At 65.5% G+C, this 115,343-nt stretch carries 95 protein-coding genes, 3 tRNA genes and 1 other RNA gene (2 of these 99 running past the window's edge); 41 read left to right on the forward strand and 58 right to left on the reverse strand.

Translation table 11 applies throughout. The annotated features are described in order from the left end of the window. From pncA to U5A65_RS31505, 3 genes are all read right to left on the reverse strand, one after another. Positions 1-531 carry the 5' portion of a bifunctional nicotinamidase/pyrazinamidase gene (pncA, locus tag U5A65_RS31495; protein ID WP_321948824.1) on the reverse strand. It extends 105 nt beyond the left edge of the window, so 531 of the gene's 636 nt are visible here — the first part of the coding sequence; its start codon is at positions 529-531; its stop codon lies off the left edge, out of view. Positions 532-564: 33 nt separating this feature from the next. Beyond that, on the reverse strand, positions 565-2,646 hold the full coding sequence (locus tag U5A65_RS31500; RefSeq protein WP_321948825.1) for a 3-hydroxyacyl-CoA dehydrogenase NAD-binding domain-containing protein: 2,082 nt from the start codon (positions 2,644-2,646) through the stop codon (positions 565-567). A gap of 237 nt (positions 2,647-2,883) precedes the next feature. Continuing rightward, complete coding sequence (locus U5A65_RS31505; protein ID WP_321948826.1) at positions 2,884-4,572, reverse strand: 3-(methylthio)propionyl-CoA ligase; 1,689 nt, start codon at positions 4,570-4,572, stop codon at positions 2,884-2,886. A 167-nt stretch (positions 4,573-4,739) separates the two neighbouring features. Here U5A65_RS31505 and U5A65_RS31510 point away from each other — a divergent pair, with 167 nt between their 5' ends. The 5 genes from U5A65_RS31510 (at position 4,740) to U5A65_RS31530 (ending at position 8,612) form a co-directional block, all read left to right on the forward strand. Continuing rightward, entirely contained in the window at positions 4,740-6,338 is a 1,599-nt protein-coding gene (locus U5A65_RS31510; protein WP_321948827.1) for a protein adenylyltransferase SelO, read from the forward strand. 50 nt (positions 6,339-6,388) lie between these two features. Next, positions 6,389-6,808 (forward strand): peptide-methionine (R)-S-oxide reductase MsrB, encoded by a 420-nt coding sequence (gene msrB, locus U5A65_RS31515; RefSeq protein ID WP_321914873.1) that lies wholly within the window; start codon positions 6,389-6,391, stop codon positions 6,806-6,808. A gap of 114 nt (positions 6,809-6,922) precedes the next feature. Continuing rightward, positions 6,923-7,456, forward strand: a complete 534-nt coding sequence (locus tag U5A65_RS31520) for a septation protein A (RefSeq protein WP_321948828.1) — start codon at positions 6,923-6,925, stop codon at positions 7,454-7,456. Then, positions 7,453-7,761: a BolA family protein gene (locus tag U5A65_RS31525; RefSeq protein WP_321914872.1), complete on the forward strand. Its 309-nt coding sequence runs from the start codon at positions 7,453-7,455 to the stop codon at positions 7,759-7,761. Before U5A65_RS31520 ends, U5A65_RS31525 begins: the two co-directional genes overlap by 4 nt. Before the next feature lie 71 nt (positions 7,762-7,832). After that, complete coding sequence (locus U5A65_RS31530; protein WP_069268088.1) at positions 7,833-8,612, forward strand: peptidylprolyl isomerase; 780 nt, start codon at positions 7,833-7,835, stop codon at positions 8,610-8,612. A gap of 82 nt (positions 8,613-8,694) precedes the next feature. Here U5A65_RS31530 and U5A65_RS31535 read toward each other — a convergent pair whose 3' ends face one another. Both U5A65_RS31535 and purL read right to left on the reverse strand, forming a co-directional pair. Further along, positions 8,695-9,810 carry a Fic family protein gene (locus U5A65_RS31535; RefSeq protein WP_321914871.1) on the reverse strand — a complete coding sequence of 372 codons (1,116 nt, stop codon included), beginning with the start codon at positions 9,808-9,810 and terminating at the stop codon, positions 8,695-8,697. A 218-nt stretch (positions 9,811-10,028) separates the two neighbouring features. Next, positions 10,029-14,105, reverse strand: coding sequence for a phosphoribosylformylglycinamidine synthase (gene purL, locus U5A65_RS31540; RefSeq protein ID WP_321948829.1), 4,077 nt, complete (start codon positions 14,103-14,105; stop codon positions 10,029-10,031). A 502-nt stretch (positions 14,106-14,607) separates the two neighbouring features. Between purL and U5A65_RS31545 the strand changes: the two genes are divergently transcribed. From U5A65_RS31545 to pgi, 3 genes are all read left to right on the forward strand, one after another. Further along, on the forward strand, positions 14,608-15,903 hold the full coding sequence (locus tag U5A65_RS31545) for an FAD-dependent oxidoreductase (protein WP_321914869.1): 1,296 nt from the start codon (positions 14,608-14,610) through the stop codon (positions 15,901-15,903). A 120-nt stretch (positions 15,904-16,023) separates the two neighbouring features. After that, complete coding sequence (locus tag U5A65_RS31550; RefSeq protein WP_321948830.1) at positions 16,024-17,616, forward strand: NAD(P)H-hydrate dehydratase; 1,593 nt, start codon at positions 16,024-16,026, stop codon at positions 17,614-17,616. Between the two features lie 289 nt (positions 17,617-17,905). After that, positions 17,906-19,525, forward strand: coding sequence for a glucose-6-phosphate isomerase (pgi, locus tag U5A65_RS31555; protein ID WP_321914867.1), 1,620 nt, complete (start codon positions 17,906-17,908; stop codon positions 19,523-19,525). A gap of 66 nt (positions 19,526-19,591) precedes the next feature. Here the strand turns inward: pgi and U5A65_RS31560 are convergent, their stop codons facing one another. Together U5A65_RS31560 and U5A65_RS31565 are read right to left on the reverse strand one after the other, a co-directional pair. Next, positions 19,592-20,332 carry an ABC transporter ATP-binding protein gene (locus U5A65_RS31560; protein WP_415765957.1) on the reverse strand — a complete coding sequence of 247 codons (741 nt, stop codon included), beginning with the start codon at positions 20,330-20,332 and terminating at the stop codon, positions 19,592-19,594. Next, positions 20,329-20,568: a hypothetical protein gene (locus tag U5A65_RS31565; protein ID WP_321948869.1), complete on the reverse strand. Its 240-nt coding sequence runs from the start codon at positions 20,566-20,568 to the stop codon at positions 20,329-20,331. Before U5A65_RS31565 ends, U5A65_RS31560 begins: the two co-directional genes overlap by 4 nt. On the opposite strand from U5A65_RS31565, the gene U5A65_RS31570 reads away from it, so the two are divergent. Both U5A65_RS31570 and U5A65_RS31575 read left to right on the forward strand, forming a co-directional pair. Further along, positions 20,489-21,121 carry an arylesterase gene (locus tag U5A65_RS31570; RefSeq protein WP_321937617.1) on the forward strand — a complete coding sequence of 211 codons (633 nt, stop codon included), beginning with the start codon at positions 20,489-20,491 and terminating at the stop codon, positions 21,119-21,121. The two genes, U5A65_RS31565 and U5A65_RS31570, sit on opposite strands and share 80 nt — an antisense overlap. A gap of 204 nt (positions 21,122-21,325) precedes the next feature. Beyond that, a complete protein-coding gene (locus U5A65_RS31575; protein ID WP_321914864.1) occupies positions 21,326-21,673 on the forward strand; it encodes a hypothetical protein in 348 nt (115 codons plus the stop codon). A gap of 95 nt (positions 21,674-21,768) precedes the next feature. Here U5A65_RS31575 and U5A65_RS31580 read toward each other — a convergent pair whose 3' ends face one another. The 8 genes from U5A65_RS31580 to tig all read right to left on the reverse strand — a co-directional run bounded on the left by U5A65_RS31580 (position 21,769) and on the right by tig (position 30,983). Next, positions 21,769-23,715, reverse strand: a complete 1,947-nt coding sequence (locus U5A65_RS31580; RefSeq protein WP_321914863.1) for a SurA N-terminal domain-containing protein — start codon at positions 23,713-23,715, stop codon at positions 21,769-21,771. Between the two features lie 103 nt (positions 23,716-23,818). Continuing rightward, positions 23,819-23,895: transfer RNA gene (locus tag U5A65_RS31585), tRNA-Asp, on the reverse strand. Positions 23,896-23,954: 59 nt separating this feature from the next. Next, positions 23,955-24,030, reverse strand: a tRNA-Val gene (locus tag U5A65_RS31590). A 73-nt stretch (positions 24,031-24,103) separates the two neighbouring features. Next, positions 24,104-24,376, reverse strand: coding sequence for an HU family DNA-binding protein (locus U5A65_RS31595; protein WP_027796408.1), 273 nt, complete (start codon positions 24,374-24,376; stop codon positions 24,104-24,106). A 310-nt stretch (positions 24,377-24,686) separates the two neighbouring features. Next, a complete protein-coding gene (lon, locus tag U5A65_RS31600) occupies positions 24,687-27,113 on the reverse strand; it encodes an endopeptidase La (protein WP_321914862.1) in 2,427 nt (808 codons plus the stop codon). A gap of 190 nt (positions 27,114-27,303) precedes the next feature. Continuing rightward, on the reverse strand, positions 27,304-28,575 hold the full coding sequence (gene clpX / locus U5A65_RS31605; RefSeq protein WP_028216418.1) for an ATP-dependent Clp protease ATP-binding subunit ClpX: 1,272 nt from the start codon (positions 28,573-28,575) through the stop codon (positions 27,304-27,306). 247 nt (positions 28,576-28,822) lie between these two features. Next, positions 28,823-29,476 carry an ATP-dependent Clp endopeptidase proteolytic subunit ClpP gene (clpP, locus tag U5A65_RS31610; protein WP_028206978.1) on the reverse strand — a complete coding sequence of 218 codons (654 nt, stop codon included), beginning with the start codon at positions 29,474-29,476 and terminating at the stop codon, positions 28,823-28,825. A gap of 160 nt (positions 29,477-29,636) precedes the next feature. Beyond that, complete coding sequence (gene tig / locus U5A65_RS31615) at positions 29,637-30,983, reverse strand: trigger factor (RefSeq protein WP_321914861.1); 1,347 nt, start codon at positions 30,981-30,983, stop codon at positions 29,637-29,639. A 428-nt stretch (positions 30,984-31,411) separates the two neighbouring features. On the opposite strand from tig, the gene U5A65_RS31620 reads away from it, so the two are divergent. Continuing rightward, on the forward strand, positions 31,412-32,569 hold the full coding sequence (locus U5A65_RS31620) for a glycerate kinase (RefSeq protein WP_321948831.1): 1,158 nt from the start codon (positions 31,412-31,414) through the stop codon (positions 32,567-32,569). A gap of 233 nt (positions 32,570-32,802) precedes the next feature. Beyond that, entirely contained in the window at positions 32,803-33,249 is a 447-nt protein-coding gene (locus tag U5A65_RS31625) for a MarR family winged helix-turn-helix transcriptional regulator (protein ID WP_028206975.1), read from the forward strand. Positions 33,250-33,392: 143 nt separating this feature from the next. Here the strand turns inward: U5A65_RS31625 and U5A65_RS31630 are convergent. Beyond that, a tRNA-Leu gene (locus U5A65_RS31630) sits at positions 33,393-33,479 on the reverse strand. Positions 33,480-33,911: 432 nt separating this feature from the next. On the opposite strand from U5A65_RS31630, the gene U5A65_RS31635 reads away from it, so the two are divergent. After that, the gene (locus U5A65_RS31635) at positions 33,912-34,754 is read left to right on the forward strand and encodes a squalene/phytoene synthase family protein (RefSeq protein WP_321914931.1); all 843 of its coding nucleotides are present in this window, start codon (positions 33,912-33,914) and stop codon (positions 34,752-34,754) included. 14 nt (positions 34,755-34,768) lie between these two features. Here U5A65_RS31635 and U5A65_RS31640 read toward each other — a convergent pair whose 3' ends face one another. The 3 genes from U5A65_RS31640 to U5A65_RS31650 all read right to left on the reverse strand — a co-directional run bounded on the left by U5A65_RS31640 (position 34,769) and on the right by U5A65_RS31650 (position 38,162). Further along, entirely contained in the window at positions 34,769-36,004 is a 1,236-nt protein-coding gene (locus U5A65_RS31640; RefSeq protein ID WP_321948832.1) for a DUF1501 domain-containing protein, read from the reverse strand. Between the two features lie 68 nt (positions 36,005-36,072). Continuing rightward, positions 36,073-37,581 carry a DUF1800 domain-containing protein gene (locus U5A65_RS31645; RefSeq protein WP_321948833.1) on the reverse strand — a complete coding sequence of 503 codons (1,509 nt, stop codon included), beginning with the start codon at positions 37,579-37,581 and terminating at the stop codon, positions 36,073-36,075. Positions 37,582-37,826: 245 nt separating this feature from the next. Beyond that, entirely contained in the window at positions 37,827-38,162 is a 336-nt protein-coding gene (locus U5A65_RS31650; protein ID WP_321914857.1) for a hypothetical protein, read from the reverse strand. A gap of 230 nt (positions 38,163-38,392) precedes the next feature. Between U5A65_RS31650 and ompR the strand changes: the two genes are divergently transcribed. From ompR to U5A65_RS31665, 3 genes are all read left to right on the forward strand, one after another. Next, complete coding sequence (ompR, locus tag U5A65_RS31655; protein WP_027814652.1) at positions 38,393-39,127, forward strand: two-component system response regulator OmpR; 735 nt, start codon at positions 38,393-38,395, stop codon at positions 39,125-39,127. Positions 39,128-39,180: 53 nt separating this feature from the next. After that, positions 39,181-40,530: an ATP-binding protein gene (locus U5A65_RS31660; RefSeq protein WP_321914856.1), complete on the forward strand. Its 1,350-nt coding sequence runs from the start codon at positions 39,181-39,183 to the stop codon at positions 40,528-40,530. A gap of 164 nt (positions 40,531-40,694) precedes the next feature. Further along, positions 40,695-41,243, forward strand: a complete 549-nt coding sequence (locus U5A65_RS31665; protein ID WP_321948834.1) for a peroxiredoxin — start codon at positions 40,695-40,697, stop codon at positions 41,241-41,243. Between the two features lie 16 nt (positions 41,244-41,259). On the opposite strand, the gene U5A65_RS31670 is transcribed toward U5A65_RS31665, so the two are convergent. The 3 genes from U5A65_RS31670 to ispD all read right to left on the reverse strand — a co-directional run bounded on the left by U5A65_RS31670 (position 41,260) and on the right by ispD (position 43,837). Further along, positions 41,260-42,411 (reverse strand): acyltransferase, encoded by a 1,152-nt coding sequence (locus U5A65_RS31670; RefSeq protein WP_321948835.1) that lies wholly within the window; start codon positions 42,409-42,411, stop codon positions 41,260-41,262. A gap of 183 nt (positions 42,412-42,594) precedes the next feature. Beyond that, positions 42,595-43,074 (reverse strand): 2-C-methyl-D-erythritol 2,4-cyclodiphosphate synthase, encoded by a 480-nt coding sequence (gene ispF / locus U5A65_RS31675; RefSeq protein ID WP_158757841.1) that lies wholly within the window; start codon positions 43,072-43,074, stop codon positions 42,595-42,597. A gap of 43 nt (positions 43,075-43,117) precedes the next feature. Beyond that, a complete protein-coding gene (gene ispD / locus U5A65_RS31680) occupies positions 43,118-43,837 on the reverse strand; it encodes a 2-C-methyl-D-erythritol 4-phosphate cytidylyltransferase (protein WP_321948836.1) in 720 nt (239 codons plus the stop codon). 213 nt (positions 43,838-44,050) lie between these two features. On the opposite strand from ispD, the gene mfd reads away from it, so the two are divergent. The 4 genes from mfd to mscL all read left to right on the forward strand — a co-directional run bounded on the left by mfd (position 44,051) and on the right by mscL (position 50,618). Further along, entirely contained in the window at positions 44,051-47,530 is a 3,480-nt protein-coding gene (gene mfd / locus U5A65_RS31685; protein WP_321948837.1) for a transcription-repair coupling factor, read from the forward strand. A gap of 185 nt (positions 47,531-47,715) precedes the next feature. After that, complete coding sequence (gene argE, locus U5A65_RS31690; protein WP_321948838.1) at positions 47,716-48,939, forward strand: acetylornithine deacetylase; 1,224 nt, start codon at positions 47,716-47,718, stop codon at positions 48,937-48,939. Between the two features lie 21 nt (positions 48,940-48,960). Continuing rightward, entirely contained in the window at positions 48,961-49,971 is a 1,011-nt protein-coding gene (locus U5A65_RS31695) for a threonine/serine dehydratase (RefSeq protein WP_321948839.1), read from the forward strand. A 200-nt stretch (positions 49,972-50,171) separates the two neighbouring features. Then, positions 50,172-50,618, forward strand: a complete 447-nt coding sequence (gene mscL, locus U5A65_RS31700; RefSeq protein WP_321914848.1) for a large conductance mechanosensitive channel protein MscL — start codon at positions 50,172-50,174, stop codon at positions 50,616-50,618. Positions 50,619-50,706: 88 nt separating this feature from the next. On the opposite strand, the gene U5A65_RS31705 is transcribed toward mscL, so the two are convergent. The 3 genes from U5A65_RS31705 to U5A65_RS31715 form a co-directional block, all read right to left on the reverse strand. Next, the gene (locus tag U5A65_RS31705; protein WP_321948840.1) at positions 50,707-52,704 is read right to left on the reverse strand and encodes a response regulator; all 1,998 of its coding nucleotides are present in this window, start codon (positions 52,702-52,704) and stop codon (positions 50,707-50,709) included. Positions 52,705-52,802: 98 nt separating this feature from the next. Next, on the reverse strand, positions 52,803-53,303 hold the full coding sequence (locus U5A65_RS31710) for a response regulator (protein WP_321937630.1): 501 nt from the start codon (positions 53,301-53,303) through the stop codon (positions 52,803-52,805). Positions 53,304-53,378: 75 nt separating this feature from the next. Next, the gene (locus tag U5A65_RS31715) at positions 53,379-55,031 is read right to left on the reverse strand and encodes a sensor histidine kinase (protein ID WP_321948841.1); all 1,653 of its coding nucleotides are present in this window, start codon (positions 55,029-55,031) and stop codon (positions 53,379-53,381) included. A gap of 502 nt (positions 55,032-55,533) precedes the next feature. On the opposite strand from U5A65_RS31715, the gene U5A65_RS31720 reads away from it, so the two are divergent. Beyond that, on the forward strand, positions 55,534-56,034 hold the full coding sequence (locus tag U5A65_RS31720; RefSeq protein ID WP_321914844.1) for a hypothetical protein: 501 nt from the start codon (positions 55,534-55,536) through the stop codon (positions 56,032-56,034). Between the two features lie 97 nt (positions 56,035-56,131). On the opposite strand, the gene U5A65_RS31725 is transcribed toward U5A65_RS31720, so the two are convergent. Then, positions 56,132-58,642, reverse strand: coding sequence for an AsmA family protein (locus U5A65_RS31725; RefSeq protein WP_321948842.1), 2,511 nt, complete (start codon positions 58,640-58,642; stop codon positions 56,132-56,134). A 123-nt stretch (positions 58,643-58,765) separates the two neighbouring features. On the opposite strand from U5A65_RS31725, the gene U5A65_RS31730 reads away from it, so the two are divergent. After that, positions 58,766-59,512, forward strand: a complete 747-nt coding sequence (locus tag U5A65_RS31730) for an ATP-binding cassette domain-containing protein (RefSeq protein ID WP_321914842.1) — start codon at positions 58,766-58,768, stop codon at positions 59,510-59,512. Next, positions 59,509-60,321 (forward strand): ABC transporter permease, encoded by an 813-nt coding sequence (locus U5A65_RS31735; protein ID WP_321948843.1) that lies wholly within the window; start codon positions 59,509-59,511, stop codon positions 60,319-60,321. Before U5A65_RS31730 ends, U5A65_RS31735 begins: the two co-directional genes overlap by 4 nt. Positions 60,322-60,387: 66 nt before the next feature. On the opposite strand, the gene U5A65_RS31740 is transcribed toward U5A65_RS31735, so the two are convergent. Then, positions 60,388-60,957, reverse strand: coding sequence for a DUF6013 family protein (locus U5A65_RS31740; RefSeq protein WP_321914840.1), 570 nt, complete (start codon positions 60,955-60,957; stop codon positions 60,388-60,390). Positions 60,958-61,264: 307 nt separating this feature from the next. Continuing rightward, complete coding sequence (gene ligD / locus U5A65_RS31745; protein WP_321948844.1) at positions 61,265-62,317, reverse strand: non-homologous end-joining DNA ligase; 1,053 nt, start codon at positions 62,315-62,317, stop codon at positions 61,265-61,267. 372 nt (positions 62,318-62,689) lie between these two features. Between ligD and serB the strand changes: the two genes are divergently transcribed. Then, positions 62,690-63,529 carry a phosphoserine phosphatase SerB gene (serB, locus tag U5A65_RS31750; RefSeq protein WP_321937637.1) on the forward strand — a complete coding sequence of 280 codons (840 nt, stop codon included), beginning with the start codon at positions 62,690-62,692 and terminating at the stop codon, positions 63,527-63,529. Between the two features lie 81 nt (positions 63,530-63,610). Here the strand turns inward: serB and U5A65_RS31755 are convergent, their stop codons facing one another. From U5A65_RS31755 to rimO, 5 genes are all read right to left on the reverse strand, one after another. Beyond that, positions 63,611-64,816: a cystathionine beta-lyase gene (locus U5A65_RS31755; RefSeq protein WP_321914837.1), complete on the reverse strand. Its 1,206-nt coding sequence runs from the start codon at positions 64,814-64,816 to the stop codon at positions 63,611-63,613. Positions 64,817-64,917: 101 nt separating this feature from the next. Further along, positions 64,918-65,514 carry a hypothetical protein gene (locus U5A65_RS31760; RefSeq protein ID WP_321948867.1) on the reverse strand — a complete coding sequence of 199 codons (597 nt, stop codon included), beginning with the start codon at positions 65,512-65,514 and terminating at the stop codon, positions 64,918-64,920. A 54-nt stretch (positions 65,515-65,568) separates the two neighbouring features. Continuing rightward, positions 65,569-66,753, reverse strand: coding sequence for a beta-ketothiolase BktB (gene bktB / locus U5A65_RS31765; RefSeq protein ID WP_321914836.1), 1,185 nt, complete (start codon positions 66,751-66,753; stop codon positions 65,569-65,571). Between the two features lie 47 nt (positions 66,754-66,800). Then, a complete protein-coding gene (locus U5A65_RS31770; RefSeq protein WP_321948845.1) occupies positions 66,801-67,751 on the reverse strand; it encodes a sugar kinase in 951 nt (316 codons plus the stop codon). Positions 67,752-67,756: 5 nt separating this feature from the next. Then, positions 67,757-69,094, reverse strand: a complete 1,338-nt coding sequence (rimO, locus tag U5A65_RS31775; protein ID WP_321937642.1) for a 30S ribosomal protein S12 methylthiotransferase RimO — start codon at positions 69,092-69,094, stop codon at positions 67,757-67,759. A 318-nt stretch (positions 69,095-69,412) separates the two neighbouring features. On the opposite strand from rimO, the gene U5A65_RS31780 reads away from it, so the two are divergent. After that, entirely contained in the window at positions 69,413-69,694 is a 282-nt protein-coding gene (locus U5A65_RS31780) for a helix-turn-helix domain-containing protein (RefSeq protein WP_321948846.1), read from the forward strand. A gap of 99 nt (positions 69,695-69,793) precedes the next feature. Here the strand turns inward: U5A65_RS31780 and phaR are convergent, their stop codons facing one another. The 6 genes from phaR to U5A65_RS31810 form a co-directional block, all read right to left on the reverse strand. Then, complete coding sequence (phaR, locus tag U5A65_RS31785; protein WP_321914781.1) at positions 69,794-70,399, reverse strand: polyhydroxyalkanoate synthesis repressor PhaR; 606 nt, start codon at positions 70,397-70,399, stop codon at positions 69,794-69,796. Between the two features lie 149 nt (positions 70,400-70,548). Continuing rightward, positions 70,549-71,289, reverse strand: a complete 741-nt coding sequence (locus U5A65_RS31790; protein WP_321914780.1) for a 3-ketoacyl-ACP reductase — start codon at positions 71,287-71,289, stop codon at positions 70,549-70,551. 156 nt (positions 71,290-71,445) lie between these two features. Next, on the reverse strand, positions 71,446-72,627 hold the full coding sequence (locus U5A65_RS31795; protein ID WP_321948847.1) for an acetyl-CoA C-acetyltransferase: 1,182 nt from the start codon (positions 72,625-72,627) through the stop codon (positions 71,446-71,448). A 108-nt stretch (positions 72,628-72,735) separates the two neighbouring features. Then, a complete protein-coding gene (phaC, locus tag U5A65_RS31800; RefSeq protein WP_415765970.1) occupies positions 72,736-74,715 on the reverse strand; it encodes a class I poly(R)-hydroxyalkanoic acid synthase in 1,980 nt (659 codons plus the stop codon). Between the two features lie 408 nt (positions 74,716-75,123). Continuing rightward, positions 75,124-76,002: a peptidoglycan editing factor PgeF gene (gene pgeF, locus U5A65_RS31805; protein WP_321948849.1), complete on the reverse strand. Its 879-nt coding sequence runs from the start codon at positions 76,000-76,002 to the stop codon at positions 75,124-75,126. After that, positions 75,999-77,246: an RluA family pseudouridine synthase gene (locus U5A65_RS31810; RefSeq protein ID WP_321948850.1), complete on the reverse strand. Its 1,248-nt coding sequence runs from the start codon at positions 77,244-77,246 to the stop codon at positions 75,999-76,001. The genes pgeF and U5A65_RS31810 overlap by 4 nt, the downstream gene beginning before the upstream one ends. A 98-nt stretch (positions 77,247-77,344) precedes the next feature. On the opposite strand from U5A65_RS31810, the gene U5A65_RS31815 reads away from it, so the two are divergent. After that, entirely contained in the window at positions 77,345-78,184 is an 840-nt protein-coding gene (locus U5A65_RS31815) for an outer membrane protein assembly factor BamD (protein ID WP_415765986.1), read from the forward strand. 113 nt (positions 78,185-78,297) lie between these two features. Here U5A65_RS31815 and rlmD read toward each other — a convergent pair whose 3' ends face one another. Continuing rightward, positions 78,298-79,716 (reverse strand): 23S rRNA (uracil(1939)-C(5))-methyltransferase RlmD, encoded by a 1,419-nt coding sequence (gene rlmD / locus U5A65_RS31820; protein ID WP_321948868.1) that lies wholly within the window; start codon positions 79,714-79,716, stop codon positions 78,298-78,300. Between the two features lie 229 nt (positions 79,717-79,945). On the opposite strand from rlmD, the gene U5A65_RS31825 reads away from it, so the two are divergent. The 3 genes from U5A65_RS31825 (at position 79,946) to U5A65_RS31835 (ending at position 81,584) form a co-directional block, all read left to right on the forward strand. After that, a complete protein-coding gene (locus tag U5A65_RS31825; RefSeq protein WP_321917175.1) occupies positions 79,946-80,137 on the forward strand; it encodes a hypothetical protein in 192 nt (63 codons plus the stop codon). Positions 80,138-80,228: 91 nt separating this feature from the next. Then, on the forward strand, positions 80,229-80,534 hold the full coding sequence (locus U5A65_RS31830) for a hypothetical protein (protein WP_321917177.1): 306 nt from the start codon (positions 80,229-80,231) through the stop codon (positions 80,532-80,534). A gap of 168 nt (positions 80,535-80,702) precedes the next feature. Then, positions 80,703-81,584 carry an endonuclease/exonuclease/phosphatase family protein gene (locus U5A65_RS31835; RefSeq protein ID WP_321948851.1) on the forward strand — a complete coding sequence of 294 codons (882 nt, stop codon included), beginning with the start codon at positions 80,703-80,705 and terminating at the stop codon, positions 81,582-81,584. A 23-nt stretch (positions 81,585-81,607) separates the two neighbouring features. Here U5A65_RS31835 and U5A65_RS31840 read toward each other — a convergent pair whose 3' ends face one another. From U5A65_RS31840 to surE, 5 genes are read right to left on the reverse strand one after another with little or no spacing between them, the layout of a single operon-like run. Then, entirely contained in the window at positions 81,608-82,387 is a 780-nt protein-coding gene (locus tag U5A65_RS31840) for a 3'-5' exonuclease (protein ID WP_321948852.1), read from the reverse strand. Between the two features lie 19 nt (positions 82,388-82,406). Further along, the gene (gene rpoS / locus U5A65_RS31845) at positions 82,407-83,522 is read right to left on the reverse strand and encodes an RNA polymerase sigma factor RpoS (RefSeq protein WP_321917182.1); all 1,116 of its coding nucleotides are present in this window, start codon (positions 83,520-83,522) and stop codon (positions 82,407-82,409) included. A 13-nt stretch (positions 83,523-83,535) separates the two neighbouring features. Further along, complete coding sequence (locus U5A65_RS31850; RefSeq protein WP_321917185.1) at positions 83,536-84,459, reverse strand: peptidoglycan DD-metalloendopeptidase family protein; 924 nt, start codon at positions 84,457-84,459, stop codon at positions 83,536-83,538. A 5-nt stretch (positions 84,460-84,464) separates the two neighbouring features. Beyond that, the gene (locus tag U5A65_RS31855) at positions 84,465-85,526 is read right to left on the reverse strand and encodes a protein-L-isoaspartate(D-aspartate) O-methyltransferase (RefSeq protein ID WP_321948853.1); all 1,062 of its coding nucleotides are present in this window, start codon (positions 85,524-85,526) and stop codon (positions 84,465-84,467) included. Then, the gene (surE, locus tag U5A65_RS31860) at positions 85,523-86,284 is read right to left on the reverse strand and encodes a 5'/3'-nucleotidase SurE (protein ID WP_321917188.1); all 762 of its coding nucleotides are present in this window, start codon (positions 86,282-86,284) and stop codon (positions 85,523-85,525) included. The genes U5A65_RS31855 and surE overlap by 4 nt, the downstream gene beginning before the upstream one ends. Before the next feature lie 269 nt (positions 86,285-86,553). On the opposite strand from surE, the gene U5A65_RS31865 reads away from it, so the two are divergent. Further along, positions 86,554-87,525 (forward strand): NADPH:quinone oxidoreductase family protein, encoded by a 972-nt coding sequence (locus tag U5A65_RS31865; RefSeq protein WP_233881626.1) that lies wholly within the window; start codon positions 86,554-86,556, stop codon positions 87,523-87,525. 75 nt (positions 87,526-87,600) lie between these two features. Here U5A65_RS31865 and U5A65_RS31870 read toward each other — a convergent pair whose 3' ends face one another. The 5 genes from U5A65_RS31870 to ffs all read right to left on the reverse strand — a co-directional run bounded on the left by U5A65_RS31870 (position 87,601) and on the right by ffs (position 92,855). Next, positions 87,601-88,881 (reverse strand): CaiB/BaiF CoA-transferase family protein, encoded by a 1,281-nt coding sequence (locus U5A65_RS31870; RefSeq protein ID WP_321948854.1) that lies wholly within the window; start codon positions 88,879-88,881, stop codon positions 87,601-87,603. Between the two features lie 51 nt (positions 88,882-88,932). Next, positions 88,933-89,529 (reverse strand): recombination mediator RecR, encoded by a 597-nt coding sequence (gene recR / locus U5A65_RS31875; protein ID WP_133184310.1) that lies wholly within the window; start codon positions 89,527-89,529, stop codon positions 88,933-88,935. Between the two features lie 185 nt (positions 89,530-89,714). Next, on the reverse strand, positions 89,715-90,041 hold the full coding sequence (locus U5A65_RS31880; protein WP_028204938.1) for a YbaB/EbfC family nucleoid-associated protein: 327 nt from the start codon (positions 90,039-90,041) through the stop codon (positions 89,715-89,717). Between the two features lie 82 nt (positions 90,042-90,123). After that, a complete protein-coding gene (locus U5A65_RS31885) occupies positions 90,124-92,535 on the reverse strand; it encodes a DNA polymerase III subunit gamma/tau (protein ID WP_321948855.1) in 2,412 nt (803 codons plus the stop codon). Between the two features lie 221 nt (positions 92,536-92,756). Beyond that, an RNA gene (gene ffs, locus U5A65_RS31890) (signal recognition particle sRNA small type) lies at positions 92,757-92,855 on the reverse strand. A 454-nt stretch (positions 92,856-93,309) separates the two neighbouring features. Between ffs and trxA the strand changes: the two genes are divergently transcribed. From trxA to U5A65_RS31930, 8 genes are all read left to right on the forward strand, one after another. Then, on the forward strand, positions 93,310-93,636 hold the full coding sequence (trxA, locus tag U5A65_RS31895) for a thioredoxin TrxA (protein WP_027818380.1): 327 nt from the start codon (positions 93,310-93,312) through the stop codon (positions 93,634-93,636). Positions 93,637-93,942: 306 nt separating this feature from the next. Then, complete coding sequence (gene rho, locus U5A65_RS31900) at positions 93,943-95,205, forward strand: transcription termination factor Rho (protein WP_027818379.1); 1,263 nt, start codon at positions 93,943-93,945, stop codon at positions 95,203-95,205. A 162-nt stretch (positions 95,206-95,367) separates the two neighbouring features. Next, a complete protein-coding gene (locus tag U5A65_RS31905; protein WP_321948856.1) occupies positions 95,368-95,910 on the forward strand; it encodes a MerR family transcriptional regulator in 543 nt (180 codons plus the stop codon). Then, positions 95,907-97,463 carry an MFS transporter gene (locus U5A65_RS31910; protein ID WP_321948857.1) on the forward strand — a complete coding sequence of 519 codons (1,557 nt, stop codon included), beginning with the start codon at positions 95,907-95,909 and terminating at the stop codon, positions 97,461-97,463. Before U5A65_RS31905 ends, U5A65_RS31910 begins: the two co-directional genes overlap by 4 nt. Before the next feature lie 35 nt (positions 97,464-97,498). After that, a complete protein-coding gene (locus tag U5A65_RS31915) occupies positions 97,499-98,335 on the forward strand; it encodes a M90 family metallopeptidase (protein ID WP_321948858.1) in 837 nt (278 codons plus the stop codon). A 157-nt stretch (positions 98,336-98,492) separates the two neighbouring features. Further along, the gene (locus U5A65_RS31920) at positions 98,493-98,756 is read left to right on the forward strand and encodes a type B 50S ribosomal protein L31 (protein ID WP_069267507.1); all 264 of its coding nucleotides are present in this window, start codon (positions 98,493-98,495) and stop codon (positions 98,754-98,756) included. A gap of 321 nt (positions 98,757-99,077) precedes the next feature. Then, entirely contained in the window at positions 99,078-100,832 is a 1,755-nt protein-coding gene (locus U5A65_RS31925) for a glycosyltransferase family 39 protein (RefSeq protein ID WP_321917203.1), read from the forward strand. A gap of 7 nt (positions 100,833-100,839) precedes the next feature. Then, positions 100,840-102,207, forward strand: coding sequence for an MATE family efflux transporter (locus tag U5A65_RS31930; protein ID WP_321917204.1), 1,368 nt, complete (start codon positions 100,840-100,842; stop codon positions 102,205-102,207). Positions 102,208-102,251: 44 nt separating this feature from the next. On the opposite strand, the gene lipA is transcribed toward U5A65_RS31930, so the two are convergent. From lipA to U5A65_RS31960, 6 genes are all read right to left on the reverse strand, one after another. Continuing rightward, positions 102,252-103,259 (reverse strand): lipoyl synthase, encoded by a 1,008-nt coding sequence (lipA, locus tag U5A65_RS31935; RefSeq protein WP_321917206.1) that lies wholly within the window; start codon positions 103,257-103,259, stop codon positions 102,252-102,254. A 2-nt stretch (positions 103,260-103,261) separates the two neighbouring features. After that, on the reverse strand, positions 103,262-104,383 hold the full coding sequence (locus tag U5A65_RS31940; protein WP_321917208.1) for an acetoin dehydrogenase dihydrolipoyllysine-residue acetyltransferase subunit: 1,122 nt from the start codon (positions 104,381-104,383) through the stop codon (positions 103,262-103,264). 4 nt (positions 104,384-104,387) lie between these two features. Then, entirely contained in the window at positions 104,388-105,392 is a 1,005-nt protein-coding gene (locus tag U5A65_RS31945; RefSeq protein WP_321917209.1) for an alpha-ketoacid dehydrogenase subunit beta, read from the reverse strand. A 46-nt stretch (positions 105,393-105,438) separates the two neighbouring features. Next, positions 105,439-106,416 (reverse strand): thiamine pyrophosphate-dependent dehydrogenase E1 component subunit alpha, encoded by a 978-nt coding sequence (locus U5A65_RS31950; protein ID WP_321917211.1) that lies wholly within the window; start codon positions 106,414-106,416, stop codon positions 105,439-105,441. A 67-nt stretch (positions 106,417-106,483) separates the two neighbouring features. Next, complete coding sequence (locus tag U5A65_RS31955) at positions 106,484-107,260, reverse strand: SDR family NAD(P)-dependent oxidoreductase (RefSeq protein WP_321939450.1); 777 nt, start codon at positions 107,258-107,260, stop codon at positions 106,484-106,486. 49 nt (positions 107,261-107,309) lie between these two features. Beyond that, positions 107,310-108,377 carry an ATP-NAD kinase family protein gene (locus tag U5A65_RS31960; protein WP_321948859.1) on the reverse strand — a complete coding sequence of 356 codons (1,068 nt, stop codon included), beginning with the start codon at positions 108,375-108,377 and terminating at the stop codon, positions 107,310-107,312. Between the two features lie 488 nt (positions 108,378-108,865). On the opposite strand from U5A65_RS31960, the gene U5A65_RS31965 reads away from it, so the two are divergent. From U5A65_RS31965 to U5A65_RS31975, 3 genes are all read left to right on the forward strand, one after another. Beyond that, the gene (locus U5A65_RS31965) at positions 108,866-110,878 is read left to right on the forward strand and encodes a sigma-54-dependent Fis family transcriptional regulator (RefSeq protein WP_321948860.1); all 2,013 of its coding nucleotides are present in this window, start codon (positions 108,866-108,868) and stop codon (positions 110,876-110,878) included. Between the two features lie 217 nt (positions 110,879-111,095). Then, complete coding sequence (locus U5A65_RS31970; RefSeq protein WP_321948861.1) at positions 111,096-111,683, forward strand: helix-hairpin-helix domain-containing protein; 588 nt, start codon at positions 111,096-111,098, stop codon at positions 111,681-111,683. A gap of 16 nt (positions 111,684-111,699) precedes the next feature. Next, positions 111,700-112,248 carry a YidB family protein gene (locus tag U5A65_RS31975; RefSeq protein ID WP_415765979.1) on the forward strand — a complete coding sequence of 183 codons (549 nt, stop codon included), beginning with the start codon at positions 111,700-111,702 and terminating at the stop codon, positions 112,246-112,248. A gap of 123 nt (positions 112,249-112,371) precedes the next feature. Here the strand turns inward: U5A65_RS31975 and clpB are convergent, their stop codons facing one another. Together clpB and U5A65_RS31985 are read right to left on the reverse strand one after the other, a co-directional pair. Then, a complete protein-coding gene (gene clpB, locus U5A65_RS31980; protein WP_321939446.1) occupies positions 112,372-114,969 on the reverse strand; it encodes an ATP-dependent chaperone ClpB in 2,598 nt (865 codons plus the stop codon). A 241-nt stretch (positions 114,970-115,210) separates the two neighbouring features. Continuing rightward, positions 115,211-115,343, reverse strand: partial view of an Rrf2 family transcriptional regulator gene (locus U5A65_RS31985; protein WP_321917239.1) — the final stretch only. 368 nt of this gene lie beyond the right edge of the window; only the last 133 of its 501 coding nucleotides appear in the window; its start codon lies beyond the right edge, outside the window; it ends in the stop codon at positions 115,211-115,213.

A 115,343-nucleotide genomic window follows, 5' to 3' on the forward strand; every position in this document is an offset into this window, starting at 1 on the left:
CGAAGCGTCTTCGATCAGCGCGGTTTCGAAGCCCGCGGCGCGCGCGTCGAGCGCGGACCACGCCACGCAATAGTCGGTCGCGAGGCCGCAGCAGTACACGCGCTTCACACCCACGTCGCGCAAGTAACCCGCGAGGCCCGTGGGCGTCTTGCGGTCGGCTTCGAGAAACGCGGAGTAGCTGTCCACGTCGGCGTGATGGCCCTTGCGGATCACCGCGCGCGCGTGCGGCACATTCAGGTCGCGATGCAACGCCGCGCCTTCAGTGCCCTGCACGCAATGCACGGGCCACAGCACCTGCTCGCCATAGGGCAGCGTCGTTGTCTCGAACGGCGCGCGCCCCGCGTGGTTGGCCGCAAACGAAACGTGCTGCGCCGGGTGCCAGTCCTGCGTGAGCACCACATGGCTGAAGCCCTGCGCGAGCCGGTTGGCGACCGGCACGACTTCATCGCCATGCGCGACGGCAAGCGCCCCGCCCGGCATGAAGTCGTATTGCAGGTCGATCAGCAGGAGCACGTCGTCTGCGCTTCTCATGATGTTCGTCCGCCTGTTCGCTCTCGATGAAACTTAGTTGAACGTACCGCCCTTGGCAGCCAGCTCGACGATCGAAGGCGCGACTTCCCACGCCTCGCCGTTGCGCTGCTGCGCATAGCGGCGAATGGCGCGCTCGACGTTATAGAGGCCGACCGTGTCGGCGTACAGCATCGGGCCGCCGCGCCACAGCGGGAAGCCGTAGCCCGTGAGATAGACCATGTCGACGTCGGACGCCTTCGAGGCGATGCCCTCTTCGAGAATCTTCGCGCCTTCGTTGACGAGCGAGAACACGAGACGCTCGACGATTTCCTCGTCGCTGATCTTGCGGCGCTCGACACCGGCTTCCTTCGAGTACGCCACGATCATGTCGTCCACGAGCTTCGAAGGCAGCGCGTTGCGCTCGCCCGCCTTGTAGTCGTACCAGCCCGCGCCGGTCTTCTGCCCGAAGCGGCCGGTTTCGCACAGGCGGTCGGCGATCTTCGAGTACTTCATGTCCGGGTGTTCCTGATAACGGCGCTTGCGAATCGCCCAGCCGATATCGTTGCCGGCCAGGTCGCTCATGCGGAACGGGCCCATGGCGAAGCCGAACTTTTCGATCGCGCGATCCACCTGCGCGGGCAGCGCGCCTTCTTCGAGCATATAGAGCGCCTGGCGCACGTACTGCTCGATCATGCGGTTGCCGATGAAGCCGTCACACACGCCCGACACCACGGCCGTCTTGCGGATCTTCTTCGCGACCTGCATGACGGTGGCGAGCACGTCCTTGGCCGTTTCCTTGCCGCGCACGACTTCGAGCAGCTTCATTACGTTGGCAGGGCTAAAGAAGTGCAGACCCACCACGTCCTGCGGACGCTTCGTGAAGGCCGCGATCTTGTCGACGTCGAGCGTCGAGGTGTTCGAGGCGAGAATCGCGCCGGCCTTGGCGACTTCGTCGAGGCGCTTGAACACCTGCTCCTTCACGCCGAGTTCTTCGAACACCGCTTCGATGATGAGATCGGCTTGCTTGAGATCGTCGTAGGAAAGCGTCGGGCTGATGAGCGCCATGCGCGCTTCCACCTTCTCCTGCGTGAGCTTGCCCTTCTTGACCTGGGCTTCGTAGTTCTTGCGGATCGTGGCGACGCCGCGGTCGAGCGCTTCCTGCTTCGTTTCGAGCAGCGTGACGGGCAGGCCCGCGTTGAGGAAGTTCATCGTGATGCCGCCGCCCATCGTGCCCGCGCCGATCACGGCCACCTGCTGGATGTCGCGCGTGGGCGTGCTCGACGGCACGTCGGGAATCTTGCTCGCGGCACGCTCGCCGAAGAACGCGTGGCGCAGCGCGCGGCTTTCCGGCGTCTGCACGAGTTCGAGGAAGCATTCGCGCTCGAACACGAGACCCTTGTCGAAGCCCTGCTTCACGCCCGCTGCGATGGCATCCACGCACTTCACCGGCGCGGGATAGTTCTTCGCCATCGCGCCAACGGTGTTGCGCGAGAACTGCAGGAAGCCCTCGGGGTTCGGATGCTCGATCTTGCGGTTGCGCACGAGCGGATGCGGCCCTTGCTTGTCAGCCGCCTTGCGCGCGAAAGCGATGGCCTCTTCGAGCAGATCGCCTTGCGCCATCGCGTCGAACAGCCCCGAATTCGCGAGCTTTTCGCTCATCACCGGAGCGCCCGTCACGATCATGTTGAGGGCGGCTTCGAGGCCGATCGCACGCGGCAGGCGCTGCGTGCCGCCCGCGCCCGGCAGAATGCCGAGCTTCACTTCCGGCAGCGCGATCTGCGCGCCCGGCGCGGCAATACGGTAGTGCGCGCCGAGCGCCAGTTCGAGACCGCCGCCCATCGCCACGCTGTGGATCGCGGCGACGACCGGCTTCGCGCTCTTCTCGACTTCCTTGATGACGGTGTGGAGCGTGGGCTCCTGCATCGCCTTGGGCGTATTGAATTCGGTGATGTCCGCGCCGCCCGAGAACGCCTTGCCGGCGCCCGTGATCACGATGGCCGAAACGGCCGGATCGCTCGCGGCGCGCGCGAGGCCCTCGACAATGCCCGCGCGGGTCGAATGCCCGAGGCCGTTGACGGGCGGATTATTGAGCGTGATGACGGCAACGCCGTCGCGAGTCGTGTAGTCCACTGCCATTTGCCTGCCTCCATGCTTGCGGGCCGCGATGTGCGTCGTCGGCTTCATTGTCCGACATTCCCGGTCAGCAGGCAGAATACCCAAAAAAGAACGTTCGTTCAATTTTTTGCTGCGCTGCGCATGCCAGGGTTTGTACTGAATGGGCGGATCTGGCGGGCCGGCGGGCAAAAGTCGGAAGAAAAAAAAACGCAGCCAGAGGCTGCGCCGGAGAACCTTTGCGCGGTTGCGCGCTGTGGTTTAGTCGTGTTTCGCGACGTCTTGCGCCGGATCGAACGGGCAACCTTCCACCGCAAGCGCAGTCGGCAGCACGTACGAGCGAAACTGCTCGCGCAGCTTGAGCTTTTGCAGCTTGCCCGTTGCCGTGTGCGGCAATTCCTCGACGAACACGGCGTCGTCGGGCAGCCACCATTTCGCGACCTTGCCTTCAAAGAAGGCCAGCAGTTCCTCGCGTGCGACCGTGGCGCCGGGCTTCTTCACGGCAACGATGAGCGGCCGCTCGGTCCAGCGCGGATGCGCGCACGCAATGCACGCTGCCTCCGCAATGGCCGGATGCGCCACCGCGATGTTTTCGAGGTCGATCGAACTGATCCACTCGCCGCCCGACTTGATCACGTCCTTGCTGCGGTCGGTGATGTGCAGAAAGCCGTCGGGGTCGATCGTGGCGACGTCGCCCGTGGGGAACCAGCCTTCCACGAGCGGCGAGCCTCCGTCCTGCCGGAAGTAGCGGTCGATCACCCACGGCCCGCGCACATGCAGGTCGCCGAACGTCACGCCGTCCCACGGCAGCTCCCGCCCGTTCTCGCCGACGATCTTCATGTCCACGCCGAAAATCACGCGCCCTTGCTTCTCGAGCAGCGCTTGCTGCGCTTCGCGCGGGCGCTTCGACTGCTCCCAGTTGAGCTTCGCAAGCGTGCCGAGCGGCGACATCTCCGTCATGCCCCACGCGTGGATCACCTGCACACCGTAGTCGTCCTCGAAGGTGCGCAGCATGGCGGGCGGGCACGCCGAACCGCCGATCACCGTGCGCTTGAGCGTGGAAAAGCGCACGCCCGCGCCGCGCATGTACGCGAGCAGGCCGAGCCAGACAGTCGGCACGCCGGCCGAGGCGGTCACGCCTTCGGCCTCCATGAGTTCGTAGAGCGACTTGCCGTCGAGATCCTTGCCGGGCAGCACGAGCTTCGTGCCCGTGAGCGGCGCGGCATGCGGGATGCCCCACGCATTCACATGGAACATCGGCACGACGGGCAGAATGGCGTCGAGCGCGGATAATCCCAGCGCGTCGGGCAGCGAGCCGGCGTAGGCGTGCAGCACCGAAGACCGGTGCGTGTAGAGCGCGCCCTTCGGATTGCCCGTGGTGCCGGACGTGTAGCAAAGGTTCGACGCGCTACGCTCGTCGAGTTCGGGCCACGTGTAGTTGCCGTCTTGCGCCGCGAGCAGTGTTTCGTAGCAGAGCACTTCCGTGCGCATGGGCGGCCGGTGCGACTCGTCGCACAGCGCGATCCAGCCGCGTACGTTCGGGCATTGCGGCGCGATCGTATCGACGAGCGCAGCGAACGTGATGTCGAACAGCACGTAGCGGTCGTCGGCGTGATTGACGATCCATGCGATCTGCTCGGGAAAAAGACGCGGATTGATGGTGTGGCACACGGCGCCGAAACCGGTCACGCCGAAATACGCTTCGAGATGCCGATAGCCATTCCAGGCCAGGGTGCCCACGCGCTCGCCCGGCGCCACGCCAAGCGCGATGAGCGCCTGTGCAAGCTGCTTCGAGCGCACCTCGCATTCGCGGTAGGTGTAGCGATGAATATCGCCCTCGATACGGCGCGAGACGATCTGCGCGCTGCCATGATGGCGCGCCGCATGCGCGATCAACGACGAGAGCGTGAGCGGCACATCCATCATCTGTCCCAGCAGCGGCGCACTCATCGTTGGCGGTCTCCTCGCGTTGATCGGCGTTGTGTGTCGTAATCTTTCGCGTCGCGCTTTCGCGTTTTACTTTCGCGCATCGGGCGGCACGCCGGCAGGCTTCGAACGTGCTCCAGCACGCCGGCGGGTGCGGAATTACAATATCGAGTATTCAACAGGCCCTCAATATGTCGTTTTCACCAGGCACACCCGAATCCCAAGGCGGCTCGTCCGCTACGCACACGCCCGCCACCGGTCCGCTCGCCGACTTCGAACGCGCCTTGATCGCGCCGCGCGACGACGCCTTTGCCGCGCTCGGCGCCCGCTTCTATACGCGGCTGCCGGGCGCGCCGCTGCCAGCACCCTACGTCGTCGGCTTTTCGAAGGGCATGGCCGCGCAACTCGGGCTCGATGCATCCGCTGCTGCCGATCCCGCGTTCGCCGCGTTCTTTTGCGGGAATTTCACGCGCGAGCGCTCGCCATCGACCATGTCGTACGCAACGGTCTACTCGGGCCACCAGTTCGGCGTATGGGCAGGCCAGCTCGGCGACGGCCGCGCACTCACGCTCGGTGAAGTCGGGCACGAGGGCAAACGCAACGAGATCCAGCTCAAGGGCGCGGGCCGCACGCCCTACTCGCGCATGGGCGACGGCCGCGCGGTGCTGCGCTCGTCGATCCGCGAATTCCTGTGCTCGGAGGCCATGCATCATCTCGGCATTCCGACCACGCGCGCGCTCACGGTCACCGGCTCCGACCAGCCCGTGCGCCGCGAAGAGATGGAAACGGCCGCGGTCGTCACGCGCGTGTCGCCGAGCTTCGTGCGCTTCGGCCACTTCGAGCACTTCTACTCGCACGACGACGTGGACGCGCTGCGTGCGCTCGCCGACCACGTGATCGCGCGCTTCTACCCGCAACTGCGCGAAGCCGACGACCCGTACCTCGCCCTGCTCGACGAAGCGGTGCGCAGCACGGCGGCGCTGATGGTCGAGTGGCAGGCCGTGGGCTTTTGCCACGGCGTGATGAATACCGACAACATGTCGATTCTCGGCCTCACGATCGACTACGGTCCGTTCGGCTTCATGGACGGCTTCGACGCGAACCACATCTGCAATCATTCGGATTCGCAGGGCCGCTACGCGTACCGCATGCAGCCGCAGATCGGCTACTGGAATCTCTTTTGCCTCGCGCAGGCCCTGGTGCCGCTGTTCGGCGCGCACTACGACATCGCCGACGAAAAGAAGCGCGGCGAGCGCGTGGTGGCCGACGCGCAAGGCGTGCTCGAGCGCTTCAAGGGGCACTTCGCGCCGGCACTCGAAGCGCGCATGCGCGCGAAGCTCGGCCTCGCGCATGCGCGCGAAGGCGACGACGCGCTCGCGAACAAGCTCTTCGAAATCATGCATGCCAACCGGGCCGATTTCACGCTCACGTATCGCAATCTCGCGCGCGTGTCGAAGCATGACGCGAGCGGCGACACGTCCGTGCGCGACCTCTTTCTCGATCGCGCCGCCTTCGACGCCTGGGCGGCCGACTACCGCGCGCGCCTTGCGCACGAAACACGCGACGACGCCGCGCGCGCCGAGGCGATGAACCGCACGAATCCGAAATACGTGCTGCGCAATCACCTCGCGCAAACCGCGATCGAGCGCGCCGCGCAAAAGGACTTCAGCGAGGTCGAACGGCTCGCGAAGGTGCTGGAGCGGCCATTCGACGAGCAGCCCGAGCACGCGTCGTACGCGGGGCTGCCGCCCGACTGGGCGAGTTCGCTCGAAGTCAGTTGCTCTTCGTGAGCGCGCCCCCATCTACGTGATCCGTGTTTCCCACCCGACAGGAACCCAACATGAGCCAGGACGACCATAACTCCACCGCCTACCCGGGCTACAAAGCCGACGAGCAATGGCGGGAGCAGCTCGACGAAACGCAGTACCAGGTCACGCGCCACGCCGCGACCGAGCGCGCGTTCACGGGCAAGTACTGGGACCACTTCGACCGGGGTGTGTACGACTGCGTGTGCTGCGGCACGCCGCTCTTCGAGTCCGACACGAAATTCGACGCGGGTTGCGGCTGGCCGAGCTACTTCCGCCCGATCAACGGCGAGGTGATCGAGGAGAAAACCGACCGTACGCACGGCATGCTGCGCATCGAGGTGCGCTGCAAGAACTGCGGCGCACACCTCGGCCACGTGTTCGAAGATGGTCCGGCCCCGACGGGCCTTCGGTATTGCATCAATTCGGCTGCGCTACAATTCGAGCCCAAGTGAACGCTGGCAAGGCAGCCCCGCGCCCCGCGCGGGGCCCCATCGGGTGAAACAGGGCCTTGAAAGCGACGTGCCCTCTTTTGCACGGGGCTCATTTTGTAACCTCTCAGGCCGATAATGAAATTCCTGTTTGATCTGTTCCCGATCATCCTCTTTTTCGTCGCATTCAAGCTGTGGGGCATCTTCACGGCGACGGCCGTGGCGATCGGTGCGACGCTCGTGCAGATCGCCTGGGTGGCGTTCCGCCACCGCAAGGTCGACCCGATGCTGTGGCTTTCGCTTGGCATCGTCGTCGTGTTCGGCGGCGCCACGCTGATGCTGCACGACGAAACCTTCATCAAGTGGAAACCCACGGTGCTCTACTGGGCGTTCTCGGTCGTGCTGCTCGTTTCGCAAGTGGCCTTCGGCAAGAACCTCATCGAAGCGATGATGGGCAAGCAGATCACGCTGCCGCCGCGCATCTGGACGCAACTGAACGTCGTGTGGTCGATCTTCTTCGCGCTGCTCGGCATTCTCAATCTGTTCGTGGCGTTCCACTTCTCCACCGACGCGTGGGTCGACTTCAAGCTCTTCGGCGCGACCGGCATCCTGGTGGTGTTCATCGTCGGCCAGAGCCTGTGGCTTTCGCGTTACATGAAGGAAGAAGAATGAGCGACGTCTTTCTCAACGCGAGCCCGGCCGAGCGCATGGCGCTCATCGAAACGCGCCTGACCGCGGCGCTCGCGCCCGTTTCCATCGAGGTGCGCGACGACAGCGCGCAGCACGCCGGACACGCCGGCGCCGCTGCCGGCGGTCACTATCATGTCACGATCGTTGCGCCCGCATTCGCGGGGAAAGCCCGCGTGGCAAGGCATCGCATGGTGTATGATGCGCTGGCCGAAGCCATGCAGCGCGGCATTCACGCACTCGCGATCACGGCGCTCACGCCCGAAGAAGCCGCGGCGCTGCCCCGGTAAGCCCCACGTTAGATTTCGATCTGCTTGATTCTTTTGTTCGCCATTTTGGTTCGCCCCGTTAGGACTTTCCGATGACCTTGAAGAAGACCCATCTCTGGGTGTTGCTGGCTGCGTGCGCGGCGGCCCCCGCCTTTGCGCAGAACATCGCCGTCGTGAACGGCACGCCGATTCCCAAAGCGCGCGCCGATGCGCTGGTCCAGCAACTCGTCCAACAAGGCCAGCAGGATTCGCCGCAACTGCAAATGGCGGTGCGCGAAGAGCTCGTGAACCGCGAAATCCTCATGCAGGAAGCCATTCGCGAGGGCATTCCGAACAACCCCGACGTGAAGGCGCAAATCGCCGTGGCCCAGCAGACCGTCGTGCTGCGCGCGCTGATTCAGAACTTCGTGAAGAACAACCAGCCGACCGACGCCGAAGTCAAGGCGCGCTACGACCAGCTCACGAAGGACGCGGGCGGCAGCGAATACCACCTGCACCACATCCTCGTGGACAACGAGCAGCAGGCCAAGGACCTGATCGCGAAGATCAAGGCCGGCGCCAGCTTCGAAGACCTCGCGAAACAATACTCGAAGGACCCGGGCTCGGCCAAGAACGGCGGCGACCTCGACTGGTCGGACCCGAAGGCGTATGTGCCGGAATTCGCGGCCGCGGCCACGCATCTGCAGAAAGGCCAGATGACCGATACGCCGGTGCACACGCAGTTCGGCTGGCACATCATCCGCGTGGACGATATCCGCCCGGTCACGCCGCCGCCGCTCGAGCAGGTGCGCCCGCAGATCGTTCAGCAGATCCAGCAGGAAAAGCTGCAGGCGTTCGAAGAGAATCTGCGCAAGCAAGCGAAGATTCAGTAAGGCCGAATCGCGGCACATGCGTCACTTGCGCCGCTCGTAAGAACCCCGCGACCTTTCGAAGGCGCGGGGTTTTTGTTTGTGGCTACGCGTTGAGCTCGTAGCTCGTGCTGCGCCCGCCGCCCTGCGCTTTGCGCAGCACGCCGCGCGCCACGAGATCGTTGATGTCGCGTAACGCGGTATCGGACGAACATTTGGCGATGGCGGCCCACTTCCCGCTCGTGAGCTTGCCGTCGAAACCGTCGAGCAGACGGTTGAGCAGCTTGACTTGCCGCTCGTTGAACGGCGTCGTGGCCCAGTCGCGCCAGAAACGCGCCTTGGCGAGCACCGCGTCCAGCGTGATCTGCGCCTGATCGACCGCACGATGCAGCGTGTCGAAGAACCAGGCGAGCCACAGCGTGACGTCCATCGAGCCGCGCTGCGTGCGCTCCAGAATGTCGTAATAGCCCTTGCGCTCCCGCTGGATCTGCGCGGAGAGGCTGTAAAAGCGCTGCGCACTGCCGTCCGCGCGCGCGAGCAGCAAGTCGCCGATGGCTCTCGCCACCCGGCCGTTGCCGTCGTCGAACGGGTGCAGCGTGACGAACCATAGATGGCCGAGGGCGGCCTTGATGAGCGGCGGCTCCTGTGCCGGGCCGTTGAGCCAGTCGAGAAAGCGCCGCGTCTCGGCCTCCAGCCGGGTCGCGGGCGGTGCCTCGAAATGCACGCGCTGACGGCCAATCGGCCCCGAGATCACCTGCATGGGCCCGCTCGCATCGTCGCGCCATGCGCCGACGTTGATTCGCGAGAGACCCGCGTAGCCCGTAGGAAACAGCGCGGCGTGCCAGCCGAACAGGCGCTCGCGCGTGACCGGCGCGCGGCTGTTGGTGGTCGCGTCAAGCACCATTTCCACAACGCCTTCAACGTGGCGATCCACCGGCGCGAGCGCCCCGATGTCCACGCCCATTCGACGCGCAATGGACGAGCGCACGGAGGCGACATTGAGCTGTTCGCCTTCGATCTCGCTCGTCTTGAGCACGTCCTCCGTGAGCGCCGCGAGGCTCGCCTGATCGCGCAGCGCCATGCCGACATCGGCCAGCCGGCCCACCAGCAAGCCTTGGGCGCGACTGACCTCGGCCATGGGCTCGGCGAGCGCCGTCAGATCGAAGCGCCACTGAGGCCAGTCGCCGGCTTGCCAGATGTAGGTGTATTCGCCGCTATTCATGCGGCGATTATGAGACGTATTCGCCGCACGCACAAGCTAATCGCCGCGAAAAATGCGGCGATTAGCGCCGGTATTCGCCGCAAGACTCACCGGTCGGCGTCCGAAAGGCAAAAACCCCGGCCCGCACTCGCAATCGAGGCATGGCCGGGGTTTTCAGTCGAGGCGAACGCGTTGGCGTGCCCCGGCGTCAAACGTCCGCGCGCGGTCCGGTCAGCGTGTTAGCCCACCCATTTGCGCGCGTTCTGGAACGCACGCATCCACGGGCTCGCCTCGCCCCAGGCTTCGGGATGCCAGCTCATCGTCACCGTGCGCTGCACGCGCTCGGTGTGCGGCATGAGCACCGTAAAGCGGCCGTCGGGCGTCGTGACCGATGTGATGCCTTGCGGCGAGCCGTTCGGGTTGAACGGGTAGGCTTCCGTGGCCTGGGCACGATGGTCGACGTAGCGCATCGCCACGGCCACCTTCGAAACGTCGCCCTGCTGCGAGAAGTCCGCGAAACCTTCGCCGTGCGCAACCGCCACCGGAATGCGCGAGCCTTCCATGCCGTTGAAGAAGATCGACGGCGAACTCTCCACTTCCACGAGCGAGAAGCGCGCTTCGAACTGCTCCGACTTGTTGCGCGTGAACTTTGGCCAGGCTTCGGCTCCCGGGATCATCGAGGCGAGGCTCGACAGCATCTGGCAGCCGTTGCAGATGCCGAGCGCAAACGTGTCCTGACGCGCGAAGAACGCCGCGAACATGTCCGCGAGCTTCGCGTTGAAGCGAATCGTCTTGGCCCAGCCTTCGCCAGCGCCCAGCACGTCGCCGTACGAGAAGCCGCCGCAGGCCACCGCGCCCGCGAAGTCGGCGAGCGTGGCGCGGCCTTCGAGCAGGTCGCTCATGTGGACGTCGTGCGCGTCGAAGCCGGCGCGGTCGAATGCGTACGCGGTTTCGAGATGCGAGTTCACGCCCTGCTCGCGCAGGATCGCCACGCGCGGACGCGCGCCCTTGCCGATGAACGGCGCGGCGATGTCCTCGGCCGGATCGAACGTGAGATGCGGCTGCATGCCAGGGTCGGCGGCGTCGAGCAGCGCGTCGTATTCGGAATCGGCGCAGGCGGGGTTGTCGCGCAGGCGCGCAATGCGCCAGCTCACTTCGCTCCACACACGCTGCAGTTCGGCGCGCGGCGCGTCGTAGATGCGCTTGGCGTCACGGTAGATTTCGATCGAGTCGCGCGGGTTCAGCGTGCCGATCACGTGCGAGCAGACCGACAAGCCGTGCGTGCGCAGCACCGCCATCACGGCATCGCGCTGCTGTGCCGGCACCTGGATCACGGCGCCGAGTTCTTCGGAGAAGAGCGCGCGCAGCGTGCGGTCTTCGCGGCGGCCGCTCGTTTGCTTCGCCCAGTCCTTGGCGTCGCCGTAGTCGGACTCGTGCTCGCTGTCGAGCGTGAGCATGTCCACATTCAGCGACACGCCCGTGTGGCCCGCGAAGGCCATTTCGCAAACCGTCGCCCACAGGCCGCCGTCCGATCGGTCGTGGTACGCGAGCAGCTGCTCGTTCGCGTTCAGTTGCTGGATGGCCGTGAAGAACTGCTTGAGGTCTTCGGCGCTGTCCACGTCGGGCACCGCGTCGCCCACTTGCTGCGTGACCTGCGCGAAGATGCTGCCGCCCATGCGGTTCTTGCCGCGGCCCAGATCGATGGCGATCAGGACCGACTCGCCCACTTCGTCAACGCGGCGCAGTTGCGGCGTGAGATGGCGGCGCACATCTTCGACCGGCGCGAACGCCGAGATGATGAGCGAAACCGGCGCGACCACTTCCTTCGCCACGCCCTCCTCGTTCCACTTCGTGCGCATGGAGAGCGAATCCTTGCCCACCGGAATGCCGATGCCAAGCGCCGGGCACAGCTCCATGCCGATCGCCTTCACGGTGTCGTACAGCGCGGCGTCTTCGCCCGGTGCGCCGCACGCGGCCATCCAGTTCGCGGAAAGCTTGAGCTTGTCGAGCGACAGGATCGGTGCGCTCGCGATATTGGTGATCGCCTCGCCCACGGCCATGCGGCCCGATGCCGGCGCGTCGATCACGGCGAGCGGCGTACGCTCGGCCATCGTCATCGCTTCGCCTTTGTAACCGGCGTAGTCGAGCGCGGTGATCGCGCAGTCGGCCACCGGCACCTGCCACGGGCCGACCATCTGGTCGCGCACCGTCGTGCCGCCCACCGAGCGGTCGCCGATGGTGATGAGGAACGACTTGCTGCCCACGGTCGGGTGACGCAGCACGCTCTTCGCGACTTCGTCGAACGAGATGCCCGTGACTTCGACCGGCGAAAGCGGCACGCTCGCGTGTTCGACGTTGCGATGCATGCGCGGCGGCTTGCCGAGCAGGATGTCCATCGGCATGTCGACGGGCTGGTGGCCGCCGTTGGCTGCGAGTGCGTGCTCGTCGGTGTCGATGAGCTTCAGGTCGCGCGCGTCGGTTGCGACACCCACGACGGCGAACGGACAGCGCTCACGCTCGCAGATCGCCTTGAACTCGGCCAGATCGGCGGGCGCGATCGCGAGAACGTAGCGTTCCTGCGATTCGTTCGACCAGATTTCGCGCGGCGAAAGCCCCGACTCTTCGAGCTGGACCTCGCGCAGCTCGAAGCGCGCGCCCTTGTCCGCGCCGTCGACGAGTTCCGGGAACGCGTTCGACAAACCGCCCGCGCCCACGTCGTGAATGCTCAGGATCGGATTGCGCTCGCCCAGCTGCCAGCACGAGTTGATGACTTCCTGCGCACGGCGCTCGATCTCGGGATTGCCGCGCTGCACCGAGTCGAAGTCGAGTTCGGCGGTGTTGGTGCCGGTCGCCATCGAGCTGGCCGCGCCGCCGCCCATGCCGATGCGCATGCCCGGGCCGCCGATCTGGATCAGCAGCGTGCCGGCCGGCAGGTCGTGCTTGTGCGTGTGCTGGGCGCTGATGTTGCCGAGGCCGCCCGCGATCATGATCGGCTTGTGATAGCCGCGCACGGTGCCCGCAACGTTCTGCTCGTAGGTGCGGAAGTAGCCGCCGAGGTTCGGGCGGCCGAATTCGTTGTTGAACGCGGCGCCGCCGAGCGGGCCGTCGATCATGATCTGCAGCGGCGAAGCGATGCGGTCCGGGCGGCCATAGGCGCCCTGCGTGTCGGCGGGATTGCGCAGCGTGAGCGGCACGGCCGCGTCGCGGGCGTCTTCCCATGCTTCGCGCGCGTCGGGCAGATCGAGGTTCGAGACCGTGAAGCCCGTAAGACCCGCCTTCGGGCGCGCGCCGCGGCCCGTCGCGCCTTCGTCGCGGATTTCGCCGCCCGAGCCCGTGGCCGCGCCGGCGAACGGCGAGATCGCCGTGGGGTGGTTGTGCGTCTCCACCTTCATCAGCGTGTGCGTGAGTTCGGTGTGGCGGCCGTACTGTTCGCCAGGCGTCCCGTCGGCGTTGGTCTTGCGCGGGAACCAGCGCTCCGCGACCGCGCCTTCCATGATCGACGAGTTGTCCGAGTACGCGACGATCGTGCCTTGCGGGCTGATCTTCTCGGTGTTGCGGATCATCGCGAACAGCGACATATCCTGGTCCTGGCCGTCGATCGTCCAGCTCGCGTTGAAGATCTTGTGGCGGCAGTGCTCGCTGTTGGCCTGCGCGAACATCATCAACTCGACGTCGGTCGGGTTGCGCTCAAGCTTCTTGAAGTTCTCGACAAGGTAGTCGATTTCATCGTCGGCGAGCGCGAGGCCCAATTCGCCGTTGGCCGTTTCGAGAGCCGCACGACCGTGGCCCAGCACGTCGACCGTCTGCATCGGGCGGGCCGGCAGTTCGTCGAACAGGTGCAGCGCCGCGTCGCGCGAAGGTGCCACGCTCTCCGTCATGCGGTCGTGCAGCGCCGCCGCGACGGCCGCGTGCGCCTCTTCCGAAAGCGTCTTCTTGCCGCCGAGCAGACCCGACTTGAGCACCACGGTGTACTCGACGCCGCGCTCGATGCGGCGCAGGTGCTCGAGGCCGCAATGGTGTGCGATGTCCGTGGCCTTGCTCGCCCACGGCGACACGGTGCCAAAACGCGGCACGACGAGGAACGTGAGCGCGCTGCCGCGCTCCTGCGGGGCCGCAAAGGGCGCGCCGTAGTGCATCAGCGCTTCGATCTTCGCGCTGTCGTCAGCGGAGAGCGGCGTGGCCGAGTTGACGAAATGCAGATACTGGCCGTGCACGCCGACGATGTTGGCGTCGATACGCTGAAGCGTCTCGAGCAGGCGGGTCTGACGGAAGTCGGAAAGGGCCGAAGCGCCGGGGAAACACGAGAAGTGGGCCATGGACTGGGGCGTTGCGTCGAGGTTGCGTCAGAGTTGCGTCGCGGCTTCGCCTCGCGCGAAACACGTCGCAAGGTGGCGATGCGTCGCGCGGGGATGGCGACGGTCAGGCGAAGGGAGACCGCGATTATAACCCGGAAGGACTGTCCTGGCCGCCCCTGCGGCCGCGCCGCGGACGGCTTTGCAGGCGCGTCGCACCGTATTTCGAGACAGTCATGACGGACGGCAACGCAAACCGCACGCGAAAAGCACTGAATTTGCGATATGCCGGGCGCATCGATGCATGCGCCTCGACGTACCCGAGGCTTGGCCCGCAAGGCGCCGGCGGCCTCGCAAGACGCATGTGGCACCCCGGCCTCGCGCATGGCGACGCGGGCGCTTTCGCTGCTATGATTGCGCGTTTCGTCTGATCGGCGCACCCGGGCATGGTTTCGGCGCGCCGCACGCCCCACCTTCGCAGGACGCCCTCACCTTGGCGCGTCACCTGCCTGCAGATCGTATCGTCATGGATGTCATCGTCATCGGCGGCGGAATCGCCGGCATCGCCACCGCCTGGCAGCTGCGCGCGGCCGGGCACCGCGTCTGCGTGATCGAACGCCACGCCACCGTTGCGCAAGGCGCGACCTACGGCCATAGCGGCATTGCGCTGCCCACGCCGCTCGACGTCTGGTTCGGCCCCACCTTCCTGCGCAATGGCCGGCAATCGTCCGGCGGTGTGATCAGCAAGACCGGCTGGCGCGGCCAGGCGCATGGATTCGTCAAGCGCCTCGCCACGTTGCACGGCTCCGAGGCGTTCGCCGAGCGCTATGCGCTCCTGCGCCCGCTTATCGAGTCCGCGCAAGCGGCACTCGCCGACATCGACGCCCGCTTCCAGCTCGACTACGAGCAGCGCGACGGCCTGCTCTATCTCGTGCGCGGCAGCGATGAATGGTCGCTCACCCAGCCGGCTCTTGAACAGCTGCGCCGCTTCGAGACGCCCCACCACGCGCTTTCGCCCGCGGAATGCGTGGCGTTCGACCATACCATCCCCGCCGATCCGCCGTTTGCGGGCGGCGTGCACTTCGAGACTGGCCGGGTCGCCAACTGCCCGCTCTTCGTGAAGCTGCTCAAGCAGGTGCTCGACACCCAGGGCGGCGTGCAGTTCGAAACGAGCCGCGAAGTCAGCGCGATTCGCCTGGAAGACCGGCGCGCGGCAGTAGAACTTGCGCCGCCTGCGCACGAAGCGGGCCGCTCGCACGACGTCGAGGTGATCTCGGGCGACGCGATCGTGGTCGCCGCGGGTGCGCAAACGCCAGGGCTGCTCGCGCCGCTCGGCCTCAAGATGCCGTTCTATCCGCTGCGCATGCACACGCTCAATTCGCCGGTGGCGCGTGAGGAATGCGTGCCGCAGACCACGATCGTCGATGCAGGCAAGCGCATCGCCATCGCGCGTATGAATCACCGGCTGCGCATATCGGGCGCCGCCGTGCTGCTGCGTGCGAAGGAAGTCGACGACGCACTGCCGGAGGGGCTCACCGAGGACGCCCTCGCGCTGCTCGGCGAAGCGTCGCGCGACTGGGCGCCGGGCGCCGCGCGCATTTCGGCCGCGCTTGCGTGGGAAGGCATGAAGCTGCTTTCCGCCGACGGCCTGCCGGCGGTCGGCAACGTGGGCCACCCGCGCCTGTTCGTCAACGCAGGCCACGGGCCGGCGGGCTGGGCGCTTTCGCTCGGCTCGGCGCGCCTCGTCGCCCAGCAGATCTCCAACACGGCGCCGGACCTGCCGGCCGATACCATCAAGGCGCTCTGGCCAGGCCGCGATTAAGCGAGGCGTGCGTGCGCGGCGCTGCCTTGCCGCCGCGCCGGTCCGCCGCGCATCTGAGGCGTGCCGTCTGAAGGCATGCTCGGGTATCGTTGCGATGTCGCTTCCCGGAACCGCATCGCCATGACGCACGCTCCCCACTTCTCTGGCGCCGGGCAACCGGTGCTCGTCAATCCGCACGATCGTGCGGTGCCGCTTCTCACCGTCGAAGCGTTGCGCAAGACCGAAGTCGCCACGCAGTCGGCCTTGCCTGCTCACACCCTGATGGCGCGCGCAGGCGCAGCCGCCGCGCACTTCCTGAGCGAGCAGCTCGCGCACGCGCCCTCGTGGGCGAGCGACAAACCCGTGTGGCTCGTCGCGGGGCCCGGCAACAACGGTGGCGACGCGCTCGTCGTCGCCACCGAACTGCATCGCGCGGGCGTCACCGTGGAAGTCTGTATGCCAGCCGAGGTCAAGCCCGACGACGCGCGCTGGGCGCTCGCCGAGGCGCGCGCGGCGGGCGTGCCCCTCGCTTCGTCCGTGCCCGCGTCGTTCGACGCTTACGGCTGGCTCGTCGACGGGATGTTCGGCATCGGTCTCGCGCGCGGGCTCGAAGGCGTGTTCGCCGAACTCGCCGAAAGACTGTCGGCACGCGCGCGCAGCCATGGCCACGTGCTCTCGCTCGACGTGCCGAGCGGCCTCGACAGCGATACGGGCAACGTGGTCGGCAGCGGCCCCGCCGTGCGCGCGACACATACCGTCACGTTCATCGCCGCCAAGCCCGGCCTGTACACGGGTTTCGGGCGCGACTACGCGGGCGCCGTCGCGCTCGCCCCGATCGGCATCGACACCGAAAACACCGCGGGCGCCGTGCGCCTGAACGCACCGTCGCTCTTCGCCGCCGCAATGCCCGCGCGCGCCTTCGCCACTCACAAGGGCACGTTCGGCACACTGGCCGTCGTGGGCGGCGACACAGGCATGTGCGGCGCGCCGATTCTCGCGGCGCGCGCGGCGCTCCTCACCGGCGCGGGCAAGGTTCACGTGGGCTTTCTCGGCAACGACGCGCCGCCGTACGACGCCCCGCACCCCGAACTCATGCTGCACGCGGCGGCCCGGCTCGCGCTCGATGCGATGGACGCCGTGGCGGCAGGATGCGGGATGGGCGGCAGCGCGTCCGCACGGCAGCTGGTGGACACCATCCTGCGCCTCCACGCCCCCGTGCTGCTCGATGCCGACGCGCTCAATCTCGTCGCGCGCGACGAAGCGCTTGCGTCGCACGTCGTACAGTCGGCCGCCACGCGCGGGGCGCCTTGCGTGCTCACGCCGCACCCGCTTGAAGCGGCACGGCTGTTGAGCTGCGATACCGCCGCCGTGCAGCGCGACCGAGTGGCCGCAGCGCGGACACTCGCGGCCCGCTATGCGGCGGTTGCAGTGCTCAAGGGCAGCGGCACCGTGATCGCGGCACCCGACGGCCGCGTGGCCGTCAATCCCACCGGCAATGCCGGCCTCGCCACGGGCGGCACCGGCGACGTGCTCGGCGGCATGATCGGCGCGCTGCTGGCCCAGCGCCTGCCGCCCTACGAGGCGGCGCTCGCGGGCGTCTATCTGCACGGCCTTGCCGCCGACACGCTGTGCGCACAAGGCGACGGCCCCGCGGGCCTCACCGCCGGCGAACTCGCGCCGGTTGTGCGCAAGCTCATGAACCGGCTCTTTTATGCGCCGGGCTTCACTGCCTGAACGCAGCATGAAAGGAGCCTGAGCGCAGCCCGAAGCCGCACGCCGCACGTTCGCCCGCGCGGCACGCAGTTTGCTTCGCCAGGACCTTCGCCCCGCCTCTCGCGCACATTGCCCCCGCAAGCGCCAGAACGCTGCGCAGTGTCGCGCGGGGCCGCTATACTGATCCTCCGCACGCCGCCTCTCACCGGAGGCGGCCCGTGCTTTCTCCGCGGCGCGCGAAGCGCGCGTTCGGCCTGACCGGCGAACCGCACCTGCCGCCCTCTTATTCGTGATCCCTCGCTAGACGAACATGACGAATCCGCTCCCCGCCTGGTCCGCGCTACAGACGCATTACGAACAGATCCGCGACGAAAAGCTGCGCGACTGGTTCGCTCCCGCCAACGACCCTGCGCCGACGCGCGCCGAACGCTTCACGTTCGCAGGCGCCGGCCTCGGCGCCGACTTGTCGAAGAACCGCATCACCGACGCCACGCTCAAGCTGCTCGTGCAGCTCGCTCGCGAGGCCGGCGTGGAAGCGCGCCGCGATGCGATGTTCAAAGGCGAAGTCGTCAACCCGACTGAAGGCCGCGCGGCCCTGCACACCGCCTTGCGCGCCACCGAGCCCGACGCCCCGTTCCACGCGCAGATCCTCGCCGAGCGCGCAAAGATGGCGAAGTTCGCCGACGCCGTGCGCAGCGGCGCATGGACCGGCTACACCGGCAAGCGCATTCGCCACGTTGTGAACATCGGCATCGGCGGCTCGGACCTCGGGCCGAAGATGGTCGTGCACGCGCTCAAGCATCTCGAACTGCCCGAGATCACCTCGCACTTCGTCTCGAACGTCGACGGCGCGGACCTGTGGCGCACGATCGAAAACATCGACCCGGAAGAAACACTGGCAATCATCGTTTCGAAGACGTTCACGACGCTCGAAACCATGACCAACGCGCTGTCCATGCGCGACTGGTTCGTCAAGCACGGCTGCCCGGAAAGCGAACTCGCGAAGCACTTCGTGGGCGTCTCGGCCAATCCGGCCGAAGTCGTGAAATTCGGCATCGCCCAAGAAAACGTGTTCGAGATGTGGGACTGGGTCGGTGGCCGCTATTCGCTGTGGTCGGCTGTGGGCCTCTCGATCATGATCGCCATCGGGCCGCAGCAGTTCGACGAACTGCTCGCCGGCGCGCACGACATGGACAAGCACTTCCGCGAAGCGCCGCTCGAGAAGAACCTGCCCGTGCTGCTCGGCATGATCGGCGTCTGGTATCGCAACTTCTTCGGCTCGCAGAGCTATCTCGTCGCGCCCTATTCCGAAGCGTTGCACTTCCTGCCCTCGTATCTCCAGCAGCTCGAAATGGAGAGCAACGGCAAGCAGGCGCGCCTCGACGGCAAGTTCGTCGACTATGCGACCTCGGCGATCACCTGGGGCGAGCCGGGCACGAATGGCCAGCACGCGTTCTTCCAGATGCTGCACCAGGGCACGACGATCGTGCCGATCGACTTCATCGCCGTGCTCACGCCCGAGCATCCGCTGGCCGACCATCATCCGAAGCTGCTCGCGAACTGCTTCGCGCAGAGCGAGGCGCTGATGCTTGGCCGCACCGAGGAAGAAGCGCGCAAGATCGCGGGCCCGGACAAGCCCGAACTCGTGCCGCACATCATGTTCCCCGGCAACCGGCCGACCACCACGCTGCTCGTCGACGCGCTTACCGCACGCTCGCTCGGCGCGATCATCGCGCTGTATGAGCATAAGGTGCTCGTGCAGGCTTGCGTGTGGGACATCAACCCGTTCGACCAGTGGGGCGTGGAGCTTGGCAAGATCCTCGGCAAGGTGGTCGAAGCCGACCTGAACGCGGCGAGCGGGAACGTGAAGCCGCACGATTCGTCCACGGCCGCGCTGATCGCGCGCGCCCGTGCGGCGCTCAAGCGTTAATTCGCGTCGATCCGGCGTGCGCATGGGCTGCGCACGCCGTTTATTGGTTTGCTGGTTGCTCGCGCACTAGCGCCCGGCTTCGACGTTGCTTGCGCTGCGCGAAGCGGCCGCGCCATGCGGCGTGTTGGCCACGCGGCGGCCCGCTTCGATCGTGATGATCGCATCGCAACGCTGCGCAAGATCGACATCGTGAGTGACGAGCACGAGCGTCGCTCCGTTGGCGCGATTGAGCTCGAACATCAGGTCGATGACGGCGTGGCCCGTGGCGGCGTCGAGGCTGCCGGTGGGCTCGTCGGCAAACAGCACGGCCGGGCGCGTCACGAATGCGCGGGCGAGCGCCACGCGCTGCTGCTCGCCGCCCGAGAGCAGCTTCGGATAGTGGCCCGTGCGCTCGGCAAGACCCACGCGCTCGAGCAACGTACGCGCGCGGGCGAAAGCATCACGCGTCGACATCCCGCCCTGCAGTTCGAGCGGCAGCGCGACATTTTCCAAAGCGGTGAGATGCGGCATCAGCTGGAACGACTGGAACACGAAACCCACCGAGCCGTTGCGCAGCGCCGCGCGCTGATCTTCGGCCATGCCGGTAAGCTCATGACCGAGCAGGCGCACGGAACCCGCGCTCGCGCTGTCGAGGCCGGCCAGCAGGCCGAGCAGCGTCGACTTGCCGGAACCGGACGCACCGACGATCGCAACGCTCCCGCCCGCCTGCACGGTGAGGTCGATGCCGTCGAGGATCGTCAGTTCGCCGGTGGCGTCGGTCACCCGCTTGCACAAACCCCGTACTTCGATGACTGGATCGCTATTCATTCGCACATGATGACGCACAGGTTAGCCGTGAACCAGAAACGCGCCGCGCGGCGCGCCACCCTCTCCCGCACCGGGTCCCGCTTCAGCGCGTTTGTTTCTGCATTTGCCTCGATCACCAGCTTAACCGCCGCTGCAGTGCTTGGCACATCGTTTGGCATGACCGGCGCCGCGCTCGCGGCTACGCCCGCGCCCACTGCCAACGCGGCGACGAGCCCCGCCATGGCAAAACCCAACATCGTCGTGCTCGGCGACAGCCTTTCCGCCGAATACGGCCTGCCTCGCGATACAGGCTGGGTGGCCCTGCTGCGCCAGCACCTGGCCAGTGAGCGCATTGATTATAACGTTGCGAATGCGAGCATCAGCGGGGACACGACAAGCGGCGGACTCACCCGCCTGCCGCTCGTCATGCAGCGCATCAAGCCCTCGATCGTGGTCGTCGAACTGGGCGCCAACGACGCGCTGCGCGGCGTGCCGCTCACGACAACCGAGAGCAATCTGCGCGCCATCGTCGCGCAGATCCGCAAGGGCGGCGCGAAGCCCGTGCTGATCGGCATGTACGTGCCGCCCAACTATGGGCCCGACTACACGCGCGATTTCCACGCGATCTACGAACGGCTTGCGAAGGAACTGAACGTGCCGCTCGTGCCCTTTCTCCTCGCCGGCCTCGCCGACAAGCCCGAACTCTTCCAGGCCGATCAGATCCATCCCACCCAGCAGGCACAGCCATTGCTGCTCGACAACGTGTGGCCAACGCTCAAGCCGTTGCTAGGCGACAGCGCACGGCGCTGAGGCGGCAACAGGACAAATCTGCGGGCGTCCTCACCGGGCGCCCGGCCGCAAGGCCCCGCCCCTGGCGCGTTCAGGCCGATCTCGCCTTGGGCGGCGTGGCGGCGGGTAAACGCGTCTCGCCATTGGCCACCGTTTGCGTCAGACACGCGAGCCCGAGAAGCTGCGTCGTCTGAATCCGACCGACCCTGACTGGAGGGAAGAAGCGTGAAATATTTACCTCTCATTGTCGTTACAGCAGCGCTTGCTGCCTGCGCCAATCAGCCGATGCCGAGCGGAGCGCAGTCCGTCGGCACCAGCCAGCAACCGCCCACGGCGGTTGCGCAATGCATCGCGCAAAAATGGGCCGACAAGTCGCAACAGCAAGTCGTCTCGCAGTCCGTGCTCGCCAACAACCAGGCTGTCGACGTCTACGTCCCTGGCCAGCAGCCGCCCAACGGCGCAGCCGCAACGGTGCGCCCGGCGTGGAGTGCCAGCGCGAAGACGTGGGTTGGCTTCCGCTCCGGCGGCAGTGGGGGCGCAGACGCCACCGGCGACATCAACGCCTGCCTCTGATTTCGCGCTCGCCACAACGCAAAAGCCCCGCGATGCATCGCGGGGCTTTTTTTGCTGCGGCGTTCTCCGCTAACGGGCGGATACGCGGGTCGCGCTTACTGACCGCTGTCGCCGTCGCCTGACTGGCTGGCCGAGCCGAGCGAGCCGTAGAGCTTGACCTTCGAGCGGTCGCGCAGTGCGTCGAGATACGACTGCACCTGCGACTGCCCACCCACCTGGGCAAGCTGTTGCTGCGCGGCGGCCAGACGCTGGCCGTCAGCGGCCGGACCGTTCGTCACGCTGTTCACGCGGTAGATCGCATAGCCGTCTTTGCCGAGGTCCACGCCCACGTAGGCGGGCAGCTTCTGCGAATCGACCTTGAAGACCGCGGAGAGCGCGCCAGGCGGCAGGCCCTGAGCGTCGTTACGCGACACCTTGAGCGCCGACGAGAAGCCATCGGTCGACTTCGACTTCTGGAATTCTGCGAGCTTGGCCTCGCCGTCCTTGCGAGCCATGTCGGCGGCCAGTTGTGCGACAACCTTCTGGCGCACGGCATCCTTGACCGCGGCGAAGGCAGGCACGGCGGCCGGCTGGTAGTTCGTCACGTGCGCCGAAATCAGCGTGTTGTTGCCGACGTCGATTGCCTGGGTGTTGTTGTGCTGATTTACCGAGTCGCTCGCGAATACGGCGTCGAGGAACTTCTGGTTGTTCAGCGGGCTATCCGGCGGCAGCGTTGCATTGGGCTTCGGCGTGACCGTGGCCGTCTGGATCGTCAGCTTGTACTTGTCCGCGGCCGGCTGCAGGCTCTTGGCCTGCTCGTAGACCACCGACGTGAAGCCGTCGCTCGCTTCGGCGAGCAGCTTCGCGGCCTGCTGGGCCTTCACGTCGTTCGCGATCTGCGCCTTCACGTCGTCGAACGGCTTCGTGACAGCCGGCTTCAGGTCGGTGACCTTGACGATGTGATAGCCGAAATCCGACTGGATCACGCCGCTGATCTCGTCTTTCTTGAGCTTGAAGACCGCGTCGTCGAACGCCTGACCGCCCGCGATCATGCCGGGGCCGAAGTAACCGAGGTCGCCGCCCTTCGAGGCCGAACCCGGGTCCTGCGATTCCTTCTGCGCGATCTGCGCGAACTGATCCGGATGCGCCTTGACTTCGGCGAGGATCGATTCGGCCTTTTGCTTCGCGGCGTTGCGCACGTCGGCGCTCGCGTTCTTCGGCACCGTGATCAGGATATGGCTCGCGCGCACTTCTTCCTGCGTACGGTAGTGCGCAATGTTGTCGTCGTAGTACTTCTTGAGGTCGGCGTCGCTCGGCTGCACGCCGGCGGCCACCGTAGCCGCCGAGAGCACGAGATACTGGATCTGCGCCGTGGCCGGCGTGGCAAATGCGTTCTTGTTCGCGTCGTAATACGCCTGCAGTTGTGCATCGGTCGGCTGGACCTTGGGCGCGTAGTCGCTCGCGTGGAACGCCAGGCCCTGCACTTCGCGCTGCTGCTCCGAGAGGCCGGTGAGCTGCTGCGCGAGCGCCTTCGGCGTGAACGCGCTGCTGATGATCGACGCCGGCAATTGCTGCATGGCAAGGCTATAGCGCACGCGCTCGTCGTACTGCTCGGGCGTCATGCCTTGCATGGCGAGCAGTTGCTTGTACTGGTCGAGATTGATCGAGCCGTCGGGATTCTTGAGCGACGAGATCACCGGGTCGGCGAGCAGCGCGCGGCGCACGGCGTCGTCCGAGGCGGTGAGATGCAGGCGCTGCGTTTCGTCCACGAGCACGCGCTGCTGGATCAGCCCGTCGAGAATGTCCTTGTGATGCTGGGGCGTGTCGAACAGGCTGGCATCGAATTGCGCGCCGAGGACCTGGCGGGCCTGGTCGAGTTGCTGGCGCGCAGCGTTGTCGTATTCGACACGCGTGATCTTGTGGCCGTTGACGCTTGCGACGTTCGCGCTTTCATCGAAGAAGCCGCGGAAACCTTGAATACCGACGAAGCCCAGCCCTGGCAGAATGACCAGGAGCAGCATGAACATCATCAGGCGTTTGTGATTGCGGAAAAAGTCGAGCATGCGTGACCAGACGTTGAGGGCGCCAAAAAATGGAACGCCCGATATTACAACAGCGGCCAACAAAAAAGGCGAACCGGAGTTCGCCTTCTTGTCGAGATATCCTTGGCGGAGCGGACGGGACTCGAACCCGCGACCCCCGGCGTGACAGGCCGGTATTCTAACCAACTGAACTACCGCTCCATGCGGTTTGCGCGCTTTTGTGTTTCCACTCGCGGCGCAAGGTACCGGAACTGAAGCTGTGGTGGGTGCTGAGAGGCTCGAACTCCCGACCTACGCCTTGTAAGGGCGCCGCTCTACCAACTGAGCTAAGCACCCAGCTTCATGCTTTCCTGCGCTGCTTCCGGCACTGCGACTTCTGCTGCGCCACCCTTATCAGGTAGCGAGCCCGCTAGTTTAGCGCATCCTTCAGCGCTTTGCCAGGCCTAAATTTGGGCACCTTCGCCGCCTTGATCTTGATCGCGTCGCCAGTGCGCGGATTGCGGCCCGTGCGCGCCGTGCGTTTGCCGACGGCAAACGTGCCGAAGCCGACGAGCGTGACCGAGCCGCCCTTCTTGAGCGTGCCTTTGACGCCGCCGATCACGGCGTCGAGTGCGCGTCCCGCAGCCGCTTTCGAAATGTCGGCTTGTTGCGCGATATGGTCGATCAGTTCCGTTTTATTCATTCCAGCCCCCGAGAATGTGTTTGGGCAATCGTAAGAAAGAAGGTCAACTTATTGGATAGACGTCCCCGGCGTAGCGCGGGGACCGCTCATTTAACGGGGCCGAAAGGGCCGTGTCAAGCGGGGTTCAGCCTGATTTGGCGGGCGATTCGAGGGAATATTCGAGGGATTATTCGAACAAGTGGGAAATCGCGGAAAAGACCGCTGGTTGTCACCGCAACGTCATGGATTGTGACGCGCAAAAAAAAGCCCGCGGACCATGCCGCGGGCTTTTCGGGGTGGAGTGCGCTGTGCTTGAGCGCTTACAGAAGGCTTAGTGCTTGACGACTTCCGTCGTGCCGGCGTCCTTCGATTCGGCCACGGGCGCCTTGGCGTCCTCGGCCTTCACTTCTTCTTCCGGCAGCGGCTGCGGCACACGTTCGAGTGCGAGTTCGAGTACCTTGTCGATCCAGCGAACCGGCACGATCTCGATCGAGTTCTTCACGTTGTCCGGAATCTCGGTGAGATCCTTGACGTTCTCTTCCGGAATCAGCACGAGCTTGATGCCGCCGCGATGCGCTGCAAGCAGCTTTTCCTTCAGCCCGCCGATCGGCAGCACTTCGCCGCGCAGCGTGATTTCACCCGTCATCGCGACGTCGGCGCGCACCGGAATGCCCGTGAGCACGGACACCAGCGCCGTCGTCATCGCTCCGCCTGCGGACGGACCGTCCTTCGGCGTCGCGCCTTCCGGCACGTGGATGTGGATGTCCTGCTTCTCGAACGCCTCGTCCTTGATGCCAAGGCGACGCGAACGCGAACGCACCACCGAGCGTGCCGCTTCGACCGATTCCTTCATGACGTCGCCGAGCGAACCCGTGCGGATCACATTGCCCTTGCCGGGCATGACCGCCGCTTCGATCGTCAGCAGATCGCCGCCAACTTCCGTCCACGCGAGGCCCGTGACCTGACCGATCTGGTTTTCCTTCGCGGCCAGACCGAAGTCGTACTTGCGCACGCCGAGGAAGGTGTCGAGGTTGGCGCTGTCCACCGTGACGGCCTTGTCGGCCTTCTTCAGCAGCAGCATCTTCACGACCTTGCGGCAGATCTTCGACACTTCGCGCTCGAGCGAACGCACGCCCGCTTCACGCGTGTAGTAACGAATGATGTCGCGGATCGCGTCTTCGGTCACTTCGATTTCGCCCGGCTTCAGCCCGTTGTTCTTCTTCTGCTTGGGCAGGAGATAACGCTGGGCGATGCTGACCTTCTCGTCTTCCGTGTAACCCGAGAGGCGGATGACTTCCATCCGGTCGAGCAGCGGCGGCGGGATGTTCAGCGAGTTCGACGTGGCGACGAACATCACATCGGAGAGATCGAAATCGACTTCGATGTAGTGGTCGGCGAACGTGTGGTTCTGTTCCGGATCGAGCACTTCGAGCAGCGCCGACGACGGATCGCCGCGGAAATCCATGCCCATCTTGTCGACTTCGTCGAGCAGGAAGAGCGGATTGCGCACGCCGACCTTGGTCAGGCTCTGCAGGATCTTGCCCGGCATCGAACCGATGTACGTACGACGGTGGCCGCGGATCTCGGCTTCGTCACGCACGCCGCCCAGCGCCATGCGCACGAACTTGCGATTCGTTGCGCGCGCAATCGACTGGCCGAGCGACGTCTTGCCGACGCCCGGAGGGCCGACGAGGCACAGGATCGGCGCCTTGACCTTGTCCACGCGCTGTTGCACCGCGAGATACTCGAGAATGCGTTCCTTCACTTTCTCGAGACCGAAGTGGTCTTCATCGAGCACGGCTTCGGCGTTCGAGAGGTCGTTGTTGACCTTGCTCTTCTTGCGCCACGGCAGGCCGATCAGCGTGTCGATGTAGTTGCGCACGACGGTGGCTTCCGCCGACATCGGCGACATCAGCTTGAGCTTCTTGAGCTCGGCGTCGGCCTTCTTCTTGGCTTCCTTCGGCATGCGCGCGGCCGTGATGCGCTTCTCGAGTTCTTCGAGATCCGCACCCTCTTCGCCTTCGCCCAGTTCCTTCTGGATCGCCTTGACCTGCTCGTTCAGGTAGTACTCGCGCTGGCTCTTTTCCATCTGGCGCTTCACGCGGCCGCGAATACGCTTCTCCACCTGGAGAATGTCGATTTCGGCTTCGAGTTGCGCGAGCAGATGCTCCAGACGCTCCACGACCGGGAACATCTCGAGGATGTGCTGCTTCTGGTCGAGCTTGAGCGGCAGGTGCGCGGCAATGGTGTCAGCAAGACGACCGGCTTCGTCGATGCCCGACAGCGAGGTCAGGATCTCCGGCGGGATCTTCTTGTTGAGCTTCACGTACTGGTCGAACTGCGAGACGATTGCGCGGCGCAGCGCTTCGGTTTCTGCGCTGTCGGCGTGGTCCGGCTCGAGCGGCATCACTTCGCACGAGAACTGCGTTTCCTGCTCTTCGATGGAAAGCGTCTTCGCGCGCTGCAGGCCTTCCACGAGCACCTTCACGGTGCCGTCGGGCAGCTTGAGCATTTGCAGGATGTTGGCGACACACCCTACTTCATACATGTCTTTTTCGGTCGGCTCATCCTTCGCGGCAGTCTTCTGGGCGACGAGCATGATGTGCTTGCCGCCTTCCATTGCCGCTTCGAGGGCCTTGATCGATTTCGGTCGGCCCACGAAAAGGGGAATCACCATATGCGGGAAAACTACGACGTCTCGCAGCGGCAGCAGCGGGAGCGTGGTGCGTTCCGGCGGGAGGAGTTGGGTTCCTGACATTTCATTTCCCCATGAGTGGAATCAATTGTTCGGTAATTGAGGCCTGAGATACCGATTGCAAGCCTCGCGCGTGTGGGAAAAGTTCAGTGACTCCAAAATAGTGCGCCATCGACCACAAGATAAACGAAAAAGCCGTTCATCCCATTGTATGAACGGCCTTTTTCCGGAACTCTTTAGCCGATCACCACCATCAGTTCGACCCTGCGACCTTCGGAGCGTCTTCGTAGATCAAGAGCGGTTTGCCGTCGCCGTCGATCACGTTGTCGTCGATGATGACCTTGCTCACGCCCTTCATGGCCGGCAGCTCGTACATCACGTCGAGCAATGCCTGTTCCAGGATCGAGCGCAGGCCACGCGCACCGGTCTTGCGGCGGATCGCCTTGCGGGCGACAGCCTGCAGTGCGGCCGGACGAATTTCCAGCTCCACGCGCTCCATGTTGAAGAGCTTGTGATACTGCTTGACGAGCGCATTCTTCGGCTCGACCAGAATCTTCATGAGCGCGGCTTCGTCGAGCTTGCCGAGCGTCGCGACCACCGGCAGACGGCCGATCAGTTCGGGAATCAGGCCGAACTTGATCAGGTCTTCCGGTTCCGTTTCGCGCAGCACTTCGCCCGTGTCGCGCTCCTGCTTGCTCTTCACGCTCGCGCCAAAACCAATGCCGGTCTTTTCCGTGCGGTCGGTGATGACCTTTTCCAGACCGTCGAACGCGCCGCCGCAAATGAACAGGATATTGGTCGTGTCGACCTGGATGAAATCCTGGTTCGGATGCTTGCGGCCGCCCTGCGGCGGCACCGAAGCCATCGTGCCTTCGACGAGCTTGAGCAGCGCCTGCTGCACGCCTTCGCCCGACACGTCGCGCGTGATCGACGGGTTGTCCGACTTGCGGCTGATCTTGTCGATTTCGTCGATATAGACGATGCCGCGCTGGGCCTTGTCGACCTCGTAATTGCAGTTCTGCAGCAGCTTCTGAATGATGTTCTCGACGTCTTCGCCCACGTAACCGGCTTCGGTCAGCGTGGTGGCGTCCGCGATCACGAACGGCACGTTCAGAAGGCGCGCGAGCGTCTGCGCGAGCAGCGTCTTGCCCGAGCCCGTGGGCCCGATCAAGAGGATGTTGCTCTTCGAGAGTTCGACGTCGTCCTTCTTGTCGAGGTGCTTCAGACGCTTGTAGTGGTTGTACACCGCCACTGCGAGGATCTTCTTCGCTCGTTCCTGCCCGATCACGTACTGGTCGAGGATGTCGCGGATCTCCTGCGGGCTCGGCAGGTCCGAGCGCGACAGCGCCGCGTCGACGCCCGCACCGGCGGCTTCGTCGCGAATGATCTCGTTGCACAGGTCGATACATTCATCGCAGATGAAGACCGACGGACCAGCGATGAGCTTTTTCACCTCATGCTGGCTCTTGCCGCAAAACGAGCAATACAACAGCTTCTCGCTGTTAGAACCTTTCTTGTCCGCCATGGATAAATGAGCCTCCGGACACTCTGTTACATGATACGCCGTTTCCCCCGGCGAGGCCGGAGGGTGCGTGAACCGCTTGCTGTGACGGCGTTGGGGGCCGCAGGCCGCGAAGCGCGTTTGCCGATTATTCCACAAGGTCTGCGCGGCGTCGGCTATCCCCTTTTGTACGGGGGCCGAGCGGATCCTTCAGGACTGCGCTTGCGCGCCGCCCTTCGCAGGGTCGGACGCGCAAAACCGCTCACGCAGCTTAAGGACGCTTGTGCAGAACCTGGTCGACGAGACCGTATGCCTGAGCGTCGTCACCCGACATGAAATTGTCGCGATCCGTGTCGCGCGCAATGCGCTCGACCGGCTGACCCGTATGGTGCGCGAGCAACTGGTTCAGGCGCTCTTTCAGGTACAGGATTTCGCGAGCCTGGATTTCGATGTCCGAAGCCTGGCCGCGCGCGCCGCCGAGCGGCTGGTGAATCATCACGCGCGAATTCGGCAGCGCGAAACGCTTGCCCTTGGCGCCCGACGCCAGCAGGAACGCGCCCATGCTGGCCGCGAGGCCCATGCAAAGGGTCGAAACGTCCGGCTTGATGAATTGCATCGTGTCGTAAATCGCCATGCCGGCCGAGACCGAGCCGCCCGGGCTGTTGATGTACAGGCTGATGTCCTTGTCCGGGTTTTCGCTTTCGAGGAACAACAGCTGGGCGACCACGAGGTTCGCCGTCTGGTCGTTCACTTCGCCGACCAGGAACACCACGCGCTCCTTGAGCAGGCGCGAGTAGATGTCGTAGGAACGTTCGCCGCGACCGCTCGTTTCGACGACGATCGGCACGAGGCCGAGCGCCTGCGGGTCGAAGTCTCGCGACGAGTGGGAGGTCAACGTATCCAGCGATTGAGCGCGAATGGTCATGCGGTGCATCCTTGTCTGGAAAAGTTCTTCTGATATACCGGTATGGCGACGGACCCTGGTTAAATCAACCACACGGGCAGCATGGCTAAAACCTGCGGATACAAAAACGGCGTGCTGGCCGTCGGTCGCTCCGACAGCCGGCACGCCGTAGCGGGCAGATTTAAGCCTGCGCCGTCGCGCTTGCCAGTTCTTCGAAGCTAACTTGCTTGTCCGTCACCTTGGCCTTGCCGAGCACGAAGTCCACGACGTTCGATTCGACGACGTAGGCTTCCATTTCGGCCAGACGCTGCTGGTTGGAATAATACCAGCGCACGACCTCCTTCGGGTCCTCATAGCTTTTCGCGAATTCGTCGACTTCAGCACGGATTTGCTCCGGCTTCGCCTCGAGGCTGTTGGCCTTCACGAGTTCGGCGAGCACGAGACCGAGCTTCACGCGGCGCTCGGCTTGTTCCTTGAACATTTCGGCCGGGATCGGCGCGTCCTTGGCGTTCGGCACACCACGCTGCGCGAGGTCGGCGCGCGCCATTTCGACGAGGCGTTCCTGATCCTGCTCGACGAGTGCGTTCGGCACGTCGAGCTCAGCGATCTTCAGCAGCGCGTCCATCACCTGGTTCTTGACGATGGATTGCGTGCGGCGCTTCGCTTCGCGCTCGAGGTTGTCCTTGATTTCAGCGCGCATCTTCACGAGGTCGCCGTCGGCGATGCCGAGCGACTTGGCGAATTCGCCGTCGATTTCCGGCAGGTGCGGCCACTCGATCTGCTGCATCGTGATCGTGAACTTCGCCGTCTTGCCGGCGACGTCCTTGCCGTGATAGTCCTCGGGGAACGCGAGGTCGAATTCGCGCGACTCGCCCTTCTTCAGGCCGATCGCGGCCTTTTCGAATTCCGGCAGCATGCGGCCTTCGCCCAGCACGAAGGCGAAGCCTTCGGCGGTGCCGCCCGGGAACGCGACGTCGTCGATCTTGCCGACGAAGTCGACCGTCACGCGGTCGCCTTCCTTCGCTGCGGTGTCGGCGCCGCCGTCACCGTGCTCGCCGGCTTCGCCGCGAGCGTGGAAGTGCACGCGCTGCTTGCGCAGGATGTCGAGCGTGCGGTCGATTTCGGCTTCGGTGATGCTCGTGGTCGTGCGCTCGATTTCGGCCGTTGCGACGTCGCCGAGTTTCACTTCCGGGTAGACCTCGAAGGTCGCGTCGAATGCGTAGTCGCCTTCAGCGGCTTCCGACTTCGGTGCGAAGCTCGGCTGGCCGGCAACGCGCAGATTCTCGGCGCGGCTGATGTCGAAGAATTCCTTGCCGACCTTGTCGCTCAGGACTTCGGCTTCGACCTGGCCCGAATACTGCTGCGTGACCATCTTGAGCGGCACCTTGCCCGGGCGGAAGCCCGGCATGCGCACGTTCTTTGCGAGTTTACGGATGCGCGAATCGATTTCTTTCTGCACGGCGTCCTTCGGCAGGGAAATCGTCACGCGGCGTTCGAGCTTGCCGAGGTTTTCAACAACGTTAGCCATGGCTTCAATCGTCCTAAAATTGTTCGAGCGAATCAGTAATCTGTGGTCTTTGCGTGCCGCAGTCCGCTGGGGGCCCGCCGGGGTCAACCGGGGTCCAGCAACCCGCTTTGGAGCTGAACGCAGGCGCCTCGTGCGCCGCTCAACAGCGCCGAAACGGGCGGCTTGCGGTGCGGTTCCGTCAAAAGAGCCAAGTATTTTAGCAAACTATTTCCCGGTACCAGTGGAATTGCCGTTTGCGTGTGTTATGTGCCTGTTTTTGACCTGATTTCGGCCTGCTTTTGAACCGCTACGCGCCTGAAGCGCGCTCCGATGCGCGCTATCGCAACGCCGTTATCCAGCCCACGCGACGAGGCTGTTAAGCTTACGCTCGCGCCGGACGCCCCGCCGGCCGCAGCCGCTCCCAACACAATTCTTCCAGCAGAGACACCATGCCGAATTCGTCGACTGACGCTCCCGTTATCGTCATTGCTCCAGACTCTTTTAAAGGCTCGCTCAGCGCGGACGGGGTCGCCGCCGCGATCGCCGAGGGCATCCGCCGCGTGCGCGCCGACGCCGACATCCGTATCCGTCCCATGGCCGATGGCGGCGAAGGCACGCTCGACGCGATGCTGTCGATCGGCGGCGAGCGCCGGGTCATGACCGTGGAAGGCGCAGCGGGCCCGAAGCGCGACGCCGCGGTCGGGCTGCTGAGCGACGGCAGCGCGATCGTCGAAACCGCCGAGATCGTCGGCATCACGGACCCGGTCGGCATGGGCGTGCCGGTGGAGGCGCGCAGCACGCGCGGCATGGGCGAAGCGATCCGCGCGCTGCTCGACGAAGGCGTGCGGCGCTTTTACGTGGCGCTCGGCGGCAGCAGCACCAACGACGCAGGCGCCGGTTTGCTCGCGGGCCTCGGCCTGCAACTCTTCGACGCCGCTGGCAAGCCGCTGGCGCCCACGCCGCAAGCTCTCGCGCAAGTCGCACGGGTGGACGTTTCCGGGCTAGACGCGCGACTTCGCGAGGCGTCGTTCGTCGGCATGTCGGACGTGGACAATCCGCTCACGGGCGAGCACGGCGCGACTGCCGTGTTCGGTCCGCAAAAAGGCGTGACGCCGGAGCAGGTCGCGCCGATCGACGCGGCGCTCGGCCGTTTCGCTGACCTGCTCGAAGCGGCGCTGGGTCGCCGCGTGCGCGACGAAGCCGGCTCCGGTGCGGCCGGCGGCCTCGGTTTCGCGCTACGCATGCTCGGCGCGAGCTTCGAGCCCGGCGCCGAAGTCGTTGCGCGCACCATCGGTCTGGACGAAGCACTCGATCGCGCCGACTGGCTCATCACCGGCGAAGGCCGCTCGGACGTGCAGACACTGCACGGCAAGGCGCCGTTCATCGCCTGCCGCCACGCCGCAGCCGCGGGCGTGCCCGCCACGCTGCTCTCGGGCGCCGTGGACGCAGCCGCCCTGCCGCGTCTCGCGGAGCATTTCAGCGGCTGCTTCTCGCCTGCGCCGGGCCCCATCACGCTCGAAACCGCGATTCGCGACGCCGCACGCCTGCTCGCCAACGAAGCGGAGCAGCTCGCCCGCCTCAAATACGCTGCGCGTACATCCAACTAGGCAAATTCGCCGGGGCACGCCGCCCCGGCTTTGGCGATGCCCCCGGGATTTCGCAGTCCGATCTGTTGAATACGCGGGCCACACATTCCGCAGTAAGCGATTAATAGATTCGTGCACCGAACCGAACGAGCCGCACAAGGGTTCGGATGCGTTGACCCGCGCGCAAGATGGGGCAACAATCATGGAATCGCGACACGATCGCGCCCTTCCCAAGCGACCAGACCAGGACTCCCATGAAGGCAAGCAAAGCCGGACTCGAACAATTCCTCACCTATCGGCTGCATGTCCTGAACAAACTCTCCGAACGGGGCGCCAGCGAACGCTACCAGGCGAAGCTCGGCATCACACTTCCGGAGGCTCGGCTCATTGCAGCTGTGGGGGCGTTCGGCCCGTTTTCCGTGATGGAGCTTGCGCGTCACGCGAATCTCGACAAGAGCCAGGCAAGCCGTGCAGCCGAGGCGCTGATGCGCCGCGGCCTCATGCAGCGCGACACGAGCGAGGAAGACGGACGCCTCGTGCTCGTTTCGCTCACAACCGATGGACGCGCGCTGTATCGCAAGGTCATGCCCATCGCGCGCAAGTGGAATGTCGACCTCTTCGCGAGCCTCGACGACAAGGAGCGCGACGCACTCGCGCGTGCGCTCGACAAGGTGATCGAAGCCATGCAGACCGAACTGTAAGGCGGTCCGCGCGAGCAGAGGCAATAAGCTAAACAGATGGCGGGCAGGATCGGGCAACGTCCAGGTCGCCATCGCGAGTGCATCGCGCAAACGTCACACAAACAAAAAGGCCATGTACCTGACGGTACATGGCCTTTTTACTTTGGTGCGTGAGGCCGGACTCGAACCGGCACACCCTTGCGGGCGTCAGGACCTAAACCTGGTGCGTCTACCAATTTCGCCACTCACGCGAATTCTTTGCGCTTCTGTTCTTGCGCCCGGCAGGACCGCTGCGCTTCACTCCAGAAAACGCGTGCGATACAACCCTGTGCGACATGCCGACTGATCGAGTCCTCGTGAGACGCCGGGCGATGTTGTCCACCTCGCCCGCAATCCAGCCTGCTTTCTGACTACGCCTGCCGGCGGCGATGCTTCATTATGTGCCGGCCGCGTGCTTCCAGCTAAGCGTCAGAAAGCGCAAGCGCGAGATTCTAACCGATTGCCTGGCGCTTGTCTGCATCCTGAAAACAGTGCGCGAGGGGTCATGGCAGGCGCATCGTCGAGGGCGCAGGCGAGCCCCGCCCGGCCTGGCCGAAGCCGCGCCGATGCTAGAATCGCGGCTCTACCGTCGCGCCGCGCTCTGGTCGCCGCGCGAGCCGCTTCGCCCCACATCTCCAAACGCCGTGAACTTCGACGAATACTGCCTGCAAAAGGCGGCTCCCCCTGGTTCGAGCACTTACTACGCGCTGCGTCAGGCCCGCGCCGCACGCCAGCCGCTCTTGACCGCGCTCTTCGCGCTGCGCCGCGAACTCGAGGAAACCGCGAAAGAAACGAGCGACCCCACCGTCGGCCGCACGAAGCTCGCCTGGTGGCAAAAGGAACTGGCCGCGCTCGCCGCGGGCAATCCCGCGCATCCGGTCACGCAGGCGCTCGCCACGCATCTCGGCGATTCGAAGGCCGTCTATCCTGGCTTGCAGGCGCTGCTCGCTGGCTTCGAGATGGATTTCGAGCAGGCGCGCTATCTCGATCTGCCGAATCTGCGCCGCTATATGGACGGCGTGGGCGGCACGTTCGCCTCGCTCGTGGCGCAACTCAGCGCGCGCACGCAAGAGGACCGCCAGGACGCCGCGCGCTGGGCCGCGCCGCTTGGCAACGCGCTCATGCTCGCCCAGTTCGTGCCGGAGATCGGCAACGACGCGCGCCATGGCCGCATCTACGTGCCTATCGACGAATTGCAGCGCTATAACGTCACCGCCGCCGATCTCATCAACCGGCGCTACAGCGCGGAGTTCACTGAACTCATGCAGTTCCAGACCTCGCGTGCGCGCGAAGCGGTGCACGCCGCGCTCGACGCGATTCCCGCCTCGGCGCGCCGCGACCAGCGCACCTTGCGTGCGCTCGCCGCGCTCGAACTCGCGCTGCTCGACGAAGTCGAGCGCGAAGGCTACCAGGTGCTGCATCAGCAGATCGTGCTCACGCCCGTGCGCAAACTGTGGATCGCCTGGCGCGCCGCGCGCCGAAGCTGAGGCTCGCGCTTACGTTATGCGCGCAGCAACGGCAGCGGCTCGAAGCGCTGCTGCAGGACGGCCTGTGCGTCGAGCCCCCACCACGGGCCTAGCACGGTCGCGTAGATCTGCCTGAAGTCGACGCTTACGGGCAAATTGCCATTGCCATCGAGCTGCGCGAGTTGCGGCGCCTGCCCATAGAGCCCGCCCGCTACCCGCCCGCCTGCGACGAAGTGCGCCGAAGCCGTTCCGTGATCGGTGCCGCGACTTTGGTTCTCGCGCACGCGCCGCCCGAATTCCGCATACGTCACGATCAGTGTGCGATCCCAACGCCCGAGTTCCACGAGCGCCGAGCGCATCGCCTCCATGCCCGAGGCGAACTGGCGCAGCAAATCGGCATGACGCTGCGGCTGGTTCTGGTGCGTGTCGAAGCCGTTCAGCGTCAGACGAATCGCCGCGACGCCGCGCCCCGCCACCGGCGCGCCTTGCGCGGTGTCGCTCGATGCGAGCGCCTGCATGGCCGTCTTGATCGAGGCGCCGAATGCACCCGAAGGAAACGCCGTCTTCAGCGCGTAGTTGCCCGGGCGTGGCCGCAGGGCATCGGCGGCATGCACGATGTCGTTCTCGACATCGAGGATATGCGCGAGCGCCGGGTTGCGCTCCTTGAGCGTGACCGGCGTGACGAGGCGCGACGCGCGCGCGAACTGCGCCGGATTCACGAGCGCGATGGCGCGCGCGCCGTTCGAGAGCGGACCCATCTCGGCGCTGCCGAGCACGAGCGCATCGGCGGCAAATCCTGGCGGCACCGGCTCGCGTGCGAACGCGCGCGTGAGCCAGCCTTCGCGCAGATACTCATTGGAGCGCGAAGCCGTGTCCCAGATCTCGATCGAACGAAAGTGCGACAGATTCGGTTGCGCGTAGCTCACGCCCTGCACGATCGCAAGCTCGTGCGCCCGCCACATCGGCATGAGCGGCGCGAGCGCCAGATGCAGCGCCGTGCGCTCGTCCAGTTGTATCGCCTGCGCGCGTGGCACGCCGATGGTTTGCCGGTAGCGGTAATAAAGCGGATCGGCAAAAGGCACGACCGTGTTGAGGCCGTCGTTGCCGCCCTTGAGCTCGACGAGAATCAGCAGGTTCTCATAGCCGCTAGCAAGGCCCGGGGGCGCGGGCGTTGCCCCTTGTGCGCGCGCGGCGCCTGGCAGCCATAGCGCAGAGCCCGCCATCGCGGCGGCGGCCGTCGCACCGGCTGCAAGAAAGTCGCGTCGCTTCATGGCTTGCCTCGCTTGTCAGTGCAGCGGCATACGCTGCCGCCAGGGATTCGGCCGTTCATGCCCATGCGTCACTTCAATTGATACACCGGATCCATCAGCAGTGCCTGGAGACAGGAACCCGCACTGCTGCCAACCGCGATCGCATCGACAGGCGCGAGCGGCAAGATCGCGTGCTGCATTTGCAACTGCGCTGAAAGACCGGGCGTGGCATCAGCAGTGAGACCGTAACGCGAAAGCCAGCCATCCAGATCGAAGCGCATACCGCCTTGCAACACATCGCGGCGCATTGCGTTCGCCACGTTTTGCATGCTTTGCGGCATGCTTGCCGCGACCTTGGCGGGTGCGCCCGACGCAGGCGGCCGCCCCGCTTCCGTCGCACGAAACAACTGCTCGACGAACTGCTTGCGTGCGAGCAGCGTCGCGCTGTTGATCCACGACGCCCCGCCTGGCCACCCCTTCACGTTTGGCGGGTAAAACAGATTCTCGCCCAACGCCGCCGAGCGGCGCGCAAATGGCAACGTGTCGCCGTACACCACGTCGAACCGGCGCACCGTGCCGACGATGAACTCCACCGGCGAACTCACGAGCACGCCACGGTTGCGCTCATCCCAGAACGCTGGCGTCACGAGTAGCGCGCGAAGCGCATCGCCGACCTCATAGCCGCTCGCGCGAAAATGATCGGCGACGTTTGTGAGCTGCGCCTCGTCAGGCGTCGAGGAGATGAACTCGCGCCACAGCTTGCCCGATACATATCGGGCAGTTTGCGGCTGCGCGAGCAGGATGTCGAGCACCTGATCGCCGTCGAACGCCCCGCTGCGGCCAAGCACGGTCTTCTCACCACCGTCGTGCAGGTCGACGCGCCAGACGAACGCCTGAGTGTCGGGATCGAGACTCCAACCCGTATACGCGCGCGCCGCTTCGGCAACGTCGCGCTGCGAGTACTGGCCTTCGCCCAGCGTGAACAACTCCATCACTTCACGTGCGAAATTCTCGTTGGGCCTGCCCTTGCGATTGCTCGCGCCATCGAGGTAAAGCAGCATCGCGGGATCCTTCGCGACGGCATGCAGCAGGTTCGCGAAACTACCCAGCGCGTCGCGCCGCAAAAGCGCGTTTTGCGCGGCCATCAACTGCGGCTCACCAACCTTGTCCTGGCCCGAGGTGAAGTGGTTGTGCCAGAAAAGTGTCATGCGCTCGGTCAACGGCGACGACGTGACGAGCATCTCGCGCAGCCACCACGCGCGCAATTCGTCGTAGCGCGCGCCGCGCTGGCGCTGCGCTTCCTGACGCTCTTCCGGGGTCCGTGCATTGCGCTGCGCCCGGCTCGGCGGCACTTCGGCGGTCCATGCGGGAAGCGGCGTGAGCGCCTCGCTGCGCGCGCTGCCGACGAGTCGCGCGACAGCCTGCTCTCGCGTGAGCCCCACATAAGGCGCCACTTCGCTCTCGCGCGGCGCGAAGCCCGTACGTACGAGAAGATGGCGGGCGTCGTCGGCGTCGAGCCGCGCATCCGCGCCAGTGTCTGGCGCCGACGCGTGCACGTCGGACTGCGCGTTTGGCCTCGACCGTCTGGAGTCGCTCATGATGAACGGGCGCACGACGAAACCGCCGGCGCAGTCAATGGATGTACCGGTTTAACGGCTGTGGCAAAACGGATGTTGACTACGCAATTGCTACGGTTTTTTTCAGCGCGTTTGCACGGCGCGAATGCACGATGGCATGCCGATAAAATCGTGAAAGGCGCGAGAAAGGCGTGAACGCGTCGCGAATTGAATATTGCGTAAACGTTATCGCCGCGCAGCGGCGTTGACGCACGCCGAAAGCAGTATTAGCGCTTGTACAGCTCGCGCACAGCGTCTTCGATATGCTGACGCAAGAGACGTCGCTCGTCGGGCGTCATATGGCCGTCGCGGCGGCGCTGATCGAGGTCGGGGGGAACGGCAGGACGCTGGTTGATGTCAGACGCTGGACGCGGAACCGTATCGCTGCGTATGCGCCGCATTGATGGCTTGCCGCCCTGAGAGCGGGCAAAGGACTGCGGGTTCTCGTAGCGGTCTGCGGAGGGCTGGGCCCGGGCCGGCAACGACTCCAGTGCAGCCGCCACGCCACCGGCTAGCGCCAGTGCAAGCATGGTGTGGCGCATTGTCGGCCTGACCCCTCCCATCGTTTTGTTCCCTTCTTGACGCGGCAAACGGCTACCTCGAATACATGTGCGAACCCGGCTCGGCGCGGGCATGAATTTTAAAGTCGAATGAAGTATCTACCGAACAGCCGCTTTACGTAAAGAAGTCTATCTGTCAGTGCTTGCCGTCGTGGCACAGCACGGGTAAATTTTGTAACTGACTGTAACCTGATAATTGGTGCAAACTCGCATCAGTATCCAATCGCGCTAAGATGCCAGGCATGGAAACCAAAAACCCGTCCAAAATTCTCGTTGTCGATGACGATCCCCGACTCCGGGACCTGCTGCGCCGCTACCTCGGCGAGCAGGGCTTCAATGTCTACGTGGCCGAAAACGCCCCCGCCATGAACAAGCTGTGGGTGCGCGAGCGCTTCGACCTGCTGGTGCTCGACCTCATGCTGCCAGGCGAAGACGGCCTGTCGATCTGCCGCCGTCTGCGCGGCAGCAACGACCGCACGCCCATCATCATGCTCACCGCCAAGGGCGAGGACGTGGATCGCATCGTCGGGCTCGAAATGGGCGCCGACGACTATCTGCCCAAGCCCTTCAACCCGCGCGAACTTGTCGCACGCATTCATGCGGTGCTGCGCCGTCAGGCGCCGTCCGAACTGCCAGGCGCGCCTTCGGAAACCACCGAGGTGTTCGAGTTCGGCGAATTCGCATTGAATCTCGCCACGCGCACGCTCACCAAGGCCGGCCAGGAAATTCCGCTCACCACGGGCGAATTCTCGGTGCTCAAGGTGTTCGCGCGTCATCCGCGCCAGCCGCTCTCGCGTGAAAAGCTCATGGAGCTTGCGCGCGGCCGTGAATACGAAGTGTTCGACCGTAGCCTCGACGTGCAGATCTCGCGCCTGCGCAAGCTCATCGAACCCGATCCGGGCAGCCCGCGTTTCATTCAAACGGTTTGGGGCCTCGGCTACGTGTTCATCCCCGACGGCGCCGCCTGATCCTGGATGGAGTCTCGTTGTCTGCACTGCCTCTGTTGAAACGGGAAGGGTCCATGCGGATTGACCGGCGTTTGCTCACGCTCGCGTTCGGCGATCTGTTCTGGCGCACCTTCCTGCTGATCGCCCTTCTCATCGCGGTGAGTCTCGCCGCGTGGTTCCAGAGCTTTCGCGTGATCGAGCGGGAGCCGCGCGCGCAGCGCGTGGCGCTCCAGCTCGTCGCGATCGTGAAGCTCACGCGCACGGCGCTCCTCTACTCCGATCCCGATCTGCGCCGCGCGCTGCTGCAGGATCTCGAGAGCAACGAGGGCGTGCGTGTGTACCCGCGCGAAACCACGGACAAGTACAAGCTCCAGCCCGACGAGTCGCTCAATCGTCTGATCGAGCATGACATTCGCGGGCGTCTTGGCGACGACACGATCATCGCGCAGTCCGTGAACGACATTCCGGGCGTGTGGATCAGCTTCAAGATCGACGACGACGACTACTGGGTCGCGCTCGACCGCGACCAGCTCGACAACGTCACAGGCCTGCAGTGGGTCGGATGGGGCGTTTCCGCGCTCGCGCTATCGCTCTTCGGGGCGGCCTTCATCACGAGCCTCGTGAACCGGCCATTCGCGCGTCTGGCCATGTCGGCGCGCATGCTGGGCTCCGGGCAGCCTCCCGCGCCCTTGCCCGAGAGCGGCATGGGCGTCGCCGCCGAAACGAATCGCTCGTTCAACCAGATGGTGCGCGACCTCGAGCAGCTGGAGGCCGACCGCGCGCTGATGCTCGCGGGCATCTCGCACGATTTGCGCACGCCGCTCGCGCGCCTGCGGCTCGAAACGGAGATGAGTCCGTCCGATCAGGCGACCAAGGACGCGATGATCGACGACATCGAGCAGATGGACATGATCATCGGCCGCTTCCTCGATTACGCGCGCCCCGCCCAGCGCATGCCCGAGCGCGTCGATCTCTCGGTCATTGCCGGCGAGATGGCCGCGCGCATGGCGAGCGAAGACGGCGTGCGCCTCATCACGCGGCTCGCGCCTTCGGCCATGATCGAAGCCGACGACACCGACATGCGCCGCGTGGTGGGCAATCTGATCGAAAACGCACGCAAATACGGCGCGAGCGAAACCGACGGTATTCCGCACATCATGCTCGAAACGCGCGTCTCGCACTCGCGCGTCGAACTTTCGGTGGTCGACGAAGGCCCGGGCATTCCCGAGGATCAGCTCCCGCTCGTCACGCGGCCGTTCTACCGCGTCGACACGGCTCGCACGCAGGCGAACGGCACCGGCCTCGGCATGGCCATCGTGCAGCGCCTCGTGGGCCGCTATCGCGGCGCGCTGCGCCTGCGCAACCGGCTGCCGGGCCCCGGTCTCGAAGTGACGATCGAGTTCCCGCTCGCCAAGGGCACCTGAGCCGCTTTCCCCTAGCTTGACCGAAAGCCGGCGGCGGCGCACCCTCGCATCACGCGCCGCCCGCACCTGCGACAATCGTTTTCATCGGCATGCCGCGTTGCGCTCTCGCGCGCGCGGCGTCAAAGCGGGCCGCGCTGCCCGCCTCTCGTCTGAGGAACTGCCCCATGAAAACCGTCGGCGACAAACTCGAGGCCTTCACCGTCACCGCCGCGAAGCCCGGCTTCAACCATCCCGTGGAAAACGGCGAATCGGCGTTCATCGAGATCACCGAACAGACCTTCGCCAACAAGTGGAAGGTCATCTACTTCTACCCCAAGGATTTCACGCTCGTTTGCCCCACCGAGATCATCGCGTTCGCAAGACTCATCAAGGAATTCGATGACCGTGAAACGGTCGTGATGGGCGGCAGTTGCGACAACGAATATGTGAAGCTCGCGTGGCGGCGCGAGGACAAGACGCTCGATCGCCTCAATCACTATTCATTCGGCGACGTGAAGGGCGAGCTCATCGATCAGCTCGGCATACGCGACAAGGAAGCGGGCGTGGCGCTGCGCGCAACGTTCATCGTCGACCCCGACAACACGATCCAGCATGTCACGGTGAACAACCTGAACGTCGGACGCAGCGCCGAAGAAGTGCTGCGCGTGCTGGACGGGCTACAGACAGGCGAGCTGTGCCCCGACGGCCGCGCGGTGGGCGGCGAAACGCTCTAGGCCGCGCGCCGTTGCGTCACGTCCGGCTCGCCGCTGCACGCGTAGGCAAGCGGTTGCGTATTGCCGTTTCGAGCGGCCGCTTCCATTCGAGCAGGCGTTTTTCCAGAACCTGCCACGACAAGTGTGCGAGCAGCACAGCCAGCGCGAACTGCAGCACGAGCGCGAGAGCGGGCTGCGCCGCGTCGGGCACGTTTAGCTGAGCGTAGAGCTCCGGCGCCACGCCAAGGCGCGACGGCACGAAGTTGTGAAACAGATAAAAGCCGTAGCTGATCGTGCCGAGATACGCGAGCGGCCGCACTTCCAGCGCCGCGACGAGCATGCTGTCCTGGCGACGCACGAGCCACAGGAACAGCGCGCCGAGCGAGAGCGCGAGTCCAATGTCCAGCAAGCCTGGCAGCATCGCATCTGCCGCGTGCGTCGCGGTCCGCTCGAATTCGGCACATTCGGCACGCGCCAGCGCGAAGCCGGCTAGCGCCACACACGCCCCGGCGAACCACACCGCGCTCAGCGCCCCCGCGCGCAACGGCACGCGTGCGCCGCCAATCGCCAGTGCGCCGCCGAGCGCGAGCATGGCGAAATTCCACGGTGAAAACGCGTAGATCAGCGGCGCGATCGCCCCTTCCCCGTAAAGCGTGAGATGCGCGAACGCAGCCGCCGCGATCACCACCGCACAAAGCGAGAGATGGCGCGATGCGCGCACGAACAGCAGCGCGAACGGCGCGACGAGATAGAACTGCTGCTCGACCGCGAGGCTCCAGAAATGCGAGACGGTGCCGGGCCAGCCATCGTGAACCACGCCAATCCAGTAATTGGAGAGGAATACGAAATGCCAGGCGAGCCCGAGATCGACATCGCGCTGATAGAAGCTCGCATGCGCGATGGCAAGCGCAATCAGCAGCAGGTAATACACGGGAAAAATCCGCAGCGTTCGCTTCATGAAGAAGACGTACAGCAGCGCGGCCGTGCGAGCGCCGTGCTGTTCGATACGAACCCGATTGCGGTGCAGTTCTCCGACGATCAGATAGCCGCTGATCAGAAAGAACAGCCAGACGCCGATCTTGCCCACATCGACCACGTCGACGCGGGCCTTGTGCGAGAGGAATACGAGCACAACTGCAAGCGCCCGCAGGCCGTCGAGGCCTTTCACGCGTTTTTCGACACCCGCCATTGCCCTCCCCACTTCCGGATAGCGGTTCAGTATGGGACGAAAAAAACGGAAATTAATCGGCAAGAAAAGCAACGGCGATGATTGCAACTGCAATCATCGCCGTAGGGTGAGGAGCAGGCACGCGCCCTGCGCGCGCCGTTCAACCCGCCGTTCAACCCTTCGAACCAAGGATTGAATGACAGATCACGCGCGCAGCAGTAGTACCGCCGCCTGCGCTTCGATCCCTTCGCTGCGGCCGAGATAGCCGAGCTTTTCATTCGTCTTCGCCTTCACGTTCACGCGTTCGACCGGCAGGTTCAGGTCTTCGGCGATCGTCTTGCGCATCGACTCGATATGCGGCGCGAGCTTGGGCGCCTGCGCGATCACCGTGGTGTCGACGTTCATCAGCGAGAAGCCTGCCTCCTGGACGCGACGCAGACATTCGCGCAGCAGCACACGGCTGTTGGCGCCGTAGAACTGCTTGTCGGTGTCGGGGAAATGGCGGCCGATGTCGCCGAGCGCGGCGGCGCCGAAGAGCGCGTCGGTGATGGCGTGCAGCAGCACGTCGGCGTCCGAGTGGCCGAGCAGGCCGCGATCGTAGGGGATCGTCACGCCGCCGAGCACGAGCGGGCGGCCGGGCACCAGCGCATGCACGTCGTAGCCTTGTCCGATTCTGATGTCCATGTGTGGGGTTCCAGGGGTTTCAGGTGTGGGGAGTGCGGTGCGCTTATTCTGCGGGCCGACTGAGGATCGCTTCGGCGAGTGCGAAGTCTTCGGGGTACGTCACCTTGAAGTTGCGCAGGCTGCCCTGCACGAGACGCGGCGCGTGACCGAGCCATTCGATCGCGCTCGCTTCGTCGGTGAGATCGTGACCGTCCTGCTGCGCGCGCTCGATGGCCGTGCGCAGCATGCCGATGCGGAACATCTGCGGCGTCTGGGCCTGCCAGAGTCCGTCGCGCGATTCGGTGCGCGCGATATGTACGCCGGGCGCCGCGGGGTCCTTCGGCGCGACGCGCTTGAGCGTGTCGGCCACCGGCAGCGCCATGATGCCGCCCACGGGGTCGTCCTTGAGCTGCTCGACGAGCGTGCGGATCAGCGCGGGCGTGATGCCGGGGCGCGCGGCGTCGTGTACGAGCACCCAGTCGTTGTCGGTGGCGCCAAATTCGGCGAGCGCAGCCAGGCCGTTGTAGACCGAGGCCTGGCGCGAAGCGCCGCCGCAGCGCCGCACGGCAAAGCGCAGGCCGCCGAAGCGCCGGGCGTCGAAGTGGTTATCGTCGGGAGAAATCACCACGAGGGTTTGCGAGAATTCGTTGCAGGCGTCGAAAGCGGCGAGCGTATAGTGCAGGAGGTCGCGTCCGGCAACGATTCGATATTGTTTCGGCATGGCCGAGCCCGAACGGCTGCCGGTGCCGGCGCACGGAATCAGGGCAAAAAGGCGTGAAGTCACGGTGTCGCGAGCCGCATGAGTCAAAGTAAAGGACGGATTTTATAATAGGTCCCTTACGCACACGCTGGACGCCTGCAAAACGTCGGCGAAACGTCGTCGAAACGCGCCGGATTCACTTGAAGACCAGTAACCGGCCCCCATATTCTGGCGCTGCACTCCGCCCGAACTGAACTGGCCACCCTACCGACACACGCGTCGGCCACCCTGTTGCCTATGTCCGATATCGCCGCTTCCTCGCAATCTCCGTCCCCCGTCGCCGTCGTCAAGCCGGGGCAGCGCTACGCGTTCGACGGCACGCACGGCTCGTCCGACGCGCTCTTGATCGCGCGCTACCGCGAGGCCGCGCGCGCCAGCGCGCGCCAGGCGCCGCTGCTGGCCGTGATTTGCGCCAGCGCCGTGGATGCCCAGCGGCTCGCTCAGGAAATTCCGTTCTTCGCGCCCGAGGCGCGCGTGCGCCTCTTGCCCGACTGGGAAACGCTGCCGTACGACACGTTCTCGCCGCACCAGGACCTCGTTTCGGAGCGTCTGGCCACGCTGCACGATCTCGGCGAAGGCCGCTGCGACATCCTGATCGTGCCGGCCACCACGGCGCTCTACCGCATGCCGCCCGCGTCGTTTCTCGCGGCCTATACGTTCTCGTTTTCGCAAGGCGAGCGCCTCGACGAAGCGAAGCTCAAGTCGCAGCTCACGCTCGCGGGCTACGAGCACGTGAGCCAGGTGGTGCGCCCGGGCGAATACTGCGTGCGCGGCTCGCTCATCGACCTCTTTCCGATGGGCTCGCCGCTGCCCTACCGTATCGACCTCTTCGACGACCAGGTCGACTCGATCCGCGCGTTCGACCCGGACAGCCAGCGCAGCCTCTATCCCGTGAAAGACGTGCGGCTGCTGCCCGGCCGCGAGTTTCCGTTCGACGAGGCCTCGCGCACGGCGTTTCGTAGCCGCTGGCGCGAAGTGTTCGAAGGCGACCCGAGCCGCGCGACGATCTACAAGGACATGGGCAATGGCGTGCCCTCGGCGGGCATCGAATACTACCTGCCGCTCTTTTTCGAAGAGACGGCTACGCTCTTCCACTATTTGCCGGAAAACGCCCAGCTGGTGTTCTCGGGCGACCTCGAAGCGTCGATCCGCCGCTTCACGAACGACACGAAGCAGCGCCACAACTTCCTCTCGCACGACCGCGAGCGGCCGATCCTGGAGCCGCAGCGCCTCTTCCTGACCGACGAGGACTTCTTCGCGTTCGCAAAGCCCTTCGCGCGCCTCGTGCTGCCCGCCCCGAGCGCGGGCGGCTGGGCCACGGCGCTGCCGAATCTCGCGATCGACCGCCACGCCGACGACCCGCTCGCCTCGCTGCGCAGCTATCTCGACACGACGAAGAACCGCGTGCTGTTCGCGGTGGAGTCGGCGGGCCGGCGCGAAACCATTGCGCAACTGCTCGCCGACAACCATCTGCGGCCCACCGGCGCCGATAGCTTCGAGGACTGGCTCACCGGCGACGAGCGCTTCGCGCTGGGCGTCGCGCCGCTTTCCACGGGTTTCTCGCTGCCGGGCGAGGAGCTTGCGGTCATCACCGAGACGGAGCTATACGGGCCGCTCGCGCGCCGTGCGGGACGCCGCCGCCAGGAACAGGCGAGCAACGTCGATTCGATGGTGCGCGACCTCTCCGAGCTCAAAGTGGGTGATCCGGTGGTTCATGCGCAGCACGGGATCGGCCGCTATCACGGCCTCGTGACGATGGACCTCGGCGAAGGCGACACCGAATTCCTGCACCTCGAATACGCGAACGGCAGCAAGCTCTACGTGCCGGTCTCGCAATTGCACGTGATTTCACGCTACAGCGGCGCCGATCCGGATAGCGCACCGCTCCATGCGCTAGGCTCCGGCCAGTGGGAAAAGGCACGCCGCAAGGCCGCGCAGCAGATCCGCGACACCGCGGCCGAGCTGTTGAATCTCTATGCGCGCCGCGCCGCGCGCGAAGGCCACGCGTTCGCGCTCGAACCGCGCGACTACGTCAAGTTCGCGGAGAGCTTCGGTTTCGAGGAAACGCCCGACCAGGCGGCCGCGATCGCCGCCGTGATCGGCGACATGACGAGCGGCAAGCCGATGGACCGCCTCGTGTGCGGCGACGTGGGCTTCGGCAAGACGGAAGTCGCGTTGCGCGCGGCGTTCATCGCCGTGATGGGCGGCAAGCAGGTGGCGATTCTCTCGCCCACCACGCTGCTCGCCGAGCAGCACACGCAAACCTTCACGGACCGCTTCGCCGACTGGCCGGTGCGCATTGCCGAACTCTCGCGCTTCAAGTCCGCGAAGGAAGTGAGCGGCGCGATCCAGCAGATCAACGACGGCAGCGTCGATATCGTGATCGGCACGCACAAGCTGCTGTCGTCCGATGTGCAGTTCAAGCGCCTCGGGCTCGTGATCATCGACGAGGAGCACCGCTTCGGCGTGCGCCAGAAGGAGGCGCTCAAGGCGCTGCGCGCGGAAGTCGATGTGCTCACGCTCACCGCCACGCCAATTCCGCGTACGCTCGGCATGGCGCTTGAAGGCCTGCGCGACTTCTCCGTGATCGCAACCGCGCCGCAAAAGCGGCTCGCCATCAAGACCTTCGTGCGCCGCGAGGAAGACAGCGTGATTCGCGAGGCCATGCTGCGCGAACTCAAGCGCGGCGGCCAGGTGTACTTCCTGCACAACGAAGTCGAAACCATCGAGAACCGCCGCGCGATGCTCGAAGCGCTGGTGCCCGAAGCGCGCATTGCGGTGGCGCACGGCCAGATGCACGAGCGCGAGCTCGAATCCGTGATGCGCGATTTCGTGGCGCAGCGTGCGAACGTGCTGCTCTGTACCACCATCATCGAAACCGGCATCGACGTGCCGACCGCGAACACGATCCTGATCCACCGTTCCGACAAGTTCGGTCTGGCGCAGTTGCACCAGTTGCGCGGCCGTGTCGGGCGCTCGCACCACCAGGCGTACGCGTATTTGCTCGTACACGATCCGCAAGGGCTCACGAAGCAGGCGCAACGGCGGCTGGAAGCCATCCAGCAGATGGAGGAACTCGGCTCGGGCTTCTATCTGGCGATGCACGACCTCGAAATTCGCGGCACAGGCGAGGTGCTCGGCGACAAGCAGTCGGGCGAGATCCAGGAGATCGGCTTCCAGCTCTACACGGACATGCTCAACGACGCCGTGAAAGCGCTCAAGGACGGCCGCGAGCCCGATCTCAACGCGCCACTCGCGGCGACCACCGAGATCAACCTGCACGCACCCGCGATCCTGCCGGCCGACTATTGCGGCGACGTGCAGGAACGCCTGTCGCTCTACAAGCGCCTCGCGAACTGCGAGCACGACGATTCGATCGACGGCATCCAGGAAGAGCTGATCGACCGCTTCGGCAAGATGCCGGCGCAAGCGCACGCGCTGATCGAAACGCATCGTCTGCGACTGGCGGCGAAGCCGCTCGGCATCACGAAGATCGATGCGGGCGAAGCGGTCATTGGCCTGCAGTTCGTGCCGAATCCGCCCGTGGACGCCATGCGCATCATCGAGATGGTGCAGAAGCACAAGCACATCAAGCTCGCGGGTCAGGACAAGCTGCGCATCGAAACGCGCAGCCCCGATCTCGCCGTGCGCGTGGCGACCGTAAAGGAGACGTTGCGCGCGCTCGGTGCGCCCAATCGCGCTGGCGCGGCGCGCTAAACGCCTTTACCGCCCCTTCGTACGCCCGCGCGGATTTGCCTTCCGCGCGGGCGTTTTCGCGTCATGTTGCGGCGCGCCATGCAAGTCACAATTGCGCAGAACGTGTGACGACGCACTGCCCTTAGCTTTGGCTTGCCGCATTCTTTTTGGGTAAGATGAAGAATACAAGCAAGCTGGAGTCCACTATGTCCCTCGCCGCTGAAACAGCGCAGTCGTCCACGCCTTCCGCCTCCCTTCCCGCCTCGCTCCCCTGGGTCACCCGCCTCGTTTCGATGGATACGGTCAGCCGTCATCCGAATCTCGGCCTGATCGAGACCGTGCGCGACGATCTGCGCGCGCGCGGCATCGAATCCACGCTCACCTATGGCCGCGACGGCAAATGGGCCAACCTGTTCGCCACGATCCCCGCGCACGACGGTGAAACGAACGGCGGCATCGTGCTCTCCGGCCACACCGACGTGGTGCCCGTTGACGGCCAGAAATGGGACAGCGACCCGTTTAAGCCCGAGATTCGCGACGGCCTGCTCTACGGCCGCGGCACCTGCGACATGAAGGGCTTCATCGGCGCGGCGCTCACGCTCGTGCCCGAGATCCAGCAGATGAAACTCGCCAAGCCCCTGCACTTCGCGCTCTCGTTCGACGAGGAAGTGGGCTGCGTGGGCGCGCCGCTCATGATCGAAGAGCTCGTGAAGCGCGGCGTGAAGCCCGAAGGCTGCATCGTGGGCGAGCCCACGAGCATGCGCCCGATCGTGGCGCACAAGGGCATCAACGCGTACCAGTGCTGCGTGCGCGGCCAGGCCGCACATTCGTCGCTCACGCCGCGCGGGCTGAACGCCATCGAATACGCCGCGCGTCTCATCTGCTACATCCGCGACATGGCCGACGAATTCCGCGCGAACGGCCCGTTCGACGAGCTTTACGACGTGCCTTTCACGACCGCGCAAACCAGCACGATCGAAGGCGGCAATGCCATCAACACGGTGCCGGCCGAATGCCGTTTCGCGTTCGAGTTCCGCAATCTGCCGACGCTTAACCCCGACACGATCTTCGCGCGCATCGAACAGTACGCGCGCGAAACGCTCGTGCCGAAGATGCAACGCGAGCACGCGGCAGGCGCGATCGAGTTCACGAAGATCGCGGCGGCGCCAGGCCTCGATGCCACCGAGCAGGCCGCGATCACGCAACTCGTGCGCGCGCTCACCGCCGATGACGCACGCCGCAAGGTGGCCTACGGCACCGAGGCGGGCCTCTTTTCTCGTGCGGGCATTCCGAGCGTGGTGTGCGGGCCCGGCGACATCCAGCAGGCGCACAAGCCGAACGAATACGTTTCGCTCGAACAGCTCGCGGCGTGCGAAGGTTTCCTGCGCAAGCTCGTGTACGGCATGTCCGTCGAAGCCCTGACGCAGTGACCACGCTGGACGCGCACCATCATGTCCACCGCCTCGCCGCTCCCGACCAGCCACACGATAGACGGTGAGGCGATCCCCACCCTCGACGAGATCGCCTCGCAGCATTTCACGCTCGCGCCGTGGGTGTTGCGCACGCCGGTGTTCGACCGCCACGATCTGTCCACGCTCGAAGCGACGCTCGTGAACTTCAAGTTCGAGCTGCTGCAGTCGAGCGGCAGCTTCAAGGTGCGCAGTGCGTTCACGCATCTGCTCGCGCTCGATGCCGCGCAACGCAGCGCCGGCGTCACGTGCGTGTCGGGCGGTAATCACGCCATGGCGGTTGGGTATGCGGCGATGCGGTTGGGCATCAGCGCGAAGGTCGTGCTCTTACGCACCACGAGCGCGGCGCGTGTCGCGCAATGCAGGCGCTTTGGCGCGGAAATCGTCGTGGCAAGCAACAGCAGCGAGGCGTTCGAGATCGTGCGCCGTATCGAGACCGACGAGGGACGCTATTTCGTGCATCCGTTCAACGGCTATCGCACAGTGCTCGGCACGGCCACACTTGGCTATGAATGGGCCACCCAGGCGCCCGATCTCGACGCGGTCGTTGTGCCCGTCGGCGGCGGCGGGCTCGCTGCGGGCGTTGCCACAGCGTTGCGGCTCGCGAACCCGCGCGTGCGCGTGTATGGCGTCGAGCCCGAGGGTTCGGACGTGATGAGCCGCAGCTTCGCCGCAAACCACACGGTGCGCCTGACGCATATGCACTCGATCGCCGACTCGCTCATGGCGTCGCATGCAGAGCAATACAGCTATACGCTGTGCCGCCGTCATCTCGAGCGCATCGTCACGGTCTCCGACGACGCGCTGCGCAGCGCGATGCGCGTGCTCTTCGAGCAACTCAAGCTCGCCGTGGAGCCCGCTTGCGCCGCAGCCACGGCGGGGCTGCTCGGGCCGCTGCGCGACACGCTGCAAGGCAAGCGCGTAGGCGTGCTGCTGGGTGGCAGCAACACCGATCCAGCAACCTTTCACGAGCAGATCTCGCTCGCGCACTGAAGTCGAAAGCAGGCCAAAGACGGGCTTCAATCAGCGCGGTGGGCACGCCGCGTGCGTCCGGTAGAACTTCGTCGCCAGTCCCCGGAGAAAGGTCAGGGAATGTCAAATTGCTACCGCGATACGGATGCGTTCGCTATGATTGCGCCAATACGCCGTATTGACCCCAGCCCCGTGCCGCGCCATTCAGGGAGAGCCCGCTCATGAGCATCGTCCAGGAGTTCAAGGAATTCGCCGTCAAAGGCAACGTGATGGATCTCGCCGTCGGTGTGATCATCGGCGGTGCGTTCTCGAGCATCGTCAACTCAATCGTGAAAGATCTCATCATGCCGGTCATCGGCGTGATCACGGGCGGCCTCGACTTCTCGAACATGTTCGTGCGGCTCGGACACATTCCGGCCAGCTATAAAGGCAACCCCGAGTCGTACAAGGATCTGCAGACTGCGGGCGTGGCCGTGTTCGGCTATGGCTCGTTCATCACCGCGGTGATCAACTTCGTCATCCTCGCGTTCATCATCTTTTTGATGGTGAAGTTCATCAACAAGCTGCGCCAGCCGCAGCCCGCTGCACCCGCCGAGCCGGCGCCCACGCCTGAAGACGTGCTGCTGCTGCGCGAGATCCGCGATTCGCTGCAGAACAATCCGCGCTGATCCGCGCGAGCGTCCAGACATAAGCCCGCGCCGCCGCAAGGCCGCGCGGGCTTTTTTATGCCCGGTTCAAGCGAGGCTCAAGGAAGACTCAGGGAGCCGGCGCGGCGGAATCGGGCGCGGCCGACGCACTGCGCGCGGCCGCGGCCTCTTCGATCAGCCGTTCGAGTTGCTCGAAGTTGACGGGCTTCGTGAGATGCGCGGTGAAGCCCGCTTCGACGCTGCGGCGCACGTCGTCGTCGGTGCCGAAGCCGGTGAGCGCGACGGCAGGCGCCGTTGATTGCGCACGGAACGCGCGGATGAAGTCGATGCCCGAGCCATCCGGCAAACCGATGTCGCTTACCACGAGGTCGAAGGCCATGCTGGCCGTGAGCGCGAGCGCACCGGCCACGCTGCCTGCCACCGCCACCTCGTGGCCGCCCGAGCGCATCAGTTGCGACATGACCTCAGCGGTATCCTCGTGATCCTCGATCAGCAGGATGTTCAGCGCGCCCACCCGATGCGGCCCGCGACGCTCGGCCACCGCGGCGGCGCCCTCGCCTCGCGCGGCGCTCGGCAGCACGATGGTGAAGGTCGCGCCGCAATGCGCACCGGGGCTTCTCGCACTCACGCTCCCGCCGTGTGCCTCGGTCAGCGCCCGCGTCACGGCGAGGCCTAACCCGAGCCCGCCGAACTGACGCGTGAGATTGTGGCTGCCCTGTTCGAAGGCATGAAAGAGCTTGCCGATCTGCTCGGGCGCGATGCCGATGCCTGTGTCCTCGACCTCGATCTCCACGTGCGTGCGCTCGTCGCGCGTGCGTACGTAAATGTGGCCGCCGTCGGGCGTGAACTTCGCGGCGTTGCGCACGAGATTCCAGAGCATCTGCTGCAGGCGCGCGCGATCGCCGCGCACATAGTGCTGCTCGGCGCGCAGGTCGACATGGACATCCTGCTGCTTGATCTGGATTTCGCTATGGAAAAGCTCGAGCACGGCCTCGATCACCTCGTGCACGTCGACCGTGTCGAGCGCGAGGCTCAGCTTGCCATTGGCCACGCGCGTGAGATCGAGCAGGTCGTCGATCAGACGTGCCTCGAGTTCGATATTGCGGCGGATCATCAGTACGCCCGAGCGCGCTGCGTCGGGCAGGGCCGGGATCTGCTCCAGCAGCCGCGTGCCCGCGAGCACCGGCGTGAGCGGTGTGCGCAACTCGTGCGAGAGCATGGCGAGGAAGCGGTCTTTCGCGCGGTTGGCTTCTTCGGCGGTCTGACGCGCTGCCTGCTCCGAGGCAAGGAGGCGCTCGCGCTCCTCGGTCGCTTCGCGTTGCGCGTCGATGTCGGTGCAACTGCCGAACCATTTGTTCACGCCGCCTCGCGGGTCGCGCATCGCAACGATTCGGACATCGAACCATCGATACACGCCATCGCGGCGGCGAATACGCAACTCATGGCGATAGTCGGTGGCGCCGCTGCCCACAGCTTCGAGCCAGGTGTGGCGAATCTCTTCGCGATCGTCGGCGTGCACGGCGTCGAGCCAGGCGAGACCGTGCGACTGGCCGGCGTCGAGCCCCGTATAGTCGAGCCACTGCTTCGAGACAAAGTCGCAATTGCCGTCCGCGCCGCAGGTGAGCACGAGGTGCGGCAACGCTTCGGAGAGCGTACGGTAGTGCTCTTCGCGATCGCGCAGCAGTAGCGCTTCGTCGGAGGCGCGCTGTAGCGCCACCTGCGAGAGCACGCGCGCGACGGCTTCCGGCAGATAGTCGAGATAATCACCCGACTTCGGCACCACGTCCGAGACGCCCGCGCGCAGCGCGGCGATCACGCGGGACTCGTCGGTGAAGCCCGTCACGAGGATCGCCGGCACGCGCACGTCGTCGGCACGCAGACGGCGGAAGAAGTCGAGGCCCGTTTCCGCGCCGTCGAGCTGATAGTCGAGTACGAGCACGTCGGGCGTCTGCACGGCGAGCAACGCGCGCGCCTCCCCCACGCCCGTGCAGGTGTCCACGCGCGCACCCGCGCGCAGTAGCGATTTGCGGGCGAGGCGCAGGATGCCTTCGTCGTCGTCGACGACGAGCACGCGCGCGCCGTCCAGCATCGTGGGTTCCTCCGTCATGCGCGAAGCGTCCCTTCAGGCATGGGTCGAGCGTGTCGCCTTGCTTTCATTCGGTTGCCAATGCGTGATGTTTCCATGCGCGATGCCCGCGCGATCCGTTACTGGGCGCCGGCCGGTCGCGCCTGGACGAAGCGATGGCCCGGCGGCAGCTTGACGACCTGGAGAAAGAAGCCGAGTCGGCGCACGGCCTCGATGAACGCGTCATATTCGACCGGTTTCGTGATGTACACGTTGCAGCCGAGTTCATAGCAGCGTTCGATCTCGCGAGGGTCGTCGGTGGTCGTGAGCACGATCACCGGCACCGACGCCGTGGCGGGCTCCGCTTTCAGGCGCCGCAGCACCTCGAAGCCGTCCACGCGCGGCATGCGCAAGTCGAGCAGCACGACGAAATTGCTGAGCGCGTCGCGCGACGCCCAGTTCGCCGCCGCTGCCGGATTGTCGCCCGGCGTGCCGAAAAAGTAATCGAGCGCCTCCTGGCCGTCGCGAAAGCGCAGGAAGCTGTTCGAAATCCCCGAACGCCGCAGGTTGCGCTCGACCAGCGTGGCGTGCCCGTCGTCGTCTTCGATCAGCACGATGCTGACCTGTTCCCCGTTCGTCATCTCGACTCTCCTACGTACCGCATGAACTTTTCGAAACTTGTTGAAAGCTTGCCGGCAGGCGCGCCCGAGTGCCCGCTATGTGGTGCGCAACGGCTGGTCAGGCAGCGCGACGAAGAACGTCGAGCCCGCGCCCTCGGCCGATTCCACCCAGATGCGCCCGCCGTGCCGCTCCACAATCCGCTTGGCGAGCGCGAGGCCCGTGCCCTGCCCGGGCGATTCGCCGCCGTGCAGCCGCTGAAACGCGCGGAACAGCTTGGGCAGATACGCTTGCGCGATACCAACGCCATTGTCGCGCACAAAATAAGTCCGCGTACGCTCGAGAGGCTCCGCTGCCCCTGTTTTTCCTGCATCCTTGCCCGCGCTTTTGCCGGCTCCGTCGGCGGATTCGCTAGCGGCAGCGAGCGCACCGATCTCGACCCGGCCCGGGCGCGCGGGATCGAGATGGTGCAACGCATTCTCGATGAGGTTGCCGAATATCTGTTCAATGGCCGCCGGATCGCCCCAGGCGGGCGGCAGCTCGCCCACCTCGATGCGCGCCGCCTGCGCGCGTTCCTCGGAGAGGCCGCCCAGCACGCGCTCGACGAGCCGCGCCACGTTCACGCGCTGCCAACGGTATTCAAGGCGCCCGGCGCGAGAGAGACGCAACAGCGCGTCGATGATCGCCGCTGCGCGCGCCACCGCCTGCCGCAGAAATTGCAACGATTCGTCGACGTCGCCGTCGAGCACTTCGGTCATCGCGCGATGCTCGTGCTCGGGCAAGCCCGCCGCGTCGACCTGGGCGCGCAAGTCGTCGCACGATACCTGCAGCTCCTTCGAAAAGCCCTGCAGGTTCACGAGCGGCGAGCGCAGATCGTGCGAGACGCTGTAGATGAACATCTCGTTGTCCTGACTCTCCTGGCGCAGATGTTCGTTGGCGCTCGCGAGGTCCGCGGCGCGCGCCTGGAGCTGCGCCTTCAGCGCGGCCTGCTCGCGCTCGGCCACGCGCAGCTGCGCGCTCGTCTGATGGAGCACCGCATCGAGCGCGGCGATTTCGTCGTTGCCCGTGAGCGGCGGCGCAAGCGGCGCACTTTCCCCAAGGCGCTCGGCGTTCGCGCTGAGCGCGGCAAGGCGCACGCCCACGTTGCGTGCGAACGCCATGGCCGTGAACCCCCAGATCAGCATCGAGCCCACCACCGCGAAGATCAGCGCGTCCTGCTGGCGCTCGCGCGTCTCGCGCAGCATGGCCGCGCGGGCCTCGTCGAGCCGCGTTTCCTCGGCGATGAAGTCGCCGAGCACTTCGCGCACCGTCTCGATCTCCGGAGGCATGCCGTTGCCCGCCACCTGAGCGAACGACGTGCTGCGACCCATGCGTAGTGCATCGGCAATTTCACCCGCTTCTTTGCGCCATGCATAGGCGGCGTTGCGCATATGCTCGACGCGCGCGAGTTGGGGAGGATTGTCGGCGACCATACGCGCGAGCAACGTGATGCGGTCGGCGAACTCGGTCCAGACGGCGTGGCGATCGATGAATGAAGGATCTTCGAGCACGATGCCCGTGCGCACGCGCGCGGCTTCGCGCAGCAGCGGGTCGACGAGACTGTTGGCTTGCCAAAGGATTTGCTGCGTGTTTTCGGCGCGTTTGGCCGCGAGCGCGGCCTTTCCCTGGGTGTCGAACACGACGCCGAGCAGCGCCAGTTCGACGACGCTCGGAATCGCGATCAGCAAGAGCCCCTTGGCGAAGAGTTTCATGTTGGCCTGCTTCGGTGGCGGGTCTGGGCGGCGCGCCGTGCTTTTCGCCAGTTTATTTGCAATGCGTCCCGCGGCATGCACCCACGCAACGCCAATCGGCCCGAGGCGCCCCGGACAACCGCGGGCAACAGAACCGCAACATTATCTGCGCGATTTTTCAGGATGACAATGTATGTGACACCACACACGTTGAGTCGCGGAAAACCCGTTTTTTTGCGGCAATTCGCCACACCGAGCGCACACACAGGTCTATTATTGAGACGGAGACGAGCGAGAGAGCGCCGGGATATCTACATGAGCGCGACGTGCGATCCGGCATGGCGTTTGCGAACGCAATGAGGGTTTTGAAAGAGGGGCAGCAGGCGGGCCGCGCAGGTCCGGATCGCTTCAGGCGCTCCGCGCGCCGCAAGAGCGGACCGTCCCCATCTCTATCCTCGTGAACGCAGCAAATCCGTGTGCTATAAAGGATCGACGTGCGGCGCACCAGTCCGGGAGTGGTCGCATGGGAACGCTGCGTGTACTGCAATCCACCTTTTTCAGGCGAATTTTTATGTCCTTCCCGAAAAAGCGCAAACGCGTCAAGGCTGACGGCGACGAGTCATTTCTCGCCGTGCTGAGCCACTTCAAGCCGTTCGGCCAACTCGATACCAAGATCGCGCGAGCACGCGCGCAGGACGAGCCCGTGCTCTATGCGCATATCCTGCCGGGGCTCGATGTGCTCCTGTGCAGCGTGCGCGGAGCGCAGCCGCCGTATCCGGGCACGAGTGAATTGCGCAAGCGCTGCATCGAATCGATCGCTCACGCGCTCGAGCAGCCGATCGAAGGCCTCGAGAACGGCGGTTACTGGTATGAAGCGGACGGCTTCGGCTTTCTTGTGTTCGCGAGCCGCGCACGCAGCCGGGTCCTGCCCGAGTTCGGTGCGGCACGTCCGACCATGACCACCCGCCGCGTCACGCGCCGCCAGGACGCCGCCGGCGACACGGCGCCGCGCTCGTTGCGCTAGTCGTTGCGCCAGGTCGGCGCGCTCAACGAAGTTCACTGCACCGCTGCGCCGGGTCGATACACCCGGCGCAGCGGTTTTTCCGCTTCAGCTTCCCGAATCAGCTTCCCTTGTAGAGCGGCTGCTGCCCTTGCGTCGGCGTTGCAGTCGAGGCTGGCGACGGCGCGTCGCGCGTGGCCGGGCTCGCTTTCACGCCCCCTTCCCCTTTATTGCCCTTATCCGTCGCCGCAGCGGCGCTCGCGCCCGCGCCTGCGCTTGCGAGGTCCGGCTTCGGCAGCGCGCGCATTTTCTGGCCCGGCGGCGGCGCCACGGGATGTTCACGCATCTGCGCGAACAGCGCGTCGCATGGCAGCGGCTTGTTGTTGCTCGGCGCGATGAGCGGAATCAGCGCGGCGAACGGGTTGATAAGTCCGAGCCCGATCATCGCGCCGCCGCGCAGCGCGAGCGCCGTCGCATCCACGCCTACGTGCGGGTTCTTGAATGTGCCCCTCACGTAGAGCGGCGAGCGCAGCGTGAAAATGCGAAAGCCCTTCGTATGCGGATGGACCTTCATGTTCATCGATTCGTCGCGCAGGTCGATCGGGCCGTCGATGTTGATCACCGCGTCGTCGGTGTCGAGCGCGAACACGCGCGGATCGAGCACGCCGTTGGTGGCGACGAAGTCGGCCGCCGCACAGTTGATATTCACGTCGCGCGTGCCGAACAGCTTCTCGTACACCACGTTCGCCACGTTCAGGCCCGCCGCCTCCATGAGCAATCGGCTGATCGTGCCCTGCGTGACAAGCAGCTTCACCTCGCCGTTCGAGGTCGAGGCGAGCGCCGCCGGCGAGTTGCCGGTCGCCGTAAGCGAAGCGTCGCCGTTGATCTCGCCGAGCGCCGACTGCATCGTCTTGAAGTTCGGGAATAGCTGCTTGAGCTTCAGGTGACGCGCCTCCAGCGTGCCGCGCGCCTTGAGCGGCGCGCCGCTGCCGTCGAGCGAAACACGTGTGCCGAGCGTGCCGCCCGCCACACCGAACTGCAGCGGATCGAGCACGAGCACGCCGTTCGTCAGCATGACGTGCGCGTAGAGGTCCTGAACCGGCAAGCTGCCCTGCTTGATGATGCGCCGGCCCGTAAACTTGACGTCGGCGTCGATTGCGCTCCAGCGGTCGGTGCGGAACGGCTCGACCGGGATCACGCGATCGGCCGGCTGCGCAACGGTGTCGCCGCGCTTTGCCTTGCTCGCCGTGCTGTCTGCGCCGATGATCGGCGCGAGGTCCGAGAACTGCAGCAGGTTCGAAACCAGTTCGCCGCTCAGGAGCGGCCGCGGCGTGCGCTGCTGGTACACCACCGTGCCGTTCAGGTCGCTGCCGCCCACGCGGCCCGTGAAGTTCTCATAGCGGAACACGCTCGCGCCGCGCCTGAAATTGCCGACGAAGTGGCCTTCCGTGGCATACGGCGGCGTTTCGGGCAGCGTCACGCCGGTGAGGTTGTACAGATGCGCCAGGCTTTGTCCCTGCAGCCATAGGCGCAGATCGACGGCGGCCAGGTGCGTCGGGTCGGTGAGCGTGCCGACCAGCGCGATGTGCAGGTCGCCCGCGCGCATGTCGGCCTGAATCGGGAACGGACGCTTCGCGTCCTGCAGGGCGAGCACGCCGCCGAGCTTGCCGCTGCCCGCGAGCGCCGTCTTGCCGTACGTGCCCTTGATCGTCCAGCCGATCGCGTAGAACGGCTCTTGCGTGAGCGGCTGTGCGGGCGCGGCACCCGAGCCGGCGATTACGCCGCTGGCGCTGTTGGCACTGCGCGCGGCGAGCGTTTGCGAGCCCGTTGCAGGCGCGCTTGTTACGCCCGCCTTGCCCGAAGCCGCCGCTGCGCTCGCCTCGCTGGTCGCACTAGGCGCACTGGCGGCCGCCGCCTCCGAAGCCTGCTTATTGACCTGCTGTGTCAGGCGGTTCGCGCCCGCGCGCCCTATGACCTGCGCAGAGCCCTCGCGCGACGCCGCTTCCTGCTCCTCCATCACCTTGCCGATCGGGATGCCCTGCCCAAGCAGGCTCACCGCGATCTTCACGTCGGTTTTCGTCTGCTGGTCGCTCACGGCGATATTGCCGCTCGAGAACGTGATGTCGTGCAGGTCGAGCCGCCACGTCGAAGGCCCGCTCGAGGCGGGCAGCTTGAAGGTCCAGTTGTTGCGCCCGTCGACAAGACGCTCGACGTCGATCGACGGATTCACGAGATTGATTGCCGGAATCACGATGTCGTGAGCCAGCAGCGGCAGCACGGCCACCTCGAAGTCGATTGCGTCGAGCGTGGCGAAATGCGGGGACTTCGTCCAGTCGGGATTGGCGATCGCGATCTGCGTGGCCGAAAAGCGCGGCCAGGGCACCCACGCGCGCCAGCCCGTTTCGCCGGGCGGCCTCTGCCAGCCCACCTTGAGATCGCCTTCGATCGCAAACGGCCGCCCGATGGCTTCGGTGACCTTTTCGTTTACGTAGGGTTTGGCGTGGTTCCAGTCGAACGTCAGGATGAAAACGACGAGCACCGCAACCAACACGACGACAACCGCGACGAGCCATGCGATGATCCTGGCGAGCGTGCGGCCAAGGTTAAAGGGCTTGGGCTGCGGTGACGTCATGCGGACTCCACGTTATGCGTTGTTGTCGGCCTGCCATGTTGCAATACCGCAAGAGCAGTCAGCGTGCCCGGTTACATACTGTTTCGCACGCCTTGTCGTACCCGACATGTTTGCAATCTTTCGATGCTCAAGCACAACCCACTCCCCCCACTCCACGCCGATGGCGCGCCGCTCGTCGAGGCCCGCCAGATCGCCCGGCGCGACGCGCAACGCGGCCAGTGGCTGCTGCATCCCACCGATTTCGCGCTGCTAGCGGGCGAGCGCGCCGTGCTGGCGGGCCCGTCCGGCTCCGGCAAAAGCGTGTTCCTGCGCGCGCTCGCGCTGCTCGACCCGCTCGACGGCGGCGAGGTGCGCTGGCACGGCAAACCGGTCACGCGCGGGCGCATCGCCCAGTATCGGCGGCATATTGCGTACCTGCGGCAGCGGCCCGCGCTGCTGGACGGCAGCGTCGAAGACAACCTGCGCTACCCCTATACGCTAGCGGCTTACCGCGACGCGCGATTCGACGCGGCACGCGCGAACGCCCTCTTCGCCGCCATTGGCCGTTCCAGCGACTTCCTCGCGCGCGATACCTCCGAGCTTTCGGGCGGCGAAGCGCAAATCGTGGCACTCGTGCGCGTGCTCCAGCTCGATCCCGAAGCGCTGCTGCTCGACGAGCCGACCGCCTCTCTCGACCCCGAATCGGCGCGCGCCGTCGAGGCGCTGGTGGCCGGCTGGTTCGACGAGGCGCGCACAGCGCGCGCCACGGTCTGGGTTTCGCACGATCCCGCCCAGGCACAGCGCGTGGGCGAGCGGCATCTGACAATGCGCGCGGGCGTGCTCGAAGAACCCGCCACGCGCGCGGCATTCACTCAGGGAGCCGCACAATGAGCCCCGGCGTACTGCAGAACCTCGGCATCGGCGACGTCGCCATCGCGGCGCTGCTCGTGTTCGTCAACGGCGCGGTCTCCGTGCTGCTCAAGCTCGACCTCGAGCGCAAGCTGGCGTGGGCCGCCGTGCGCACCGTCGTGCAGTTGCTCGCGATCGGCTATGTGCTCGGCTGGGTGTTCGCATTCAACCGCTGGTACGTCGTGCTGCCGCTGATGGCGCTCATGACGCTGATCGCCGGTTTCGCCGGGGCGCAGCGCGGCGCACGCACGTATGGCGGGCAACGCGCGGACAGCATCGTGTCGATCTGGGTGAGCGCGTGGCTCGTGGCGGCAGTCGGGCTTTTCGTGGTGATCCGCATCCGGCCGTGGTACGAGCCGCAATATGCGATTCCGATCCTCGGCATGATTCTCGGCAACACGCTCACGGGCGTATCGCTCGGCGTGGAGCGCATGATGCAGGAGCTGACCGCGCGGCGCGACCGTGTGGAGAGTGCGCTCGCGCTCGGCGCGACACGCTGGGAGGCCGCGCAGGCTAGCGCCCGCGAGGCGGTGCGCGCCGGCATGATCCCGACGCTCAACCAGATGGCCGTGGTCGGTGTGGTGAGCCTGCCCGGCATGATGACGGGTCAGGTGCTCGCGGGACAATCGCCGCTGCAAGCCGTGCGCTATCAGATCGTGATCATGTTCCTGATCGCGGCTTCGTCGGCGCTCGGCACGGTGGGCGCGGTGCTGCTCGCGTACCGGCGCCTCTTCTCGCCGGAACACCGCTTTCTCGCGGCGCGGCTTATCGAGCGCAAGGCACGCGCCTAGACGTGTGCGGCCGGCCCGCGCTCGATGCTTTACGCGCTACGCCGGCCATCCCGCTTACGGCGCGCTTTAGCGCTGCGCCGAGATCGTGATCTGCGTGCCGTCGCTGAGCTTGAGCGTTTTCGCAGTGCCATTGGTGGGCATCGTGAGGTGCGCGACCTCGCTATGCGCAACCACAGCAGGACACGTAAGCGATGCGCCGTTGCTCGACACCGTTTGCGTCCCGTGCGGCGCCTGGGCGCGGAAGCTCACCTGCACGGTGGCCGTGCCGTTACTCGCGACGATTGGCGCAAGGCGAACCTGGGTCTGCCTGACCATCGCGCCGTTCGCGTCGAGCGGCAACGAGGCGTAGTCCGGGCAGCCTTGCGGCGTCGCGACTGCGCCGCCCGGCGGCGTGGTGCGCCACGTGAAGTCGTCGGTGTCGCCCGAGCGCAGCGTGCGGGTCTCCTGAGCGTCGCCGAACGCCTTCGACACGACCCGTACCGTGTAGCGGATCGGCCCGTCGGTCGCGGCCTTCGAGGTGACCGTGATCGGCGTGGCCGCGAGCGCGGGCAGCGCGATGACGCAAGACGCGGCTAGGACGAACGGGACGAGCGCCGCGCGACGGCGGCGAGTATGGCGGGAGCTGCGGCAAGGCATGCGTCACCTCCTGGCGGGAACGGCCGCGCCCGTGGGCAATGGCGGCGTACGCAACGAACGCGGCAAGCCGCGAAAAGCCGGTACGACGCACCGCTCCCGTGCGGCGGATGGTCTGTTAGCAGTCTAGCGCGCCGCGCGCTGCCTTGCGCCGAGCGCATGCATCGAACGGACCAGGTTTTATCCTGCTTGTCATCGCGGGTAATTTGCTTGCTGTCCGTCTGTGCGTGGTCATGCGCCGTACTTCATCGGCATCGACGATCCGTTGTGCATAGGCGGCGCGCAAAACATCCTCACGCTCACGGCTTCACTACTTGCCGGTTGACTCCAGACTCAGCGTCAGCTCCGCCGTCAACTTCTGCCGAACGCTTCCATAGGCCCCCCAGGGATCAGCCTGCTCGATCCGGGCGAGACGCGCGTCGATGGTTGCAAGCGTCCATTGCGCGCCCCCCGTCGTCGCCTCCAGTTCGTCCCAGCCGATCGGCACGGATATGCCCATGCCCGGGCGCGCCCGCACGCCATACGCGAGCGCCGTGCTCGCGCCGCGCGCATTGCGCAGATAGTCGATGAAGATCTTCTTCTTGCGGTGCTCTGGGCCCATAGTGGCCGTGATCTGCGTGGGCCAGACCGCGGCCAGATGCTGCGCAACCGCACGGGCGAATGCCTTCGCGTCCTCCCAGCCCGCCTCCGGCGTGAGCGGCACGACGATATGCAGCCCCTTGCCGCCGCTCGTCTTGCAGAATGACTCGAGCTTGAGTTCCGCAAGCAGTGCACGCGTGGACTGCGCCGCCTCGATCACGCGGTCCCAGCCCAGCGCCGGATCGGGGTCGAGGTCGAAGACAACCCGATCGGGCCGCTCGATGTCGTGGACGCTGGCGTTCCAGGTGTGCAACTCGATAACGTCCATCTGCGCGGCGCTCACCAGCGCGCGCGCTGTATCGATCGTGAGCAGCGGCGGATGGCCCGGGTCGAGCCCTTCGTGCTCGGTGAGTTCGGGCAGCGGCGCCCGCCCACAGTGGCGCTGGAAGAACATCTCGCCGCTCAAGCCGCGCGGTGCGCGCACGAGCGACACGGGGCGATCGCGCAGTTGCGGCAGAATCCAGCCCACAGCGCGCGCGTAGTAGCGCACGAGTTCGAGCTTGTGCGTGCCGCTGTCGGCATCGATAACGCGTCTCGCACTCGTGATGCGTATACCGTCGATTTCGGTTTCGGCCGAGTCGTCACGCCGGCGCCGTGTGGTTCGAGGCAAGCGGTGCACGGACGGGGCAGGCGTGGCCGGCGCGGCGGCGTCCGAGTTCGAGGCCCGCTCGCCGCGCGGCGTTCGGGCAGATGTCCTGGTTGGGGCCTTGCGAGCGTCCTGCATACCGGTTCCCCTGGCGCCCTCGCGCACATGACGCGTCGCGCGACGCGAGTCGCGACACGTTCGGTTGACGGCACGCGGCAGCCGCCCCCGTCAGACTGCCGCACGAGCTTTCATTGTGCCTCGAATGAGCGCTTTCGTCGCTGCAAGGTGATCGCAAGCGTGTGCCGAAAAACGGGGAAATATCTGCCATGAGGAGAAGCCCGCGGCGAACGTGGCAGACGACCGTTGCGATCGGCGGGAAGTTACAATGACGGGCTTTGCCGCGCACTGCAGAGCGCAATTCCGGCTCTTGCACGCGCGACTGCGCCCTTTTTCATCCGATTTCATCCGATCAATCCGACGACGCCGTGCGTCGGCTTTGCCCGTCCTGCCATGAACCTCGTCATCCAGAGTCCCGCCCCGCTCGACACCGTCCATCACAAGCCGCTTCTCGGCCTCGCCCGCGGCAGCCGCCTCACGCCGATCGACGCTCACGCGGTCCGCATCGAGCATGCCGAGCCGGCCCAGCGCGCCGACCTCGAGGTCTACTGCGGCACGCACCAGCTCGACTACGCATTCGTCGAAGCGGAGCGCACGCTGGCCGATTTCGGCCTCGTGGCGATGGACATGGACTCGACGCTCATCACGATCGAATGCATCGACGAAATCGCGGACTTCTGCGGCCTCAAGGCCGAGGTCGCGGCGATTACCGAAGCTTCGATGCGCGGCGAGATCAAGGACTTCAACGAAAGCCTCACGCGCCGCGTGGCGCTCCTCAAGGGGCTCGACGCGAGCGCCCTGGAGCGTGTGTATGAAGAGCGACTGCAGCTCTCGCCGGGCGCCGAGCAGATGCTCGCGGGCGCGAAGGCAGCGGGCCTGAAAACGCTGCTCGTGTCCGGCGGCTTCACGTTCTTCACCGAGCGCCTGAAGGCGCGTCTCGGGCTCGACTACACGCGCGCGAACTCGCTCGAAATCGTCGACGGAAAACTCACGGGACGCGTGACCGGCGAGATCGTCAACGCCGACGTGAAGGCGCGTACGCTTGCCGAAACCTGTGCGCAGATCGGCATCGAGCCAGGCCGCGCAATCGCGATGGGCGACGGCTCGAACGACCTCAAGATGATGGGCGTAGCGGGTTTGTCGGTTGCGTTCCGCGCGAAGCCGGTGGTGCGCGAGGCCGCGAGCGTCGCGTTCAACTTCGTCGGGCTCGACGGCTTGCTGCGTCTGTTCTGATCGGGATTGCGCCGCGGTTAGAAAAGACAACGGCCGCTCGTGTCCTCGTGGACGCGAGCGGCCGTTGTTGTTTCGCGCGGATTATTCAGGCGTACTTGCTTTTTCCGCAAGCCTTGCGAGCGCGCGCTCGATGTCGGCGCGCAGATCGGCCTCTTCTTCGAGGCCGATGTAGAAGCGCACCAGCGTGCCGCGATGCGGCCAGCTCGCTGCCGTGCGCATCGAACCGACGTCGTACGGCATGGCGAGGCTATGCGCCCCGCCCCAGCTCCAGCCCAACGCGAAGAGCTCGAGCGACTCGCAGAACGTGTCGATCTGCGCCGCACTGTAACGCTCGTCGAACACCACGGAGAAAAGGCCGCCCGCGCCCGTGAAGTCGCGCTTGTAGAACTCGTGGCCCGGGCAATCTTCGAACGCCGGGTGCAGCATCGCCGCGATTTCGGGGCGCGACTTGAGCCAGCCTGCGAGTGCGAGCGCGGTGCGATCGTGCGCCTCGAAGCGCGCCTTCATGCTCGGCAGCGCGCGCAGCACGAGCGAGCAGTCGTCGACCGAAACGCCAATGCCAAGGCGCATGCGCGCGGCCTTGAGCTTGAGATAAAGATCGCGGTCGGCGGTGATGGTTGCGCCCATCAGCACGTCACTGCCCCCCGACTGATACTTGGTGAGCGCCTGCACCGAAATGTCGATGCCGTGCTCGAACGGCTTGAAGGCAAGGCCTGCCGACCACGTGTTGTCGATGGCCGTCACCACGTTGCGCGCGCGCGCCGCCGCGGTGATCGCGCGCACGTCGGGCACTTCCATCGTCACCGAGCCCGGTGCTTCCAGCCAGATCAGCTTCGTGTTCGGCTGGATCAGCTCGGCGATGCCCGCACCGATCATCGGATCGTAGTAGCGCACCGTGAGGCCGAAATCGCGTGCGAGCCAGTCGCCATGATCGCGGTTCGGCGAATAGACGTTATCGGGAATCAGCACGTCGTCGCCTGACTTCAGCAGTCCGAAGTAGACATTCGAGATGGCCGAGAGTCCCGAGGGTTGCAGCAGCGCATGTGTGCCGCCTTCGATCTCGGCGATGCGCTTTTGCAGCATGGCCGAGGTGGGCGTGGCGTGCAGGCCGTAGCGCCATTGCGCGTCGTTGCGCCAGTCGAGCGCGCGCACCGAAGCGAGGTCGGGAAACACCACGGTCGAAGCCCGCGTGACCGGCGCGGCAAACGATTCGAAGCCGGGCGTGAGGTCGTCTTGCGGGTGAATGATGCGCGTCTGCAACGCGCGGCGGGAGTCGGATTGGGTCATGTTGGAGCGAATTCGGTTGAGGCGCGAGAACGTTGCGGCGCGGGCCTGCGCGAAAGACGCGCGCGACGCCGCATAGCGAAGAGTAACACCCGTAGCGGCGCTTATTGCCCGATCACGAGATTGCTCACGCCGTTCACGGCGTGCGCGCCGTTCGGCGTCGATGCGCTCGCCGCGCCAGTCGACACGGCGGGCGCCGCAGCCCCCGCCGCGAGCGGCTTCAGATCGAAGGGGACCGGGTGCGAGTCGTCCGGATCCATGCGGTCGCCCGACAGCGAGCCGTCTTCGGCGAACGTGCCCACCCAGTTGCCGGAGATATGCGTGCCGTCGTTCGAGTCCTCGGCTTCGAGCGTGGCCTCCGCGCGGTCGCCCGCGATCAGGACCACCTCGCCCGTATCCGTGAACTGATATTCGCCATGCACGCCAGTGGGGTCGTCGTCGCCGGCTTTTGCGCCGAGGCGCATGACGATCTGACGGTTACCGAGCGTGCCGACGTATTGCGGCAGCTTCGCGAACTCGGGGTTCGGCTTGAGCGTGGCCTTGGCGGGCGGCGGCGCGCTCGCGTCCTGCGCGCGCGCCGCGAGCGGCAGCGCGAGCGCCATGACCACCGCAGCCGCGGCCGCGGCGGCAATCCAGCCGCGCGCCTTGATCGCGCCGCCCCGTCGGGCGGCCGCGCGCGGCGGCCGCTGTGCTTGCGTCATTGCTTCCATCTGAATCCTTCCTTCACTTGCACAGCTGGCGGGGCGTGGCGTGTATCAGATGCGTTCGAAGATGGCCGCAATGCCCTGGCCGCCGCCGATACACATCGTCACGAGCGCGTAGCGCCCCCCGATACGCTGCAGTTCATACAGCGCCTTCACGGTGATGAGCGCGCCGGTCGCGCCGATCGGGTGGCCGAGCGAGATGCCCGAACCGTTCGGATTGACCTTGGCCGGGTCGAGCCCGAGTTCCTGCGAAACCGCACAGGCCTGCGCCGCGAAGGCTTCATTGGCCTCGATGACGTCGAGGTCGCTGACCTTCAGGCCTGCGCGCTCGAGCGCCTTCTGCGTGGCCGGCACCGGGCCGATGCCCATGTACGCCGGATCGACGCCCGCATGCGCATACGAGACGAGGCGCGCGAGCGGCTTCACACCGCGCGCACGAGCGGCGTCGGCGCTCATCAGCAGCACGGCGGCCGCCGCGTCGTTGATGCCCGACGCGTTGCCCGCGGTGACCGTGCCGTTCTCCTTCGCGAACACCGCCTTGAGCTTCGAGAAGTCCTCCAGCGTGGCGCCGTGGCGCACGTGTTCGTCGGCGTCGAACAGCACTTCGCCCTTCTTCGACTTGATCGAGACAGGAAGGATCTGATCCTTGAAGCGGCCTTCGGCGAGCGCGCGCTCCGCACGGCGGTGCGATTCGAGCGCAAGCGCGTCCTGCGCCTCGCGCGTGATGCCGAACTTCTTCGCGACGTTTTCCGCCGTCACGCCCATATGGATCGTCTGGAACGGGTCGTGCAGCGCGCCGATCATCATGTCGACGAGTTGCGTGTCGCCCATGCGCTGGCCGAAACGCGCGGCCGGCATCGAGTACGGCGCGCGGCTCATGTTCTCCGCGCCGCCACCGATCGCGATGTCGGCGTCGCCGAGCAAAATGGTTTGCGCAGCCGACACGATCGCCTGCAGGCCCGAGCCGCACAGGCGGTTCACGGTCAGCGCCGGCGCGTGCTGCGCAACGCCGCCGTTGATCGCGGCCACACGCGCGAGATACATGTCCTTGGGCTCCGTGTGCACGACGTTGCCGAACACCACGTGACCGACCGCGTCGCCCTCAACGTTCGCCCGCGAGAGCACCTCGCGCACCACGCGTGCACCGAGATCCGTCGGGGAGAAGTCCTTCAGGCTGCCGCCGAAGTCGCCGATTGCCGTACGCACACCGCTTGCCACCACTACTTCGCGTTCCATAGTCTCACTCCTCTCTTCCTGATTGGATGAATCTCGTTATTGGCGCGTTATTGGCGCGTTGCGCCCGGAGGGCCATCGGCGAGCAAGCGCTCGACGTCCTCGCGATAAGGAATAGGCGCCACGGCGCCAAAACCCAGCGTCGAAAGCGCGGCGGCCGCGTTCGCATAGCGTGCCGCCGCGAACGGTTCGTCGCCGGCCGCGAGGCGCGCGACGAATGCGCCGCCAAAGCAGTCGCCCGCGCCCGTGGCGTCCACGGCTGCGACCACGTGGCCAGGCACGACGCGCCGCTCGTCGGGCGTCGCGACGTAGGCGCCGTCCTTGCCCAGCTTGAGCGCAACCACACGAGCGCCGCGCGCGAGCAGGTAATCGACAATCGCGTCGCGGTCTTCGAGGCCCGTGAGTACCGCCACGTCGTCCCAGCTAGGCAGGCAGATATCGGTGAGCCGCAGCACCTCGTTCATCACGGCGCGCGCCCGCGCGAGTGGCCACAGCTTCAGGCGCAGATTGGTGTCGAAGCTCACGCGCACGCCGTTGGCGCGCGCATGCTCGACAGCGGCGAGCGCCGCGTCGCAGGCGCTGTCGCTGATCGCCACGCTAATGCCGGAAAGATGCAGCACGCGCGCAGCCGCAATGGTGTCGAGCGGCAGATCGCGCGGCGTGTACCGGCTCGCGGCCGACCCTTTGCGCAGATAGTCGAAGGCATGGCCGCTCGGGCCATGCGAGACGAAGTAGACGCCAGTGGGCGCCGTCGCGTCCACGCGCACCGTCGAGGTATCGACGCCTTCGCGCGTCCAAAGGTCGGTCAGGAGGCGTCCGAAATGGTCGTCGCCGACCGCCGAGACGAAGCCCGTGCGCGCGCCCTGGCGAGCCGCCGCGATGGCGAAGTTCGACGTATCGCCGCCGAAGCCCTGTAAATACTCGGGGCGGTCTTTCGACGCCTGGTTGAACTCGACCATGGCCTCGCCATAAGCGAGGACTTGCGGGGCGACGCTCGTCATGCCGCTCAGACCTCGCCCCAGAGGTCGTGGCCGTCCGCGCCGGTGATCTTCACCGAAACGAAGTCGCCGACCTTGTAGCGCTTCGACGCCTTGGTCGCCGGCGCGACATAGACCACGCCGTCGATCTCGGGCGCATCCGCCGCGGTGCGGCCAATGCCGCCGTCGGCGTTGATCTCGTCGATCAGCACCTTGAGCGTCTTGCCGACCTTGCGCTGAATACGCTTGGCCGAGACTTCCTCCGCGACTTCCATGAAGCGTGCGCGGCGTTCCTCACGCACCTCGTCGGGCAACGCGCCGTCGAGTTCGTTCGCCGTTGCGCCTTCAACCGGCGAATAAGCGAAGCAGCCTACGCGGTCGAGTTCGGCCTCGCGGATGAAGTCGAGCAGCGTTTCGAATTGCTCTTCCGTTTCGCCAGGGAAACCGGCAATGAACGTGCTGCGGATCGTGAGATCGGGGCACATCTCGCGCCAGGCCTTCACGCGCTCCATGACCTTCTCCGCGTTCGCGGGGCGCTTCATGCGCTTGAGGACTTCAGGGTGAGCGTGCTGGAACGGCACGTCGAGATACGGCAGCACGTGACCCTTGAACGGACCTTCGGCCATCATCGGAATGACTTCGTCCACGCTCGGATACGGGTAGACGTAGTGCAGGCGCACCCAGGCGCCGTATTGCGCAGCCAGTTCGCCGAGCGCGGCAACGAGGTCGGTCATGCGCGTCTTGATCGGCTTGCCGTTCCAGAAACCGGTGCGGTACTTCACGTCCACGCCGTAAGCGCTCGTGTCCTGCGAGATCACGAGCAGTTCCTTCACGCCGGACTTGAAGAGGTTTTCCGCTTCGAGCATGACCTCGGCGACCGGGCGCGACACGAGGTCGCCGCGCATCGACGGGATAATGCAGAACGTGCAGCGGTGATTGCAGCCTTCGGAGATCTTCAGGTACGCGTAATGGCGCGGCGTGAGCTTGATGCCGGCGGCCGGCACGAGATCGACGAACGGGTCGTGCGGCTTGGGCAGGTGGCTGTGCACCGCCTGCATGACCTCGCCCACCGCGTGCGGGCCCGTCACGGCGAGCACCTTCGGATGCACTTCTTCGATCAGGTTCGACCCGCTCGCGCTCGCCTTCTTGCCGAGACAACCGGTCACGATCACCTTGCCGTTCTCGGAAAGCGCTTCGCCAATGGCGTCGAGGCTCTCCTGCACGGCTTCGTCGATGAAGCCGCACGTGTTGACGACGACGAGGTCCGCACCGTCGTAAGACCCCGAGATTTCGTAACCCTCGGCGCGCAGCTGGGTAATGATCTGCTCGGAGTCGACAAGCGCCTTCGGGCAGCCGAGGGAAACCATCCCGACGCGCGGAGCAGGATTGCGGGAGGTCGTTGATTCAACAGGGTTTTTCACGTGTACATCCAGATGTGGGGCGCAGGGCGTTCGTTGCGCCGCGCGAGGGTCAAGCCAATCCGCCATTTTACCCGTTTGGCGTATCGTGCGGCGCAGCATGGTAGACACGCACCCGCACGCGCCGGGGTCGGATGAAATATGGGCAGGATCAAACTTCGTTCAGCTATGGCTCGCCTGCCAGCTGCGCGTCGGGATAATTTTCGCCCGGTGCGCATTGCGCGCGATCAAGCACATCCTTCTACCGGCTGCGTGGAGAGCGCGAATATGAAAAAGACAATGGACGCGTTTCAGGCCGATTTGCTGAAACCGGTGCGTCAGACGAAAGCCGGCACAGCGCGCGTCACGCGCGGCCAACCCACCGCCGCCTCGCTCGCGCGTGCAAGTGCCGGACTCTCGCAAAGCGCCTTCGCTGCGCTGCTGGGCGTTTCCACGCGTACGCTACAGGACTGGGAGCAAGGCCGGCGCCAGCCGACGGGCGCCGCGCAAACCCTGTTGCGCCTGGCCGTGGCGCACCCTGAAGCCTTGCGGGCGCTGCAAAGCGCCTGAAGACGGCGGCCCAATGGGGGGCGTGCTCGCGAGGCAACGCTTCGCCACGGCGCGCCGCGCCTTGCCAGCGCGCGCCACCCGCCGTGTGCGTCGCGCCGCTTACTTCTTCTCTTGCTCGTCGTCCGCGGGTGCACCCTGTGCCGGTGCCGCCGCGCCGCCCGGCGTCACGGGCTTGAACGGGAAGCTACTGAACATGTTCTTCGCCTGGTTCTGCATCTGCTCCTGCATTTGCACGAACATGTTCTTCGACTGCTCGATGTAGCTCGTCATCATGCCCTGCATCATCGGCGCCTGCATGTTCATGAACTGCGACCAGACCTCGGGGTTCATCGCGTTGCCTTCGTAAAGGCTCTTCGACTGATCCGCGAGCTTGTTCTGGATGTCGATGAACGCCTGGATGTTCTTTTCCAGGTAGGTGCCCATCATGCCCTGCATCGCATGGCCGTAGAAACGGATGATCTGCGACAGCATCGACGACGAGAACATCGGCAGACCGCCGCTTTCCTCTTCGAGAATGATCTGCAGCAAGATGCTGCGCGTCAGATCCTCGTTGGTCTTCGCGTCGATGACCTTGAACTCTTCCTGCTCCAGCACGAGTTGCTTCACGTCCGTCAACGTGATGTACGTGCTCGTCTCCGTGTCGTACAGCCGACGATTCGGATACTTCTTGATGAGACGTTCGGCGGTTTTCTTTGTAGTCGTCATGTGTCGCCCTTGTTAGCGCCAACGCGCGACGGCCGTTGCCGTCGCGCGTTGGTCTAGCCCGGAAACGGCCTGCCCCGGTGAGCAAACAGGCCCGCTGCCGTCCTCGATCCCAGCTTGGCGCGCTCCCTGCAAGCGCGCTGCGCTCGGGATCAGCCCATGTGCAACCCGCCATTCAGCGAGAAGTCAGCACCGGTTGCAAAGCCTGACTCGTCGGACGCGAGCCACGCCACGATCGACGCGATTTCCTCGGGTGCGCCGAGGCGGCGCACGGGAATCGTCGCGACGATCTTTTCCAGCACGTCGGGACGGATGGATTTCACCATGTCCGTGCCGATATAGCCCGGCGAAACGGTGTTGACCGTCACGCCCTTGGTCGCCACTTCCTGAGCCAACGCCATGGTGAAGCCGTGAATGCCGGCCTTGGCCGTGGAATAGTTGGTCTGGCCGAACTGACCCTTCTGGCCGTTCACCGACGAGATGTTGATGATGCGGCCCCAGCCGCGCTCGACCATGCCGTCGATCACCTGCTTCGTCACGTTGAAGAGGCTCGTGAGATTGGTGTCGATCACGGCCGTCCAGTCTTCGCGCGTCATCTTGCGGAACACCACGTCGCGCGTGATGCCGGCGTTGTTCACGAGCACATCGATTTCGCCGACTTCGGCCTTGATCTTGTCGAATGCCTGGCGCGTCGAATCCCAATCGCCCACGTTGCCTTCCGAGGCGATGAAGTCGTAACCGAGCGCCTTCTGGTCTTCCAGCCATTTCACGCGGCGCGGCGAATTCGGGCCGCAGCCGGCGATCACCGTGAAGCCCTGCTTGGCGAGGCGCTGGCAAATGCCGGTCCCGATGCCGCCCATCCCGCCCGTTACATACGCAATACGCTCTGACATAAACCACACTCCATTATCGTTTTCCTGGCGCGCCCTTCGACGGCCCTGGCCTCGCTCCTTCCCGCTGCCACCACCCGCGCCACGCGTTGCTCGCAGCGCCGGGGCGAACCGCTAGCCGCTGCTAACAGCGCCCCCCGGCAATCGCATGTAGCGCTATCAAGCGCGCTCGAGCGCGAGCGCCACGCCCATGCCGCCGCCGATGCACAGCGAGGCGAGACCGCGCTTCGCATCGCGGCGCTGCATTTCGTGCAGCAGCGTCACGAGAATCCGGCAGCCCGACGCGCCGATCGGGTGACCGATCGCAATCGCCCCGCCGTTCACGTTGATCTTCGACGTGTCCCAGCCCATCTGCTTGTTCACGGCCAGCGCCTGCGCGGCAAAGGCCTCGTTGATCTCCATGAGATCGAGGTCGTTCACCGACCAGCCCGCGCGCTCCAGCGCACGCTTTGAGGCCGGCACCGGGCCCATGCCCATGATCTTCGGGTCCACACCGCCGCTTGCATACGCCTTGATGCGCGCGAGCGGCGTGAGGCCCAGCGCTTCGGCCTTCTTCGCCGACATCACCACGACCGCGGCCGCGCCGTCGTTCAGGCCCGAGGCGTTGGCCGCCGTCACCGTGCCTTCCTTGTTGAACGCCGGCTTCAGGCCCGCGAGCGACTCAGCCGTCACGCCGTGGCGCACGAACTCGTCGGTCGCGAACTGCAGCGGCTCGCCCTTGCGCTGCGGAATCGCCACCGGCACGATTTCCGCGTCGAAGCGGCCCGCCTTCTGCGCCGCTTCGGCCTTGTTCTGCGAAAGCGCCGCAAACGCGTCCTGCTCCTCGCGCGTGATGCCGTATTCCTTCGCGACGTTTTCCGCCGTCACGCCCATGTGGTACTGGTTGTACACGTCCCACAGGCCGTCGACGATCATGCTGTCGATCAGCTTCGCATCGCCCATGCGGAAGCCGTCGCGCGAGCCCGGCAGCACGTGCGGCGCGGCGCTCATGTTTTCCTGGCCGCCGGCCACGACGATGTCCGAGTCGCCCGCGATGATCGCGTTCGCAGCCAGCATCACGGCCTTCAGGCCCGAGCCGCACACCTTGTTGATCGTCATGGCGGGAACGGCCGTGGGCAGGCCCGCCTTGATCGACGCCTGGCGCGCCACGTTCTGGCCCGAACCGGCGGTCAGCACCTGACCCATGATCACGTCGCTCACCTGCTCCGGCTTCACGCCTGCGCGCTCGAGCGCAGCCTTGATGACGATCGCACCCAGGTCGGGCGCCGCCACCTTCGCGAGCGAACCGCCGAATTTGCCAACTGCCGTACGTGCGGCCGAAACGATCACAATGTCAGTCATTTCCAGATCCTCCGGGCGGCTTGAAGGCGCGCCATGCGCCCCGCCCGTCAAGTTGTTAATCCGAATTCCGCAGCAAGCGGATCAAGCGCTCGAATCGCTTCGATCGTTTCAATCGCGTTGCTGCACATAACGCCCCGGCGCCGGCTCGATCTCGGGGAATTCCGCCGAGCCGGCTTGCGCACGCGGCTTCACCTTCTTGCCGCCGTACTGCTCGAGCCATTCGGCCCAGGTCGGCCACCAGCTGCCGGGTTTCTCCTCGGCGGCGGCGAACCAGTCGTCGGCGTCTTCCGGCAAATGCTTCGCGTCGGCCTCGATGCTCCAGAAGCTGCGCTTGTTCTTCGACGCCGGGTTGATCACGCCCGCAATATGCCCCGACGCGCCAAGCACGAATTTCAACGGCCCGGACAGCAGCGGCACCGAAGCGTAAGCCGTGCGCCAGGGCACGATGTGATCCTCGCGCGAGCCGTAGATGAACGTCGGCACGTCGACGCGCGAAAGATCCACTTCCTCGCCGCACACCGTGAGCGCACCGGGCTCGCGCAGCTTGTTTTCCAAGTACGTATTGCGCAGGTACCACGCGTACATGGGCCCCGGCAGGCTCGTCGAGTCGCTGTTCCAGAACAGCAGGTCGAACGGCGCGGGCGTACGTCCCTTCAGGTAATTGTCGACGACGTAGTTCCAGACCAGATCGTTGGGCCGCAGGAACGAGAACGTGTTGGCGAACTCGACGCCGCGCATGAGGCCCGGCGTGCCGCCATTCTTGCCGCCGATGGTCTGCTCGCGCATCTGCACGTGGGCTTCGTCGACGAACACGTCGAGCACGCCCGTGTCGCCGAAGTCGAGCATCGCGGTGAGCAGCGTCATGGACGAAGCGGGATGTTCGCCGCGCGCCGCAGCCACGGCCAGCGCCGTAGCGAGCAGCGTGCCGCCCACGCAGAAGCCGAGCGTGTTGATCTGCTCGCGCTCGCTGATGCTGCGCGTCGTCTCGATCGCTGTGAGCACCCCCTCTTCGATGTAGTCGTCCCAGGAGCGGTCCGCGATCGACGCGTCACCGTTGTGCCAGGAGACGAGAAACACCTGCTGCCCCTGCTCGAGCGCATATGCAACGAGCGAATTCTCGGGCTGCAGGTCGAGGATGTAGTACTTGTTGATGCACGGCGGCACGATCAAGAGCGGCCGCTCGCGCACGGTGGCCGTGCGCGGCTTGTACTGGATCAGCTGGAAGAGCGCGTTCTCGAACACGACCGAGCCTTCGGTGGTCGCGAGGTTGCGGCCCACCACGAAGCGCGATTCGTCGGTTTGCGAGATCTTGCCGCGCGACATGTCGCCGAGCAGGTTCATGACACCCTGGCGCAGGCTCTCGCCGTGCGTCTCGAGCAAGGCGCTTTGCGCGTCGGGATTGAGCGCGAGGAAATTGCTGGGCGAGGCTGCCGCGGTCCACTGCTGCACGGCGAAGCGAATGCGCTCGCGCGTTTTCGGATCGGTATCGATCGCGTCGACGAGTTCATGCAGGTAGCGCGCGTTGAGCAGATACCATGCCGCCGTGAACGCGTACGCGGGCGTTGCCTTCCAGGCGTCGGAGCTAAAGCGCCGGTCCTTGAGTTCGGGCGCTTTGGGCGTGGTGTCGGTGGCCTGGCGCAGCAAGTCGAGCGCGTCGCGCGAATATTCCGCCTGCAGATGCTGCAGCCGTGTAGGTTCGATCGACGCCGTAGGAAGCTTGAAACCTTCGAACGGGTTCGCGCCGCCGAAGGGATTGCCTGCAGCGAAGGGGTTACCCGCAGCGAAGGGGTTACCCGCAGCGAAGGGGTTACCCGCAGCGAAGGGGTTACCCGCAGCGAAGGGGTTGCTCGACGCACCGTTGCCCGCCGACGGCCACCAGTTGGCAGCCAGTCCCGCAAAAGGTGCTTGCTGCGCCGCGCCGCCCGTTTGCTGCGCAGCATTCAGGGCGCTCTTCCAGGCGTTCGTCCACGCGTCGAGATAGTGCTGCATGCCTGCTGCGTCGGGGGCGAAAGGCGGATTGCCGCGCGTTGCACCATCAGTTGAAGCGCCCGAGCCCGGGGCAGTCTTGGAACGTTGAGATGCCGTCATGCCTGCTTTTGACCGATGTGTCCCGAAGGACTGGTTGAGAGGCAGGTGGTACGCATACGGGCGCCGTTGCGGCGCTCGTCACGACCTGTCCCGTGGGTGAGGGACATTCTTGCTCCCCATTGCAAAGCGTGTCAATGCTTGTGCCCGATTTTGCCGCGCTGCGATATTTTTTTAATTATCGTTTTCCCGATGTAATCAATTGTTTAACTGTCGCGACATATCGTTGTGCGGTCTGGCGCACAAAAATCCGCCGTGGCGGCAAGCGCTTGCAGTGCAATGCGGCAGATAGGGATTCGATGCGCGCTGGGTGGCACATGGCGCTTTGCGGGAATCGCTGCATCGCAACAAATCATCGTCCGGTTCACGACGCGCCGCCGCGTTGCGTCACGGCGGCGCGGTGCGGCAAAGTCAGGGGTGAAGCCAGATCAACGCGGCCATGCGGCCGGTGACGCGATCGCGCCGGTACGAGTAGAAACGCTCGCGCAGCGTAACCGTGCACATGTCGCCGCCGCTGACGTGGCGCACCCCGAGCGTAGCGAGGCGCAGCCGCGCGAGTGCGGGAAGATTGGCGAGGTATTTTCCGCTTGCCTCGGGGCGCGCGACGAAAGCCGCCGCGGTGGCCGCGCGGTGCGCGTCGCGTTGTGCCGCATCGACATGCTCCACATGAGTCATGAACGCGTCACGCACGTCTGCACCGACCTCGAAGGCCGTGGGCCCGATGGCGGGGCCGAGATAGGCGTGGAGGTCTGCAGTCGCACAGCCTGCGAGCGCGGCGACGCGCTCGGCGGTGCGCTCGATGACGCCCGCAGCCAGCCCGCGCCAACCCGCGTGCGCGGCGCCTACGGCGCGGCCCTCGCCATCGCACAGCAGGACGGGCATGCAGTCGGCCACCATCACCGTGCAGGCGATGCCGGGCTCGGCGGTGACGCTCGCGTCGGCTTCGAGCGGCGCGCCCTTGCGCGCGGCGGCAAGCGCGGCTGCGGCGTCGACCACGACGGGACCGTGAATCTGCTTGAGCCACGCGGCAGGCGCGCCCGCATGCGCGAGCAGCCGTTCGCGGTTCGCCTCGACGTGCGCGAGATCGTCGCCGGAGCCGCGGCCCAGATTCAAGCCGCCGGGAAGATCGATGCCCTCACCGCTTTCACCGCCCTGCGCCGCCTGCCAACGACCGAATGGCGGCTCGCTCACGCCGCCGTTACGCGTCGTGACCAGCGCGCGCACACGCGGCGAAACCTGCCAGTCGGGATGCAACACATCGTCGGACGTCAGTTCCGGGCGGGTCGTCATGCGTGCTTGTCCTCGTCTTGCGAATCGTCTTCGTCGTCTTCGTAATCGTCTTCGTCGCTGCCGATCACGTAGCCTTCGTCGGTGTAGGCGCTGTCGAACATGTCTTCATCGAAGCCGACTTCGTCCTCGTCTTCTTTGCCGCCGAAGCCAAGCGCCTCGATCAGCGCGTCGAGGTCGTCGGGCACCTCGGCGCGCCATTGCATCGCGCGGCCCGTGACCGGATGAACGAGGCCGAGGCGCCACGCATGCAGCGCCTGGCGCGCAAAGCCGTCGGGCAGCGCCGCGACCGAGCGCTTGCCGCGCGCGTGGCCATACACGGGATCGCCCAGCAAAGGATGGCCGACATGCGCGCAGTGCACGCGAATCTGGTGCGTGCGCCCCGTTTCCAGATCGCAATGAATGGCGCTCACGGGCTGGTTGTGCCAGAGCGTCTTGTCGATACGCCGGAAGTGCGTGCGCGCGGGCTTGCCCGAAGCACCCTTCACCACCGCCATGCGCGTGCGCTCGCGCGGGTCGCGGCCGATCGGCGCGTCGATGGTGCCTTCGTCGGCCATGTTGCCCCACACGAGCGCGAGATAGCGGCGCTTGACCGTGCGCGCCTGCAGCTGGCGCACGAGGTCGGTTTGCGCCTGCAGCGTGCGCGCGACGACCATCAGCCCGGACGTTTCCTTGTCGAGCCGATGGACGATGCCGGCGCGCGGCAGCCCCGCCGCCGCTTCGCCATAGCGATGCAGGAGGCCGTTGAGGAGCGTGCCGCTCCAGTTGCCCGCCGCCGGATGCACGACGAGCCCGGCGGGCTTGTTGATGACCACGATGGCGTCGTCTTCATAGACGATGTCGAGCGGCACCGGCTCGGGCGTGAACGCAAGCTGCTCGGGCAGGAGGTCCGGCACGAGTTCGATGGTCGCGCCGAGCGGCACCGGCTGGCGCACCTTGGCCGGCTTGCCGTCCACGCGCACGCGCTGCTCCTCGATCCAGCCCTGCAAACGGCTGCGTGAAAATTCCGGAAATACTTTGGCGAGCACCTTGTCGAGGCGCTCGCCCGCGAGCTCATCAGGCACCTGAATCGAACGCGGGGCCTCGTCGGCGCGCGCACGCGGGGTGCGACCGGCGCCCTCGCCTGCGAGTTCGTCGTCGAACGCCTCACTGGCGGCTGCGTCATCGGGTGCATCGCCCAGGCTATAATCGCTGATGCTGTTTTGGGCGCCGGGAGCGCCGGCCCCCGGAATAACTGTACGGGTCATTGAGTCTGGGTCACCTGTGGACCTGAAGCTGGACTGGATAAATGCGAGCCTTGAACACGATTACGAAACTGGCCCAACACGCGGTGGACCGAAACGCAATGCGCGCGGCGCGAGCAAACCTGCTCGGCAAGATTGGCAACGTCGTTCGCCTGGCTGTCTGCGGCGCGGCTATCGCCGTCGTCGCGGCCTGCCACGGCCTGCCGGAAAAGACCGACGAAACGGCAGCGTGGAACAACAACAAATTATATACGGAGGCCCAGGATGCGCTCTCCGGCGGCGACTGGGGCAAGTGCGCGAAATATTTTGAAGCACTTCAGGGCCGCGACCCGTTCGGCCACTTCGCCCAGCAGGCGCAGATCAACGTAGCCTACTGCAACTGGAAGGACAACGAGAACGACGCCGCCGACCAGGCGATCAACCGCTTCATCCAGCTGCACCCGGATCACCCGGACGTCGCCTACGCGTACTACCTCAAGGGCATGATCCACTTCAACGACGACCTGGGTCTGTTCGGCCGCTTCTCGGGCCAGGACATGAGCGAGCGCGACCCGAAGTCGCTGCGCGAGTCGTATGACGCATTCAAGGTCGTGGTCGACAAGTATCCGCAGAGCAAGTACGCCCCGGACGCCGCCCAGCGCATGCGTTACATCGTGAACGCGCTCGCTTCGCACGAAGTACATGCGGCCGACTACTACTACCGCCGTGGCGCCTATGTGGCGGCCATCAACCGCGCGCAGCTCGCGATCCAGGACTACAAGAGCGCGCCGGCGATTGAAGACGCGCTGCATATCATGATCCTGTCGTATCAGAAGCTCGATCAGCCGCAGCTCGCCGAAGACACGCGCCGCGTGCTCGCCGGCACCTTCCCGGACAGCCCGTACATCACCGGTCACGCGCGCCCTGGCAAGGAAGACAAGTCCTGGTGGCAGATCTGGTGATCGCCGCGCCTCTGCATTGAGGCCGCGCAGGAAAGCAAAACGCCACGGTTTTCCGTGGCGTTTTTTTATTTCTGCGGCGGCGCAGGCTTCGCGCCTGCGCCGCGCTGACATCCTCAATCGCGCTCGAACAGCGCGATCGACTCCACGTGCGACGTGTGCGGGAACATGTTGACCACGCCCGCACCCTTGAGCCGGTAGCCGGCCTCGTTGACGAGCACGCCCGCATCGCGTGCGAGCGTTGCGGGGCTGCACGACACGTAGACGATGCGCTTAGGCAGCGGGCCATTGCCGCTCTGCGCGATTTCCGCGAGCGCCTGGGAAACGGCGAACGCGCCTTCGCGCGGCGGGTCGACGAGGAACTTGTCGAAGTGGCCGAGTGCGCGCATGTCGTCCGCGGTGACTTCGAACAGGTTGCGGCATGCAAACGACGTATGCCCGTCCACGCCGTTGGCGCGCGCATTTTCCAGTGCACGGGCCGTCAGCGTGTCGCTGCCTTCGATCCCCACCACTTCGCGCGCGAGACGCGCGAGCGGCAGCGTGAAGTTGCCGATGCCGCAGAACAGATCGAGCACGCGGTCGCGCGGCTCCGGCGCGAGCAGACGCAGCGCGCGGCCCACCAGCACGCGGTTGATCTGGTGATTGACCTGCGTGAAGTCCGTGGGCTTGAACGGCATGCGAATGCCGAACTCGGGCAGCGTGTAGTCCAGTTCCTTGTCGAGCGGATAGAACGGGAACACGGTGTCCGGGCCCTTCGGCTGCAGCCAGAACTGAACGTTGTGCGCGTCGGCGAACGCGCGCAGCAGGTCTTCGTCGGCGGCTGTGAGCGGCTCGAGAATGCGCAGCACGAGCGCCGTCACACTCGAACCCACGGCGAGTTCGATCTGCGGCATGCGATCGCAAATCGACAGCTGCCCTACGAGATGGCGCAGCGGCACGAGCATCGCCGAGACGTTCGGCGGCAGCACTTCGCAGCTCGTCATGTCGGCCACATAGCTGCTCTTCTTTTCGTGGAAACCGACCAGCACGCCACCCTTCTTCGGCACGTTGCGCACCGTGAGGCGCGCGCGATAGCGGTAGCCCCACGACGGCCCGTGAATCGGCCGGAACATCGTCTCCGAACGCACCTTCGAAAGGTGCATGAGGTTGTCCTCGAGCACGCGCTGCTTGACGGCGATCTGGGCGCGCACGTCGAGGTGCTGCATCGAGCAGCCGCCGCAGGTGCCGAAGAACGCGCACTGCGGCTTCGTGCGAATCGCGCTCTCACGCAGCACGCTCACCACTTGCGCCTGTTCGAACGTGGGCTTCTTGCGGTAGCTCGAGTAGGTCACGCGCTCGCCCGGCAGCGCGCCCTCGACGAAGATCACCTTGCCGGGCTCGCCTGTCTCGGTGACGGTGCGGCCAACGCCGCGCGCCTCCATGTCGAGCGACTCGATCTCGAGAATGGGGGCATGAGCGACCGAGGCTTCGATGGCGGCGCGTTTTTCGGCGCGGCGCTCGCGCTTGCTGCGCTTTTTCGTGGGCGTGGGCGGCATGGGCTCGGCCTGAGCAGGCTCGGCTTGAGGGTCGGGGGCAGCTTGAGACACCAGCGGATTCCTGACTGACGATGAGTCAATTGTGGGCGAAGGCGAGATTGTAGTCGAAGTCTGCGCCCGCGCTCCGGCGCTGCTGTTTTCGAACTTGTCCGATCGTGCTCGCTGCCCCCCGTCACTACGATGATTCCTGAGGCGTGATAAGCCCCACTCACGCGAAGGAATCGTCAACATGTCTGCCCTCGTCTTCCTGCAATCGTTCGCGCTTTTGCTTGTCGCACTCGGCGCCGCCACCGTCGCCGAACCGCTGGCTTCCAGACGCGCAAGCACGCACCGCCGGCTGCTGCTCGGCGTTGCCAACCTCGCGATCCCCATCGCGCTGTTCGCGTTGCTGCTGTTCGGCCTGCGCATTCTGTTCGACTGATGCAGCTCGATCAGACGCTTTCAGAATCGTCCCATAGATTGACGCCGGTTGCGGCGGCAAGGATATCCACCCCTTCACCAACGGAACCGAAGTGAGCAAGCTACCTCTTTGTGCGCTCGTCGCAACGACGCTCGTGGGCCTCGCGGCGTGCGGCCCGACCATCCAGCCCGATCAACTCGTCGCCTCCATCCAGCCGGGCATGACGCAAAGCGATGTCTACAAGCGTATGGGGCCGCCCGATCGCGGCTACCAGACCAACGGCCTCGACTGTTTCCAGTACGACCTCGGCAAATACGATCTCGGCAGCGCCCGCAACGTGCCGTTCTCCGTGTATTTCGACCGCAGCAACCATGTTGCCGGCACGACGCGCGCCGCGTGTCAGGGTCGCCGGATCTAACGTCAATACGCTCGAGCGAGCGACGCCACTGCGTGCACACGCCTACCCGTGCCAGCGGGCGGGCGAACAGCGTTTCGCACCCGATATTCTTCATACAACACGGCAGGAGAAACCAGGCTAGGGTTACACGTGCGGGAACCGCCGCCGCGCCATGCGAGGAGCGTGCCGATGAAACTGGTCAGCTGGAATGTGCAGTGGGGCCGCGACGCTTCTGGCGCCGTCGATCTCGCGCGCACGGTGCGCGAGGCGCGGCATCTTGCCGACTTCGACGTGCTATGCCTGCAGGAAATCACACGCGGGTTCCGGGCGCTGCCGGGCGGTCCAGGCGACGATCAGTTCGCCGAACTCCGGGCGCTGCTGCCAGGCTTTGCGGTCATCGAGGCAATCGGCGCCGACTTGCCTGCGCACCTTGACCCACCAGGCTCCCGTCAAGACGCGGCGCCGATGCCGCGCCGCCAGTTCGGCAACGCGCTCGCCGCGCGCTTGCCCGTCGCGCAGGTGTTTCGCCACGCCCTGCCGTGGCCCGCCGACTCTGCCGCGCCCTCAATGCAGCGTGTCGTGCTCGAAGCTGTGCTCGACGCGCCGGGCGGCGCGCTGCGCGTACTGACCACGCATCTGGAGTTCTACTCGCTGCGCCAACGGCTCGCGCAAGTGGACGAGTTGCGGCGCCTGCAGCAGGAAGCCGCCGATCACGCGGCGCATCCCGCGCCCGCCGAAAACGATGCGGGGCCGTTCGCCCGCACCGCGCGCCCCGTCTCGGCGATCGTGTGCGGCGACTTCAACAGCGCATGGGGCAGCGAGGCGTACACACGCATGCTCGAGCCGCTCGCGGGCAGCCCCGCCTTTATCGACGCGTGGACCGCGCTGCACGCCGGCGCGACGCCGCCGCCCACGGCCGGCGTCTATGACACGAAGCAATGGTCGGACGGCCCGCTTGCGTGCGACTTCGTCTTTGTCACGGCGGATTTGCGCCCACGCCTGCGAAGCTGCGAAATCGACGGCGCGACCCAGGCTTCGGATCATCAGCCGATCGTGCTCGAACTAGGCTAAGGGGTAATCGGCCGGCTGCGCGCTCAGCCGACAAACGCTTCGAGGTACTCGCCCCAATGCGGTGCGGTTTCGGCGGCGAGCGACTGCTTCACAAACTCAATCTCATCCGCATATTCGCGCTCTGTGAAACCGCCGCGCATCATCTGAAACCGGCAATAGAGCAGATACGTGTTGACCACGTCGGTCTCGCAGTAGTTGCGGATCTCCTCGATGCGGCCTTCCTGAAATGCAGTCCACACCTGCCCGCCGTCCATCCCGAGCTTGCCCGGAAAACCACAGAGCTTCGCGAGCGCGTCGAGCGGCGCATTCGCCCGCGGCTGGTACATCGCGAGCAGGTCCATCAGGTCAGTGTGGCGCGTGTGGTAGCGGCTGATGTAGTTGTTCCACTTGAACTCTCGGTCCGCGTCGCCCATTTCCCAGTAGCGCACCGCGCGAATGCTGTGCACGAGCGCGCGATAGTGCAGCACCGGCAAGTCGAAGCCGCCGCCGTTCCACGAAACGAGCTGCGGCGAGTACTTCTCGATTGTGCGGTAGAACGAATCGATCAGGCGCGCTTCGCCGTCTTCGGGCGTGCCGAGCGAGCGCACGCGAAAGCCCTGCCCGTCGCGGAACACACACGAGATCGCGGCGACGCGCTGCAGATGATGCGGCAGAAAATCGCTGCCGGTTTTCTCGCGGCGCGCAGCGAAGGCGTGTTCGGCCACTTCGGTGTCGGTGAGCGTGGCGGGCAGATCTTCGAGACGGCGAATGCCGTCGACATCGGGAATCGTCTCGATGTCGAATACGAGTACAGGAACTGTCATTCAGATGGACTGCGAGGGTTTAGAGAACGGCGTCCTTGCGCACGCCGTTCGATGCGAAAAAGCGCTTGAGACGCACCAGCGCTTCCTGCTGGATCTGCCGCACGCGCTCGCGAGTGAGGCCCATCTCGTCGGCCAGCTCTTCGAGCGTGGCGGGCTCGATATGATTCAGCCCGAAGCGCCGTTCGATGACGTGGCGATGCTTATCGGATAAACGCCCGAGCCACGCGCGTGTAAGCGTTTCCAGCTCGCGGTGCTGCACTTCGGCATCGGGCGACTGGCTCTGGTCGTCCGAAAGCAGGTCGAGCAGGCTGCTGGCCGGGTCGAGGTCGAGCGGCGCGTCGAGCGAAGCCGTGTGTTCGTTGAGCGCGAGAATGTCGGTGACCTCATCGGTGGTCTTGCCGGTGAGATAGGCGATGTCGTCGATGCTCGCGTCACGCCGCTCCGAGGCCGAGTCGGCGTTGAGCGAATTCTTCTCCAGATGCCGCTTCGCGCGCAGTACCTGGTTGAGCTCGCGAATCACGTGCACCGGCAAGCGCACGGTGCGCGCCTGGTTCATGATGGCGCGCTCGATGCTCTGGCGGATCCACCAGGTCGCATACGTCGAGAAACGGAAGCCGCGCGTGGGATCGAACTTCTCGATCGCGTGCATGAGGCCGAGGTTGCCCTCCTCGATCAAGTCGAGCAGCGGCACACCGCGATTGAGATAACCCTTGGCAATGCTGACGACGAGGCGCAGATTGCGCTCGATCATGACCTGACGCGCCTCGAACTCGCCGGCCTTGGCGAGACGCGAGTAGCGCTGCTCCTCCTCGACAGTGAGGAGCGGCTTCACGCTGATCCGGTTCAGATAATGCTGGATGGTGTCGGCCGTGAGTTCGGCCTGCAGCATGGCACGGAAATCGTCGGCGTCGGGTGCGGCTTCGGCCGTTTCGGCGCCCTCGCCCGAGCCGCCTTCGTCGGCCGGGGAATCGCGCTCTTCACGTTCCTCGCGCTCGTCGCGCTCCTCGAAATCGCGGCCGCCGTCGAGGTCGGGCGACGTGTCGTCGTCGCCCGCCTGCGCGCCGTCCTCCACCGAAACCTGGGCGGCTTGGCTGTCAGACTCGGATTGCTGCAGACGGCGCTTCGATTTCGGCATGGTCGGCTCGCTTTTATTGCGGCGGCAAGTACTTCAGTGGGTCGACGGGCTTACCCTGACGGCGTACTTCGAAATGCAGCATCACCCGGTCCGAGTCGGTATTGCCCATTTCGGCGATCTTCTGACCTTTGGTGACCGCATCCCCTTCTTTTACCATCAAAGTCCGGTTGTGTGCATACGCGGTCAAGAACGTCGCGTCATGCTTGATGATAATGAGATTGCCGTAACCGCGCAGCCCATTTCCGGCATAAACCACGCGCCCATCGCCAGCAGCCTTGACAGGATCGCCCGGCGCACCGCCGATATTGATGCCCTTGTTCTTCGTATCGTCGAAGCCGTTGAGCACCGGACCACGCACCGGCCACGCAAGCGCGATGTTGCCACTTGGCGCCGCGGCCATATCACCGCCGCTTGCACCCGGCTGCGGCGGCACGGCCGCCGTAGGCGCCGATGCATTCGCACCCGGACCGTAGAGCGGCGGCTGCGCAGGCGAGCCTGCTGCCGCTGCGCCCGGTGCAGCACCCACACCCGGAACCGGCGCGGTCACAACGCCCGGCGTGTACGCCGACGGATTCGCACCCGGCGGCACGACGCGCAACAACTGATCCACCTCGATCTGATTCGGATTGGTGAGATTGTTCCACGTCGCGATGTCGCGATAATTCTGGCCGTTTTCGAGCGCAATCCTATAGAGAGTATCGCCCGGCTTCACCCGGTAGTATCCCGGAGGCGGCGGCCCGAGCGGCACCGGAGGCTGCGCGGCCGCCGTGCCGAGCGGCGCGGTGCGGTCCACCACAGGTGCCTGATCGAGTCGCGTGGCGCATGCGGCCAGAAGGCAGAGCGCGACGACCGCGGTGCCGCGCTGGGCTGCGATCAGCGTGGCTGCGGGCAGGTCGACATTCGGGCGGTTTCTTTTGATCGCGCGCAACATACTCATCGGATTCAGATCACTCCAGATTTTAAGGGGACAAAGAAAACGCGATCCAGGCGTGACTCCCGCCACTGCGCCGGCCCCGTGCGCTCCACGAGCGTGAGGACCTGCGTCGCTTCGCCGGCGGCACTCTGCGTGCCGGACACCGCCACGGGCGCCACGAGCTTCCCGCCGATGGCGAGTTGCTCAAGCAGCGCCTGCGGCACGTCGAAGCCGGCGGCGGCGATCACGATCGCGTCGAACGGCGCCGCCGACGGCAAACCGAGCCGTCCGTCGCCGTAGTGCAAGCGGATATTCGGGATACGCAGCGGACGAAGATTCGTCTTCGCGCGCTCGTATAACGGCTTGATGCGTTCAATGGAATACACGTCGCGCGCAATCTGGCTCAGCACGGCGGCCTGATAGCCGCAGCCGGTGCCGATTTCCAGCACGCGCTCCAGCACACGGCCTGCGCCCGCGAGTTCGAGCATGCGCGCGACCACGGAAGGCTTCGAGATGGTCTGGTGATGACCGATCGGCAACGCCGCATCTTCGTAGGCCTGGGTAGCCAGACCCGGGTCGATGAACATGTGGCGCGGCACGGCCGCGAGCGCCTGGAGCACGCGCGCATCGGCAATGCCGTTTGCACGCAGGCGTTCGACCATGCGTTCGCGTACGCGTTCCGAAGTCAGTGCATGCGCGCCGTTGAGCGCAACGCCAGGCGCGCCCGTGACGGTGACGGCCGGACGCGGCGCACTCGCACCACCCGGCATTGCGGCGCGTGGCGCGGCCGCGCTGCCAGCAGGATGCGCTGGCTTGATCGAACCTGCCGGCTTCGCGACCATTGGCTTCGCATTGACCGCCTTCGCAGGCGGCGCCTTGAACGGTGCGTTTGCGTTGGACTTCGCAACGGCCGGCGTGCCGACCTTCGTGCCCGGCTTCGCGAGCGCGCCGACGCCCGGTTTCGAGGCGCTGCTGTTGCCCGCGCCCGCGAGCGGCGTGCGTGCGTCGCCCGGGCGCGTGTCGCGCCGGCGCGGCTCGCGCACGAGATCCGCAAGCCCGAGCGGAAAACGCTTCGTGCGCTCGCCCGTCATGAAACGCTGCCGCCCTTGCGCGCCCAGTCGTGCGTCGCGGACAGCATCTGCGTATGGGTGAGATCGAGTTGCAGCGGCGTGATCGACACGTGGCCGTTCGACACCGCGTGGAAGTCCGTGCCCTCGCTCGCGTCGCGCGCGCTGCCCGACGGCCCGATCCAGTAGATCGGCTCGCCGCGCGGGTTGGTCTCGCGGATCACGGGCTGCGAAGGATGACGCTTGCCGAGGCGCGTGACGCGCCAATCGCCCAGTTCGTCGTACGGCCGGTTCGGGATGTTGACGTTCAGCAGCGGATGACCCGGCAACGGGTTCGCGAGGTAATGCGCAACGATTTCGGCCGCAACGCGCGCAGCGGAATCGAGGTGCACCCAGTCCTTGTCGACGAGCGAAAACGCGATGGCGGGTATGCCGAACATGATGCCTTCGGTCGCCGCAGCCACGGTGCCCGAGTACAGCGTGTCCTCGCCCATGTTCTGGCCGTTGTTGATGCCGGAGACCACGAGGTCGGGCTGCTGGTCGAGCATGCCCGTGAGCGCGATGTGCACCGAGTCGGTGGGCGTGCCGTTCACGTAGTAGAAGCCGGTGCTCGCCGATCGCAACACCGACAGCGGGCGCCACAGCGTAAGCGAGTTCGATGCGGCGCTGCAGTTCTGCTCGGGCGCCATGACCGTGACTTCGCCGAGCGGCTTGAGCGCTTCATAGAGCGCGGCCAGGCCGGGGGCGAGATAACCGTCGTCGTTGCTGAGTAGTATTCGCATCGAGCGATTGTAACCGAGGAAAGAAGGCACGCGAACGACAGCCCGGCCCTTGCGGCAGCACGCGTTGGGCCTTGAGTCGAACGTCGAATCGCTTGCCGATCCGGGACGCATTCGCATTCGCGCTACGCCTGGAAAGACACGTGTCAACGATACGAAATAAATCGCACGATCGTTCGCATCAAGACGGATTGCCGTACACTGTCCTGCTGTAGCGAATCCATGACCGATGCAACTGAAAGCAACCGAACCGGATCAAGACAGGAGACACGATGCGCGCAATCCGCTGCAACCAGTACGGCCCGCCCGACTCGCTCACGCTCGAAGACTCGCCCGACCTGGTGCCGGGCCCGGGCCAGGTGGTGATCGACGTGAAGGCCGCGGCCGTCAACTTCCCCGACGTGCTCATCATCGAAAACAAGTATCAGATGAAGCCGCCGCTGCCCTTCACGCCGGGCGCCGAACTCGCAGGCGTGGTGCGCGCCGCGGGCGAAGGCGTGAAGCTCGCGCCGGGCACGCGCGTGGTGGCGTACGTGGGCACGGGTGCGTTCGCCGAACAGGCGCTTGCGGATGCATCGGCGTGCGTGGCGTTGCCGGAGGGCGCCGACTTCGCGACGGCCGCCGCCTTCACGCTTGCGTATGGCACGTCGCACCACGCCGTGGTCGATCGCGCCGCGCTGCGCGCAGGCGAAACGATGCTCGTGCTCGGCGCCGCGGGCGGCGTGGGGCTTGCTGCGGTGGAGATCGGCAAGGTGCTCGGCGCGCGCGTGATCGCGGCGGCCTCGAGCGAGGAGAAGCTCGAAGTCTGCCGCCGCTTCGGTGCGGACGCCACCATCAACTACAGCACCGAGGACTTGCGCGAGCGCGTCAAGGCGCTCACCGACGGCAAGGGCCCCGACGTGATCTATGACCCGGTGGGCGGCGAGTATGCCGAGCCGGCGTTTCGCAGCATCGGCTGGCGCGGGCGCTATCTCGTCGTGGGTTTCGCGAATGGCGAGATTCCAAGGCTGCCGCTCAATCTCGCGCTGCTCAAGGGCGCGAGCCTCGTCGGCGTGTTCTGGGGCGATTTCGCGCGCCGCGAGCCGCAGCACAACGCGGCAGCGTTCGCGCAAATGGTCGGTTGGATCGGCGAAGGCAAGCTCAAGCCGTACGTCTCGAAGCGCTATAAGCTCGCCGATACAGCGCAAGCACTCAAGGACATGGCTTCGCGCAAGGTGACAGGCAAGATCGTGATCGAGCCCTGAGCGTTGCCTGCAACGCGGCAAGTAAAACGAAAACGGCCCGCGATGTGCGAGCCGTTTTGCATGATGCCAGCCGACCTAGACGATTTGTTGCTCGCGCAACCGGGCGATGTGGTCCGCGTCATAGCCCAAGGCTTGCAGGACTTCATCGGTATGCTCGCCGAGCGCGGGTCCAAGCCAGCGCGTGTCGCCAGGCGTTGCCGAGAGCTTGGGCGTGACCGAAGGCAGCGCGATATCCACGCCCTCGCCTTCCTTCGCACCCGGCGCCTGCCAGCGGAACTGCTGAATCATCTGGCGTGCCGCGAACTGCGGATCGGCGAACATGTCAGCCACACTGTAGATGCGGCCCACGGGCACGTCGGCGGCGTTGAGCACGTCGAGTGCTTCGTTGATGGTGCGCGTGGAAAGCCACGCCGCGATGGCACCATCGATCTCCGCCGTGCGCGGCACGCGGCCGTCGTTGTGTGCAAGTTGCGGATCATTCGCGAGGTCCGCGCGCTCGATTGCCATCATCAGGCGCCTGAAGATCGGATCGCTGTTGCCGCCGATCACGATGCTGCCATCCCGGCACGGATACGTATTCGACGGCACGATACCCGGCAGCGACGCGCCGGTGCGCTCGCGCACCATGCCGTACACACCGTACTCGGGTACGACGCTCTCCATCATGTTGAACACGGCCTCATAGAGCGCGACATCGACGATCTGGCCGCTGCCGCCGTTCATGTTGCGGTGATGCAGCGCCATCATCGCGCCGATCACGCCGTGCAAAGCCGCGATCGAGTCGCCGATCGAAATGCCGATGCGCGGCGGCGGCAGCTCGGGATAGCCGGTGATGTGACGCAGACCGCCCATCGATTCGGCGATCGCGCCGAAGCCCGGGCGGTCGCGGTACGGGCCCGTCTGGCCGTAGCCAGAGAGCCGCACCATCACGAGACCGGGATTCTCCTTCGAGAGCACGTCGTAGCCGAGCCCGAGCTTTTCGAGCAGGCCAGGCCGGAAGTTCTCGATGACGATATCGGCTTCCTTCGCGAGGCGCCGCACGATCTCCTTGCCCTCTTCGGCTTTGAGATTGACCGTAACCGACTTCTTGTTGCGCGCCTGCACGGCCCACCAGAGCGACGTGCCCCCCGCTTCCGGATAGAGCTTGCGCCATTTGCGCAGCGGGTCGCCGCCCTTGGGGTCTTCGATCTTGATCACTTCGGCGCCGAACTCGCCGAGAAAGCGCGCGGCGAAGGGGCCGGCGATCAGCGTGCCGAGTTCGAGGACTTTCACGCCCGCAAGCGGTCCCGTACCTTTGGCTGCGGATGCGTTCGATTGTGAATCGGCGGAATTGGGGGAAGCAGCGGCTGCGCTCATGGTGTCTCCTGTCGTTCTGTTCGGCTAACGGCGCCAAGGCATGGCGAAACGCTACATCGAGCGCCGGTCGAGCATGGCTCGCGCAATGGTGCCCGCGTCGACGTATTCGAGCTCGCCGCCCACCGGCACGCCGCGTGCGAGGCGCGTGACGGCGAGCCCGCGCGCCTTGAGCGTCTGGCCGAGGTAGTGGGCCGTTGCCTCGCCCTCGTTCGTGAAATTGGTTGCGAGCACCACTTCCTTGACAACGCCGTCCGAGGCGCGCTTCACGAGGCGGTCGAAATGGATCTCTTTCGGACCGATGCCATCGAGCGGACTCAGATGCCCCATCAGCACAAAATACAAACCGCGGTACGTCATGGTCTGTTCGAGCATGATCTGGTCGGCCGGCGTTTCGACCACGCACAGGAGCGTCGGGTCACGCTCCTCGTCGAGGCACGTTTCGCAGACCTGAGCTTCGGTGAAGGTGTTGCACTTCTCGCAATGCTTCAGATTCTCAGTCGCGAACAGGAGCGCGTTGCCGAGCTTTTCGGCGCCGTCGCGGTCGTGTTGCATCAGGTGATACGCCATGCGTTGCGCCGACTTCGGCCCGACGCCGGGCAACACGCGCAGCGCCTCGACGAGAGCGGCGAGAGCGGAAGGTTGTTTCATGCGGATTCAGCGCGAGATGCGCGACGGGGGTTGAAGCGGATGTGGCTTCTTGCGACGACTGGCTGCTGCCTGGTAGCTTTGGCGCCTCGATGCCAGCGCCTGCGCAGCCGTACCGGCCACGAGAAGGCACGCGAGACGCGCGGGCGCCGGCCTGCCGAAAGCAGACGCGGCGCTCGCAACGTTCCTTAGAACGGCATCTTGAAGCCCGGCGGCAGCGGCAGACCGGCGGTCATGCCGCCCATCTTTTCCTGCGACGTGGCTTCGGCCTTGCGCACCGCGTCGTTGAACGCCGCGGCCACGAGGTCTTCGAGCATGTCCTTGTCGTCTGCGAGCAGGCTCGGATCGATCGACACGCGGCGCACGTCGTTGCGGCAGGTCATCGTGACCTTGACGAGACCGGCGCCCGCCTGACCCTCGACTTCGATCTGGGCAAGCTGCTCCTGCATCTTCTTCATGTTTTCCTGCATCTGCTGGGCTTGCTTCATGAGCCCTGCGAGTTGGCCTTTCAACATAGTCACTGCTCCTTCTGGATCGTAGTCGTTCGAATCGATGCGCTCAAAAGCGCGCGACGCTTGCCGCGCCGCGCGGCGCAAATCAGTGGGCGGCCTGGCTGCCGCCCGATGCGGCGTCCGGCGCGACCGGCCGGATCGAGCCCGGCACGATGCTCGCGCCGAAGTCGCGAATCAGTTGCTGCACGAAGGGATCGGCGCCGATCTCGCGCTCGGCTTCGCGTTGACGCTGGGCGCGGTCTGCGGCGTCGAGCGCGGCCGCCGTACGGCGTGCAGGCCCGACTTCCACGCTCACTTCAACGACCTTGCCAAGACGCTCGGCGAGCGCCGTCTTCAGCTTCGCCACCTGCGAGGCTTCGGCGTACTGCGGCACCGGCACGCTAAGTTTGAGCAGCGTGCCTTCGAGCGCCATCAGTTCGCTGTTGAAGGCGAGCTGGTACGAGATGCCCTTCAGCGTTAGCGTGGCGGCAAGCGCGGGCCAGTCGCCGGTGAAGCCGATCGGGTCGAGCGGGATGCCCGGCGGCAGCTTGCTCACATCGACCACGGCCGGCGACGGCGTCGGCGCCGAAGCGCCGGCGCGCGGCGCGGACGGCTCGCTGTCGTAGGCCGACACGAAACCATCGTCGGGCGGCGCGAAATACGCGTCGTCGGCGCCGAGCGGCACATAGTCGTCGGGCGGGATATCGTCCCACGGCGGCGCGCCCGAGGCATCTTGCTGCGCGTTGGCGTTGCGCGCCGGCTGGCGCGCCTGCGCTTCCTGCGCGGCGGCGGCGCGGCGGGCCGGATCGGGCGTCGGCACCTTCACTTCCATGCGCGGCGCAGCCTTCGGCGCGGGCGCCGGGGCGGCCCCGCTGGCAGCGGCTGCGGGAGCGCGGCCCGTGGCAACGCGCATGCCCTTGCTGCGCAGCACGTCGAGCGCAGCGCTTGCGCCACCGCGCGTGGACGCCGCAGTTGCAGGCTCTTCACGCGTCTCGACTTGCGGTGCGGGCGCAACGGCTGCGGCGCTTTGAACGGTTTGCGTCCCTTCGGCTGGAGCGGGTGCAGCTGTGGCCGGTTCGACCTCGGCGGCAGCGGCAGCATCCGGCACCGTGCTCACGTTCGGTGCAGACTCGCCCTCGTCCTCCCACGGCGGCACGACGCGCGCTTCGGCCGCTGGCTTGGCGAGCGGTGCAGGCGCACTCGCTTGCGGCTCGACAACGGGCGTATTCGCCGGAGCGGCTTCCACCGCCGGCGGCACACTCGCCAGGATTTCGGCTTGCGGCGGCACGGGTGCTGCCGGCTTCGGCGCGAACGGCTGCGCAACGGCAGGCTCCGCGCCGCGCGCCGACGCCGCAACCGGAGCCGCCGCACGCGCGCCCGGACCCGCCACAGCGGGCTTCGAAGCCGGCGCACTGCCCACGCTGCCCGCGCCCACGGAAGGCTCGAACGCGAGCATGCGCAGCAGCGTCATCGTGAAGCCCGCGTATTCGTCGGGCGCGAGGCCTAGCTCGCTGCGGCCGAGGGTCGCGATCTGATAGAAAAGTTGGACCTGCTCCGGGCTCAACGACTGCGCAAAACGGCGGATGTCGTCGGCCTCGGGCCACTCGTCGAGCACCGACGAAGGCGCGAATTGCGCCCAGCCAACGCGGTGGAACAAACTCGCGAGATCCTGCAGCGCCGTGGAGAACGACAGGCTGCGCAGCGCCATTTCGTCGGCGATGGCGAGCACGTTCGCGCCGTCGCCGGCCACGAGCGCGTCGATCAGGCGGATGAGATAGCTTTGATCGAGCGCGCCGAGCATGCCGCGCACCGCTTCTTCGGTGACCTGGTTGGCCGAATACGCGATGGCCTGGTCGGTGAGCGAAAGCGCGTCGCGCATCGAGCCGTCGGCCGCGCGTGCGAGCAGGCGCAGCGCCTGCTGCTCGAACTCGACCTTCTCCTCACCGAGAATGTGCGTGAGATGCTCGACGATGTTGCCCGCGGGCATCTGCTTCAAATTGAACTGCAGACAGCGCGACAGCACCGTGACCGGAATCTTCTGCGGATCGGTCGTCGCAAGGATGAACTTCACATGGGGTGGCGGCTCTTCCAGCGTCTTCAACATCGCATTGAAGGCGTGGTTCGTGAGCATGTGCACTTCGTCGATCATGTAGACCTTGAAGCGCGCATCGACCGGCGCATAGACCGCACGCTCGAGCAGCGCAGCCATTTCGTCCACGCCGCGATTGCTCGCCGCATCCATCTCGACGTAATCGACAAAGCGCCCTTCGTCGATTTCCCGGCACGCACGGCACACGCCGCACGGCTTCGACGTCACGCCGGTCTCACAGTTGAGCGCCTTGGCGAAGATCCGCGACAGCGTCGTCTTGCCCACGCCGCGCGTGCCCGTGAAGAGATACGCGTGGTGCAGGCGGCCGCCGTCGAGTGCATGCGTGAGCGCGCGCACCACGTGCTCCTGTCCGACGAGCGAAGCAAAATCCTTCGGTCGCCATTTGCGTGCGAGAACTTGATAGGTCATCCGGAAATTGTATCAGCAACGCCCGCGCGTCCAGATGAATCGAAAGGCGGCCAATGCTTACTGCCCCGCGGCCGCGCGGCGGCACCAGCGGGCGATTGCGGAGCGCCGAAACAGCGGCGATGAAGGCTTGAAAAACACGACGAACGAAGCACTGCGTCGCGCAGTCAATTGCGCGGCGTGAATGTCGTATCGGGGGGAAAAACCGGAAGAAAAAAGAGGAAGGTGACGAGCCTGACCCTCGGCACTGGCGGAAAACGGCTGTGGCTGCTTCGTTCCCGACCTGACCAGGTTGACCGCCCCTCCATGCGAGGAGGCCCGTCACGGCGCATTCTAACATCGCTCGCGCAGCAATGCGACTGCTGCAGTGCGAAAAAACGTGCCAAGCCGCTCCGGACGTCCTTGCGCACCATGAAGCGCCCCCTCTTGCAACGGCCCGCGCCGCCTCCAGATAGCGTTCAGGAACACGAGGTGTCGCACGAAAACGCCCCGCGAAAATACTCACGCCGCTGCCGGAATATCCCGCCGAATGTGGTCTGCAGGACGGAAACCCTGTTTGCGGCATGAGTACTATCACCGTCGGCAACGCATAGGGATTTAGGCTACACTGGCGTCGGCAATTGGCTGGGCCACGTGGTTTTCGTGCGAATGGCGTGTGATTCGGACGTGTGACTCGGGTTCGGTCTGGCCGCCCCGGCGGCCCCGGATGAATTTTCAGTTTTGGTGTATCGTGGCGAGCAATTTACTCAGCCTCGAATCGAAAGAGGTATTCATACAATGAGCGAACAAATCAAGCATATCAGCGACGCATCGTTCGAACAGGACGTCGTGAAATCGGACAAGCCCGTGCTGCTGGACTTCTGGGCCGAGTGGTGTGGTCCGTGCAAGATGATCGCGCCGATTCTCGATGAAGTCGCGAAGGATTATGGCGATCGCCTTCAGGTCGCAAAGATCAACGTCGACGAGCACCAGTCGACGCCGGTGAAGTTCGGCGTGCGCGGCATCCCCACGCTGATCCTCTTCAAGAACGGCGCCGTGGCGGCGCAGAAGGTCGGCGCGCTGTCGAAGTCGCAGCTCACCGCGTTCCTGGACAGCCACCTGTAACTTCTTCGTCGGCCGCCCCGCCCTGCCGGGCGCATTGTCCGGCCAGCAAGGGAACGAGCCACGCAATGGTGCGTGTTGTCATGCGACAACACGCACCATAAAAACACGTCAAAACTTGCTGTCGGTCTTCACTGACGGTTTCTGGCGTGTGCTATGCTAGAATTCATAAAGCGTCTATCCGGCGCCCTTATAAAAGTTTCAAGCAAAGTTTCAAGCAAAGTTTCAAGCAAAAGTCCTTGAGCGGTTCCGCTCGCTTCTGTTCCCCCTGACTTCTTTTCGTCGCATCCTCCCCGACGGGTTCTCCGTATGCATCTTTCCGAGCTCAAGTCTCTGCACGTGTCCGAATTGATCGAGATGGCCAATGGCCTCGAGATCGAAAATGCGAACCGCCTGCGCAAGCAGGAACTCATGTTCGCGATTCTCAAAAAGCGCGCCAAGACGGGCGAAACGATCTTCGGTGACGGCACGCTCGAAGTGCTCCCCGACGGCTTCGGCTTCCTGCGCTCGCCGGAAACCTCGTATCTCGCCAGCACGGACGATATCTATATCAGCCCGTCGCAGATCCGCCGCTTCAACCTGCACACCGGCGACACGATCGAAGGTGAAGTGCGCACGCCGAAGGACGGCGAACGCTACTTCGCGCTCGTGAAGGTGGACAAGGTCAACGGCCAGCCGCCCGAGGCCTCGAAGCACAAGATCATGTTCGAGAATCTCACGCCGCTGCACCCGAACAAGGTGCTGCTGCTCGAGCGCGAAATGCGCGGTGAGGAGAACGTGACGGGCCGCATCATCGACATGATCGCGCCTATCGGCAAGGGTCAGCGCGGCCTGCTGGTCGCGTCGCCGAAGTCCGGTAAAACCGTGATGCTCCAGCACATCGCGCACGCCATCAAGCAGAACCACCCCGACGTGGTCCTGTTCGTGCTGCTGATCGACGAGCGTCCGGAAGAAGTGACCGAAATGCAGCGTTCGGTGGCAGGCGAAGTGATCGCCTCGACCTTCGACGAACCGGCTGCGCGTCACGTGCAGGTCGCCGAAATGGTGATCGAAAAGGCCAAGCGCCTCGTCGAAATGAAGCACGACGTCGTGATTCTGCTCGACTCGATCACGCGTCTCGCCCGCGCCTACAACACCGTTGTGCCCGCATCGGGCAAGGTGCTCACGGGTGGTGTGGACGCCAACGCACTGCAACGTCCGAAGCGCTTCTTCGGCGCGGCACGTAACATCGAAGAAGGCGGCTCGCTCACCATCATCGGTACGGCGCTGATCGAAACCGGCAGCCGCATGGACGACGTGATCTACGAAGAGTTCAAGGGCACCGGCAACATGGAAGTGCACCTCGAGCGCCGCCTCGCGGAAAAGCGCGTCTACCCGTCGATCAACCTGAACAAGTCGGGCACGCGCCGCGAAGAGTTGCTGATCAAGCCGGACATCCTCCAGAAGATCTGGGTGCTGCGCAAGTTTATCCACGACATGGACGAAGTCGAGGCCATGGAATTCCTGCTCGACAAAATCCGTCAAACGAAGAACAACTCCGAGTTCTTCGACATGATGCGCCGCGGCGGCTAACGCCCTCGCCCGCTCGATTCAGTGCAAAACGCCCGCGAATTCGCGGGCGTTTTTCTTTTCCGGCAGCACATCGTTTCACGCCACAACGTGTACGTGAACGTTCACGTTGAACTATAATGCGCGGCATGTCTCGATCGCCCCACGGCGAAAAAAGAGTGCCTCATGTCCAAGGATTCCCCTGCGCTACTCACGGTGCGCGACGCCGCCGAGCGGCTCAATGTCACGCCGCGCACGCTCAAATATTACGAAGAGCGTGGGCTCGTCAGCCCCTCGCGCAGCGAAGGCCGCTACCGGCTCTACGACGAGCACGACCTCGAGCAGTTCTCGCGCATCCTGCGGCTGCGCGCGCTCGGCTTTTCGCTGCACGGCATCACCGAAATGCTCAAGCGGCCGCTCGAGCAGGCGGGCGAAGGCCGCCGGCGCTATTCGCAGGAGTCGCTGCAGCAAATCGCTAACGCGCTTGCGCAGCAGATCGCAACGCTGGACACGCGCATTGCGGACGTGCGCCGTGAGTTGAAGGAAGCGCAGACGGTGCGCGCGGAGCTTGCCGACGATCTCGATTACCTGCAGCGGCGGCTGGCCGGCGAGCCTTCCGATCAATTGATCGAGCAACGCCTCGCCGCCACGCGGCGCCGCAAGGCGGCCGCGAGCGGCAAGGCCACAGAGCCTTCAGGCCAAGCACGCGACGACAACGATTCGGCATGAGCACGACCCAGCCCCGCGAGCCGATCCTCAGCGCGGCGCGCCTGCGCGGCGACTTTTTCCCATGGGTACTCGCCCTCGCGACCGGTCTCGACTACTACGACAACGCGATCTTTTCGTTCTTCACGAGCTATATCGCGGGCGGCATCAACGCTTCGCCCGACGAGCTCGTCTGGTCGTCGAGCGCCTACGCCGTATGCGCCGTTCTGGGCATCCTGCAGCAGCAATGGTGGGTGGAGCGCATGGGCTACCGGCGTTACGTGGCTAGCTGCCTGCTGCTCTATTCCGCCGGCGCGATCGCGGCCGCTCTGTGCGAATCGTCGATCGAACTCGCCTTCGCGCGCGGGTTTCAGGGCTATTTCATCGGCCCGATGATGGGCACCTGCCGCATCCTCATCCAGATCAGCTTCACGCCGCAGCAACGCCCGGTCGCAACGCGCGCGTTCCTCATTCTCATCGTGCTCTCCAGCGCGCTCGCGCCACTCGTGGGCGGTCAGCTCGTCGCGCATTTCGACTGGCGCGCCCTGTTTGCCTTTTGCGCGCCCGCAGGCGTGCTCTATGCCGTGCTAGCCCTGTTCGCATTGCCCGATACGGGTCACTTGCTGCCCGAGGAGCGCGGCGAAGCGCACTTCTGGCCGTACATCATCTTCGCGTTTGCGCAGGGCGCGCTGCAAATCGCCATGCAGCAGGTGCGCTTCGAACTCTTCAGCGCGTCGCCGGAAATCATCCTGCTCACGCTCGTCGGCGTCACCGCGCTCGCCTGGTTCGGCTGGCACCAGTGGCATCATCCGAAGCCGCTCATGCGCTTGCACGCGCTACGCGAGAAACCGTTCCAGGTGGGCCTGCTGCTCTACATGGCCTATTACTACCTGAGCACGGCACTCAGCTATCTGGTCTCGCGGCTGCTCGAAGGCGGATTCAACTACCCTGTCGAAAATGCCGGCCGCCTCACCGGCGTCACATCGCTCATCTCGGCCGGCGCGCTCTTTTTCTATTTCCGCTACGCGAAGTTCATCACGCACAAGAAATGGATCATCGTGCCAGGCTTCGTGCTCTCGGCGTTCATCTCGTTCTGGATGACGCAGCTCACGCCAGAGGCGAGCGAAGCCTGGCTCATCCCGCCGCTGCTGCTGCGCGGCCTGCTGCTGCTCTTCATCGTGCTGCCCGTCGCGAATCTCACGTTTCGCATCTTCGCAATCGAAGAATTCACACACGGTTACCGCTTGAAAAACGTCGTCCGGCAGTTGACGATATCGTTCGCCACCGCGACGGTTATCATCGTCGAGCAGCACCGGCTCGCGCTGCACCAGACGCGGCTCGCCGAATTCGTGAATCCGTTCAACCCGGCGTTTCAGAGCACGTACGCCGCGCTCACGCATTCGTTCGAGCTCATGGGCCGGTCCGCAAGCGAAGCGCATGGACTCGCGCTCGCGCAGGTGAGCCGCATGGTCGCGCAGCAGGCGAGCTTTCTGAGTTCGCTCGACGGGTTCTACTTCCTGATCGGCGTGGCGGTGTGCGGCGGGATCTTCGCCGCGTGGCAAAAGCAGATTGACTGAACGACACTCAGACGCACGGGAAAACACACCCAGCGATGCTTTCGAAACTCTCTCACTGGTTCGACGCGCGCCGCCGCGAAAAAGCGCTGCGCGCCTACGCGATCGACGACGCGCTCTGGCGGGCTACGGTCAATGGGCTGCCGTTCCTCAAGCACCTCGACGCCGCCGACCTCGTGCGCCTGCGCGAGCTGACAAGCCTCTTCATCGCGCAAAAGGAATTCTCGACGGCGCACGATCTCGAACTGACCGACCCGATGACTGTGGCAATCGCCGCGCAAGCGTCGCTGCCCGTGCTCAATCTTTCGCTCGATCTCTACAAGGGCTGGGTGGGCGTCGTCGTCTATCCGGGCGAATTCGTGATCCGCAAAACCGTCGAGGACGAGGATGGCGTGGTCCACGAGGTCGAGCACGATGCGAGCGGCGAAGCCTGGGAAGGCGGCCCCGTGATCCTTTCGTGGGAAGACGCGCAGATGACCGATGGCAGCGACGCATACAACGTCGTGATCCACGAGTTCGCGCACAAGATCGACATGCTCAACGGAGAGGCCGACGGCCATCCGCCCCTTTTTCGACGCTGGCACGCGCCGCTCGACGCGCAGGCGTGGGCCGACGTGTTCGACAACGCCTACGATCAGTTCTGCGACAAGGTGGACGCGGTGCCGGAGCGCCGCTGGGCGCGCTTCGAGCGCGATTCGCTGATCGATCCCTATGCCGCCGACCATCCGTCGGAGTTCTTTGCAGTGTGCAGCGAGGCGCTTTTCGTCAAGCCGAAGGCCTTCGAAGCGGAATATCCCGAGCTTTACCGGCTGCTTGCGCGGTATTACCGCCAGGACCCGGCGCGCGTGGGCGCATTGGACGGCCGGCCCGCCTGAAACCTGTCGCGCGGAGCCCTCAAAAATTCGCCAACCGGCTGATTATCTGGCATAATCGCCGTTTTTCGACCCTTGGGTAAGTGGCTCGCGCGAGCAAAGTCGGCAGCATGGTGTTGCAGGCACGCGGGTTGGCTACCGCCAGATTTAAGGAATAATCATGAAAGAAGGCATTCACCCGGATTACCGCGAAGTCCTGTTCATCGACGTTTCGAACGACTTCAAGTTCGTGACCCGCTCGACGATCCAGACGCGCGAAACCGCCGAATTCAACGGCAAGACCTACCCGCTCGCCAAGATCGAAGTGTCGTCGGAATCGCATCCGTTCTACACGGGCACGCAAAAGATCATGGATACGGCAGGCCGTGTCGAGAAGTTCAACAAGAAGTTCGGCGCACGCGCCTCGGGCAAGGCCGGCAAGTAAGCACTTCGCCGCACCGGCTTCTCGCCGGTCCCGCATTGAACGTGCACAAAAAGGGCAGCATACGCTGCCCTTTTTTGTTGTCTGCGCCACCGTTGTGCAGTCCAGCGGGCCAGGCGGATGCGACTTACCGTCCCTTTTCAGATATTTCGTTGGATTAATACGCGGCTAACGCCGTGACGCGCGGTCACCGGCCCGGCTAGAATGCCGGATTGCTCCGCGGCGCACGGCCGGGTGTACCGTCTGCCGCGCATGCCTGCTTGATCCTCGCGTGTGAGCCGCCCGCTCGAGCACGCCCGGTTTATCCGTCTCCCTTCGTACTGCATGAAGCCAGCCATTCGACTGACCGCCTCCGCCACCAGCGCCCTGCCGCGCTGGCTGCTGCTGACCATTTGTATCGTCTTCGCGGCGTTCGGCCTCTTTGGCCGCGACCCGTGGAAGAACGAGGATGCGGCGGGCTTCGGCGTAATGTGGACGATGGCGGGCGGCACCTCGCACGACTGGCTGCTGCCGAACCTCGTCGGCAAGTACGTGACCGAGAACGGTCCGCTCGGTTACTGGCTGGGCGCCGCCTGTATTCGCCTGTTCGCACCGTGGGTCGACGCCAGCAACGCCTCGCGTATCGCCACGGGCGTGCTGTTCTGTCTCGCGTGCGCGTTCGTCTGGTACAGCGCGTATCTGCTGGGCCGACGCCCCGAAGTCCAGCCGTTCAAGTACGCATTCGGCGGCGAGCCCGAGCCGCGCGACTACGGCCGCACCCTCGGTGACGGCGCCCTGCTCATTCTGCTCGCCTGCTTCGGTCTCGCCGAGCGCGGTCACGAAACCACGCCGCAACTCATGCAGTTCGTCGGCATCGCCATGGTCGTGTACGGCATCGTGCGCGCCATCGACAAGCCGGTTCAGGGCGCCCTCTGGTGGGGCCTCGCGCTCGGCATCGTGATGCTTTCGAGCGGCCCCGTGCTGGTGGGCGCACTCCTGATCGGCACGCTCGCCATGCTCGCCATCGCGCCCGAAACGCGCTCGCGCTGGCTCCTCGTGGCGGGCCTGCCCGTCGCACTCGTGATCTCCGCATCATGGCCGCTGCTGGCGCTGCACTTCTACCCCGACGACGCCGTCTGGTTTCTCAACCAGTGGGCGCACACCAACGTCAATGCCTTTGCGGGACCGCCGGGCTACGTGCTGCGCTACGCCGCCAAGAACCTGCCGCTCTTCACCTGGCCCGCGTGGCCGCTGGCGATCTGGGCCTTCGTGAGCTGGGCGGGACTGCGCCGCAAGCCGCACATCGCGATTCCGCTGTCGGTGATCGTGCCGCTGCTCATCCTCGTGGTCGTGCAGAGCCACGAATCGAACCGGCTCTTCATGCTCGTGCTGCCCGCGCTTTCGGTGCTCGCGACCTTCGCGCTGCCCACGCTCAAGCGCGGCGCGATCAACGCGATCGACTGGTTCGCGGTGCTGAGCTTCACGATTCTCGGCACCTTCGTGTGGCTCGTGTGGCTCGCGGGCATGACCGGCTTCCCTGCGCCGCTCGCACGAAATCTCGCGCGCCTCGCGCCGGGCTTCGTGCCGCAGTTCAAGATTCTCTCGTTCGTGTGCGCGGTGGCTGTCACCGTGTGCTGGATGGCGCTCGTGCAGTGGCGCGTGGCGCGTCATCCGAAGGTGCTGTGGCGCAGCGTCGTGCTCTCGAGCGGCGGCACCACGCTCATGTGGGTGCTGCTCATGACGCTCTGGTTGCCGGTCGTCAACTACAGCCGGACCTATAAGGATGTGGCCGAGCAGATCTCCGCGCACCTGCCCGCCGACTATCAGTGCATCTCGCCCGTGCGCCTCGGCGACGCGCAGATCGCCACCTTCGCGTACTTCGGCAAGATGCACTTCTCGTTCAACGAGGACTGCGACGTGATCCTGCGCCAGGACACGCAGGACTACAGCGAGCCGAGCCCGATGCCGGACTACGTTTGGAAGCTCGTATGGGAAGGCCGCCGCGCGGCCGACCGCGACGAACGCTTCCGCCTGTACGTGCGCACCGACCGCCCGACGCCGCCGCTCAAGAAGCATGTCTGGCGCAAGCGTCCGGACTGAGGCTGCGGTGACGACGACGCTCGTCGGTGACGTCCGGCGCATTGCCGCGCTGGCGTGGCCGGTGCTGGTCGGCCAGCTCGCGATCATCGCGTTCGGCGTGATCGACACCGCGATGGTCGGCCGCTACTCGGCGCTCGACCTCGCAGCGCTCGGCCTCGGATCGTCGATTTACGTCTCGGTCTACATTGCCCTCACAGGCATTCTCAGCGCGCTGCAGCCGGTTGCGGCGCAGCTCTACGGCGCGCGCAAGGACACCGAAATCGGTCTCGAAGTGCGCCAGGCGTTCTGGCTCGCGCTCGTGTTGATGGCGATCGGCTTCACGATCCTCTACTTTCCCGGTCCGCTGCTCGACCTCGCGCGGGCGCCCGAAGCGCTGCGCGAGCGCACCGTCGGCTATCTGCGGCTGCTCTCGTTCGGGCTGCCCGCGGCGCTGGCCTTTCGCATCTACAGCTCGCTCGCCAATGCCGTGGGGCGGCCGCGCCTCGTGATGTTCCTGCAAGTCGGCGCGCTCGTGCTAAAGGTGCCGCTCAACACGTGGCTCATCTTCGGCGGTCTTGGGGTGCCGGCGCTCGGCGGCCCGGGTTGCGCGCTCGCGAGCACGTCGATCAACTGGGCGCTTGCGTTGTGCGCGGCCGTCGCGTTCACGCGTGTCGACGTATTCGCGCCGTTCGAAATCTTCAAGCACTTCTGCTGGCCCGAGTGGAAGCGCCAGGCCGAACTGCTCAAGCTCGGCATTCCGATGGGGCTTTCCTACCTCATCGAAGTGACGTCGTACACGTTCATGGCGATCTTCATCGCGCGCATGGGCACGACCACGCTCGCCGGTCATCAGATCGCGGGCAACATCGGCGCAGTGCTCTACATGACGCCGCTGTCGATCGGCGTGGCAACCTCGACGCTCGTTGCGCAGGCGCTGGGCGGCAATCGCCCGGCCGAGGCGCGCACGCTCGCGCGGCACGGCGTGGCCACTGCCGTGGCGATTGCCTGCTGCTACGGCGCGATCGTGTTCGTGCTGCGCCCGCTCATCATCGGCGGCTACACGCCGGACCCCGCCGTGGCGGTCGCGGCCATGCCGCTCGTCGCCATCGTCACCTGCTATCACGTGTTCGACGCGCTGCAGATCACGACGGCCTTCGCTTTGCGCGCCTACAAGGTCGCGGTCGTGCCGACCATCATCTATGCGATCGCGCTCTGGGGCGTGGGGCTTGGCGGCGGCTACGCGCTGGGCTTCGACGTGACCGGCACGATGCCCGCCTGGGCGACGGGCGCGCGCGGCTTCTGGCTCGCCAACATGGCGAGCCTGTTGATTGCCGGTGCGGGACTCCTGTTCTATCTCTCTCGGGTGAGTACGCGATTTTTGCGAGCCGGCGCGTAGCCTGCTGTCGCAAAATGCGTTTGGCGGTTAGTTGCAAAGACAGCTCACCCCGCCTCGGCTCGTCGCGCCGACTCCACCGTCTGCGCCGCGTGATACGAGGAACGGACAAGCGGGCCGGCCACGACCTCGCTAAACCCCATCGCGAGGCCTGCCGCGCGTAACCCGGCAAATTCATCAGGATGCACATAGCGCTTCACCGGTAAATGAAACTTCGACGGTGCGAGATACTGCCCGATCGTCAGCACTTCTACGCGATGCTCGCGCAGATCGCGCAGGGTCGCGAGCAGCTCCGCGTCGGTTTCGCCCAGCCCCACCATCAACCCCGACTTCGTGACGAGCGCACCGTTCGCCGCTTTGGCGCGCGCCAGCAGATCGAGCGAGCCGCGATAGTCCGCACCTGGCCGCGCCGCGCGATAAAGCGAGGGCACGGTCTCGATGTTGTGATTGAACACGTCGGGCCAGGCGAGCGAAAGCGCGTCTAGCGCGCGGGCGATCCGGCCGCGAAAATCCGGCGTCAGCACTTCGACGCCGATCCCCGGCACACGCTCGCGCACTTGTGCAATACAGCGCGCGAAGTGCGCCGCCCCGCCGTCGCGCAAGTCGTCGCGATCGACCGACGTGATGACGACGTGACGCAAGCCCAGCGCCGCGACCGCCGCCGCCAGATGCGCGGGTTCATCCTCGTCGAGCGGCGCGGGCCGCCCGTGAGCGACGTCGCAGAACGGGCAGCGCCGCGTGCAAAGGCCGCCCATGATCATGAAAGTCGCGGTGCGCTGCGCGAAGCACTCGCCGATGTTCGGGCACATCGCCTCTTCGCACACCGAATGAAGCCGGTGTTCGCGCAATACGGCCGCCACGCCCGCGACGGTCTCGCTCATGAGCGGCCGTGCGCGCAGCCACGACGGCTTCGGCAAGACCGAGTCGCTACCGGTGGGCGGTACGATCTTCACCGGAATCCGCGCAAGCTTCTCGCGGCTGCGCAGCCCCTCCTGACCGAGCGCCGTGCTCGACACGTGAGGCGCATGAGACGTACGGGACGTAGCGGCCTCCATGCTCAGGCTCCTTCGTCGAGAAAGGCGTTGAGCAGGCGATTGACTTCCTGCGCGGCCTCCATCTGCACCATATGCCCCTTGCCCGCGATCACTTCCACGCGCACCTGCGAGGGCAACCCCTGCGCATGGCGCGCCGGAATGATCTGGTCGGCCTCGCCCCAGATCACGAGCGCGCGCGGCGCGAGCGAGGCAACGCGCTCGCGGAACACGCGCCGCTGCGCGCCGCCCTCGAACGCCTGCCCGGCGATCTTGCCGAGCGCGGCCTGCACGCCTTCGAGCCGCTTGTACTTCACGAGGTCTTCGACGAGTTGACGCGTGACCAATGCGGGATCGGCGAATAGCTTCGTCACGTGCGGCTTGAGCGCGTTGCGGTTCGCCGCCGCGACGAAGCCCTCGATATACGCGCTGTCGATCTCGCTCCCCAGGCCCGCACTCGAAATCAGCGCAAGGGAAGCCACGCGCCCGGTCGCCTGCTCGGCCACCGCCATCGCCACCGCACCGCCCAGCGAGTGCCCGACGAGATGCGCCCGGCCGATGTTCTGCGCGTCGAGGAATGCGATCACGCTCTGCGCAAGCTCGTCGAGGCTGCCGCTCTCGAGCGCCTTACCCGACTCGCCGTGCCCCGGCAGATCGAGCGCCCAGACGGTACGCTCCGCCGCCAGATCCGTGTGGTTGAAGAGCCAGTTGTTGAGATCGCCGCCAAAGCCGTGGATCAGCACGACCGGCACGCCCTCGCCTTCACCCTGCTTCAGGTAGCGCATGATCCTGCCGCCGATTTGCGCCTTTTCCGGCTGCGGCCCTGCGTCGGCGTCGCCCGCTTGCGCAGGCACGAAGTCGCGCTGGAATTCGGCTACGGCGGCGTCGATATCCGCGTCTGCGGCTTCGGCATCGGCTACTACGCCTAGCAGCGCGCCCACGGGCAGCGTGTCGCCCTCCTGAGCGATCTGCCGCCGCAACACGCCCTCGAACGCGCACTCCACCCCCGACGCGATCTTGTCGGATTCGACATCGAGCAATTCATCTCCCTTGGTGACCTTGTCGCCGAGCGATTTGAGCCAGCCGTTCACCTGGCCCTGCTCCATCGACAGGCCCCATTTGGGCATCGTGATCATGTGAATCGGCATGACTTCAGCTCCTTGCTGCGCGCGCGGCTTCGGCAATCTTGTCCGCCGAGGGGATGTAGAGGTCTTCCAGCGACGCCGCGAACGGCACCGGCGTATGCGGCGCGGTCACCATGCCGACCGGGGCCTTCAGCTCCTTGAACGCTTTCTGACCGACGAGCGCGGCAATGTCGGTTGCGATCGAGCAGCGCGGGTTCGCTTCGTCCACGACCACGACGCGGCCCGTGCGGCGCGCGCTTTCGAGGATCGTTTCCTCGTCGAGCGGCGACGTGGTGCGCAGGTCGATCACATCTGCTTCGATGCCGTCTTTCGCGAGCTTCTGCGCGGCGTCGAGCGCGTAGTGCACCATGCGCCCATACGTGACGATCGTGACGTCGTCGCCGTCGCGCGCGATATTGGCCTCGCCGAACGGAATCGAATAGGATTCCTCCGGAACATCGCCTTCCATCGTGTAGAGCAGTTTGTGCTCGCAGAAGATCACGGGGTCGTTGTCGCGAATCGCTTCGATCATGAGGCCCTTGGCGTCATAAGGTGTCGCCGGGCATACGACTTTCAGCCCCGGAATATGCGTGAAGAGCGAGGTGAGCATCTGCGAGTGCTGCGCCGCCGCGCGCAGCCCTGCGCCATACATGGTGCGGATCACGACCGGCGTGACCGCCTTGCCGCCGAACATGTAGCGAAACTTCGCGGCCTGGTTGAATATCTGGTCGAAGCACACGCCCATGAAGTCGATGAACATCAACTCCGCCACCGGCCGCATGCCGCACGCCGCCGCGCCCACGGCCGTACCGATGAAGCCGCCTTCCGAGAGCGGCGTATCGAGCACGCGCCCCGGGAACTTGCCGTAAAGGCCCTTCGTCACGCCGAGCACGCCGCCCCACGCGTCCTGCTCGCCGGGCGCGCCCGCGCCGCCCGCATTGTCCTCGCCCATGACGATCACGCTCTCGTCGCGCCCCATCTCCTGGGCCAGCGCTTCGTTGATGGCCTGCGAATAGGTAATTTTCCGTGCCATTTTCGTCTCCTTGATCTGGAATCCTGATGACCCGAGCGCACAGCGCTCAGGGATACGACACGTACACGTCGGTGAGCAGCGCTTCGGCCGGCGGCAACGGCGCGGCCTTGGCCTGCGTGACCGCGTCGTCGATCAGTTGCTTCACTTCGGCGTCCACCTTGCGCAGATCGTCGCTGCTTGCGAGTTCGGCACGCACCACACGCTCCTCGAAGCGCTTCAGACAGTCCTTTTCCTCGCGCAGCTTTTGCACTTCGCCAGGCGCGCGATAGGTTTGCGCGTCGCCCTCGAAGTGGCCGAAATAGCGCGAGAGTTTCATTTCCACGAGCGTCGGGCCGCCGCCGTTGCGCGCTCGCGCAATGGCTTCGCCCAAAGCCTCGTACACGGCAAAAAAGTCGAAACCGTCGACGATCACGCCCGGCATGCCGAAACCGTTCGCGCGGTCGGCGATATTGTCGGCCGCGACCGACCACGTGGACGACGTCGCCTCGGCGTAGCCGTTGTTTTCCGCGACGAAGATCACCGGCAGGCGCCACACGGAGGCGAGATTCATCGACTCGAAGATCACCCCCTGGTTCGACGCGCCATCGCCAAAGAAGCACACGCCCACGCCGCCCGTCTTCTTCTGCTTCGCGGCGAGCGCCGCGCCGCACGTGAGCGGACCGCCCGCGCCCACGATGCCGTTCGCGCCCAGCATGCCCTTCGACAAGTCGGCGATATGCATCGAGCCGCCCTTGCCGCGGCACGAGCCCGTGGTCCGGCCATAGATCTCGGCCATCATTTCGTGCACGTCCACGCCCTTGGCGATGCAGTGGCCGTGGCCGCGGTGCGTGGTGGCGACGTAATCGGTGTCGTTCAAGTGGCTCATCGTGCCGACCGCGGACGCCTCCTCGCCTGCGTACAGGTGCACGAAACCTGGAATCTCGCCGGTCGCGAATTCGACGTGCAGCCGTTCCTCGAACTCACGGATCGTGCGCATCGACCTGTACGCGGTGAGCAACTGCTCCTTGTTCAACTGAAGTGACATGGTTGTCTCCTGGGTGGACTACGCTGTATCGCTCTGGATTCGCCTGCTGCGGGAAATGCCACTGCTCCTAGTGAAAAGTGAAACCGCCGTCGATGTTCACCGACTGGCCCGTGATGTTGTCCATGGTTGCGAAGAACAGCGCGAGCCGACCCATGTCCTCCGGTGTTTGCGCGCGGCCTTGCGGGATCAGCGTGAGCTGATGGCGCTGCCAGGATTCTTCGACGCTCTCGCCCTGCGTCTTCCATTCGTCGGAGAGCCGATCCCACATATACGTGCGCACGATGCCTGGGCAAATCGCATTCACGGTGATGCCTTCGCGCGCAACCTCCTTGGCGAGCGCGTTGGTGAAGCCGACCACGGCGAATTTCGAGGCGCTGTAGTGCGCGAGATTCGGAAATCCTTCCTTGCCGGCGATCGAAGCGACGTTGATGATCCGCCCACGCTTTTGCGTGAGGAAATGCGTCAACGCAGCCTTGCAGCCGAGAAACACCCCCTTTGCATTGACGTTCATGACGAAGTCCCAGTCCCGCTCCGTTAATTCGGATACCGGATTAATCGAAATCACGCCGGCGCAGTTCACGAGAATATCGAGGCCACCGAGTTCGGAGATCGCCTGCGAGACCATCCCTTCGAGCTGGGCCGCCTGGGTGACGTCGACCTTGGCGAATGCCGCGCGCCTGCCGAGCGCGCGTATCTCTTCGACCGTCGCTGCCAGCGGCTCTTCGAGCAGATCCGCGAGCAATACGTCCGCACCGGCCTGCGCGAGCGTGAGCGCAATGCCGCGGCCGATGCCGCGTGCACCGCCGGTCACGATCGCGACCTGGCCTTTCAAGGGTGTGTCCATGCCGATGTCTCCTTGTTTCGGTTATGAGTGGAGCAAGCAAGCCAGGCCGCTATACGCGCGCGGCGGCCTCGCGCAACAACTGATGCGACGCCGCGTAACGCAGCGTGCGAGCAACATCGACGGTCAGCGGGCCGTGCCAGTCGAGCGTCACTTCATAGCGGTCGCCGCGCGCCGGTTCGATTTCGCGCTCGCCGTCGAACGCGAGCGTGCCGTGGCCCGCTTCGAGCGGCAGCGCCACGCCCACTTCGAGGCGCTGGCACGTGCGCATCGTCAGGCGCTCGACGCGGCCCGGCGCGATCGGTGCGAGCAATGGCACCCCCGCTGCGCCGCCCTCGGGCGCGCCTGGCTCAGCGAAAGTCATATGCAGACCGTGCGCGGCATCGCGCCCGACCGGCGCCCATGCTCCACCGATCGACGAAAGGCCGATGCCGTCGGGCGGCGCAAAGGTCAGGAAAAGTGATTCGATATCCGAACTTTCTGAAATCGCGCGCGCGCCGATGAAAGGCTGACGCGCCACGCAAATATCGACGAGCGCAATTTCCTCGCGCCCGCGCGACGGCCCTTCCACGCAGCGCGCGACGAGCCGCTTGTTGCGCGAGAGCGCCGCTTCCGCGGGCACCGCGCCGGTCGCGACGAGCGCGCCCGCGAGGCCCGCGACGGTGGCCTCGCGTAGTTCGGGAAAGGCGTTGTTGGTGCCGGTCGAGAGCGCGAGCAGCGGCGTGGCGCCGCAATGCGCGGCGACGGCGCGATGGGTGCCGTCGCCACCCAGCACCGCGATCAGCGCGACTTCTTCACGCACCATGTGATCGACGCCCGCGTGCGTATCGGCGACGCTTTCGCTCACCGGCAGATCGACGAATACGACCTCGGGCCAGGGCTCGTGTGCAGCGATGGCCGCGTGCGTCCCGATCGCCCGCAGCAACAGCGCGGCTACGCCCGTGTTGTCGCGCAGCGTGAGCACCCGAGCGACGCCGAGCGCGCCCAGGCCCGCGAGCAGGCGCACGACCATATTCGCCTTCTCGGCCGTGGGAAAGACAGATGCATGCGAAGTGAGACGGCGGATGTCGCGGCCCGATGCGGGGTTCGCGATCACGCCTACGGTCACGGGCGTCGTCACGGGTCTTGTCTCCTGTTGGCGTCGCACTGTGAGCTGCTGCGCGCCGCTTTTGCCCGCAAACTCTGCAAGCGTCATGCCAATGACGGCGAGGACACGCTGTATCCGCGTAGAAGGCCGCGCGACGGGGCTCTGCGGCAATCGCATGGCGTGGGGCGAGCGCCGTTTGCGTCGCGTGTGGCGTCTCAGCCGCCGTCTCGCACGCGCAATGCGTCCACGCGCACAACCGGCCACCCGCGCGGACGAAAACGCGCACACGCCCGCGCGGTCTGCCTGTGCCGCGGCTGAGACACCCGGCGTCACGCGCCGGAATGCGGCACAGCAGCCGCTGAGACAATCGTCTCAACCGTCTCGCATGCTGCGCTGCAGTGTGATCGCGCGCAAAGGATGTGCTACAAAAGACTCCCGCCGAACGCTTTCCGGTCCGACGTAATCCGACGTTTTGCCGACGTACCCCGACGCTCATTGCGAGCCACCGTCTGGAACCGCTCATGCCCTACGCCCTTGCGTCTACCCGGCACGCCGAGCGCGTGCGTGGCGCCGTAGAAGGCCGCCTGCCTGCGCCGTCCGATTCGCCACGTCTCGTCTCGTCGTGGCAGCGCTCGTTCGAGCGCTATCAGCTGGACCCCGGCTCCGTGATCGGTCCGCGCGTGCTGAGCGCCGCCGAGCTGCGCGAGATCCGCGATCGCGAGGAGTCCTTCCTGCGCGCCTCGGGCCAATGCCTCACGCGCCTGCACGACATGGTGCGCGAAGCCGATTACTGCGTGATGCTGACCGACGCCCATGGCGTGACCATCGACTATCGCCTCGACCGCGAGCGCCGCAACGACTTCAAGCACGCGGGGCTCTATATCGGCTCGTGCTGGTCGGAGAGCGAGGAAGGCACCTGCGGCATCGCGAACGTGCTCACCGATCTCGCACCCATCACGGTGCACAAGACCGATCATTTCCGCGCCGCGTTCACCACGCTCACGTGCAGCGCCGCGCCGATCTTCGCGCCGGGCGGCGAGCTGATCGGCGTGCTCGACGCTTCGGCCGTGCAGTCGCCCGACAATCGCGAGAGCCAGCGCATCGTCAACCAGCTCGTGCGCCAGAGCGCCACGCTCATCGAAGACGGCTATTTCCTGCATCGCCTCGCGTCGTGCTGGATCCTCTTCGGTCACCAGAATCGCAACTACGTCGAGGCGCAGCCCGAACTGCTGATCGCTTTCGACGAAAACGGCAACGTGGTCGCCGCGAACCGGCGCGCACGCGAGTGCATGCCGTGCCTCGACGGCCCGCGTCATATCGACGAGATCTTCGATTCGTCGCACGTGCAGTTGCGCGACATCGGGCGCATCGAAACCATCGCGGCGCTGCGCCTGCGCGCGAACGGCTCGATGCTGTATGCGCGCATTCGCGCGCCGCTCGGGGCTAGCGGTTACGGCGGACACAGCGCACGTAGCGGCCACAGCGGCGGCGCCGGCGCGGCGCATGGCGCGATGCCGCTGCGGCGCGACGCCGCCGACGCGCACGAATACGATCGCAGCGCGCTCGGCCCCTTCCTGCGCAGCGCAGATGCACGCGTGGCCGAAAACGCGCGCATCGCGCAACGCGTGGCGGGCAAGCGCCTGCCGATCCTGCTGCTCGGCGAAACGGGCGCGGGCAAGGAAGTGTTCGCACGCGCGATTCACGACGCCAGCGCGCGACGCAATCGGCCCTTCATCGCCGTGAACTGCGGCGCGCTGCCCGAATCGCTGATCGAGAGCGAGCTGTTCGGCTATGCGCCGGGCGCATTCACGGGCGCGCGCCGCCATGGGGCGCGCGGCAAGATCGCGATGGCCGACGGCGGCACGCTCTTTCTCGACGAAATCGGCGACATGCCGCTCGCGCTGCAAACGCGCCTTTTGCGCGTGCTCGCCGAGGGCGAAGTCTTGCCGCTCGGTAGCGAAACAGCGGTGCGCATCGATATCGACGTGGTGTGCGCAACCCACCGGGACCTCGCGCAAATGGCCGGCGCCGGGACGTTCCGCGACGATCTCTACTACCGGCTGAGCGGTGCGGTGCTCACGCTGCCGCCGCTGCGCGAGCGGCGCGACATCGCCATGCTCATCGACACGGTATTCGCGGAAGAAGCGCAGGCCGCCGGCCGCCCGCTCGCGCTCGACGCCACGCTCGCTGCGCGGCTCGCGGCCTTCGCATGGCCGGGGAACCTGCGGCAGCTGCGCAATGCGATGCGCTACGCATGCGCCGTATGCGACACCGTGCTGGTCGAAGCGCAGCACCTGAGCACCGACCTCGCGGCGAGCCTGCCGCAGCTTGCACCGGCCGCCGCGCCCCGCTCCGCAACCGGCATGCCGCCAGCATCGCCGCTCTCCGACGAAGATGAGCGCGCACGCATCGTCGTGGCGCTCACGGCGCACCGCTGGCGTCCGAACGCCGCCGCGCAGGCGCTAGGCATCTCGCGCGCGACGCTGTATCGGCGCATTGCGAAGCTCGGCATCGTCGGGCCGCACCGCGCTTGAACCGGATTGCACTGACAGCCTGGCATTTGGCGTCGCCAAAATGCACAGAAGTATTAAATATTGTGCGGTGCGATTTACTTGCCACACCTCGACCGGTATAAATCGAGCGCTCGCGATCCACGAATAGGCCATCTGGCCTATTCTTGTACCGCAGCCCCTCCGCTGGATGCGTCGTCCGTTCCCGGCTAACTGAAATGCCCTCAATGGAGTGATTGCCATGCTCAAGAAGCTGCTGATGCTGTTCCTCGCCATCGGCCTGTCGCTGTCCGCCGCGCTCGCCGTAGCCGTGGAAGTGAACACCGCCGACGAAACCGCGCTCGAATCGGTCAAGGGCATCGGCCCTGTGCACGCCAAGGCGATCATCGACGAACGCACGAAGAACGGCCCGTTCAAGGACGCCGACGACCTCGCGAACCGCGTCAAGGGCATTGGCCCGAAGTCGGTGCAGAACCTCGAGGCGGCAGGCCTCACGATCAACGGCTCGTCCGCGCCGCCGGCGGGCAAGACGGCTAGCACGAAGAGCAGCAAGAGCGCCGCTGCAACGACCGCCGCACCCGCTGCCACCACGGCCAATCCGATGACGGCGCAGACGCCGGCGGCCGCGACCACCGCGCAAGCCGCCTCGGACGCGACGGGCAAGTCGAAGCACAAGAGCAAGAAGGACAAGGCAGCCGCGGCTGCGAGCGCGCCGGAAGCGGGCTCCGCTGCGGCAGCACCTGCCTCGGCATCCGATACGAAGGCGAAAAAGACCAAGAAGTCGAAGAAGGACAAGGCCGCGTCCGCAGCGGCCGCTTCCGGCGCGTGATCGCTGCCAATATCCGGTGCACGCACACCGTGCGCCGGACTTCGAATCGCGGCGCCGCCAATGCGCGCGCCGTCCGACTTACCGGCCGCGTCCCCCGTCGCGGCCATCACTCAGAGAGATCGTCATGAGTCTGCTAGATACCCTCGGTTCCCTGCTCGGTTCGCAATCGCAACAGCAAGGCGGCGGCCAGGCCCAGCTCATCGCCACGGCGATGGAGTTCGTCAACAACCAGCCCGGCGGCCTGAACGGCCTCATCGAGAAGTTCCAGCAAGGCGGCCTCGGCGACGTCGTGCAGTCGTGGGTCGGCAACGGCGAGAACCAGCCTGTTTCGGCCGACCAACTGCACAACGTGCTCGGCTCGGACGTCGTCTCCGGCCTTGCACAGAAGGTCGGCATGCAGCCCGACCAGGTGAGCGGGCTCCTCGCCCAGGTGCTGCCGCACGTGGTCAACGCGGGCACGCCGAACGGCGAAGTGCCGCAAGGCGGCCAGATCAACACCGAAAGCGTGCTCGGCACGCTGGGCGGGCTTGCGTCGCTGTTTGGCGGCGGCAACAAGCAGGCCTGAGCGACGCTTAAGCGCCATAAATTGCAGGCATAAAAAAGGGCAGCGGATCACTCCGCTGCCCTTCTTGTTTCGGCTCGGCGCGCGCCTCACGGCACACGCCTGGCCCGGGTTTCGCTACGCGTCTCAGTGCACCACGCGCTCGAACACGAACTTCCCGTCGTGCACGCCGACCGGAATCACATCCTTCGGTCCAAACTTGCCCGCGAGTATCAGCTTGGCGACCGGGTTCTCGATCTCCTGCTGAATCGCCCGCTTGAGCGGCCGCGCCCCAAACAGCGGGTCGTAACCGACCTTGGCGATCTGACCGAGCGCGTCGTCCGACACCATGAGTTCCATGTCGAGCTTCTCCAGACGCTCGCGCAGACGCTGCAACTGGATCTTCGCAATCGACTCGATATTCGTGCGATCGAGTGCATGGAACACCACGACCTCGTCGATCCGGTTCAGGAACTCGGGGCGGAACTGCTGCTTCACTTCATTCCACACGGCGTCCTTCACCGCCTCCTGCGGCTCGCCGGCCATCGCCTGGATGAGGTGCGAACCGAGGTTCGACGTCATCACGATCACCGTGTTCTTGAAGTCCACGGTGCGGCCCTGGCCGTCGGTCATGCGGCCGTCGTCGAGCACCTGCAGCAGCACGTTGAACACGTCCGGGTGCGCCTTCTCGACTTCGTCGAGCAGGATCACGCTATACGGCTTGCGACGCACGGCCTCGGTCAGATAACCGCCCTCTTCGTAGCCCACGTATCCCGGCGGCGCGCCGATCAGACGTGCCACGCTGTGCTTCTCCATGAACTCGCTCATGTCGATGCGGATGAGGTGATCCTCCGAATCGAACAGGAAGCCCGCCAGCGCCTTGCACAACTCGGTCTTGCCCACACCCGTCGGCCCGAGGAACAGGAACGAGCCATACGGCCGGTTCGGGTCCGAAAGACCGGCGCGCGAGCGGCGGATCGCATCGGCAACGGCGGTAATGGCCTCGTCCTGGCCCACCACGCGCTCGTGCAGCTTTTCCTCGATCTGCAACAGCTTTTCGCGTTCGCCCTGCATCATGCGCGACACGGGAATGCCGGTCGAACGCGACACGACTTCTGCGATTTCCTCGGCGCCCACCAGCGTGCGCAACAGCCGCAAACGCGTGGGGTTGTTCTGCTCGTTCGCCTCGGCGAGCGTGACCTGCTTGAGCTGCGCTTCGAGTTCCGGCAGCTTGCCGTACTGCAGTTCCGCGACCTTCTCGAGCTTGCCTTCGCGCTGGAAGCGATTGATTTCCGCGCGCACGCGGTCGATCTCTTCCTTGATCTGGGCGCCGCCCTGCACTGCGGCTTTCTCGGTAGTCCAGATCTCTTCGAGGTCCTTATATTCGAGGCTCAGCCGGTCGATCTCTTCCTCGATCAGCTGCAAACGCTTTTGCGACGCTTCGTCCTTTTCCTTCTTGACGGCCTCGCGCTCGATCTTCAGCTGAATCAGGCGACGATCGAGCTTGTCCATCGCTTCGGGCTTCGAATCGATTTCCATCTTGATCTTCGAAGCGGCTTCGTCGATCAGGTCGATGGCCTTGTCCGGCAGGAAGCGGTCGGTAATGTAGCGATGCGACAGCTCCGCCGCCGCGACGATCGCCGGGTCGGTGATTTCCACGCCGTGGTGCAGCTCGTACTTCTCCTTCAGGCCACGCAGGATCGCAATGGTCGCCTCGACCGACGGTTCATCCACGAGCACCTTCTGGAAGCGGCGCTCGAGCGCGGCATCCTTTTCGATGTACTTGCGATATTCGTCGAGCGTGGTCGCGCCAATGCAATGCAGCTCGCCGCGCGACAGCGCCGGCTTGAGCATGTTGCCCGCGTCCATGGCGCCTTCGGCCTTGCCCGCGCCGACCATCGTGTGGATTTCGTCGATGAAGACGATGGTTTGACCTTCGTCCTTCGCGATGTCGTTGAGCACGGCCTTCAGGCGCTCCTCGAACTCGCCGCGATACTTCGCGCCCGCGAGCAGCGCGGCCATGTCAAGCGAGAGCACGCGCTTGCCCTTGAGCGTCTCGGGCACTTCGCCGTTGACGATGCGCTGCGCGAGGCCTTCGACGATGGCCGTCTTGCCCACGCCCGGCTCGCCGATCAGCACCGGATTGTTCTTGGTGCGGCGTTGCAGGATCTGGATCGAGCGGCGGATTTCGTCGTCGCGGCCGATCACGGGGTCGAGCTTGCCCGAACGCGCGCGCTCGGTCAGGTCGACGGTGTACTTCTTGAGCGCTTCACGCTGGCTCTCGGCGTCCTGGCTGTGCACCTGCGCGCCGCCGCGCACCGCGACGATCGCGGCTTCCAGCGACTTGCGCGTCAACCCATGCTGGCGCGCGAGACGACCGGCTTCGCCCTTGTCCTCGGAAACGGCGAGCAGGAACATCTCGCTCGCGATATACGTGTCGTTGAGCTTTTGCGCTTCCTTGTCGGCCTGATTGAGCAGACCCGTGAGTTCACGGCCGATCTGCACGTTGCCGTCGGTGCCCTGCACCTGCGGCAAACGGTTGATCGCGTCGTTCAGTGCGTTCTGCAGCGCCTGTACCTGCACGCCGGCGCGCGACATGAGCGAGCGCGCGGAGCCGTCCTGCTGCGCGACGAGCGCAGCCAGCAGGTGGACGGGTTCGATGTACTGGTTATCGTGGCCAACCGCCAAGCTTTGCGCGTCGGCGATGGCTTCCTGGAACTTGGTGGTGAGTTTGTCGATTCTCATTTGATGCGAGACCTCCAGATTTCTAGACTGTCACCAAATTTGAGGGGGGACACGCCGGTTTCAAGCGCTCTGGCGTCATTTTTTCCGATTTTCGGCATTCGAGCGCGCGCAGCGGCCGCCAGCAACGTTGCCGAGGCGTGAGAAAACGGGGGATGACTGAGAGGCGGCCGGGGCCGTGCGAGGCAAAGCGCCGCTGCGAGGCGAAGAACAGGTGTGTAAGAACGAGGCGCCAACGCGCCCCTCAATGCTCGCGCGAAGACGCGGGCCGAGCCGTCTGCACGCGCGGCATGAACTGGATCGGTGCGAGGCCGAGCAGGCCGGTCAATGCGTCTGCCGGCTGCGCGAGTTCGCCGATCGTGTGACGGTCGAGTTCC

This window comes from Paraburkholderia sp. J10-1 (assembly GCF_905220165.1).
Classification (GTDB): Bacteria; Pseudomonadota; Gammaproteobacteria; order Burkholderiales; family Burkholderiaceae; genus Paraburkholderia.

Coding starts and splice junctions, on each gene's coding strand:
- U5A65_RS31910 (WP_321948857.1), top strand. CDS start 95,907: ATGAGCACGACCCAGCCCCGCGAGCCGATCCTCAGCGCGGCGCGCCTG.
- U5A65_RS31740 (WP_321914840.1), bottom strand. CDS start 60,957: ATGCCTTGCCGCAGCTCCCGCCATACTCGCCGCCGTCGCGCGGCGCTC.
- U5A65_RS31595 (WP_027796408.1), bottom strand. CDS start 24,376: ATGAATAAAACGGAACTGATCGACCATATCGCGCAACAAGCCGACATT.
- U5A65_RS31735 (WP_321948843.1), top strand. CDS start 59,509: ATGAGCCCCGGCGTACTGCAGAACCTCGGCATCGGCGACGTCGCCATC.
- pgeF (WP_321948849.1), bottom strand. CDS start 76,002: ATGACGACCCGCCCGGAACTGACGTCCGACGATGTGTTGCATCCCGAC.
- U5A65_RS31810 (WP_321948850.1), bottom strand. CDS start 77,246: ATGACCCGTACAGTTATTCCGGGGGCCGGCGCTCCCGGCGCCCAAAAC.
- rimO (WP_321937642.1), bottom strand. CDS start 69,094: ATGGTTTCCCTCGGCTGCCCGAAGGCGCTTGTCGACTCCGAGCAGATC.
- U5A65_RS31625 (WP_028206975.1), top strand. CDS start 32,803: ATGAAGGCAAGCAAAGCCGGACTCGAACAATTCCTCACCTATCGGCTG.
- msrB (WP_321914873.1), top strand. CDS start 6,389: ATGAGCCAGGACGACCATAACTCCACCGCCTACCCGGGCTACAAAGCC.
- U5A65_RS31915 (WP_321948858.1), top strand. CDS start 97,499: ATGCTTTCGAAACTCTCTCACTGGTTCGACGCGCGCCGCCGCGAAAAA.
- U5A65_RS31760 (WP_321948867.1), bottom strand. CDS start 65,514: ATGACGCAAGCACAGCGGCCGCCGCGCGCGGCCGCCCGACGGGGCGGC.
- U5A65_RS31965 (WP_321948860.1), top strand. CDS start 108,866: ATGCCCTACGCCCTTGCGTCTACCCGGCACGCCGAGCGCGTGCGTGGC.
- U5A65_RS31780 (WP_321948846.1), top strand. CDS start 69,413: ATGAAAAAGACAATGGACGCGTTTCAGGCCGATTTGCTGAAACCGGTG.
- U5A65_RS31920 (WP_069267507.1), top strand. CDS start 98,493: ATGAAAGAAGGCATTCACCCGGATTACCGCGAAGTCCTGTTCATCGAC.
- U5A65_RS31955 (WP_321939450.1), bottom strand. CDS start 107,260: ATGGACACACCCTTGAAAGGCCAGGTCGCGATCGTGACCGGCGGTGCA.
- purL (WP_321948829.1), bottom strand. CDS start 14,105: ATGGCCCACTTCTCGTGTTTCCCCGGCGCTTCGGCCCTTTCCGACTTC.
- U5A65_RS31815 (WP_415765986.1), top strand. CDS start 77,345: ATGCGCGCGGCGCGAGCAAACCTGCTCGGCAAGATTGGCAACGTCGTT.
- U5A65_RS31650 (WP_321914857.1), bottom strand. CDS start 38,162: ATGGGAGGGGTCAGGCCGACAATGCGCCACACCATGCTTGCACTGGCG.
- U5A65_RS31825 (WP_321917175.1), top strand. CDS start 79,946: ATGTCTGCCCTCGTCTTCCTGCAATCGTTCGCGCTTTTGCTTGTCGCA.
- U5A65_RS31950 (WP_321917211.1), bottom strand. CDS start 106,416: ATGTCACTTCAGTTGAACAAGGAGCAGTTGCTCACCGCGTACAGGTCG.
- U5A65_RS31790 (WP_321914780.1), bottom strand. CDS start 71,289: ATGTCAGAGCGTATTGCGTATGTAACGGGCGGGATGGGCGGCATCGGG.
- clpX (WP_028216418.1), bottom strand. CDS start 28,575: ATGGCGGACAAGAAAGGTTCTAACAGCGAGAAGCTGTTGTATTGCTCG.
- ligD (WP_321948844.1), bottom strand. CDS start 62,317: ATGCAGGACGCTCGCAAGGCCCCAACCAGGACATCTGCCCGAACGCCG.
- U5A65_RS31710 (WP_321937630.1), bottom strand. CDS start 53,303: ATGACGAACGGGGAACAGGTCAGCATCGTGCTGATCGAAGACGACGAC.
- U5A65_RS31510 (WP_321948827.1), top strand. CDS start 4,740: ATGTCGTTTTCACCAGGCACACCCGAATCCCAAGGCGGCTCGTCCGCT.
- U5A65_RS31580 (WP_321914863.1), bottom strand. CDS start 23,715: ATGCTCGACTTTTTCCGCAATCACAAACGCCTGATGATGTTCATGCTG.
- U5A65_RS31570 (WP_321937617.1), top strand. CDS start 20,489: ATGACCGGCGCCGCGCTCGCGGCTACGCCCGCGCCCACTGCCAACGCG.
- rlmD (WP_321948868.1), bottom strand. CDS start 79,716: ATGCCGCCCACGCCCACGAAAAAGCGCAGCAAGCGCGAGCGCCGCGCC.
- mscL (WP_321914848.1), top strand. CDS start 50,172: ATGAGCATCGTCCAGGAGTTCAAGGAATTCGCCGTCAAAGGCAACGTG.
- pgi (WP_321914867.1), top strand. CDS start 17,906: ATGACGAATCCGCTCCCCGCCTGGTCCGCGCTACAGACGCATTACGAA.
- clpP (WP_028206978.1), bottom strand. CDS start 29,476: ATGACCATTCGCGCTCAATCGCTGGATACGTTGACCTCCCACTCGTCG.
- surE (WP_321917188.1), bottom strand. CDS start 86,284: ATGCGAATACTACTCAGCAACGACGACGGTTATCTCGCCCCCGGCCTG.
- lipA (WP_321917206.1), bottom strand. CDS start 103,259: ATGGAGGCCGCTACGTCCCGTACGTCTCATGCGCCTCACGTGTCGAGC.
- U5A65_RS31520 (WP_321948828.1), top strand. CDS start 6,923: ATGAAATTCCTGTTTGATCTGTTCCCGATCATCCTCTTTTTCGTCGCA.
- phaC (WP_415765970.1), bottom strand. CDS start 74,715: ATGACGGCATCTCAACGTTCCAAGACTGCCCCGGGCTCGGGCGCTTCA.
- U5A65_RS31670 (WP_321948835.1), bottom strand. CDS start 42,411: ATGGCGGGTGTCGAAAAACGCGTGAAAGGCCTCGACGGCCTGCGGGCG.
- serB (WP_321937637.1), top strand. CDS start 62,690: ATGAACCTCGTCATCCAGAGTCCCGCCCCGCTCGACACCGTCCATCAC.
- U5A65_RS31535 (WP_321914871.1), bottom strand. CDS start 9,810: ATGAATAGCGGCGAATACACCTACATCTGGCAAGCCGGCGACTGGCCT.
- mfd (WP_321948837.1), top strand. CDS start 44,051: ATGTCCGATATCGCCGCTTCCTCGCAATCTCCGTCCCCCGTCGCCGTC.
- U5A65_RS31940 (WP_321917208.1), bottom strand. CDS start 104,383: ATGCCGATTCACATGATCACGATGCCCAAATGGGGCCTGTCGATGGAG.
- U5A65_RS31705 (WP_321948840.1), bottom strand. CDS start 52,704: ATGACGGAGGAACCCACGATGCTGGACGGCGCGCGCGTGCTCGTCGTC.
- U5A65_RS31970 (WP_321948861.1), top strand. CDS start 111,096: ATGCTCAAGAAGCTGCTGATGCTGTTCCTCGCCATCGGCCTGTCGCTG.
- argE (WP_321948838.1), top strand. CDS start 47,716: ATGTCCCTCGCCGCTGAAACAGCGCAGTCGTCCACGCCTTCCGCCTCC.
- U5A65_RS31945 (WP_321917209.1), bottom strand. CDS start 105,392: ATGGCACGGAAAATTACCTATTCGCAGGCCATCAACGAAGCGCTGGCC.
- U5A65_RS31530 (WP_069268088.1), top strand. CDS start 7,833: ATGACCTTGAAGAAGACCCATCTCTGGGTGTTGCTGGCTGCGTGCGCG.
- U5A65_RS31545 (WP_321914869.1), top strand. CDS start 14,608: ATGGATGTCATCGTCATCGGCGGCGGAATCGCCGGCATCGCCACCGCC.
- U5A65_RS31755 (WP_321914837.1), bottom strand. CDS start 64,816: ATGACCCAATCCGACTCCCGCCGCGCGTTGCAGACGCGCATCATTCAC.
- ispF (WP_158757841.1), bottom strand. CDS start 43,074: ATGGACATCAGAATCGGACAAGGCTACGACGTGCATGCGCTGGTGCCC.
- ompR (WP_027814652.1), top strand. CDS start 38,393: ATGCCAGGCATGGAAACCAAAAACCCGTCCAAAATTCTCGTTGTCGAT.
- bktB (WP_321914836.1), bottom strand. CDS start 66,753: ATGGAACGCGAAGTAGTGGTGGCAAGCGGTGTGCGTACGGCAATCGGC.
- U5A65_RS31840 (WP_321948852.1), bottom strand. CDS start 82,387: ATGACAGTTCCTGTACTCGTATTCGACATCGAGACGATTCCCGATGTC.
- rpoS (WP_321917182.1), bottom strand. CDS start 83,522: ATGCCGAAATCGAAGCGCCGTCTGCAGCAATCCGAGTCTGACAGCCAA.
- U5A65_RS31550 (WP_321948830.1), top strand. CDS start 16,024: ATGACGCACGCTCCCCACTTCTCTGGCGCCGGGCAACCGGTGCTCGTC.
- U5A65_RS31925 (WP_321917203.1), top strand. CDS start 99,078: ATGAAGCCAGCCATTCGACTGACCGCCTCCGCCACCAGCGCCCTGCCG.
- phaR (WP_321914781.1), bottom strand. CDS start 70,399: ATGACGACTACAAAGAAAACCGCCGAACGTCTCATCAAGAAGTATCCG.
- U5A65_RS31665 (WP_321948834.1), top strand. CDS start 40,695: ATGAAAACCGTCGGCGACAAACTCGAGGCCTTCACCGTCACCGCCGCG.
- U5A65_RS31560 (WP_415765957.1), bottom strand. CDS start 20,332: ATGAATAGCGATCCAGTCATCGAAGTACGGGGTTTGTGCAAGCGGGTG.
- U5A65_RS31870 (WP_321948854.1), bottom strand. CDS start 88,881: ATGAGCGCAGCCGCTGCTTCCCCCAATTCCGCCGATTCACAATCGAAC.
- lon (WP_321914862.1), bottom strand. CDS start 27,113: ATGTCAGGAACCCAACTCCTCCCGCCGGAACGCACCACGCTCCCGCTG.
- U5A65_RS31660 (WP_321914856.1), top strand. CDS start 39,181: ATGCGGATTGACCGGCGTTTGCTCACGCTCGCGTTCGGCGATCTGTTC.
- U5A65_RS31565 (WP_321948869.1), bottom strand. CDS start 20,568: ATGTTGGGTTTTGCCATGGCGGGGCTCGTCGCCGCGTTGGCAGTGGGC.
- U5A65_RS31720 (WP_321914844.1), top strand. CDS start 55,534: ATGGGAACGCTGCGTGTACTGCAATCCACCTTTTTCAGGCGAATTTTT.
- U5A65_RS31505 (WP_321948826.1), bottom strand. CDS start 4,572: ATGAGTGCGCCGCTGCTGGGACAGATGATGGATGTGCCGCTCACGCTC.
- U5A65_RS31905 (WP_321948856.1), top strand. CDS start 95,368: ATGTCCAAGGATTCCCCTGCGCTACTCACGGTGCGCGACGCCGCCGAG.
- U5A65_RS31770 (WP_321948845.1), bottom strand. CDS start 67,751: ATGACGAGCGTCGCCCCGCAAGTCCTCGCTTATGGCGAGGCCATGGTC.
- tig (WP_321914861.1), bottom strand. CDS start 30,983: ATGGCTAACGTTGTTGAAAACCTCGGCAAGCTCGAACGCCGCGTGACG.
- rho (WP_027818379.1), top strand. CDS start 93,943: ATGCATCTTTCCGAGCTCAAGTCTCTGCACGTGTCCGAATTGATCGAG.
- U5A65_RS31850 (WP_321917185.1), bottom strand. CDS start 84,459: ATGAGTATGTTGCGCGCGATCAAAAGAAACCGCCCGAATGTCGACCTG.
- U5A65_RS31835 (WP_321948851.1), top strand. CDS start 80,703: ATGAAACTGGTCAGCTGGAATGTGCAGTGGGGCCGCGACGCTTCTGGC.
- U5A65_RS31885 (WP_321948855.1), bottom strand. CDS start 92,535: ATGACCTATCAAGTTCTCGCACGCAAATGGCGACCGAAGGATTTTGCT.
- U5A65_RS31855 (WP_321948853.1), bottom strand. CDS start 85,526: ATGACGGGCGAGCGCACGAAGCGTTTTCCGCTCGGGCTTGCGGATCTC.
- U5A65_RS31730 (WP_321914842.1), top strand. CDS start 58,766: ATGCTCAAGCACAACCCACTCCCCCCACTCCACGCCGATGGCGCGCCG.
- U5A65_RS31865 (WP_233881626.1), top strand. CDS start 86,554: ATGCGCGCAATCCGCTGCAACCAGTACGGCCCGCCCGACTCGCTCACG.
- U5A65_RS31525 (WP_321914872.1), top strand. CDS start 7,453: ATGAGCGACGTCTTTCTCAACGCGAGCCCGGCCGAGCGCATGGCGCTC.
- U5A65_RS31725 (WP_321948842.1), bottom strand. CDS start 58,642: ATGACGTCACCGCAGCCCAAGCCCTTTAACCTTGGCCGCACGCTCGCC.
- U5A65_RS31695 (WP_321948839.1), top strand. CDS start 48,961: ATGTCCACCGCCTCGCCGCTCCCGACCAGCCACACGATAGACGGTGAG.
- trxA (WP_027818380.1), top strand. CDS start 93,310: ATGAGCGAACAAATCAAGCATATCAGCGACGCATCGTTCGAACAGGAC.
- U5A65_RS31620 (WP_321948831.1), top strand. CDS start 31,412: ATGCCGAATTCGTCGACTGACGCTCCCGTTATCGTCATTGCTCCAGAC.
- clpB (WP_321939446.1), bottom strand. CDS start 114,969: ATGAGAATCGACAAACTCACCACCAAGTTCCAGGAAGCCATCGCCGAC.
- recR (WP_133184310.1), bottom strand. CDS start 89,529: ATGAAACAACCTTCCGCTCTCGCCGCTCTCGTCGAGGCGCTGCGCGTG.
- U5A65_RS31640 (WP_321948832.1), bottom strand. CDS start 36,004: ATGAAGCGACGCGACTTTCTTGCAGCCGGTGCGACGGCCGCCGCCGCG.
- U5A65_RS31715 (WP_321948841.1), bottom strand. CDS start 55,031: ATGAAACTCTTCGCCAAGGGGCTCTTGCTGATCGCGATTCCGAGCGTC.
- U5A65_RS31645 (WP_321948833.1), bottom strand. CDS start 37,581: ATGAGCGACTCCAGACGGTCGAGGCCAAACGCGCAGTCCGACGTGCAC.
- U5A65_RS31795 (WP_321948847.1), bottom strand. CDS start 72,627: ATGACTGACATTGTGATCGTTTCGGCCGCACGTACGGCAGTTGGCAAA.
- U5A65_RS31880 (WP_028204938.1), bottom strand. CDS start 90,041: ATGTTGAAAGGCCAACTCGCAGGGCTCATGAAGCAAGCCCAGCAGATG.
- U5A65_RS31500 (WP_321948825.1), bottom strand. CDS start 2,646: ATGGCAGTGGACTACACGACTCGCGACGGCGTTGCCGTCATCACGCTC.